Source organism: Sediminibacillus massiliensis, from assembly GCF_900156915.1.
GTDB lineage: Bacteria > Bacillota > Bacilli > Bacillales > Amphibacillaceae > Sediminibacillus_A > Sediminibacillus_A massiliensis.
This window is the reverse complement of record NZ_LT732535.1, coordinates 2,301,790-2,417,132: the sequence shown is the minus strand read 5'-3', so window position 1 is coordinate 2,417,132 and position 115,343 is coordinate 2,301,790. Positions and strand designations below refer to the sequence as shown.

General features: G+C 44.0%; 110 protein-coding genes and 1 pseudogene (2 of these 111 only partly in view). 95 read left to right on the top strand and 16 right to left on the bottom strand.

What is annotated here, in order from left to right:
* Both CZ434_RS12820 and CZ434_RS22185 read left to right on the top strand, forming a co-directional pair.
* Positions 1–364, top strand: the 3' portion of a protein-coding gene (locus tag CZ434_RS12820; RefSeq protein ID WP_077623507.1) for a cytochrome c oxidase subunit 3. Its footprint begins 209 nt before the window's first position; the window shows 364 of its 573 coding nt (coding positions 210–573); its start codon lies off the left edge, out of view; its stop codon occupies positions 362–364.
* A 169-nt stretch (positions 365–533) separates the two neighbouring features.
* Positions 534–671 carry a hypothetical protein gene (locus tag CZ434_RS22185; protein ID WP_179107263.1) on the top strand — a complete coding sequence of 46 codons (138 nt, stop codon included), beginning with the start codon at positions 534–536 and terminating at the stop codon, positions 669–671.
* Positions 672–728: 57 nt separating this feature from the next.
* Here CZ434_RS22185 and CZ434_RS12815 read toward each other — a convergent pair whose 3' ends face one another.
* Complete coding sequence (locus CZ434_RS12815) at positions 729–1,445, bottom strand: YwaF family protein (RefSeq protein WP_077623506.1); 717 nt, start codon at positions 1,443–1,445, stop codon at positions 729–731.
* Positions 1,446–1,691: 246 nt separating this feature from the next.
* Here CZ434_RS12815 and CZ434_RS12810 point away from each other — a divergent pair, with 246 nt between their 5' ends.
* The 3 genes from CZ434_RS12810 to CZ434_RS12800 all read left to right on the top strand — a co-directional run bounded on the left by CZ434_RS12810 (position 1,692) and on the right by CZ434_RS12800 (position 3,793).
* Positions 1,692–3,029: a sodium-dependent transporter gene (locus CZ434_RS12810; protein WP_077625183.1), complete on the top strand. Its 1,338-nt coding sequence runs from the start codon at positions 1,692–1,694 to the stop codon at positions 3,027–3,029.
* Between the two features lie 80 nt (positions 3,030–3,109).
* On the top strand, positions 3,110–3,406 hold the full coding sequence (locus CZ434_RS12805) for a YwdI family protein (protein WP_077623505.1): 297 nt from the start codon (positions 3,110–3,112) through the stop codon (positions 3,404–3,406).
* An 18-nt stretch (positions 3,407–3,424) separates the two neighbouring features.
* The gene (locus CZ434_RS12800) at positions 3,425–3,793 is read left to right on the top strand and encodes a DUF423 domain-containing protein (RefSeq protein WP_077623504.1); all 369 of its coding nucleotides are present in this window, start codon (positions 3,425–3,427) and stop codon (positions 3,791–3,793) included.
* Here CZ434_RS12800 and CZ434_RS12795 read toward each other — a convergent pair.
* The 3 genes from CZ434_RS12795 to hemQ form a co-directional block, all read right to left on the bottom strand.
* On the bottom strand, positions 3,780–4,034 hold the full coding sequence (locus tag CZ434_RS12795; protein WP_077623503.1) for a hypothetical protein: 255 nt from the start codon (positions 4,032–4,034) through the stop codon (positions 3,780–3,782). The genes CZ434_RS12800 and CZ434_RS12795 overlap by 14 nt on opposite strands.
* A 131-nt stretch (positions 4,035–4,165) precedes the next feature.
* Positions 4,166–4,678 carry a spore coat protein GerQ gene (gerQ, locus tag CZ434_RS12790; protein WP_077623502.1) on the bottom strand — a complete coding sequence of 171 codons (513 nt, stop codon included), beginning with the start codon at positions 4,676–4,678 and terminating at the stop codon, positions 4,166–4,168.
* A gap of 256 nt (positions 4,679–4,934) precedes the next feature.
* Complete coding sequence (hemQ, locus tag CZ434_RS12785) at positions 4,935–5,684, bottom strand: hydrogen peroxide-dependent heme synthase (protein WP_077623501.1); 750 nt, start codon at positions 5,682–5,684, stop codon at positions 4,935–4,937.
* A 295-nt stretch (positions 5,685–5,979) separates the two neighbouring features.
* On the opposite strand from hemQ, the gene pta reads away from it, so the two are divergent.
* The 3 genes from pta to menC (CZ434_RS12770) all read left to right on the top strand — a co-directional run bounded on the left by pta (position 5,980) and on the right by menC (CZ434_RS12770) (position 9,373).
* The gene (gene pta / locus CZ434_RS12780; protein ID WP_077623500.1) at positions 5,980–6,951 is read left to right on the top strand and encodes a phosphate acetyltransferase; all 972 of its coding nucleotides are present in this window, start codon (positions 5,980–5,982) and stop codon (positions 6,949–6,951) included.
* Positions 6,952–7,026: 75 nt separating this feature from the next.
* Positions 7,027–8,145 carry an o-succinylbenzoate synthase gene (gene menC / locus CZ434_RS12775; RefSeq protein ID WP_077623499.1) on the top strand — a complete coding sequence of 373 codons (1,119 nt, stop codon included), beginning with the start codon at positions 7,027–7,029 and terminating at the stop codon, positions 8,143–8,145.
* Between the two features lie 109 nt (positions 8,146–8,254).
* On the top strand, positions 8,255–9,373 hold the full coding sequence (gene menC / locus CZ434_RS12770; RefSeq protein WP_077623499.1) for an o-succinylbenzoate synthase: 1,119 nt from the start codon (positions 8,255–8,257) through the stop codon (positions 9,371–9,373).
* Between the two features lie 91 nt (positions 9,374–9,464).
* Here the strand turns inward: menC (CZ434_RS12770) and CZ434_RS12765 are convergent, their stop codons facing one another.
* The gene (locus CZ434_RS12765) at positions 9,465–10,244 is read right to left on the bottom strand and encodes an ABC transporter ATP-binding protein (protein ID WP_077623498.1); all 780 of its coding nucleotides are present in this window, start codon (positions 10,242–10,244) and stop codon (positions 9,465–9,467) included.
* A 131-nt stretch (positions 10,245–10,375) separates the two neighbouring features.
* On the opposite strand from CZ434_RS12765, the gene CZ434_RS12760 reads away from it, so the two are divergent.
* Complete coding sequence (locus tag CZ434_RS12760; protein ID WP_077623497.1) at positions 10,376–11,485, top strand: hypothetical protein; 1,110 nt, start codon at positions 10,376–10,378, stop codon at positions 11,483–11,485.
* 637 nt (positions 11,486–12,122) lie between these two features.
* Here CZ434_RS12760 and CZ434_RS12750 read toward each other — a convergent pair.
* Complete coding sequence (locus CZ434_RS12750; protein ID WP_077623495.1) at positions 12,123–12,956, bottom strand: lipoate--protein ligase family protein; 834 nt, start codon at positions 12,954–12,956, stop codon at positions 12,123–12,125.
* Between the two features lie 264 nt (positions 12,957–13,220).
* Here CZ434_RS12750 and CZ434_RS12745 point away from each other — a divergent pair, with 264 nt between their 5' ends.
* The 4 genes from CZ434_RS12745 to CZ434_RS12730 all read left to right on the top strand — a co-directional run bounded on the left by CZ434_RS12745 (position 13,221) and on the right by CZ434_RS12730 (position 17,984).
* Positions 13,221–14,519 carry an HD domain-containing protein gene (locus CZ434_RS12745; RefSeq protein ID WP_077623494.1) on the top strand — a complete coding sequence of 433 codons (1,299 nt, stop codon included), beginning with the start codon at positions 13,221–13,223 and terminating at the stop codon, positions 14,517–14,519.
* A gap of 11 nt (positions 14,520–14,530) precedes the next feature.
* Positions 14,531–15,034: a YwgA family protein gene (locus CZ434_RS12740; protein WP_077623493.1), complete on the top strand. Its 504-nt coding sequence runs from the start codon at positions 14,531–14,533 to the stop codon at positions 15,032–15,034.
* A 464-nt stretch (positions 15,035–15,498) separates the two neighbouring features.
* Complete coding sequence (locus tag CZ434_RS12735) at positions 15,499–17,502, top strand: ABC transporter permease subunit (RefSeq protein ID WP_179107262.1); 2,004 nt, start codon at positions 15,499–15,501, stop codon at positions 17,500–17,502.
* A 137-nt stretch (positions 17,503–17,639) separates the two neighbouring features.
* The gene (locus CZ434_RS12730; protein ID WP_077623491.1) at positions 17,640–17,984 is read left to right on the top strand and encodes a hypothetical protein; all 345 of its coding nucleotides are present in this window, start codon (positions 17,640–17,642) and stop codon (positions 17,982–17,984) included.
* A 145-nt stretch (positions 17,985–18,129) separates the two neighbouring features.
* Here CZ434_RS12730 and CZ434_RS12725 read toward each other — a convergent pair whose 3' ends face one another.
* A complete protein-coding gene (locus CZ434_RS12725) occupies positions 18,130–18,318 on the bottom strand; it encodes a 2-hydroxymuconate tautomerase (protein WP_077623490.1) in 189 nt (62 codons plus the stop codon).
* Positions 18,319–18,518: 200 nt separating this feature from the next.
* Here CZ434_RS12725 and CZ434_RS12720 point away from each other — a divergent pair, with 200 nt between their 5' ends.
* Positions 18,519–19,043: a YwhD family protein gene (locus tag CZ434_RS12720; RefSeq protein WP_077623489.1), complete on the top strand. Its 525-nt coding sequence runs from the start codon at positions 18,519–18,521 to the stop codon at positions 19,041–19,043.
* 184 nt (positions 19,044–19,227) lie between these two features.
* Here CZ434_RS12720 and CZ434_RS12715 read toward each other — a convergent pair whose 3' ends face one another.
* Positions 19,228–21,318, bottom strand: a complete 2,091-nt coding sequence (locus CZ434_RS12715; protein WP_077625182.1) for a transglycosylase domain-containing protein — start codon at positions 21,316–21,318, stop codon at positions 19,228–19,230.
* 270 nt (positions 21,319–21,588) lie between these two features.
* On the opposite strand from CZ434_RS12715, the gene speE reads away from it, so the two are divergent.
* From speE to argS, 5 genes are all read left to right on the top strand, one after another.
* The gene (speE, locus tag CZ434_RS12710) at positions 21,589–22,416 is read left to right on the top strand and encodes a polyamine aminopropyltransferase (protein WP_077623488.1); all 828 of its coding nucleotides are present in this window, start codon (positions 21,589–21,591) and stop codon (positions 22,414–22,416) included.
* A gap of 14 nt (positions 22,417–22,430) precedes the next feature.
* The gene (gene speB, locus CZ434_RS12705; protein ID WP_077623487.1) at positions 22,431–23,315 is read left to right on the top strand and encodes an agmatinase; all 885 of its coding nucleotides are present in this window, start codon (positions 22,431–22,433) and stop codon (positions 23,313–23,315) included.
* Positions 23,316–23,426: 111 nt separating this feature from the next.
* Entirely contained in the window at positions 23,427–24,500 is a 1,074-nt protein-coding gene (locus CZ434_RS12700; RefSeq protein ID WP_077623486.1) for an AimR family lysis-lysogeny pheromone receptor, read from the top strand.
* A gap of 135 nt (positions 24,501–24,635) precedes the next feature.
* Positions 24,636–25,091: a YwiB family protein gene (locus CZ434_RS12695; RefSeq protein WP_077623485.1), complete on the top strand. Its 456-nt coding sequence runs from the start codon at positions 24,636–24,638 to the stop codon at positions 25,089–25,091.
* The gene (gene argS / locus CZ434_RS12690; protein ID WP_077623484.1) at positions 25,088–26,758 is read left to right on the top strand and encodes an arginine--tRNA ligase; all 1,671 of its coding nucleotides are present in this window, start codon (positions 25,088–25,090) and stop codon (positions 26,756–26,758) included. The genes CZ434_RS12695 and argS overlap by 4 nt, the downstream gene beginning before the upstream one ends.
* 49 nt (positions 26,759–26,807) lie before the next feature.
* Here the strand turns inward: argS and CZ434_RS12685 are convergent, their stop codons facing one another.
* The gene (locus CZ434_RS12685) at positions 26,808–27,074 is read right to left on the bottom strand and encodes a YrhK family protein (RefSeq protein WP_179107261.1); all 267 of its coding nucleotides are present in this window, start codon (positions 27,072–27,074) and stop codon (positions 26,808–26,810) included.
* A gap of 176 nt (positions 27,075–27,250) precedes the next feature.
* Here CZ434_RS12685 and CZ434_RS12680 point away from each other — a divergent pair, with 176 nt between their 5' ends.
* Entirely contained in the window at positions 27,251–27,718 is a 468-nt protein-coding gene (locus tag CZ434_RS12680; protein WP_077623482.1) for a KGG domain-containing protein, read from the top strand.
* A 102-nt stretch (positions 27,719–27,820) separates the two neighbouring features.
* On the opposite strand, the gene CZ434_RS12675 is transcribed toward CZ434_RS12680, so the two are convergent.
* Positions 27,821–27,997, bottom strand: coding sequence for a XapX domain-containing protein (locus CZ434_RS12675; protein WP_077623481.1), 177 nt, complete (start codon positions 27,995–27,997; stop codon positions 27,821–27,823).
* Positions 27,998–28,241: 244 nt separating this feature from the next.
* Between CZ434_RS12675 and CZ434_RS12670 the strand changes: the two genes are divergently transcribed.
* The 17 genes and pseudogenes from CZ434_RS12670 to CZ434_RS12590 all read left to right on the top strand — a co-directional run bounded on the left by CZ434_RS12670 (position 28,242) and on the right by CZ434_RS12590 (position 49,667).
* Positions 28,242–30,377, top strand: coding sequence for a heterodisulfide reductase-related iron-sulfur binding cluster (locus CZ434_RS12670; RefSeq protein WP_077623480.1), 2,136 nt, complete (start codon positions 28,242–28,244; stop codon positions 30,375–30,377).
* Between the two features lie 153 nt (positions 30,378–30,530).
* Positions 30,531–31,715 (top strand): acetyl-CoA C-acetyltransferase, encoded by a 1,185-nt coding sequence (locus tag CZ434_RS12665; RefSeq protein ID WP_077623479.1) that lies wholly within the window; start codon positions 30,531–30,533, stop codon positions 31,713–31,715.
* A 42-nt stretch (positions 31,716–31,757) separates the two neighbouring features.
* Entirely contained in the window at positions 31,758–32,609 is an 852-nt protein-coding gene (locus CZ434_RS12660) for a 3-hydroxybutyryl-CoA dehydrogenase (protein WP_077623478.1), read from the top strand.
* Positions 32,610–32,624: 15 nt separating this feature from the next.
* Entirely contained in the window at positions 32,625–33,764 is a 1,140-nt protein-coding gene (locus CZ434_RS12655) for an acyl-CoA dehydrogenase (protein ID WP_077623477.1), read from the top strand.
* A 22-nt stretch (positions 33,765–33,786) separates the two neighbouring features.
* A complete protein-coding gene (locus CZ434_RS12650; protein ID WP_077623476.1) occupies positions 33,787–34,926 on the top strand; it encodes an acyl-CoA dehydrogenase in 1,140 nt (379 codons plus the stop codon).
* 82 nt (positions 34,927–35,008) lie between these two features.
* Complete coding sequence (meaB, locus tag CZ434_RS12645) at positions 35,009–35,944, top strand: methylmalonyl Co-A mutase-associated GTPase MeaB (protein ID WP_077623475.1); 936 nt, start codon at positions 35,009–35,011, stop codon at positions 35,942–35,944.
* Positions 35,945–36,583 carry a TetR/AcrR family transcriptional regulator gene (locus tag CZ434_RS12640; protein WP_077623474.1) on the top strand — a complete coding sequence of 213 codons (639 nt, stop codon included), beginning with the start codon at positions 35,945–35,947 and terminating at the stop codon, positions 36,581–36,583.
* Positions 36,584–36,606: 23 nt separating this feature from the next.
* Entirely contained in the window at positions 36,607–39,837 is a 3,231-nt protein-coding gene (gene icmF, locus CZ434_RS12635; protein WP_077623473.1) for a fused isobutyryl-CoA mutase/GTPase IcmF, read from the top strand.
* Positions 39,838–39,994: 157 nt separating this feature from the next.
* Positions 39,995–40,597 (top strand): DNA-directed RNA polymerase subunit delta, encoded by a 603-nt coding sequence (rpoE, locus tag CZ434_RS12630; RefSeq protein ID WP_077623472.1) that lies wholly within the window; start codon positions 39,995–39,997, stop codon positions 40,595–40,597.
* 314 nt (positions 40,598–40,911) lie between these two features.
* Positions 40,912–42,522, top strand: coding sequence for a CTP synthase (locus CZ434_RS12625; protein WP_077623471.1), 1,611 nt, complete (start codon positions 40,912–40,914; stop codon positions 42,520–42,522).
* Positions 42,523–42,717: 195 nt separating this feature from the next.
* A complete protein-coding gene (locus tag CZ434_RS12620) occupies positions 42,718–43,086 on the top strand; it encodes a response regulator (RefSeq protein ID WP_077625181.1) in 369 nt (122 codons plus the stop codon).
* A 163-nt stretch (positions 43,087–43,249) separates the two neighbouring features.
* The gene (gene fba / locus CZ434_RS12615) at positions 43,250–44,113 is read left to right on the top strand and encodes a class II fructose-1,6-bisphosphate aldolase (protein ID WP_077623470.1); all 864 of its coding nucleotides are present in this window, start codon (positions 43,250–43,252) and stop codon (positions 44,111–44,113) included.
* A 273-nt stretch (positions 44,114–44,386) separates the two neighbouring features.
* Positions 44,387–45,026: pseudogene (gene fsa / locus CZ434_RS12610) on the top strand (fructose-6-phosphate aldolase).
* Between the two features lie 175 nt (positions 45,027–45,201).
* A complete protein-coding gene (locus tag CZ434_RS12605) occupies positions 45,202–46,488 on the top strand; it encodes a UDP-N-acetylglucosamine 1-carboxyvinyltransferase (protein WP_077625180.1) in 1,287 nt (428 codons plus the stop codon).
* A gap of 534 nt (positions 46,489–47,022) precedes the next feature.
* Complete coding sequence (gene rho / locus CZ434_RS12600; RefSeq protein WP_077623469.1) at positions 47,023–48,306, top strand: transcription termination factor Rho; 1,284 nt, start codon at positions 47,023–47,025, stop codon at positions 48,304–48,306.
* Between the two features lie 269 nt (positions 48,307–48,575).
* A complete protein-coding gene (locus CZ434_RS12595) occupies positions 48,576–48,821 on the top strand; it encodes a type B 50S ribosomal protein L31 (protein ID WP_077623468.1) in 246 nt (81 codons plus the stop codon).
* A 225-nt stretch (positions 48,822–49,046) separates the two neighbouring features.
* Positions 49,047–49,667, top strand: a complete 621-nt coding sequence (locus CZ434_RS12590) for a thymidine kinase (protein WP_077623467.1) — start codon at positions 49,047–49,049, stop codon at positions 49,665–49,667.
* A 593-nt stretch (positions 49,668–50,260) separates the two neighbouring features.
* On the opposite strand, the gene CZ434_RS12585 is transcribed toward CZ434_RS12590, so the two are convergent.
* On the bottom strand, positions 50,261–51,238 hold the full coding sequence (locus CZ434_RS12585) for a ring-cleaving dioxygenase (RefSeq protein ID WP_077623466.1): 978 nt from the start codon (positions 51,236–51,238) through the stop codon (positions 50,261–50,263).
* Positions 51,239–51,867: 629 nt separating this feature from the next.
* Here CZ434_RS12585 and CZ434_RS12580 point away from each other — a divergent pair.
* From CZ434_RS12580 to CZ434_RS12570, 3 genes are all read left to right on the top strand, one after another.
* Complete coding sequence (locus CZ434_RS12580; protein ID WP_077623465.1) at positions 51,868–52,446, top strand: histidine phosphatase family protein; 579 nt, start codon at positions 51,868–51,870, stop codon at positions 52,444–52,446.
* The gene (locus CZ434_RS12575) at positions 52,413–52,757 is read left to right on the top strand and encodes a hypothetical protein (RefSeq protein WP_245830982.1); all 345 of its coding nucleotides are present in this window, start codon (positions 52,413–52,415) and stop codon (positions 52,755–52,757) included. Before CZ434_RS12580 ends, CZ434_RS12575 begins: the two co-directional genes overlap by 34 nt.
* A 402-nt stretch (positions 52,758–53,159) precedes the next feature.
* A complete protein-coding gene (locus CZ434_RS12570; RefSeq protein WP_077623464.1) occupies positions 53,160–54,047 on the top strand; it encodes a TetR/AcrR family transcriptional regulator in 888 nt (295 codons plus the stop codon).
* An 81-nt stretch (positions 54,048–54,128) separates the two neighbouring features.
* Here the strand turns inward: CZ434_RS12570 and CZ434_RS12565 are convergent, their stop codons facing one another.
* From CZ434_RS12565 to CZ434_RS12555, 3 genes are read right to left on the bottom strand one after another with little or no spacing between them, the layout of a single operon-like run.
* Positions 54,129–54,779 (bottom strand): TetR/AcrR family transcriptional regulator, encoded by a 651-nt coding sequence (locus CZ434_RS12565; protein WP_077623463.1) that lies wholly within the window; start codon positions 54,777–54,779, stop codon positions 54,129–54,131.
* A gap of 27 nt (positions 54,780–54,806) precedes the next feature.
* Complete coding sequence (locus CZ434_RS12560) at positions 54,807–55,868, bottom strand: ABC transporter permease (RefSeq protein ID WP_077623462.1); 1,062 nt, start codon at positions 55,866–55,868, stop codon at positions 54,807–54,809.
* Positions 55,865–56,590, bottom strand: a complete 726-nt coding sequence (locus CZ434_RS12555) for an ABC transporter ATP-binding protein (protein ID WP_077623461.1) — start codon at positions 56,588–56,590, stop codon at positions 55,865–55,867. Before CZ434_RS12555 ends, CZ434_RS12560 begins: the two co-directional genes overlap by 4 nt.
* Before the next feature lie 180 nt (positions 56,591–56,770).
* On the opposite strand from CZ434_RS12555, the gene CZ434_RS12550 reads away from it, so the two are divergent.
* The 15 genes from CZ434_RS12550 (at position 56,771) to wecB (ending at position 70,843) form a co-directional block, all read left to right on the top strand.
* Positions 56,771–57,181: a hypothetical protein gene (locus tag CZ434_RS12550; RefSeq protein ID WP_077623460.1), complete on the top strand. Its 411-nt coding sequence runs from the start codon at positions 56,771–56,773 to the stop codon at positions 57,179–57,181.
* A 79-nt stretch (positions 57,182–57,260) separates the two neighbouring features.
* Entirely contained in the window at positions 57,261–58,331 is a 1,071-nt protein-coding gene (prfA, locus tag CZ434_RS12545) for a peptide chain release factor 1 (protein WP_077625178.1), read from the top strand.
* A 1-nt stretch (position 58,332) separates the two neighbouring features.
* Positions 58,333–59,199 (top strand): peptide chain release factor N(5)-glutamine methyltransferase, encoded by an 867-nt coding sequence (gene prmC, locus CZ434_RS12540; RefSeq protein ID WP_077623459.1) that lies wholly within the window; start codon positions 58,333–58,335, stop codon positions 59,197–59,199.
* A gap of 784 nt (positions 59,200–59,983) precedes the next feature.
* The gene (gene spoIIR / locus CZ434_RS12535; protein ID WP_077623458.1) at positions 59,984–60,598 is read left to right on the top strand and encodes a stage II sporulation protein R; all 615 of its coding nucleotides are present in this window, start codon (positions 59,984–59,986) and stop codon (positions 60,596–60,598) included.
* 86 nt (positions 60,599–60,684) lie between these two features.
* Positions 60,685–61,110, top strand: a complete 426-nt coding sequence (locus CZ434_RS12530; RefSeq protein ID WP_077623457.1) for a hypothetical protein — start codon at positions 60,685–60,687, stop codon at positions 61,108–61,110.
* A gap of 336 nt (positions 61,111–61,446) precedes the next feature.
* Positions 61,447–62,481, top strand: coding sequence for an L-threonylcarbamoyladenylate synthase (locus CZ434_RS12525; protein ID WP_077623456.1), 1,035 nt, complete (start codon positions 61,447–61,449; stop codon positions 62,479–62,481).
* Between the two features lie 101 nt (positions 62,482–62,582).
* The gene (locus tag CZ434_RS12520) at positions 62,583–63,140 is read left to right on the top strand and encodes a manganese efflux pump MntP (protein ID WP_077623455.1); all 558 of its coding nucleotides are present in this window, start codon (positions 62,583–62,585) and stop codon (positions 63,138–63,140) included.
* A gap of 155 nt (positions 63,141–63,295) precedes the next feature.
* Positions 63,296–63,904, top strand: a complete 609-nt coding sequence (locus tag CZ434_RS12515; RefSeq protein WP_077623454.1) for a low molecular weight protein arginine phosphatase — start codon at positions 63,296–63,298, stop codon at positions 63,902–63,904.
* Positions 63,905–64,024: 120 nt separating this feature from the next.
* On the top strand, positions 64,025–65,365 hold the full coding sequence (locus CZ434_RS12510) for a methyl-accepting chemotaxis protein (RefSeq protein ID WP_077625177.1): 1,341 nt from the start codon (positions 64,025–64,027) through the stop codon (positions 65,363–65,365).
* A gap of 4 nt (positions 65,366–65,369) precedes the next feature.
* Positions 65,370–65,810: a ribose 5-phosphate isomerase B gene (gene rpiB, locus CZ434_RS12505; RefSeq protein ID WP_077623453.1), complete on the top strand. Its 441-nt coding sequence runs from the start codon at positions 65,370–65,372 to the stop codon at positions 65,808–65,810.
* Positions 65,811–65,852: 42 nt separating this feature from the next.
* Positions 65,853–66,416, top strand: coding sequence for a TIGR01440 family protein (locus CZ434_RS12500; protein WP_077623452.1), 564 nt, complete (start codon positions 65,853–65,855; stop codon positions 66,414–66,416).
* Between the two features lie 82 nt (positions 66,417–66,498).
* Positions 66,499–67,740 (top strand): serine hydroxymethyltransferase, encoded by a 1,242-nt coding sequence (locus tag CZ434_RS12495; RefSeq protein WP_077623451.1) that lies wholly within the window; start codon positions 66,499–66,501, stop codon positions 67,738–67,740.
* An 860-nt stretch (positions 67,741–68,600) separates the two neighbouring features.
* Complete coding sequence (locus CZ434_RS12490; RefSeq protein ID WP_077623450.1) at positions 68,601–68,846, top strand: hypothetical protein; 246 nt, start codon at positions 68,601–68,603, stop codon at positions 68,844–68,846.
* 185 nt (positions 68,847–69,031) lie between these two features.
* Positions 69,032–69,661, top strand: coding sequence for a uracil phosphoribosyltransferase (gene upp / locus CZ434_RS12485; protein ID WP_077623449.1), 630 nt, complete (start codon positions 69,032–69,034; stop codon positions 69,659–69,661).
* A 30-nt stretch (positions 69,662–69,691) separates the two neighbouring features.
* The gene (gene wecB / locus CZ434_RS12480) at positions 69,692–70,843 is read left to right on the top strand and encodes a non-hydrolyzing UDP-N-acetylglucosamine 2-epimerase (RefSeq protein WP_077623448.1); all 1,152 of its coding nucleotides are present in this window, start codon (positions 69,692–69,694) and stop codon (positions 70,841–70,843) included.
* A 261-nt stretch (positions 70,844–71,104) separates the two neighbouring features.
* Here the strand turns inward: wecB and CZ434_RS12475 are convergent, their stop codons facing one another.
* Entirely contained in the window at positions 71,105–71,839 is a 735-nt protein-coding gene (locus CZ434_RS12475; protein WP_077623447.1) for a nuclease-related domain-containing protein, read from the bottom strand.
* Positions 71,840–72,752: 913 nt separating this feature from the next.
* Here CZ434_RS12475 and CZ434_RS12465 point away from each other — a divergent pair.
* The 31 genes from CZ434_RS12465 (at position 72,753) to CZ434_RS12310 (ending at position 103,622) form a co-directional block, all read left to right on the top strand.
* Positions 72,753–74,939 carry a S8 family serine peptidase gene (locus CZ434_RS12465; RefSeq protein WP_095742921.1) on the top strand — a complete coding sequence of 729 codons (2,187 nt, stop codon included), beginning with the start codon at positions 72,753–72,755 and terminating at the stop codon, positions 74,937–74,939.
* A 521-nt stretch (positions 74,940–75,460) separates the two neighbouring features.
* Positions 75,461–75,829: an ATP synthase subunit I gene (locus CZ434_RS12460; protein WP_077623445.1), complete on the top strand. Its 369-nt coding sequence runs from the start codon at positions 75,461–75,463 to the stop codon at positions 75,827–75,829.
* Between the two features lie 24 nt (positions 75,830–75,853).
* On the top strand, positions 75,854–76,579 hold the full coding sequence (gene atpB / locus CZ434_RS12455) for a F0F1 ATP synthase subunit A (protein WP_077623444.1): 726 nt from the start codon (positions 75,854–75,856) through the stop codon (positions 76,577–76,579).
* Positions 76,580–76,739: 160 nt separating this feature from the next.
* Positions 76,740–76,946 (top strand): F0F1 ATP synthase subunit C, encoded by a 207-nt coding sequence (gene atpE / locus CZ434_RS12450; RefSeq protein WP_026570770.1) that lies wholly within the window; start codon positions 76,740–76,742, stop codon positions 76,944–76,946.
* 266 nt (positions 76,947–77,212) lie between these two features.
* Positions 77,213–77,677 carry a F0F1 ATP synthase subunit B gene (gene atpF / locus CZ434_RS12445; protein WP_077625175.1) on the top strand — a complete coding sequence of 155 codons (465 nt, stop codon included), beginning with the start codon at positions 77,213–77,215 and terminating at the stop codon, positions 77,675–77,677.
* On the top strand, positions 77,674–78,216 hold the full coding sequence (locus CZ434_RS12440) for a F0F1 ATP synthase subunit delta (RefSeq protein WP_077623443.1): 543 nt from the start codon (positions 77,674–77,676) through the stop codon (positions 78,214–78,216). The genes atpF and CZ434_RS12440 overlap by 4 nt, the downstream gene beginning before the upstream one ends.
* Before the next feature lie 22 nt (positions 78,217–78,238).
* Positions 78,239–79,747, top strand: a complete 1,509-nt coding sequence (gene atpA, locus CZ434_RS12435) for a F0F1 ATP synthase subunit alpha (protein WP_077623442.1) — start codon at positions 78,239–78,241, stop codon at positions 79,745–79,747.
* A gap of 54 nt (positions 79,748–79,801) precedes the next feature.
* Positions 79,802–80,662, top strand: a complete 861-nt coding sequence (atpG, locus tag CZ434_RS12430) for an ATP synthase F1 subunit gamma (RefSeq protein ID WP_077623441.1) — start codon at positions 79,802–79,804, stop codon at positions 80,660–80,662.
* 29 nt (positions 80,663–80,691) lie between these two features.
* Entirely contained in the window at positions 80,692–82,104 is a 1,413-nt protein-coding gene (gene atpD, locus CZ434_RS12425; RefSeq protein WP_077623440.1) for a F0F1 ATP synthase subunit beta, read from the top strand.
* A 102-nt stretch (positions 82,105–82,206) separates the two neighbouring features.
* Entirely contained in the window at positions 82,207–82,608 is a 402-nt protein-coding gene (locus tag CZ434_RS12420) for a F0F1 ATP synthase subunit epsilon (protein ID WP_077623439.1), read from the top strand.
* A 486-nt stretch (positions 82,609–83,094) separates the two neighbouring features.
* Entirely contained in the window at positions 83,095–83,328 is a 234-nt protein-coding gene (locus CZ434_RS12415; RefSeq protein ID WP_077623438.1) for a DUF1146 family protein, read from the top strand.
* Positions 83,329–83,459: 131 nt separating this feature from the next.
* Positions 83,460–84,182, top strand: coding sequence for a YwmB family TATA-box binding protein (locus CZ434_RS12410; protein WP_077623437.1), 723 nt, complete (start codon positions 83,460–83,462; stop codon positions 84,180–84,182).
* A gap of 33 nt (positions 84,183–84,215) precedes the next feature.
* Positions 84,216–85,526: a UDP-N-acetylglucosamine 1-carboxyvinyltransferase gene (gene murA, locus CZ434_RS12405; protein ID WP_077623436.1), complete on the top strand. Its 1,311-nt coding sequence runs from the start codon at positions 84,216–84,218 to the stop codon at positions 85,524–85,526.
* Positions 85,527–85,875: 349 nt separating this feature from the next.
* A complete protein-coding gene (locus CZ434_RS12400) occupies positions 85,876–86,700 on the top strand; it encodes a M55 family metallopeptidase (protein WP_077623435.1) in 825 nt (274 codons plus the stop codon).
* Positions 86,701–86,710: 10 nt separating this feature from the next.
* Positions 86,711–87,643, top strand: a complete 933-nt coding sequence (locus CZ434_RS12395) for an ABC transporter permease (protein WP_077623434.1) — start codon at positions 86,711–86,713, stop codon at positions 87,641–87,643.
* A gap of 1 nt (position 87,644) precedes the next feature.
* Positions 87,645–88,598, top strand: a complete 954-nt coding sequence (locus CZ434_RS12390; protein WP_425442041.1) for an ABC transporter permease — start codon at positions 87,645–87,647, stop codon at positions 88,596–88,598.
* 5 nt (positions 88,599–88,603) lie between these two features.
* On the top strand, positions 88,604–89,611 hold the full coding sequence (locus CZ434_RS12385) for an ABC transporter ATP-binding protein (protein WP_077623433.1): 1,008 nt from the start codon (positions 88,604–88,606) through the stop codon (positions 89,609–89,611).
* 27 nt (positions 89,612–89,638) lie between these two features.
* Positions 89,639–91,303: a peptide ABC transporter substrate-binding protein gene (locus tag CZ434_RS12380; RefSeq protein WP_077623432.1), complete on the top strand. Its 1,665-nt coding sequence runs from the start codon at positions 89,639–89,641 to the stop codon at positions 91,301–91,303.
* Positions 91,304–91,435: 132 nt separating this feature from the next.
* Positions 91,436–92,356 (top strand): S66 peptidase family protein, encoded by a 921-nt coding sequence (locus tag CZ434_RS12375; protein WP_077623431.1) that lies wholly within the window; start codon positions 91,436–91,438, stop codon positions 92,354–92,356.
* Positions 92,357–92,376: 20 nt separating this feature from the next.
* Positions 92,377–93,480 (top strand): mandelate racemase/muconate lactonizing enzyme family protein, encoded by a 1,104-nt coding sequence (locus CZ434_RS12370; RefSeq protein ID WP_077623430.1) that lies wholly within the window; start codon positions 92,377–92,379, stop codon positions 93,478–93,480.
* Between the two features lie 12 nt (positions 93,481–93,492).
* Entirely contained in the window at positions 93,493–94,419 is a 927-nt protein-coding gene (locus CZ434_RS12365) for a C40 family peptidase (protein WP_077623429.1), read from the top strand.
* A complete protein-coding gene (locus CZ434_RS12360) occupies positions 94,416–95,423 on the top strand; it encodes an ABC transporter ATP-binding protein (RefSeq protein WP_077623428.1) in 1,008 nt (335 codons plus the stop codon). Before CZ434_RS12365 ends, CZ434_RS12360 begins: the two co-directional genes overlap by 4 nt.
* Positions 95,424–95,609: 186 nt before the next feature.
* Entirely contained in the window at positions 95,610–96,659 is a 1,050-nt protein-coding gene (gene spoIID, locus CZ434_RS12355) for a stage II sporulation protein D (protein WP_077623427.1), read from the top strand.
* A 164-nt stretch (positions 96,660–96,823) separates the two neighbouring features.
* A complete protein-coding gene (gene spoIIQ, locus CZ434_RS12350; RefSeq protein ID WP_077623426.1) occupies positions 96,824–97,756 on the top strand; it encodes a stage II sporulation protein SpoIIQ in 933 nt (310 codons plus the stop codon).
* Between the two features lie 193 nt (positions 97,757–97,949).
* Positions 97,950–98,993 (top strand): AimR family lysis-lysogeny pheromone receptor, encoded by a 1,044-nt coding sequence (locus CZ434_RS12345; protein WP_077623425.1) that lies wholly within the window; start codon positions 97,950–97,952, stop codon positions 98,991–98,993.
* A gap of 247 nt (positions 98,994–99,240) precedes the next feature.
* Positions 99,241–99,531 (top strand): hypothetical protein, encoded by a 291-nt coding sequence (locus CZ434_RS12335; RefSeq protein WP_143262130.1) that lies wholly within the window; start codon positions 99,241–99,243, stop codon positions 99,529–99,531.
* 401 nt (positions 99,532–99,932) lie between these two features.
* Complete coding sequence (gene spoIIID / locus CZ434_RS12330) at positions 99,933–100,220, top strand: sporulation transcriptional regulator SpoIIID (RefSeq protein WP_077623422.1); 288 nt, start codon at positions 99,933–99,935, stop codon at positions 100,218–100,220.
* A gap of 246 nt (positions 100,221–100,466) precedes the next feature.
* Entirely contained in the window at positions 100,467–101,468 is a 1,002-nt protein-coding gene (gene mreB / locus CZ434_RS12325; RefSeq protein ID WP_077623421.1) for a rod shape-determining protein, read from the top strand.
* An 87-nt stretch (positions 101,469–101,555) separates the two neighbouring features.
* The gene (locus CZ434_RS12320; RefSeq protein WP_077623420.1) at positions 101,556–102,380 is read left to right on the top strand and encodes a flagellar hook-basal body protein; all 825 of its coding nucleotides are present in this window, start codon (positions 101,556–101,558) and stop codon (positions 102,378–102,380) included.
* A gap of 12 nt (positions 102,381–102,392) precedes the next feature.
* A complete protein-coding gene (locus tag CZ434_RS12315) occupies positions 102,393–103,214 on the top strand; it encodes a flagellar hook-basal body protein (RefSeq protein ID WP_077623419.1) in 822 nt (273 codons plus the stop codon).
* A gap of 66 nt (positions 103,215–103,280) precedes the next feature.
* Positions 103,281–103,622: a DNA-directed RNA polymerase subunit beta gene (locus tag CZ434_RS12310; RefSeq protein WP_077623418.1), complete on the top strand. Its 342-nt coding sequence runs from the start codon at positions 103,281–103,283 to the stop codon at positions 103,620–103,622.
* 51 nt (positions 103,623–103,673) lie between these two features.
* Here CZ434_RS12310 and CZ434_RS21820 read toward each other — a convergent pair whose 3' ends face one another.
* A complete protein-coding gene (locus tag CZ434_RS21820; RefSeq protein WP_179107260.1) occupies positions 103,674–103,820 on the bottom strand; it encodes a lmo0937 family membrane protein in 147 nt (48 codons plus the stop codon).
* 140 nt (positions 103,821–103,960) lie between these two features.
* On the opposite strand from CZ434_RS21820, the gene fabZ reads away from it, so the two are divergent.
* The 9 genes from fabZ to CZ434_RS12265 form a co-directional block, all read left to right on the top strand.
* Complete coding sequence (fabZ, locus tag CZ434_RS12305) at positions 103,961–104,383, top strand: 3-hydroxyacyl-ACP dehydratase FabZ (RefSeq protein ID WP_077623417.1); 423 nt, start codon at positions 103,961–103,963, stop codon at positions 104,381–104,383.
* Positions 104,384–104,937: 554 nt separating this feature from the next.
* On the top strand, positions 104,938–105,306 hold the full coding sequence (locus CZ434_RS12300; RefSeq protein WP_077623416.1) for a hypothetical protein: 369 nt from the start codon (positions 104,938–104,940) through the stop codon (positions 105,304–105,306).
* 287 nt (positions 105,307–105,593) lie between these two features.
* Positions 105,594–106,460 carry an efflux RND transporter periplasmic adaptor subunit gene (locus CZ434_RS12295; protein WP_077623415.1) on the top strand — a complete coding sequence of 289 codons (867 nt, stop codon included), beginning with the start codon at positions 105,594–105,596 and terminating at the stop codon, positions 106,458–106,460.
* 3 nt (positions 106,461–106,463) lie between these two features.
* Positions 106,464–109,553, top strand: a complete 3,090-nt coding sequence (locus CZ434_RS12290; RefSeq protein ID WP_077623414.1) for an efflux RND transporter permease subunit — start codon at positions 106,464–106,466, stop codon at positions 109,551–109,553.
* Between the two features lie 238 nt (positions 109,554–109,791).
* Positions 109,792–110,865, top strand: coding sequence for a glycosyltransferase family 4 protein (locus CZ434_RS12285; RefSeq protein ID WP_077623413.1), 1,074 nt, complete (start codon positions 109,792–109,794; stop codon positions 110,863–110,865).
* Positions 110,866–111,140: 275 nt separating this feature from the next.
* Positions 111,141–112,484: a UDP-glucose dehydrogenase family protein gene (locus CZ434_RS12280; RefSeq protein WP_077623412.1), complete on the top strand. Its 1,344-nt coding sequence runs from the start codon at positions 111,141–111,143 to the stop codon at positions 112,482–112,484.
* A 139-nt stretch (positions 112,485–112,623) separates the two neighbouring features.
* Positions 112,624–114,144 (top strand): murein biosynthesis integral membrane protein MurJ, encoded by a 1,521-nt coding sequence (murJ, locus tag CZ434_RS12275; RefSeq protein ID WP_077623411.1) that lies wholly within the window; start codon positions 112,624–112,626, stop codon positions 114,142–114,144.
* Complete coding sequence (locus CZ434_RS12270) at positions 114,141–115,028, top strand: PIG-L deacetylase family protein (RefSeq protein ID WP_077623410.1); 888 nt, start codon at positions 114,141–114,143, stop codon at positions 115,026–115,028. The genes murJ and CZ434_RS12270 overlap by 4 nt, the downstream gene beginning before the upstream one ends.
* Positions 115,029–115,053: 25 nt before the next feature.
* Positions 115,054–115,343 carry the 5' end (the start) of an O-antigen ligase family protein gene (locus CZ434_RS12265; protein WP_077623409.1) on the top strand. Its footprint extends 1,165 nt past the window's final position, so the window shows 290 of its 1,455 coding nt (coding positions 1–290); it begins with the start codon at positions 115,054–115,056; the stop codon falls past the right edge of the window.

Here is a 115,343-nt window from a genome sequence, read left to right as displayed (position 1 = left end):
GATTGCAGAAAAAGGATTGAAATCAGCAAATTTTAAACAGATTTGGCTTGGACTTGGACTGACCTTTCTGCTTGGACTGTTATTCTTATGTATGGAGATATATGAATTTTACACTTTTGTTCATGAAGGATATGGATTGACTGCCAATAACTTTATGTCTGCCTTTTACATTCTGGTTGGCCTCCATGCTTCCCATGTTTGTTTTGGTCTGTTATGGATGGCTGCTTTGTTCTTTCACTCGGCCAGGAAGATTCCATATGCGTTATTTGAAGAGAAACAGAAGATTTTTCATTACTACTGGCATTTTGTAGATTTAATCTGGATTTTTATTGTGCTCCTGGTTTATATGCCTTATCTACTATAATCAAAGTCATCTGGCAGAAATACTGATAGGAAAAACCATAGGTAATATTATTTATTTTCGGAAAACTTGAAATAATAGCGTGACAAAAAGGAGGTTTGAAAGTACAATAACTGTAATATAACAATCCTTGAAAAGGCATCTAAATTCCAGGATGGGAGGAAGCACTAAAATGACCGATTATATTGCTTTCAGAAACGACGTAGAGAAAAAGCTGAAAAGAAATCTCTATGAGGAAGAACTGGAATTCTTACAATGGATGTATGAGCGTTACAAGGAAGACCAACCACAGTATAAATTGACAATATAAACATCATAGATAAACCATGGGGAGATTGTTCCCATGGTTTTTTTATGGGCAAAATAATCATGAACTTCTCCATGTCTTGGCCAGAAAGTATAAAAGAAGGAAAGATAGCAAAGCTGTTAGCCCTAGATTGATATAATACCAGATGCCCTCCCCGAATAAATGGAGCAGTGTATAAGCATTAGACCTGCCAGACAAATAAAGATAGTTAGAGTCCGATAGAGGATTGACAAATAGTCCGACAATTAATGCATATACTATCAGGTAAAGGTAAGAGTCGATCATTGATTTAAAAGAAATATCCTTCTTGTTCCCTATCACTAGAAAGAGGCTTGTCCAAGATATCGCGATATGATGGACAAAGAACTTCCAAAAACGGAAATGTTCAGGTCCATAGGGAAGATCAGGAGTAATAAGCGCCAGAAATGCCGGCAGAAAACCGATGAAATACGTAAATGCTACAATCCGTTCATTAGGGACAAGGAGGGAGATGATTGCCATCAGGGAGGCAATTCCACATAGATGTAACGGAGCATGGCTGTTGAAACTCCATATACCATGGTAAACGGCCCAGTATTGATAAGACAGTTCCGATAATACCAATAAAGTAAACAATGTCCAATGAATGACAGCATGTAATGTCGCGTTTCTTGCAATCTTTCCGGAATACTGCATAATAAGTGCCACGCCAAGGAGATATATCGCCAGCATGAGGAGATGGCTGGCAGAAAATGGCGTGAACACAGATTCTGATGATACCCCGAACCAGCTATCCATAATGCACCTCCTGTTTTGCTATTACCCCAACGCTGGCACAGAAATGCCCGGCAAACGATTTGAAATACAGGACAGACAGATCGATTGGATATAATTTTCAAAAAATAAACGTAAGACAACTGTTGTTTCAACATTGAAAGTTTATTACTATAGGAAAGTATGTGATTTCAAAGAACTTAAAACAGGTATATGAGATGGATATCTTTAAAATACCAAAAAAGATTGAAAAGGAGTTTATGTATGAATATGGCAAGAGAGAGTTGGGCGTCTAAATTAGGATTCATGCTGGCAGCAATGGGTTCGGCTGTAGGACTGGGCAATATCTGGCGCTTCTCTTATGTAGCAGGTGAAAATGGCGGTGGCGCATTTTTGATTTTATACCTGATCAGTGTTCTCGTTATCGGGATACCTTTGCTGCTTGTCGAAGTGAGTATAGGAAGAAAAGCACAAAGTGATGTCGTTGGTTCCTATGAAAAACTGGCGCCTGGTAAGCCTTGGTACCTGGCTGGCTTTTTTGGGATAGGGGCCTCCCTGCTGATATTGGGTTTCTATAGTGTTGTTGCGGGATGGTCTTTTTATTATTTCTGGAATTATCTAAATGGTTTTTTCTTCAATGAACCTCAGGAAGGCTATGGACCTGCATTTGAAAGTTTTACTACGACGTTGACCCAACCGCTGATATGGCATGGACTATTCATGGTGGTTACCATATTGATTGTCCTTTCCGGTGTTAAGAAAGGAATCGAATTAGCCAATAAGATATTTATGCCGTTGTTGGCAATCTTATTGATTATTCTCGCGGGGTTCAGCTTGTCGTTAGATGGAGCTGCTGAGGGGATGAGATTTTTATTTCAGCCTGATTGGAGCGTGCTGTCCGATCCAACTGTGTACATTTCCGCTTTAGGGCAGGCCTTCTTCTCACTCAGCCTGGGAGTCGGCGCAATGATGACATATGGAAGTTATCTGTCCTCCAGTCATAAGCTCCCGGGCGCCACTTTCGGCATAGGGATAATGGATACATTGTTTGCCATCATTTCCGGTGTTGTTATCTTCCCTGCAGTGTTTGCCTTCAGTATCGAACCAGACTCTGGGCCTGTCCTTGTTTTTATTACACTGCCTAGCATTTTTAACCAGATGCCGTTTGGCGGATATGTCGGTATATTGTTTTTCCTCTCATTGTCACTTGCGGCCATATCGTCATCTGTTTCATTGCTCGAAGTGCCGGTATCCTATTTAATGCGAGCTGCAAGCTGGACAAGAAGAAAAGCCGCTATGGTGAGTGGATTGATCATATTTATCCTTGGTATAGGCGCCTCACTCGGGATGGGAGTGCTTGCAGGCGTTACGCCAATAGGCGAAAACAATATCATGGACTCCATGGATTATATTGCATCAAACATCTTTCTTCCATTAGGGGGAATGACGATGGCCTTGTTCGTTGGCTGGCATTTCACCAAAAGAACGGCACTGGAGGCTGCTGATTTGTCAGGGACAGGCTTGGGAAGTGTATGGTATGGACTGGTCCGTTACATTGCACCAATCCTAATCGTGATTATTTTTCTTCAAGCTTTAGGGTTGTTTTAAACAACCGTTTGTTTAAACTAATCTATCCTGGCGTGTTATACTAGTTGCAAATGACTCCCAAGAAAAAGGAGGGAGCGCTTATGGCGATTTCCAATCAATCCGTATTGAATAAAATGCAAAAGGAATTGAAAGAAGCGATGGCGAAGGAAGGACAAACAAATGCTGTAAGGGAACATGTCCGTGCCGTTCGCCTGCTATGCGACTTGATCCTTGACGAAGATAAAGGTTCCGGCACTGCTGAGCAGCAGGAGCTGCAGGCAATGATGGGGAATTTAGAGACGTCCTTAAACAAACCATCCAATGTTCAAAGAACGGGCCAACAATCAGTCAACACAGATCATGAAGAAGCAAACGGCGATTCTTTATTTGATTTTTAAATGAGGTGAACAGGATCCATGAAATTATTTTTGCTATTAGGTGTTGTGAATGGTTTCATTGCCGTGGCACTCGGTGCATTCGGTGCCCATGGTCTTGAAGGGAAAATTTCCGAGAAGGCATTAAAAACATGGGAGAAAGCAGTCAGCTATCAAATGTTCCATACGATGGCTTTGTTAGTTGTCGGTATATTGATCGGAAGGTTCCAAGCAGCCAGCCTGACTGCAGCTGGATGGTTTTTCCTGATCGGGATTATACTTTTCTCCGGTAGTCTTTATATATATGCTCCAACCGGAATCAAAACATTCGCCATGATTACACCCCTTGGCGGATTAATGTTTCTGATTGGATGGGTCATTCTTGGTTATGCCGTTATCAAGTTAGTATGAAGTACAGGTAACTGATAAAGATAACGATGACAAGACTCCTTGTCAGCTGCTGGGCAAATTGCAAGGTGTTCCCTTTTTTTCTTTCCGCAATTCCCTCGAACAGGAAGCTCAGGGACAGGAAATAGAAGGCAATGACAATGAGTGAGACGAGCCCATTTATGATAGCCAGAATGCCGACAACCACAGTAAGAACCATCATGAATAATTGAAGGTGAATGAATTTGTTATAAGGGTGGTTCATATATTATCCTCCTTAAAGCAATTCAGCTTTCAATAGAAGAAGAAACCCTTGCATAGTCAGTGTGCAAGGGTTTTTTACGGTAAAAATAAGGGCAGTAACATAATCGTTCATTTATTTATGCATAGGGAATGTTATCTTGGTGGGTAATTGACTAGTTGATTGCCACCGCCGCTATTGTAGGGATATGTGTAATTCAATTCTTCGTCAAAGGTGACATAATCCAAGTAAACCATCAATAGAAGGTACCTGCGACCTGTTTCAGGATCACTGATAATGATGTGATCTCTCCCGGCAGCTTCAATGATTCCATGGAAGACCATCGCATTCCATCGTTCATTGTTCTCAAAAGTCATGTAAAAGGTCGCTTCTTTACCTCTATTCAGACGGAGGATATTCTCAATATAAGATCTTTCCGTCGGCAGCATACCAGGTATGTCGGATACGTTCGCCTGCTGAGCCGGGGTTTGCTGTTGTTGTTGTGCCTGTTGTGCCATTTGACCGGGCATTTGCCGGTAACCCTGATAAAGCGCAGGCTGTGCTTGCTGGTAATAATAAGGCGGATATTGTGCATACCCATAACCAGGAACAGTATAGCCGCTGTTCTGTTGTATTCCTTCATTACCTTGTTTATTTTCATTGCTCATGTAAACACTCTCTCCCTTCATATGGTCTCCAGCCGAAACAAGGACTAGCCGGGCTCTACGGCTGGAAAAAACTTAACGCCCTTATGCCAGCTTCCTTCCATCCAGTTCTTAAAGAGAAGCCATGCTTCTTACGCACACTCTCTAATAGCTATAGGTATGCACCCGTACAACCGCCTATGATAAATTCTTGCATCTCAACTTGGAAAATAAAAAAACTGCACCCTATGGAAGGATGCAGTTTATTCTGCTTTGGTCTTTATATTTGCAGGAAAGATGGTACTTGTTCTGTTGTCAGTCTGTTTCCAACGTAGAAAGCTCCGAACTCACCATAGCGGGCGCTGACTTCATCGAAACGCATTTCATAGACAAGCTTCTTAATATCAAGCATGTCGTGGGCAAATAACGTAACGCTCCATTCCCAATCATCAAGTCCCATCGAACCAGTGATGATTTGACGGATTCTACCCGCATACTTTCTTCCTGTTTTACTGTGTTCATACATTAGCTGGGCGCGGCTGTCGAAAGGAAGCATGTACCAATTATCATCCCCTTGGCGACGCTTGTCCATTGGATAGAAGCAAATGTGATTCCATTTTGGAAGTGTCGGCTTTAAGCGGGCTTGTACTTCCGGCTTTTGTTCCGGATCTTCGCCATCCTTGCTTGGCATGTATTTGGAAAGTTCTACTATTGATACATATGAATATGCAGGGACTGTGTACTCCGCTAGTTTCGATTTATTAAACTCAGCTTCGATTTGCTGCAGTTCTTCAGGGGTTGGCCGTAAAATCATCAAAATGAAATCAGCTTTATGCCCAAGAACGGAATAAAAAGCATGGCTGCCATTCCGGTCTTTCTCGACTTGCTCCCATTTACCGAGCATCTGTTGGAATTCGTGTATAGCTGCCTGGCGTTCTTCGCTGGAAGCAAGTTTCCATGCAGCCCAATCTATTGTGCGCAAATCGTGTAAACAATACCAGCCGTCCATCGTTTCAACTGCTTCTGGCATAGTATCCTCACTCCTTCAAGGTAGATTATGTTTTTAATATAACATAATTAGGGAAAGATAATCATGAGATACAAACTGGAGTGAAAGGAAAGTACAATCATAAACAACCCCTTGCCGGAGAAGCCCTCCAGGTGATAAAGGGTCTTTTTTGTACCTTCGTACGGATGGATTTGTCAACATTTGGACAAAAATCCCATCAGCTTCAAAACAAATTATAGAAGAATGAACAGAAGTCTTTCATTCATACACAAAAAAGCGTATTATATATAACAGAATGATTGTTGGAGGGTTAAATATGAGTGATTTATTTACAAACATAAAAGCGAAAGTGAAAGCGGAAAACAAAAAAATCGTTTTCCCTGAAGGGTTAGACGAGAGAATTCTAACTGCTGCTAGTCAGCTTGGAGCTGAAGGCATTGTGACTCCTGTATTAGTGGGCAATGAATCAGAATTAGTACAGAAAGCCAACGAGGTTGGTGTCGATATTTCTACATCTGAAATAATTGACCCGAATAATTATGAGCAGTTCGATGAAATGGTCTCCAGCTTTGTTGAGCGCCGCAAAGGCAAGAACACGGAAGAACAAGCCCGCCAAATGCTTCTTGATGAAAATTACTTCGGAACGATGCTTGTTTATATGAATAAAGCAGATGGCCTTGTCAGTGGAGCTGCCCATTCAACTGCTGATACGGTTCGTCCCGCTTTACAAATCATCAAAACAAAGCCAGGCGTCAAGAAGACTTCCGGCGTTTTCATCATGGTAAGAGATGAAGAGAAGTATATTTTTGCAGACTGTGCCATTAATATTGCCCCGGACAGCCAGGACTTGGCAGAGATTGCCCAGGCAAGTGCTGAAACAGCAAAGCTTTTTGATGTAGACCCGCGCATTGCCATGTTGAGTTTCTCCACTAAAGGCTCTGCAAAATCCGATGAGACGGAAAAAGTATCTAAAGCAGTAGAAATCGCCAAAGAACAAAACCCTGACTTGGTACTGGATGGAGAATTTCAATTCGATGCCGCATTCGTCCCATCCGTAGCCGCCAAAAAAGCACCCGATTCCGAGTTGAAGGGCGATGCGAACGTATTTGTTTTCCCAGGCCTTGAAGCAGGTAACATTGGATATAAAATCGCTCAGCGCCTTGGAAACTTTGACGCTGTCGGTCCGATTTTGCAAGGCTTGAATCAGCCGGTGAACGACTTATCCCGCGGCTGTGATGCAGACGACGTGTATAAACTGGCTCTTATTACAGCAGCACAAGCATTATAATGGAAACAGAGGAGCCTGGATGAATTCCAGGCTTTTTTCGTATATGATCAGAATGGGAGAAGGGGAGGGAACAATGTGAAGATACATAAAATTATTTTGCACCGGCTTGTCATGCAATTGAAAAATCCTTTTGAAACCAGTTTTGGAACATTCCGGGACAAGGACTTTTTTATTGTGGAAGCAGTCGATGAGCAGGGCAGGCAGGGGTTCGGTGAATCCGTAGCATTCCCGAGTCCCTGGTACACCGAAGAAACAGTCGAAACAAATCGTCACGTTATCGAGGATTTCTTAATACCGTTACTGCTCAAAGAGCCCCTGGTCCAACCGGATGAGGTGATAGACAGATTTTCGGCTGTTCGCAGGAATAATATGGCAAAGGCCGCCGTTGAAGGAGCGGTGTGGGATCTTTATGCAAAACAAAAGGGTGTTTCATTGGCACAGGCAATCGGAGGGACAAAACATCACATCGATGTCGGGGTCAGCGTTGGGATCCAGCCATCTGTGAATGCCTTATTATCGACAATAGACCGCCATCTGGAAGAGGGTTATAAACGGGTCAAGCTAAAAATAAAACCGGGCTGGGATGTCGATATGCTCGAACAAGTGAGACAACGATATCCGGACATCTCCATAATGGTCGATGCAAATTCCGCTTACTCCCTCGCAGATATCGATGTATTGAAAAAGCTGGACAAATACGGTTTAGATATGATGGAACAACCACTGGCACAGGATGATCTGATGGAACACGCTTCATTGCAGAAAGAATTGACAACCCCCATCTGTCTGGATGAAAGCATTCAATCCTTTGCCGATGCCAAGGCAGCGGTCGAATTAGGCAGCTGCAGGATTATCAACATTAAAATCGGCCGTGTGGGCGGCATAACGGAAGCGAAAAGAATTCATCATTATTGTGCTGAGCGAAATATCCCGGTTTGGTGCGGTGGAATGCTTGAAGCCGGGATAGGCAGGGCACATAACATTGCCCTGACAGCTCTGCCGCAATTCCAGTATCCAGGTGATACATCAGCTTCGAACAGGTATTGGAAACAGGATATCATCCAACCGGAAGTCACTATGGAGAACGGTACCATCGCCGTACCTGACTCCCCTGGGATCGGCTATGAAATCAATTGGCCTGTACTTGAATCATATCGTATTGATAAGAAAGTATTTACTGACAGGGATCTGTAGCTCCCTGGTGTTTAACGATCGAACACTTTATATGGCAGGTCTGGAGTCCTGCGAAAACAGGACTCTTTATTTCTGNTATGATCAGAATGGGAGAAGGGGAGGGAACAATGTGAAGATACATAAAATTATTTTGCACCGGCTTGTCATGCAATTGAAAAATCCTTTTGAAACCAGTTTTGGAACATTCCGGGACAAGGACTTTTTTATTGTGGAAGCAGTCGATGAGCAGGGCAGGCAGGGGTTCGGTGAATCCGTAGCATTCCCGAGTCCCTGGTACACCGAAGAAACAGTCGAAACAAATCGTCACGTTATCGAGGATTTCTTAATACCGTTACTGCTCAAAGAGCCCCTGGTCCAACCGGATGAGGTGATAGACAGATTTTCGGCTGTTCGCAGGAATAATATGGCAAAGGCCGCCGTTGAAGGAGCGGTGTGGGATCTTTATGCAAAACAAAAGGGTGTTTCATTGGCACAGGCAATCGGAGGGACAAAACATCACATCGATGTCGGGGTCAGCGTTGGGATCCAGCCATCTGTGAATGCCTTATTATCGACAATAGACCGCCATCTGGAAGAGGGTTATAAACGGGTCAAGCTAAAAATAAAACCGGGCTGGGATGTCGATATGCTCGAACAAGTGAGACAACGATATCCGGACATCTCCATAATGGTCGATGCAAATTCCGCTTACTCCCTCGCAGATATCGATGTATTGAAAAAGCTGGACAAATACGGTTTAGATATGATGGAACAACCACTGGCACAGGATGATCTGATGGAACACGCTTCATTGCAGAAAGAATTGACAACCCCCATCTGTCTGGATGAAAGCATTCAATCCTTTGCCGATGCCAAGGCAGCGGTCGAATTAGGCAGCTGCAGGATTATCAACATTAAAATCGGCCGTGTGGGCGGCATAACGGAAGCGAAAAGAATTCATCATTATTGTGCTGAGCGAAATATCCCGGTTTGGTGCGGTGGAATGCTTGAAGCCGGGATAGGCAGGGCACATAACATTGCCCTGACAGCTCTGCCGCAATTCCAGTATCCAGGTGATACATCAGCTTCGAACAGGTATTGGAAACAGGATATCATCCAACCGGAAGTCACTATGGAGAACGGTACCATCGCCGTACCTGACTCCCCTGGGATCGGCTATGAAATCAATTGGCCTGTACTTGAATCATATCGTATTGATAAGAAAGTATTTACTGACAGGGATCTGTAGCTCCCTGGTGTTTAACGATCGAACACTTTATATGGCAGGTCTGGAGTCCTGCGAAAACAGGACTCTTTATTTCTGTACCGGCGGTGAACTTTCACTGAATCTTCGAGAGCAGCGGTCGATTGTTGTGCCATAATACATCCACTGGAATTTGAAAGAAGCTGGATAGTTTATTGCTGGAAATCATCTCTCTAGTGTTTCCCGCCGCAAAAACTTTGCCATCTCTAAGTAATAAAGTCTTACCAAATGCTGGCAAAATTTCCTCTACATGGTGGGTGACATAGATCATCGTTGGTCCGTCAGGTTTTTGGGCAATTCCTTCAATTGCTTCCAGCAGACTCTCCCGTGCAATGAAATCGAGACCGTTCGTCGGCTCGTCCAGGATGAGCAGAGGCGGTTCGGCCATTAGGGCTCTGGCAATCAACACTCGTTGTTTTTCCCCTTGGGACAGGGTTTCATAATTGCGGTTTGCGTACTCGATACAGCCGAGATTCTCGAGTAATTCCACCGCCTTCTTCCTAATATCATCTGTAGGGGTTTCATAAAGACCGATCGAAGCATAAGCACCGCTCAAGACAACTTCAAAGGCATTATCGCCAGGATGGAATTTCTCCTGCAGAGAAGAGGAAACAAAACCGATTTGTTTACGGAGGCGTTCTGCAAGGTAAGTTTTTCCGAATTCCATGCCCAATACATTAACCTTTCCATGCGTAGGGAAATAATAAGCATTCAATAAATTTAGAATGGCTGTCTTTCCTGCTCCGTTCAGGCCGAATAGTACCCAATGTTGTCCACTCTCAATTTGCCAGTTAATATTTTGTAGTATCCATTTACCACCCCGTCGTAATGCTACGTTTTCTAGTTTCAAAACCATTTCAATAACTCCCTTCACCTGTTGAAAGAAATAAGCGTGATTAATTTCTTAATTTTGGCACAATTTTTAGGCTGCGCTATCCTTGAAGTTTATTATAATGATATTAACCATATATGGAAAGCAGGGATAATATGATCGCGCTCCCACTCCACCAAGTCGCCTGGAAGAGAATCCTGGTTCTACTCTTATTGATTCTGGTTCCGAATTCCATGGTGATGCAGTTTCAGATTTTCGGCCCGATTGATGATAGAATCGGTGTTGCAACAGCAATCGACCTCATCATCTGTTTACCTTTAGCCATTTATTTTTTTGGATTTAGGAAACGAGTATCTTTACTATTTCTTTTTACTTTCATTTTATTTGGCCTTGTAGTAGCTAATTGGATGATTCCTCGCGAAGCTGATGCCTATCTGTCGTATTTTACTTATTCCGTAATAGGTTTAGAAGCGTGTATTATTATATTGGAATTGGTTTTATTCATCTATGTTGCCAGAAGGATACCTTGTCTCCTCACCAACTACCGACAGGAAAGAAACAACCACTACCACTTTTTGCTGAGCTTGTCCGCTGCTGTTCAGCGCACGTTCACTTTTAACATCGATAGCCTCAACAAAATCCGAGTCGTCCTCGGATTCGTTGCAACGGATATTGCTGCTGTATACTATAGCTTGTTCAGCTGGCGAAAATCTGGAGCAACAACAGATAAACACCTTCAAACATTTACCTTTCATAAGGATGGTGGCTATCTGGGAATTTTCATTTTATTGGTCCATGGTATGGTCCTTGAGATTGTTGCTGTCCATATAATGATTGCCCAATACAGTCATACAGCTGCCTGGGTATTGACAGCTCTCGATTTATATACGCTGTTATTTATCATTGCCGATTACCAAGCAATAAGGATTTCGCCAGTCGTGCTTGATGATAAGGGTATTCATTTTCAAAAAGGAATACGACAATATGGCTATATTGCATGGGAAAAAGTGGGTAAAATTGAACCAAACCACGATTCTCGTCCGTCAAGCCGAGAGGGGAGCGTCTCGCTCGTTCTCCAAGGACTGGAAAAAGAACCGGCTCCGTATGTCATCCAGTTAAAAGAGCCTGTAGAGATCAGGCAAGTATTCGGCATGAGGAAGTGGGTAAATTCAGTCTACGTTAAAATGGATGAACAACGACAGTTCAACGAAACAGTGAATTCCTTCATTAAACACGGCAGCCAAACCGAAGAGCAGGAAATATAAAAAAGCCCGTCAAAAAGACGAGCTTTTGCTGTTACACATAATATATAAAGGGCGACATAACTGGCACATGGTTTTCTCCCATCCTGACTAAGTCGAGTGCTATACAACCGCTACGGCAGAACACTTCGCTTTCCGCGGGCACGGCCTCAGCCTCCTCATCAGCACAGTTCGCTTCTTGCGGGGTCTTCGGACGCGTGGGACTGCGATTACTCGCCCCATCGAAGACCTTTTGCTGTTCCTGCAGGAGTCTACGTGTTCTGCCTACGCTGTTTGGAATTCTCTGCATTTTGGGTAGAAAAATCTCTTATAACGCTTAAACTGGTATTTCTTCTTACTTAAACAGAACACCAATCCAAGCGGAGGAAAAATACGAGACTCCTTGAAAATAAAGGTCGATTTTCTGCGTGCGCTGTATATTCAAGGAGGTCTTTTCAAAGTCCTGCGGGAAAGGAACAGTCTGAAGACCCCACAGTTGGCGCTTTTTGCCAGCGAGGAGGCTGAAGCGTTCCCCGTGGAAAGCGAGTATTTTACCGCAGCGTTGGGTTAGCACTCAACTAACAACAGAAGGAGTGAAAAAACTTCAAAATGTGGAATTGTCACTATGTCACAGTTTCCCTCAACTCTGAAGCTTAATAGCTCAAAACTTCAGGGCCTTTTCGTTCCGGTCAATCATTTGTTCAAGCCTTTTCTCATACCAATCTGTTTCCTGTTTGTCGAGTTTGTCTGTAATGATATCATCGCTGAGTTCCTTGAGGGCATGTAAGATTCTTTTTGTGACATCCTCGACCGTCAGATCAACTTTCAATAACTGACAGAGAGATGCCATTGTCTCCGGTATGACATCGGGGTACTCGAATCGGGTTTCTTCCCCTTTTTTACTAATTGAGTAAAAATCCCTGACAAGTGCAGCTCTTTCCACACCATCCCCTTCCACGCATAAATAAATCTGCACAGCAGATCCGTTTTTGACACGGCGCTGGGAGATACCGGCGAATTTTTTGCCGCCGATGCTCAAGTCATATTCTCCGGGGCAGTAAGAGCCTTTGACTTCAAATGCCTTAATATCACGAGTAAGGTCTTGAAACAAGAATTGAATGAAGCCGGCCATTGCCTGATATCCCTCATGAATACCGATATTCCTGGCATCAGGGAAAATAAAAGACAAGTTTAATACCCCTTTATCAAGGGCAACCGCCAGTCCGCCTGAGTTACGTACGACAGCTTGATAACCCTGACTCTTAAGCCAGTCAACACCATTCTTTAGATTAGGCAGCTTTGCGTCGGGAATCCCCAGAATAAGCGTGTCATCGTGTATCCATAGTCTGGCAGCAACAGGCGAATCACCGTTACCTACCGCAATGGCCAAAGCATCATCTGTGGCGAAAGAAGCCGCTGGATTGTATCTATTTTCATGTCTTTGATCTATATAACGAATTGTCGGTACATTCAACAATTTTTTCCAATCATTCATAAATCTTTCTCCTTCTTAATAGTAAGCCTTTCTATTATAGCAAAGTCAGCGCGATGTTTGTCAGTGGGTTAATAGTGGAAAAATAATCAAGAGGGAACTGCCGCATATATGGAAATAAGAATTTGCAAAAAAACCATTTTTGTTTAGGTGGTTATCATATATAATAATAGTACTGTCTATTAATGTTGCTTGGAGTTATCATTTGTCGACATATGTCGTGTGCAAACTTAATTTCAAGCTGATAAATATGGAAAGGATCGAAAAATGGCATACAAAGACGAGCAATTAAACGAAGAAAAGGTGTTTAAAGATCCTGTACACAGGTATATCCATGTAAAAGACCAAGTAATTTGGGATTTGATTGGTGCGCCTGAATTTCAAAGGCTTCGTCGTATAAAACAACTAGGGACATCCTATTTAACATTTCATGGTGCTGAACACAGCCGTTTTAACCATTCACTCGGTGTCTATGAAATTGTTAGAAGGATTCTTTTTAATTTTGAAGGGCGGCCCAATTGGAATGGGAAAGAGCGTCTTCTATGCCTGTGTGCTGCACTGCTTCATGATTTAGGGCATGGCCCTTTTTCGCATTCATTCGAGAAAGTATTCAAACTAGACCATGAAGATTTCACCAAGCAAATCATTCTCGGCGATACAGAAATAAACAGAATATTGAAGAGGGTTGGCCCGGACTTTCCGCAAGATGTGGCGGATGTCATTAACAAAACCTATGCGGACAAGCTTGTTGTCAGTCTGATTTCAAGCCAGATTGATGCAGACCGGATGGATTATCTTCAAAGGGATGCCTATTTTACAGGGGTAAGCTATGGACATTTCGACATGGAACGAATCCTTCGTGTCATGCGCCCTATGGAAGATCAAGTGGTCATCAAGCAGACCGGGATGCATGCTGTCGAGGATTACATTATGAGCCGTTATCAAATGTATTGGCAGGTGTATTTCCATCCTGTTACACGTAGTGCTGAAGTTATTTTGTCCAAAATATTGAACAGGGCAAAGTATTTATACCAGGATGGATACCAGTTTTCATTAAAGCCTGTTCATTTTCTTTCCTTCTTTTCAGGCCAGGTTAAATTAAAAGAATATTTGCGTCTGGATGAAGGGATCGTAAATTATTATTTTCAAATGTGGGTGGATGAGCAAGACCCTGTCTTAAGTGACTTGTGTGAGCGATTTATCAACAGACGATTATTCAAATATATTGAGTTCAATCCCAATCATCAAATGAACGAGTGGATGGAATTATTCCGTTTGTTCCAGGAACTCGGCATTGATCCGGATTATTACCTTGTCGTCGACTCCTCCTCGGATCTGCCATATGATTTCTACAGGCCCGGCGAGGAAGAGGAAAGGCTGCCGATCCATCTTTTGATGCCGAAAAATGGGGAACTGAAAGAGCTGTCACGTCAGTCGGAAATTGTGGAATCGATATCCGGCAAGAAAAGGACAGACCATAAACTTTATTTTCCGTTGGATGTACTAGAGGAACTGCCAGAGGAGAGCCAGGCAAAGGCTCGCATTTTCGAGATATTGTACGGATAGGAGTGGTTAACATGTTGGCAAACCATGCCAAGTTAATGAAGTTTTTTTCCACCGCAGAGGAAGTTGTCGGCCGTAAGAAACTGCAGAAGATGATTTACATATTGAAAAAATGTGATATCCCTTTTGATGAAAAATATGAATTCCATTTCTACGGACCATACTCGGAGGAATTGACTTTACGAATTGAAGAGTTATGCAACCTTGGATTTATAGATGAAACGAAGGAAAAGAAAAGCAATTATTATCAATACCGTTATAAAATGACAGAGTCTGGAGAGGATTTCCTGGAACATTCCCAGGTTGACCTGCCTCCACTTGATGCAATGATTGATACAATGAAGGAAAAGAGTTCAAGATTTCTTGAATTGGTTTCTACTATGTTGTATTTTGATGACCTTAGCAAGGAAGAAATCGAGGAAAAAGTACAAGTCGTCAAAAAAGCACAAAAATATCAGCAGGATGATATGGACGAAGCATGGGAATTCATCGCCAGCCTGCAAAAATCTATTCATTAATACACTTTTCAATAGCTTGGAAATGAATTATCCCAACCTGCCCTAACCTCATACTTGAGGTAAAATGCGAGACTCCAGTGGGAAAGGAACAGTCTGAAAATCCCGCAGGGGCGGTCTTTGCACAGAGGAAGCTGAAGCGTTCCCCGCGGAAAGGGAGTATTTTTCCGCAGCGCTGGACTACCATTTAACCCCAAAAGGATGGTAGGAAACCACACAAGTTATGTCGTAGTTTATGGATGTTATGTAACACTATTTTCATAGAAGCGATTATCGATGCACTTTTAAAGACTATCAGCTTGCAATCAGACCCAAGGTTTGGCTGCAGGCTTTTTTTGTCTGTCTTCTATTTATCCGCCCATGCTTTTAAAACCGTGCTATCCCGCACACCCACAAACCAGAAAAGGTTGATTGTAAATTATGGAAATATTCTATACAATTAACTCATGGAAAAGGGGCGTGGGGTTGTGAAATTTGTAAAATTGCTTGTTTATTATGTACTTGGTGTCCTTGGTATCATCTGTGTAAGCGCGGCACCGAGCTTGATGTTCGGAGAGGGGCTGCTGGATTTTGGCTTGTACCTCAGCAATACTTGGAGTCTGATTGGAGACTTTCTGCATCCAGACCGCTGGGTGTACCAATTTATGGGGCGGGATTGGAATGTATTTGCATTTCTGTGGGATTCCTATCTCTACTCTATGACTCTCCTTTTCGGTGCATTGCTGCTTGGGTTTGGTGTGGCGCTTGCGCTAGCCGTGATCACCCAATTTCTTCCTAAGCCATTAATTGGGGCGGTTAAACGACTGCTTGGGATGATGGAAGCCATCCCGGATTTGCTTGTGGCATTTTTGTTTCAAATGCTGATTGTCTATATTTATAAGCAGACGGATATCTATCTAATGAAGTTCGTCACATTAGGCGAAGAAAGGATTTATCTTGCGCCGATTTGTATATTGGCGATTTTGCCAATGATTTCTTTGTACAGAATCATTCTGTTGTTGATAGAGGAGGAGTTGACAAAGGATTATGCAGAATTTGCCCTCAGCAAGGGAGTGCGGTTCAATGCGATCATTTTTTATCATATATTGAGGAATACTGCACGGAGCATTTTCTACCATTCCAAAATAATCCTCTGGGGCGCGTTATCCAGTTTATTTGTCATAGAGTACTTGTTTAATATAAGAGGTATCTCCAGTTTAGTGCTCGATAATTACCAGCCGATGGTGGTCGCTGCGGCTTTAATCATGCTGTACACCCCATTTTATTTCTTGTATCAGGGAGTTGCGGTGTTCACAGAGAAAGACACGGCCACTGCGGGAAATATCCGGTTCCGTATTGGATTTGGCAGAACATTCAAACAAGGGTCAGGGCTATCAGAACGATTCTCCAGATTTGTGAAAGGGATAGGGGCCCACTTAAGAAACCCGAAGTTTTTATTCGGCTTAACATTGATTCTTGTGATTTTGACTGTCAGTATCATTCATACAGTAGTTCAGGAAGAACCTGTCAAAAACTTCAACTTAATTTATGATGACGAGGGAAACCTGATTAGTACAAAGCCGCATCCACCATCGCAATATGTGCTTCTCGGTACGGACAGGCTCGGCTACAGTATATTGGATCAGTTGTTGTCCGGGGCGAAATATACGATTCTCTTTGCAGCATTGATAGCGTTTCTGCGGATGTTTCTGGGATTTATCTTGGCTGTTCCTTATGCTATGTTTGTCAGCGATCGCTGGAAGCGGGGACTGGAGAGGTTCGTCGACGGTTTTCACTTCCTGCCGCTAAGCATTATCGCCTTGATTTTGCTGCGGCCGGTGCTGATGGGGACGACTTCAGGTTTTGAATATTCCCTGACAATCAGGATTTTGGTGGAAGTAGCAGTTCTTACGCTTTTAGTTGTACCGCTAGTTACGGTGTTGATCGGGAACGAAATAAAACTGATTTCCAGACAGGAATACATAATAAGCGCTAGAACAATCGGCGGGGACTCCAATCATATTTTATTCCGTCATATTATGCCCCATCTTAGGTCAAAGCTTGGTATCATTTTTGGACAGCAATTCATTCAGGTCCTGTTGATTTTAATTCATCTTGGCTTATTTGATATTTTCTTTGGCGGTACAAGCATTATGTATGATGAAAGCTATAAAGCACCGCCGCATTCAGTTACATATGAATGGTCCGGTCTAATTAGCAGCACCCGGACAGCGTTTATGAGTGGCCATGAGTGGATTGTTGTACCTGTCTTTGTCGCCTTCATTATCGTTATCATTGCCATGCAGTTCATCGTGGAAGGAATCCAGGAGGTGCAGCAGGAACGTGTAGGTGTCGTCTTGGCTAAAAGAAGTTTTATCAAACGTTTGTTTGATAAGCAGAAGTCAACACAAGTTGAAGAGCGTCAGACAGAACTGAAAAAAGGAGATTTCGACTTTATAGAAAGAGACAGCCGTTCGGATGAATTGGCATAGCACCTTAAACAATAAATAATAAATTTATAAAGGGATAACTTTGTGGGCTTTATCACTCAAGTTATTATATAGAACAAGTATATAAGCCAATTCACTATGGAAGGCAGGATTAATGAATAAGCTAGGGGGATTACCAATTGTCGACCAGCAAGATATTCTTCATTGTTGCAACTATAACTACTACGTTGATAGGTTGTTCACAGATTGAAGAAGGAACTTTTATTCAAGGGAACATAACGGAAATTAACGAAACAAGTGGAGATATGGAAATTGAAATCGAAGCGTGGTCAGCAGTTAGGGAGCAGGGAACTTCTAAAGTATCATACGGTTTTGATAAGAAGCCCAAGTCACAAACTATTCGAGTTTCCAATCCAACAGATTATGAGGAAGGGCAAGAAGTAGCTGTAAAAGTTTTTAAAGATTATGATGAAGATGTCTGGGATTTAGATAGATTAAAATTTGAAGTAGAAGAGGCTAGTTAAAATATTAAGCTAACGGGTGTTTTAGTTGAAAAAGAAAAAATAAACAGCAAACAAAAACGCTCAGATTTGAGCGTTTTTGTTTATTATGATATTTCTAGTGTTATTGGCACTTTCCCACCGCTAGGCGAAACGCAAAAGTCCTTTATTACTCCTGGTCACTCAACCTTACACCGGCAACCCCATAGTCACTTTTGTTCATTTCTTCGATGAAGACAACGACTTTCTCCTTAGATGCACCGGTGGTTTCTACGACAGCATCGGTAACCTTTTCAACTAATGCCCGTTTTTGTTCGTCAGTGCGTCCGTCCAGCATTTTTACTGTTACATATGGCATGATAAATCCTCCTTGGTCTGCTTGTTCTAGTTAACTGCTTTTGGCATATAACTATAATCATTCTAGCCATACGTTAAAAATCCTGCAAATGAGCAATACTTGTTAGATGAAATGGAATTTTTCCCTGTGCTACAATACAAATAATAAGAACGAATCTGCCTGGCAGCAAATGCCGGGCATTCTGAAGGAGGACACGGTATATGAGTGCGGATCAATCTTCCAATAACAAGAAAAAGAATCAGTTTACGATAATGAAAGATGACTCCACTGACGGACATGGCGGTTATGGTGTGGGTTCGATCAGTCTGGAGAATATTTCGCCGGTCATCATAGACCCGAATGAAGACAGGGCGTTTGTCGATATGGGGGCAATGCATGCCCGCAGTGAGGTAGAACGCCGGGTCAAGTTCCTGCCCGATAAAAGCGAGGTGCCAAATGGTAAACTGTATTGGATCGTCTGGGTAACAGTCGAAAGGACCGAAAGTGGACCATATTATCACGGGGTCGCCGGCAGTGAGATCATTGTTGACCGGTCGATTAAACGAGCTTACAAATCGATGCCAGAGCACGTGAACCACATGGATAAATCCATGAAGGGAAAATTCATTGTTGACCATATGGATGATCACTCGAAAAAACTTTTGGGCGATTTTCTGAGAGAACACAGTCAGGAGATGTGGGAAAACTCATCGGAGGAATTGAAACAGGCACTTCCAGACAAGTAAACTGCTATTATGTAGTTTTCATCACTAGTAAAAGTGAACATTTTGTGTCTGATAAGTGAACTCTCTGCTTAACTCTTGAGGTTTTGTTCATAAATTTGTAAAATATGTATCACATGGTTATCCGTGTACTAGGACAAAGAAAAAGGCCGGAATGATTTCCGGCCTTTTTCTTATGGAACGGAAATTATCCGAACCAGTTAAAGGATAACCACTTGAACCATCGTTTCCATCCGCCCTTTTCTTCCTGCTTTTCTTCCTGATCAGAAGGAAGTTCATCCGGTACTTCATATTTGTGCAAGGAACAGTATGATTGTGGTTCGGTTCCTTTTACAAAGTACATCAACCGTTCTGATTCACAATAAGGAGTTGCCAAATCTCCTGTGGCAGGATCAACATAAGCACCGATCACGCCTTCGGGAACTTCGAATGTATCAAAAGGTAAGTCCTGATGTGCTGCTTCCATAAAGGATCCCCAGACCTGTTTGGCTGTCTGTGTTTCTTGGCCGGTTTTCAGTGGTGTATTTTTGTCATAACCTGTCCATACACTGGCCACAATATCCGTGCTGAAACCGACCATCCAGCTGTCTGTGTTGGTAGTGCCCGATTTTCCGGCATAAGGCCTGCTCAACGTATCGGAAATCGCTGCTCCAGTGACGCTCATATAGCCATTAAGTGATTCGTCGAACATCCCTGTCATCAGATCAGTAAGAATAAAGGCATTTTTCTCATCCAGAATCCGTTCTTTTTGCCGGGACTCCTTCCGGTCAAATAGGACCTTTCCTTTTGCATCGGTGATTTTCTCAATGGTGTAAGCGTCTACTTTATTCCCGCCATTAGCAAGAATGCTGTAGGCCGTTGCCATATCTTTGACAGTGACGGTCCCGGTTCCAAGTGCAAGAGATGGATTTGCTTTGAAGTCCCCGTCTAAACCGAATCTTTTTGCTGTTTGTACCAATTGCTCCGGACCTAGAAACAGATTTGTCTTTACAGCATAAACGTTATCTGACAATGCTAGGGCTTGTGCCAAGGTGATGGGCTTGTTCGCATAATAGCCATTGAAATTGCTCGGCTGATAGACCGTCCCATCTTCTAATTCAAAGGATGTAGGCTTGCTCATCAATGCTGTGGTGGCTGTGTAACCATTCTCAAGTGCAGCATAATAGAGAAATGGTTTGAAAGCAGAGCCAGGCATACGCTCTGCCTGTGTGACCCGGTTGAATTGGCTTTCTTTGTAATCCCGTCCACCCACCATTGAAACAATCGCACCGGTGTTTGGATTCATGGCGACTGCTCCGATTTGCATGTTGTTTTCCGAGTCCATTTTTTGAGCGATGGCTTCTTCCAGTTCTTTTTGGTTGTCAAGGTTGAGGGTGGTGTACACTTGGTAGCCTCCGGACCTGATTTTTTCTATATCTTCATCTAAGATAGTTTGCAGTTCCGCAAGAACGGTATCCTGGAAATACGGAGCGACTTTCTCTTCTTCTTCCAGCTTTGTCTCTTTTAACTGCAAAGGCTCCCGCTCTGCCAGGAACATTTCTTTTTCTGTCACTTCACCTGCTTTAGCCAGGCTGGAAAGAATTTGGTGTTGGCGGTTCTTGGCATTTTCCATGTGATGAAAAGGAGAATAATAGGACGGTCCTTTCGGTATCCCTGCCAGCATAGCTGATTCAGCAAGCGTCAGATTTTGGGCAGGCTTATCGAAGAAGTGCCTGCTGGCAGCTTCGACACCATAAGCCCCATGTCCGTAATAGATGGTATTTAAATAGCCTTCGAGAATTTCATCTTTCGAGTAATATATTTCCAAGCGTAAAGCATAAAACGCTTCTTTCAATTTTCTGGTCCAAGTTTTTTCGTGGGACAAGTAAAGGTTTCTTGCATACTGCTGAGTGATCGTACTGGCTCCTTCGACTTTGGACATGGCCTTCAAGTCTTCCAGGACAGCAGAAGCAATCCGCTTTAAGTCAAACCCATAGTGGGAATAAAAACGCTTGTCTTCTGTTGTGAGAGCTGCCTTAATAATATATGGCGACATTTCGTCCAATTCTACCCAGTATCTGCTCTCTATTCCATGTTCCTCGCCGATCACCTCGGAATTTTCACTGTAATAAACAGTGTTCTCTTCATTGGCAAGCGGGGGCGGGCCAAGGATGAAAACGGTACAAAAGAGGCCGGCAGCAAGCAGCAGTCCTAATGCCCCTGCAGCAAGACCAGAGATGACAGCCCAGCGTAGATACCGGTTATTTATTTTTTGAAAAAGTTTTGTCAGGAAAACCATCGCATTCACCTAATTAGTCCCCTTTGTTAACACCAGTGGATAATCAAAGATGAATTGACAAAGGATAAGACAAGTTTTTTTACCAGTATTGGTAAATTACAGAATAATTAAACATGACAAAACACTTGCTTTTATGAAGGGTAATGTATAAGATTTTTTCAGATTACTTGGATGGTATGCTGTTTGAATGTGTCCCATTAAGTAAATACAATAGTACATAGTAACAATGGCCAGACACAATGATAATGAAGGAAAAGGGGTTATGGATAGATGGACTTGTGGTTTACGGAGAAACAGACAAAGGATTTTGGTATTACAGCAAAGATTAAACGCACGCTGCACTCGGAAAAGACGGATTTTCAGCAATTGGATGTCCTAGAAACGGAAGAATGGGGCAATATGCTTGTGTTAGATGGCATGGTCATGACCACTCAAAAAGATGAGTATGTTTATCATGAAATGGTGGCACATATTCCATTGTTCACTCATCCCAACCCAAAACATGTACTCGTTGTCGGTGGTGGAGATGGCGGGGTCATACGCGAAGTATTGAAACATGAGCAGGTTGAAAAAGCCACATTGGTCGAAATTGATGGCAAGGTGATTGAGTATTCCAAGAAGTATCTGCCTGAAATCGCCGGGAAGCTGGAAGATCCCCGCGTCGAGGTGAAAGTTGCTGACGGCTTCATGCATATAGCTGAAAGTGAGAAAGCTTATGACGTCATCATGGTCGATTCCACAGAGCCAGTCGGACCTGCAGTCAACTTATTTACGAAGGGATTTTATGCCGGTATTTCCAATGCATTGAAAGATGACGGCATTTTTGTGGCACAGACGGATAATCCCTGGTTTAAAGCCGATCTGATCAGCCAGGTGTACAGCGATGTGAAGGAAATCTTTCCAGTCACAAGGCTTTACACTGCGAACATCCCGACTTATCCGAGCGGTCTGTGGACATTTACGATGGGAAGCAAGATTCATGACCCTTTGAAGGTCAAAGAAGAACGGTTCTCTGATATAGAAACAAACTACTATACGAAGGAATTGCACTACGCTTCGTTTGCACTGCCGAAATTTGTAAAGGACCTAACGGAATAAGGAGGGGAATGACCATGCGGTTTGATGAAGCTTATTCAGGAAAGGTATTTATAATGTCGAGACAGGATGCCGAGGAAGCGGACGCCATTATTTACGGGATGCCGATGGATTGGACGGTCAGTTTCCGTCCTGGTTCTCGTTTCGGGCCGAATCGGATCAGGGAAGCATCGCTCGGATTGGAAGAATACAGTCCCTATGCGGATAAACATATGGAAGAGGTCCGTTATTTCGATGCAGGAGATATCCCGCTCCCGTTCGGCAACCCGCAGCGCAGTCTTGATATGATTCACGATTATGTCAAACAAATATTGGATAAAGACAAATTTCCGTTAGGTCTTGGCGGAGAGCACTTGGTTTCATGGCCGATATTTCAGGCAGTTTATGAAAAATATCCGGATATGGCCATTGTGCATATTGATGCACATGCCGATTTAAGAGAAGAATATGAAGGGGAAGCCTTGTCACATTCCACGCCGATCCGAAAAGCATGTGAACTGATCGGACCGGAAAATGTTTATTCATTTGGCATCCGCTCCGGGATGCGTGAGGAATTTCAATATGCTAAAGAGAGCGGCATGCACATGTCAAAATTCGAGGTAGCCGCCCCATTAAAGGAAATACTGCCAAAACTGAAAGGCCGGAATGTATATGTAACCATAGACATCGATGTCCTCGATCCAGCTTTTGCACCTGGAACTGGTACTGCGGAAGCTGGTGGAATCACGTCCAAAGAACTGCTTGAAGCGATCCAGCTGATCACCGACTCAGGCGTCCGCGTAGTTGGTGCTGATTTGGTGGAAGTCGCTCCTGTTTACGATCCGACAGAACAAACCGCCATAGCAGCCAGCAAGTTTGTGAGGGAAATGCTGCTCGGTTGGGTAGAAAAGAGTAAAGGATAAGGGCTGAGTGTTATTCCATCGGCGGAATAAAAGTATCTGTGCACAATTTGGTTATGTTACAATGGTAAGTAAATTGTTGTCGCTTTATGTCGCGAAATGGTAGGGATCTCAATGAAAGATATACAACGTAAAGAAAAGAGCTGTAATTGCCAGCAAGACAATAAATTGAATAACCTGGACCGATTCTTTGCAAATGGTGAAGAACCCGCTGTTTTTCATGTTTTTCAGTCGTTGACCGAAACAGCAGGCATACGAAATGCGATCGATTTGACAAAAGATTTCTGTCTCATGGCCTCAAGCCACCAGAACCGGCGTACCGGAATGGAGTTTTTATACAGTTATGGATTTTTGGAAGAGTTGGATAAGTTGATCGATATCAACCGCCACTCTGACAATGAGTTGAACCGTCGGTGGGGAGAGCTGTATTGGATTATCAATGAACGAAGGAAACGGAATCTTAACACGAAGGAATACTTGAAGCTGTTGTCAGGACTGGAGTTAGGCGAGTTGGAGCTTCAATGCCTAAGTGATTTCTTGAAGGTTTATGCTCATTTTGAACGGAAAGAATATGGGATGCTCGGGACTTATTTGGACCGCCTCCTTCTGGCAGTCCATGAAGTACAGGACCCTTTGCTGAACGAGTTGTTTTCTGTCCGTCTAGATGAAATCATGCTGACCTACCACTGGAAAAGAAATGAAATGATCATTGCCAGAAAGTATGGATATCGAATCCTGAATACGACCCACAGTTCCCGCAAAAAAATCGATATCCATAATACCATGGCGCTCGGATATCTTTTTGACAGTTACCAGCAAGCTATCGAGCATGCGAGAGAGGCCAAAAGAATAGCCCTTCAGACGGAGGATTTGACCGCTATACAGGGTGTCAATAATTTTACGATTCCTTTTATTTCGGCATATCATGGAGTCACCGAAGGAATAGAGACACCTGTCGAATCTGAAACAGCCCATCTTGCCCTTGCACGTGGCGACTATGAGACATGTGTCCGCATTCTTGCTGGTTTTGAACAATTAAGTCCGTTTCAGCAGTATTATCTTGGCAAAGCGCTTCAGGATAAGAACTTATTGGAAGTGGCGTACCGCAGGTTCATCCATGAGCGGAGCGATTACTTTTTTGCCAGACTGCCATTGTTGGAAATACAACGAACGAAGGCTCTTTCATGACGCTTCCAGGACAGGAAGCGTCTTTCTTTCCTGTACAGGCAAAATTAGTTGAAGAAAACTTGAGTTTTTGGGCAATCATTCTTATAATTAGTTATTTAGGAAGTAAGACTATCCCAAGTTAAGGGGAGATTGTTGTTGGCACCGAATAAAACACCAGTCCGAATCAAACTAACCACTGAAATACATGATCTTGGTAAGAAAGATGTTACAGTAGTCGAGGAAGAGGGCAACTTTTATCAAAAAGGGACTACCTCTGTCTTGATGTTTACCGAACGCAATGAAGAACAGGAAGATGTGCAGTCGCTTATTACCATCAATCCTGACAAAGTGAGCGTGAAGCGTACGGGGCCTGTGGATATGCATCAGACTTTCAAGAAAAAACAGATAACCGAGAATGTTTACCGCCATGCCTATGGTTCAATACATATGGAAACACATACAGATCAAATTACGTATCAGCGTCCGGATGAAAGAAACTATGGCAAGTTGTTTATCAGTTATACGACAAAACTGAATGGTGAAGGTAAAAGAAGGCATCGCCTGACACTCCAATTTAAGAAAATAGAATGGAAAGAGGAGGTTTCCCAATGAATATCATGCAGCAGACTCAGGGAAAATTGAAAGAAGAAATAGCCCAGGCTGTCATCAAAGCAGGTTTGGCAGAAGAAAGCGAACTCCCCGATATTGTCCTTGAACAGCCGAAGGACAAATCGCATGGCGACTATGCAACCAATATTGCCATGCAGCTGGCCAGGATCGCCAAGAAAGCCCCAAAACAAATTGCCGAGGATATTATCGGGCATTTTGACCAAACGAAAGCTTCCATAAAACAGATGGAGATTGCTGGTCCCGGTTTTATCAACTTTTTCATGGACAATCAGTATTTGACCAACTTAATCCCGACCATCTTGCAAGCGGGGAAAGATTATGGTTCAACAAATGCAGGCAATGGAGAGAAAATCCAAATTGAATTTGTTTCTGCCAATCCGACCGGTGACCTTCATTTAGGACATGCCCGTGGAGCTGCTGTCGGTGATTCACTTGGCAATATTCTCGAAAAAGCAGGTTACGATGTTTCAAGGGAATATTACATTAACGATGCCGGCAACCAAATTGCCAACCTTGCTCTTTCGGTAGAAGCCCGTTATATGCAGGCTCTCGGGAAAGACTGGGATATGCCGGAAGATGGCTATCATGGGAAAGATATCGTTGAGTTGGGGGAAAAGCTGGTCCAAGAATATAAGAGCGAGTGGGCTGATAAGCCGGAACAAGAAAGAATCGCATTCTTCCGGGAATATGGATTGAAATATGAATTGGAAAAGTTGGAAAATGACCTTTCCCAATTCCGGGTGCCTTTTGACAATTGGTTCTCAGAAACGTCGTTATATGAGGAAGAAAAAATCCAGCCGGCCTTGGATACCTTGAAGGAAAAGGGATATATCTTTGAAGAAGAGGGAGCAACCTGGTTCCGCACAACTGAATTCGGAGATGATAAAGACCGTGTGTTGATCAAACAGGATGGCAGCTATACCTACCTGACCCCGGACATTGCCTACCATAAGAACAAACTTGACCGCGGCTTTGACACGCTCATCAACATTTGGGGAGCGGACCATCACGGTTATATTCCGAGGATGAAGGCGGCTATCCAGGCGCTCGGGTATGATAAAGACACACTTGAAGTGGAAATCATTCAAATGGTCAACCTGTTCCAAAACGGTGAAAGAGTAAAAATGAGTAAACGGACGGGAAAAGCAGTAACATTGAAAGAGTTGATGGAAGAGGTCGGCATCGATGCAATGAGGTATTTCTTCGTGATGCGCTCCAGTGATTCCCATCTTGATTTCGATATGGATCTGGCCCGTTCGCAGTCAAACGAAAATCCGGTTTACTATGTTCAATATGCGCACGCCCGCATTTGCACGATGTTAAAACAAGCGGAAGAAAAAGGATTTTCCGTGTCAGCTGAAATAGATGGCTCTTTATTGACAGCCGAAAAAGAAGAAGAATTATTAAAACGTCTTGGTGAGTTTTCACAAGTGATCGAGGATGCTGCATCCAAGCGGACACCACACCGTGTCACACAGTATATTTTTGATTTAGCCGCTGCACTGCACAGCTTCTATAATGCAGAGAAAGTATTGGATGAAGAGAATCCGGAACGGACAAAAGCAAGGCTCGCCTTAATGGAATCGGTAAGAATCACCATTTCCAATGGCCTCAGCTTGCTTGGGGTGAGTGCTCCAGAACGCATGTAACAGAATAAAAACCGACAGGCAATCCAGCCTGTCGGTTTTTTTAGATGTTCTAGCTATTATTGATTTTCTTCACCCCGGAAGCATGGATGATTTTCAGAACCGGACGAATGAGAAGCTGGGCACTACCCAGGATGAAAAGAACTGTTCCCCAAGTTTGCGTCGATTTAAATAGAAACAGGATACTACCGATCAAGAACCATAAGCCGAGAGTAAGGTCATTGCTAAGCGAGATCAGTTTGTAATTCTTATTGAAAAAGAGTTGAGTTTTGCCCACTTGAATATCCAGGTACTTTTTCTGATCCTCGATTTTCGGCACGATAACAACCTCCTCTTTCTGATAAAACTCTATTTGTGTACCCTTTATAGATTAAGATAAAACAGAGTTTTCCTCTTAAAAAAAATTTGTCTATATATGTTTAGAAGTAAGAGAAAACGTCTATTAGAAGTAATGTAACAGATAATCAATTAACATTTAGAAAGGAGCTGTTAAGAATGGCTAAGAACAACAATAAAGACAACAATAGAAAGATGAGTCTTGAGGAAGCTGGTCAAAAAGGTGGTAACACTACAGCAAGAAACCACGACCAAGAATTCTATGAGGAAATCGGTCAAAAAGGCGGTAAGACCACTTCTAAGAATCATGATAAAGAGTTCTATCAAGAAATAGGACAAAAAGGCGGAGAAACTACTTCTCAAAACCATGACCAAGAATTCTATGAGGAAATCGGTCAAAAAGGCGGCGAGACTACGTCTAAAAATCATGACAAAGAATTCTATGAGGAAATTGGACAAAAAGGCGGAAATACTACTTCAAGAAACCATGACCAAGAGTTCTATGAGGAAATCGGTCAAAAAGGCGGTAACACTACGTCCGAGAAACATGGTGAAGAATTCTACGAAGACATCGGCCAAAAAGGCGGAGAAACTCGAGGCCGTCAGCGAAAAAACAATAATTCTTAATACAATTTAAGAATAGGTTTCGCGAGAAGGAGAGGAAGAAAGGGATTTCTTCCTCTCTTTTTTTGTTTGCGTAGATTTTACTCGTTTATTACGGTTATCAGGTTAAAAGATCCTTTGGAAAAACGGGCCGATCCACAGGAAAAGCTTAAAGCCAATATAAATGCCCACAATCCCCATAATCCCCGCCAATGCAGGAGGAGCAGGTATAGGGAGTTTCCCCCATGCAAAAATAAAGCCGACGACAGCCCCTGTCAACAGGGAAAGTATCACTTCTTTCATCTTTATCTCCTTTCTACAGTCAATCCGAACTTAACTTTTTAACTGTAAACAGAAGTATTATAACCCAAGTCAGCGAAATTAATTATTGACTGAATGTTCATTCATAATATAAAGTAATAGTATAAATGCAGTGTTGATAAGATATTAAAAGAGGAGCAAGAGGGTTGATCAAACGTTTGTTCAACTTCTATTCCAAGACCGGATCAAAAGGGAAATGTACAAAACAGACAAGGGGGAGAAACAGATGGATGGGCTTATGCTGTTAAACTGGCTATTGTTTATCGGAGTTACTAGTTATGGATTATATTTGTTTGTCCGGGTTGTGATGACAAGGATTGCCTATATCAAACTAGGAAAGAAGGAACAGTTCGACTGGGATATCAAACAGCGGCTTCACAAGATATGGATCTATGTATTCGGGCAGAAGAAATTATTGAAAGATAAAAAATCCGGAATCATCCATGTGATGATGTTCTATGGATTTATCCTTGTCCAATTCGGGGCTGTCGACTTCATTGTCAAGGGCCTTGCACCTGGGAATCACCTTCCACTCGGACCGTTGTATCCTGGCTTCACATTTTTCCAGGAGCTCGTCACTCTGATGATTTTAGTCGCAGTTGTATGGGCTTTTTATCGTCGTTACATTGAAAAGCTTGTCCGGCTTAAAAGGGGCTTTAAAGCAGGGCTTGTACTAGTGTTCATAGGGACTCTTATGTTGTCTGTATTATTGGGAAATGGCATGGAGTTGGTGTGGCATGGTCATGCCGGTGGATGGACAGAACCTGTCGCGACCACAATTGCAAGCGCTTTCTATTGGCTGTCACCTACAGCAGCGGCGGTCATTTTCTTTATATCCTGGTGGGTGCATTTGCTGGTTTTGTTAAGTTTTCTGGTTTATGTGCCGCAATCCAAGCACGCCCATTTGCTGGCAGCGCCAGTCAATGTGTTTTTAAGCAGAGAAACGCCGGCAGGAAAGTTGAAGAAAATCGACTTTGACATCGAAGAGGGACAGGAAGAAGAGGTATCGTTCGGGGTAGGGAAAATAGAAGAGTTCCACCAGAAACAGATGATTGACCTTTATGCCTGTGTGGAGTGCGGCCGGTGCACGAATGTCTGCCCGGCAACCGGAACAGGAAAAATGCTGTCGCCAATGGATTTAATCATCAAACTGCGTGACCATTTGACTGAAAAAGGGGCCGCTGTCACCGGACAAAGTCCATGGGTGCCAAGCTATGCGTTTGCTAACACAGAAGGAAACAGACTCGCCAAAATGGCACGTGACTCCCGGACAGCAAGAGAAGAAGCAGCAGCTGGCATAGAGACCGTCCAGAATGCAAGTTTGATAGGCGATGTTATCACAGAAGAAGAGTTGTGGGCTTGTACGACGTGCCGCAACTGCGAAGATCAATGCCCTGTGATGAATGAGCATGTCGATAAGATTATCGACCTCCGCCGCTACCTGGTTTTGACAGAAGGAAAAATGGATCCAGATGCACAGCGGGCCATCATGAATATAGAGAGGCAGGGAAATCCATGGGGACTGTCGAAAAAAGAAAGAGACAACTGGCGGAATCTGGATTCACAGATTTCTATTCCAACTGTGAAAGAATGGAAGAAATCCGGTGAAGAATTTGACTATTTATTCTGGGTGAGCTCTATGGGGGCATATGACAATCGCAGTCAGAAGATCGCCTTGGCTTTTGCCAGATTGATGAACGATGCAGGAATCAAGTTTGCCATATTAGGCAACAAAGAAGCTAACTCGGGGGATACGGCAAGACGAATCGGAAACGAATTTTTGTTTCAGGAACTTGCTGAGAAAAACATCAAAGAATTTCAGAAACACAATGTCAAAAAGATTGTAACGATCGATCCGCATGCATACAATATTTTCAAAAATGAGTACCCGGATTTTGGTTTGGAAGCCGAAGTTTACCACCACTCCCAACTGCTATATGACTGGGTTCAGTCAGGTCTCCTTAAGCCGACAAAGGAAATCAACGAAACATTGACATACCACGATTCCTGTTATTTGGGAAGATACAATGGTGTTTACGATCCGCCAAGGGAAATATTGAAATCCATTCCAGGTATCCGTTTAGTAGAAATGGATCGCAACAGAGAAAACGGGATGTGCTGCGGGGCCGGTGGGGGACTGATGTGGACGGAAGAAAAAACAGGCAACCGCATAAACGTTGCCCGTACCGAGCAGGCTTTGAAGGTGAACCCTACCATGATTTCCAGCGCCTGTCCGTTCTGCCTGACCATGTTGAGCGACGGCACCAAAGCAAAAGAAGTGGAAGAAAACATCGGCACCATGGACATAGCCGAAATCCTGGCATTGTCTGTGTGTACACCGAAAGCGGAAGCGACTGTGTAGCGTTTCAGAAGACGAGCCTCATGCAAAGCGCGAGCAGCAGATGGCTAGTAAATCAAGAGGAACGGATCCATGATCGGTTCCTCTACTTATGAAAGAGAATTGAGCGAGTGTTCAATGGTTTTTTTGTAAGCGTTATCAAAAGGGGGTCGTTATATGGAGTATGCGGTCATTTTGGCGGGGGCGAGGACCCCGTTTGGAAAACTGGGGGGCGCACTTTTCTCTTTATCTGCTGTACAACTAGGCGGAATAGCAATCAAGGCGGCGCTTGAACAAAGCCGGCTGGACCCTGAAACGGTCAATGAGGTGATAATGGGGACAGTTCTCCAGGGTGGCCAGGGACAGCTTCCGTCGCGACAGGCTGCCAGAGAAGCCGGTATTTCCTGGACAGTGAAAACAGAAACAATCAACAAAGTATGCGCGTCCGGGTTGAGAAGCGTGACGATGGCCGACCAGCTGATCAGACTTGGTGATGAACAAATAGTGATAGCGGGCGGCATGGAGAGCATGAGCAATGCTCCGTACTTTTTGCAAGATGCAAGATTTGGCTATCGAATGGGCGACAAGACTATCAAGGATATGATGATTCATGACGGACTCACTTGTTCTTTTACAGGTGTTCACATGGGTGTTTACGGTAACAGCACAGCAGAAGAAATGGGAATAACCAGGGTCGCTCAGGATGAATGGGCCTACCGGAGCCATATGCGGGCAGTCCGTGCCATCAAGAAAGGGATTCTGGAAAAAGAAATAGTCCCTGTCAAAATAACGAACAGGAAAGGGGAGACCATTACCGTTTTCCGGGATGAATCCCCGCGAGAAGATACAACGGTAGAAGCACTCCAAAAGCTTCGTCCCGTATTCGATTCTGAGGGGACAATTACTGCCGGAAATGCACCGGGTGTAAATGATGGTGCTTGTGCGATGGTGATTGCATCTGAAACTGCTGCCTTACAACAAGGACTCACGCCTTTGGCAAAGATTTTGGCACATGAAGAAGTGGCAGTAGATGCAAAAGATTTTCCAAAAACACCCGGCTTAGTCATTAATGCGCTATTGAAAAAGAGCAAAAGATCACTACAGGAGATTGACTTGTTTGAAGTGAATGAAGCATTTGCAGCGGTATCACTTGCCAGCGAAAAAATCGCCGGACTTGATGTGGAGAAGGTAAACGTCAATGGGGGCGCTGTCGCACTCGGACATCCGATTGGTGCCAGTGGCGCCCGGATCGTCCTGACATTGGCACATGAACTTAAACGGCGGGGTGGAGGCCTGGGAATCGCAGCCATCTGCAGCGGCGGCGGCCAAGGTGACGCTCTGTTGATAGAAGTATCCCCATAAGTGGTTGATACGGATAGTAAAGAACGGAAGGGAGAACGGCCGATGAGTATTTCGAAGGTAATGGTGATAGGAGCCGGACAAATGGGAAGCGGAATTGCCCAAGTTTGCGCGCAATCAGGATACGAGGTACTGCTGTATGATGTTTCCGATATCTCATTGGATAACGGAATGGCCAGGATTGAGAACCAAATCAACCGCTCGGTGGTGAAAGGGAAGATATCCGGTCAGGATGCAAAAGAAACACTGAAGAGACTTCAACCTGCCTCAGGACTAGATGCCGTCAAGAGTTGCGATATTGCGATTGAAGCAGTCGTCGAAAATATGGAAGTGAAGAAAAAACTATTTACAGACTTGGATGAAATGGCACCGGCCCATGCAGTTCTTGCCACGAATACTTCCTCCTTGCCTATCACAGAAATCGCCGCTGCAACGGAACGTCCTTCTCAAGTGATCGGGATGCATTTTATGAACCCTGTCCCTGTCATGCAACTGGTCGAAATTATAAGGGGTCTGCAGACGAGTGACCAGACATATGAGGCAGTCAAAGGAATGGCCGAACGGCTCGGCAAAATATCTGTCCAAGTCAATGATAATCCCGGTTTTGCAGCGAACCGGATTCTGATGCCGATGATCAATGAGGCAATCTATGCTGTATATGAAGGCGTTACCTCGCCTGAAGACATTGATAACGTGATGAAACTGGGGATGAATCATCCGATGGGCCCATTGACATTGGCTGATTTTATCGGACTTGATACATGTTTGTATATCATGGAAGTACTGCATGACGGACTTGGGGACAGCAAATACAGGCCTTGTCCATTGCTTCGCAAATATGTGAAAGCTGGCTGGCTCGGCAGGAAATCCGGACGTGGGTTTTACAGCTATCAATAAGAGGAGGAAAAGGATATGGAATTCGCCTTTACGCCTGAACAACAAATGATGCGAAAAATGGTCCGTGACTTTGCCGAGAAAGAAGTGGCCAAAGAAATCCCGCGAATGGAACAAGAAGACCGGTTTCCGATTGAACTGGTCAGCCGGATGGGTGAAATCGGTTTAATGGGCATCCCGGTCCCGGAGAAATACGGTGGTAGTGAGATGGACTTTCTCTCTTATATTATCGCCCTTCATGAGCTTTCCAAAGTCAGTGCGACAATAGGCGTGATTTTATCTGTCCATACCTCTGTCGGCACCAATCCCATTCTCTATTTCGGAAATGAACACCAAAAGCAAAAATACCTTCCGAAGCTTGCTTCAGGTGAATATTTGGGTGCATTCGCTTTAACAGAACCTGGCGCAGGATCAGATGCTTCCAGTCTGAAAATGACTGCAAAAAAATCTGGAAGCAATTATATCCTGCAAGGCACAAAGATGTTTATCACCAATGGCGGAGCTGCAGATACCTATATTGTCTTTGCGAGGACCAGCCAAGAAGGAGGGTATAAAGGAGTCAGCGCCTTTATCGTGGAAAAAGATGCACAAGGACTCACTATCGGCAAGAAGGAAAAGAAAATGGGCCTCCACGGGTCAAACACGGTTCAGCTTCTTTTTGATAACTGTATCATTCCCGCTGAGCAGTTGATCGGAAAAGAAGGAGAAGGCTTCAAAATCGCAATGGCCAACTTGAATACAGGCCGGATCGGAATTGCTGCACAGGCTCTGGGAATCGCGGATGCCGCGCTTTCCTATTCAATCAGATATGCCAAAGAGAGGATCCAGTTTGGAAAGCCGATATCCGAGCAGCAGGGCGTTTCTTTTAAGTTGGCAGATATGGCAACACAGGTAGAAGCAGCTAAACTATTGACCTATCAAGCAGCAAGCCTGCGGTCACAGGGAAGAGAATGCGGAAAGGAAGCATCGATGGCCAAACTGTTTGCATCGAAAACGGCCATGGAGGCAGCCATTGAGGCTGTCCAAATTTATGGCGGATATGGTTACACAAAAGAATACTCTGTGGAAAGGTTGTTCCGTGATGCCAAAATTTGCGAGATATATGAAGGAACGAGCGAGATTCAACACATGGTAATCAGCAAAAAGATTTTACAATAGATCATAATAGGGAGGGACAGGAATGAATTTCCAATTAACCGATGAACAAGAAATGCTCCGGACCATGGTCAGGAACTTTGCGAAGAAGGAAGTCGAACCTACAGCTGTCGAAAGGGACGAAGAAGAACGCTTCGACCGTGCGATTTTCGATAAAATGGCTGAGCTGGGATTGACTGGTATCCCCTGGCCGGAGCAATATGGCGGCATTGGGGCTGATTATGTCAGTTATGTAATCGCCGTGGAGGAATTGTCCCGTGTGTGCGCCTCGACAGGTGTGACGCTGTCTGCCCACATCTCCCTGGCTAGCTGGCCGTTGTTTAAATATGGTTCAGAACAGCAGAAGCAGACATTTCTCAAGGAACTCGCCAGTGGAGAGAAGCTCGGGGCATACGCCTTGTCAGAGCCTGGTGCGGGAAGCGACGTAGCGTCGATGAAAACAGTCGCCAAAGCGGAAGACGATGAGTACATCCTGAACGGGAATAAAGTTTGGATCACCAATGGAGGCGTGGCTGATATCTATATCGTTTTTGCCAAGACAGACCAATCTGCCGGGCACCGGGGAATCAGCGCTTTGGTGGTGGAAAAGGGAACGCCTGGTTTTTCATTCGGGAAAAAAGAAAGGAAACTCGGCATCCGCTCCTCCCCGACAACTGAATTAATATTTGAAAACTGCCGGATACCTAAACGGAATTTGCTTGGTAAAGAAGGGGAAGGATTCAAGATTGCGATGAGCACTTTGGACGGCGGCCGGAATGGTATTGCAGCACAGGCCCTGGGTATAGCTCAGGGGGCACTTGATGCAGCTGTTGACTACGCAAAAGAACGTGAACAATTCGGTAAACCAATTGCCTCCAACCAAGGGATTTCTTTCAAATTGGCTGACATGGCCACGGAAATCGAAGCGGCACGTTTGATGACTTACCAGGCAGCATGGCTTGAGTCAGAAGGAAAGCCATATGGAAAAGCATCAGCCATGTCGAAGTTGTTTGCCGGTGATGCTGCCATGCGGATCACCACGGATGCTGTCCAGGTTTTTGGAGGATATGGATACACAAAGGACTATCCTGTAGAGCGTTATATGCGTGACGCCAAAATCACGCAAATTTACGAGGGGACGAATGAAATTCAGCGCCTCGTTATCGGTCGCATGCTGACGAAGTAAAATCAGAAAATGTGTACAGATATTTTAAAGCCTGGCTACCTGAATGAGAATGATTAAATGCTGATAGAAAGGAACCGGCTCTATGCATGAACTAGCTGACAGGGTGAAAAACAAGGATATACGGGCACTGGCAAGGGCCATTACCATGGTGGAAAATGACCATCCAGATAAATTGGCGATGATGAGCGACATTTTTTCGGTGCCAAACAAGGGCCACTTTATAGGGATTACAGGTTCACCCGGCGCAGGGAAAAGTTCGCTCGTCAATCAACTGATCGGCCATGTCCGTGATATGGGATTAACGATTGCTGTGATTGCTGTAGACCCTTCCAGCCCATTTAGCGGAGGTGCGTTGCTTGGTGACAGATTCCGGATGAACAGGCATTTTTCCGACAAAGGGGTGTTTATCCGCAGCATGGCTGCCCGTGGAAGTCTGGGCGGTTTAGCCCGGGCGACAAAGGATGCCACTCGGATCTGCAATGCGTATGGGTTCGATGTTATCCTGGTGGAAACCGTCGGGGTCGGCCAGTCGGAGCTGGATGTAATGAAGGTGGCTGATACCACTGCGCTCGTCATGACGCCTAACAGCGGGGATGTATTGCAGATTTTCAAAGCTGGCATCATGGAAATTGCCGATCTGTTCGTCATTAATAAAGCGGATTTGGCAGGAGTGGAAAAACTTGAAACGATGTTGAGTGAATTTATCAAGTTGATGGGAGAACCGGTTTACAGGCCACCCATCATCCGCACCATCTCGACAGAGAACAAGGGACTTGACTTGTTATGGAAAGAAATCATTTCCCATAGGCAATTTCTTGAAAAGTCCGAGCATGGCAGACACCAACGAAGGATAAAGCACGGACACGAAGTGAGGGAATTGATGAGAGAGGTAATCTGGCGTGAGGTTCAACATTTTCTGGAGGGGAATGAAACGTTTGATAAAGAACTGGAAAAAGAGGATCCCTATCAATTAGCCTCCAAGTGGGTTGAGCGTTGGCTTACGGAAAGGAGAAAATAAATGCTGTCCAAAAAAGTGACCTCTTCGATAAAGGACCAGGAACTGATCCAGCTGCGCCGGCAGCAGATGATCAAAGGAGCTGTTTCCCTTTTCAAGGAAAAAGGCTTCCACCGGACGACCACAAGGGAAATAGCTAAAGCCTCCGGTTTCAGTATCGGCACACTGTATGAGTATATCCGCACCAAAGAAGACATTCTTTACCTTGTCTGTGATTCTATCTATGAATGTGTTAGGGACCGGATGGAGTCTGCTTTTGACCTTCAAGCAGGATCAGCAGATAAGCTTGTGGAAGCAGTCAGATCATACTTTTTGCTGATGGACGAAATGCAGGATGAAGTAATGATCATGTATCAAGAAATGAAATCGCTAACAAAGGAAGCCCGTGAATATGTCTTGCAAAGAGAAAAAGAAATGGTGTCCATGCTGGAACGAGTAATCACAAATAGTGTCGAGACACCAATGACCCGAGCTGATGTCACATTGATCGCCAACAATATTTTCATCCAGGGACAGATGTGGAGTTTTCGCAGATGGATGTTGCAGAAGGATTTTACGATATCCACCTATATCGAAAAACAGATCGATTATTTGTTGAAAGGATTGCACGCTGCTGGAAACGCCATGCCAAAACTCGGTTGAAAAGGGGAAGGGGGAGCAAACAGATGAAAATGTATAAGCCGGAGTATCCGATCCGATTTGTTACAGCGTCAAGTTTATTTGACGGCCATGATGCCTCGATCAATATTATGAGAAGAATCCTGCAGTCTAGTGGGGCGGAGGTAATCCACCTTGGACATAACCGGGCTGTCGATGAAATTGTCCATGCCGCCGTACAGGAGGATGTCCAGGGGATTGCCATTTCATCCTATCAAGGCGGTCATGTCGAATATTTCAAATACATGATTGATTTGTTGAAGGAACAAGGGATGGAACATATCCGGGTGTTCGGCGGGGGAGGCGGTGTCATTCTTCCGCGTGAAATGAAAGAACTGCATGCCTATGGGGTTGCAAGGATTTTTTCTCCAGAAGATGGACGGCAGATTGGACTGCAAGGCATGGTCGATTTCATGCTGAAGGAATGCGATTTTCCTACACCGCTCCGGTTGCAAGAAGAACTGACACAGCTCAAGACTGGCAGCCATCGTGCGCTTGCCCGCTTGATCAGTTATGTGGAAAACCATCCTTCAGAAGAGCAAGCTGCTGCATTGGAGACTGCCATGAAAACGGCAACAGAGAAAACAGTACCTGTCCTCGGGATTACTGGAACGGGAGGCGCTGGCAAAAGTTCGTTGACAGATGAGCTGATCCGGCGGTTTATCAACGAAATACCCGATAGGAAAGTGGCAATATTTTCTATAGACCCGACGAAAAGGAAAACGGGTGGTGCATTGCTTGGGGACAGAATCCGGATGAATGCGATATTTTCCGACCGAGTTTATATGAGGTCACTTGCCACAAGGGATTCCAACACAGAGCTATCAAAAGCAATCTCCCCGGTTATAGATATTGCCAAAGCAGCTGATTTCGACTTGATCATTGTAGAGACAAGTGGAATCGGCCAGGGGAATGCCGCGATCACCGATATTTGCGATATATCCATGTATGTCATGACAGCTGAATACGGTGCTCCTTCCCAGTTGGAGAAAATCGATATGATCGATTTTGCGGATTTTATTGTGATCAATAAATTTGAACAAAAAGGATCAGAGGATGCATTGAACCAGGTCAGGAAACAGTTTGAACGGAGCAGAATGTTGTTCCATCAAGATAAACAGGACTTTCCGGTGTTCGGCACGATTGCCAGCCAATTCAACGATCCCGGAACGAATAATTTATTTGCAGCGGTCCTGGAGAAACTGAAAGAGGATTATGGATGGGAGTACGTGACATCCCTGCGAACGGATGCCAAGGTCGAAAAGCAGAATATCATCATTCCGAATGACAGAAAACAGTATTTACGCGATATTGCAGCAATTGTTAAAAATTACCACAAGCATGCTGAACAGCAGGCAGATACTGCCAGGAATTTGTACCGCCTAAAGGGAGCGATGGAACTTGTTGAACAGGAGGCGGTTAAAAAAGAACTGGCTGAATCAATTGCCGGGGAAGAACAGAATCTCGACCAGAATAACAAGGAGCTCCTGGACGGATGGGATAACACAAAAGCGAGTTATCAGGAAGACCAGATGCAGTTCCAAGTCCGTAACAAGCAGATTACTATGGAATTGAAAACAGAGAGCTTATCAGGCCTGAAAGTGCCTAAAGTCGCTTTTCCCTCTTACCAGGATTGGGGTGACAGGCTCCTCTGGCTGTTAAGGGAAAACGTACCCGGAGCTTTCCCGTTTACAGCCGGTGTGTTCCCGTTCAAACGGAAGGGCGAAGACCCGAAGCGGCAGTTTGCCGGCGAAGGTACACCGGAGCGCACGAACCGCCGCTTTCATTATTTGTCAAAGGACGATGAAGCAAAACGGTTAAGTACTGCATTCGATTCTGTCACATTATATGGGGAAGACCCCGATGAGCGTCCGGACATTTATGGCAAAGTCGGAGAAAGCGGTGTGAATGTTTGCACATTGGAAGACATGAAAAAATTGTATGCCGGCTTCGACTTGCTCGATCCGAAAACATCTGTTTCGATGACGATCAATGGTCCTGCGCCGATTATCCTGGCGATGTATTTCAATACGGCGATCGACCAGCAGATCGACAAATTCAGGGCGGCGGAAAAACGGGATCCGAATCAGGATGAATTGGAGCAGATAAAAAGCGAGACGCTTGCTACAGTAAGGGGAACGGTGCAAGCGGACATATTGAAAGAGGATCAAGGGCAGAATACGTGCATTTTTTCAACTGAATTTGCCCTAAGGATGATGGGGGACATCCAACAGTATTTTATCGACCATCAAGTAAGAAATTACTATTCCGTCTCTATCTCGGGTTATCACATCGCCGAAGCGGGAGCGAATCCGATTTCCCAGCTGGCATTCACGCTCGCAAATGGATTTACTTATGTAGAATACTACCTGAGCAGGGGCATGGACATTAACAAATTTGCCCCCAACCTGTCTTTCTTTTTTTCCAATGGTCTGGATCCGGAGTATACGGTCATCGGCCGTGTTGCCAGACGAATCTGGGCGATTGTGATGAGGGAAAAATACGGGGCGGATGAAAGAAGCCAAAAGTTGAAATACCATATCCAAACATCGGGCAGGTCACTCCACGCCCAGGAAATCGACTTCAACGATATTAGGACGACACTGCAAGCCTTGATCGCCATCCAGGACAATTGTAATTCCCTTCACACTAATTCCTACGATGAAGCGATTACGACACCGACAGAAGGATCGGTCCGACGGGCGATGGCTATACAAATGATTACAACAAAAGAGTTTGGTTTGACGAAAAACGAAAATTCCCTGCAAGGTGCCTTCATCATTGACGAACTGACAAATATGGTAGAAGAAGCCGTCTTGGCAGAATTCGAAAGGATCAACGACCGCGGCGGTGTTTTGGGGGCAATGGAGCGTCAGTACCAGCGTGGGAAAATCCAGGAAGAATCCCTTTATTATGAAGCGAAGAAACATTCCGGGGACCTGCCGATCATCGGAGTCAATACGTACTTGAATCCGAATCCGCAACCGGCAGACCAAGTTGATTCGATGGAGCTGGCAAGAGCCACCAAGGAGGAGAAATCCCATCAAATCGATGAGCTCCGCAAGTTTCAGAAGGCGCATGAAGATGAAGCTGCTGCCGCGTTGGAAAAACTGCAGCAAACCGCCGCATCTGGCGGGAATGTCTTCGCAGAACTGATGGAAACCGTGAAAACCGCAAGCCTCGGCCAGATCACCCATGCACTTTATCAAGTAGGGGGTCAATACCGCCGCAATATGTAACTTCCGGCAGCACTTCTAATATTGCATTTTGAAAATGATAACCATATAATGTATGGGAGGCTTTACCACATAGGTTAAACAGCTATCATAAGGGTATAAAAAACATACATGTGTGTAAAATGAAATCTAATATTTGATATAAAGGGAGTGCTTGACCGTGAGCTTGACAAATTACAGCGAGGAACAAATTGCTGAATTTTCCATGATCGAACTAGCGAACGTAATCCTGAAAGATAAGAAAAAAGCGACAGATTTCAGAGAAGTATTTAATGAAATCGCTGAATTAAAAGGATTCTCCGATGCTCAAAAAGACGAAAGTATTGCTCAATTTTATACGGATTTAAATACTGATGGACGTTTTTTGACTGTTGGTTCCAATCTTTGGGGGTTGAGGGACTGGTATCCATTCGAACAAATTGAAGAGGAAATCCACAATACTCCTAAGAAGAAAAAGAAAAAAGCGGCGAAGAAAAACGAAGATAAATTCGATGACGATTTCGAAGATGAAAATCTGGATGAATTCGATGACGAGGATTTGGACTTGGACGAAGACGTGGACTTGGATGAATTGGATGATAGCGACGATTTCGAAGAAGATGACGACGAGGATGATGATACCCTCGGCAATGACGATGATGCTTACGATGGTGATTTCCGAAGCGATAAGTTAGATGACGAAGACCAGGAAATCGTCGAGGAAGATGTTTCGTACACAGGCGACGAAGATGATGATACTGCCAACGATGACAATTACAATTAAAAAGCGGCTTGACTTTCACGGGCTAAGTGAGTAATATTTTATTTGGGCTCTTTAATTGTTTTACGTAAATAAGGCGTTCCCCTGAACAGGGGAGCGCTTTTCTTGTTTTTATATGAAAAATCAAGCGAGTTCCGGATTTTGAAGAAAATTTCCGGTCGGATTTCTTGTTTTTCTGAATGAGAATACGATAGCATTATCTTTTAAATAATAAATGAAAACTCCCTAAAAAAGTGGTGCTGCTTTTTTCTAAGCTGTGATGAAAGTCTCGTGCATCCATTATATATAACAAAAACATACAGAAAGAGGGAATCAGGGTGACAAAATATATATTCGTAACAGGTGGAGTTGTATCTTCTCTCGGAAAAGGGATTACAGCAGCATCCCTTGGCAGATTGTTAAAGAACAGGGGATTAAATGTAACCATTCAAAAATTCGATCCATATATCAATGTGGATCCGGGTACGATGAGTCCTTATCAACACGGAGAAGTTTTTGTAACGGAAGACGGTGCGGAGACCGATTTGGACCTTGGTCACTATGAGCGTTTCATTGATATTAACTTGAACAAATACAGTAATGTGACTACGGGTAAAATATATTCTACTGTTTTGAAGAAAGAACGCCGCGGCGACTATCTGGGTGGAACGGTGCAAGTCATCCCGCATATTACTAATGAAATCAAAGACAAGGTGTTCCGTGCAGGAGATCAGACAAATGCCGATGTAGTTATAACGGAAATCGGAGGGACTGTCGGAGATATTGAATCCCTTCCATTCCTGGAAGCAATTCGCCAGATCAAAAGTGATATCGGCAGAGACAATGTTATGTATATCCACTGTACGCTGGTTCCTTATCTAAAAGCGGCAGGAGAAATGAAGACAAAGCCGACCCAGCATAGCGTTAAAGAATTGAGGTCACTCGGGATTCAGCCGGATGTGATCGTGCTTCGTACGGAAATGGAAATAAGCCAGGACATGAAAGACAAAATTGCTCTGTTCTGCGATATCGATCCGAAGTCGGTTATCGAAGCAGGGGATGCAGACACCCTTTATCATGTGCCATTGTCTCTGCAGGAGCAAAACTTAGATCAAATCACCTGTGACCACTTTGGCCTGGATTGCCCGCCAGCGGAAATGACAGAGTGGAAGTCGCTGGTCGACCGTGTCTTGAACTTGTCTAAAACCATCACCATCGGCCTGGTAGGAAAGTATGTCGAATTGCCGGATGCTTATATCTCTGTAGTAGAGGCGTTGAAACATGCTGGCTACCAATATGACTCAGATATCCAAGTGAAGTGGGTCAATGCTGAAGAAGTTACCAAAGAAAATATCGCAGCAGAACTGAAAGATGTAGATGGCATTCTCGTACCAGGCGGCTTCGGAGATCGTGGTATCGAAGGGAAGATTGAAGCAATCCGTTATGCCCGTGAAGAAAAAGTTCCATTCCTCGGCATTTGTCTTGGTATGCAGCTGGCTACAGTTGAATTTGCGAGGAATGTACTTGGCTTGGAAGGAGCACACTCTGCAGAAATTGATCCAGGCACACCGCATCCGATCATCGACCTGCTTCCGGAGCAAAAAGATGTATCAGACTTAGGAGGTACACTGCGCCTTGGTGTTTATCCTTGCCGTTTGAAACAAGGCACAAAAACGCGTCAGGCCTATCAGAACGAAGATGTCGTGTATGAAAGACACCGCCACCGTTTTGAATTCAATAACCATTACCGCGAGCAGATGGAAAGCAAAGGTTTCATTTTCTCTGGTACAAGCCCTGACGGCAGATTGATTGAAACGATCGAACTGGACGACCATCCATGGTTCGTAGCCTCTCAGTTCCATCCGGAATTCAAATCACGCCCGACAAGGCCGCAAGAATTGTTCCATGACTTTATCGGAGCTTCTGCTGAACATAAGTCGAATCGATAAATTCCTAATAAAAACGCTGTTCCTTATGACAGGAACAGCGTTTTTTAAACATTTTTCCGACAAATATAGTTGGTATTCGATTATTCCGTGTAAATAGGCAGGAATATCCACATTTTGCTAGAAGATATTTATAGTATTATCATTATCATCTGGACTAATATACACTATTTTATTTTGTGGGAAGGGCTGAGCCATATGAAGAAAACGGTTATGGTAGTAGATGACCAACCGGGGATCCGCATGTTACTGGAAGAAGTTCTGAAAAGAGAGGGGTATGAGATTACGACGGCATCGAATGGAAAAGAAGCATTGGATAAAATTATAGAAAAGAAACCGGACTTATTAATGGTGGATTACAGGCTGCCGATAATGGATGCCAAAGGACTGCTGAACACTCTGCAGGAAAGGGAAATTTACATACCCGCAATATTGATGAGCGGATTGATAGAAGAAATAGAAAGCAGGAGAGATGAATTTCCGATGGTTGAAGAAGTCTTTGCCAAGCCTTTTAACATTGATGATGCGCGTCTCCATGTGAACAGAATTTTACAGCAAAATCGCTAATAAAATTTACATAATTATCGAAATATAAAAAGAAAACGCTAACTACTGACTGTTTTGTTGCACCGACAGATAGGAGTTGGTATTCTTATACTAGTGTCTATTCAAAATCGAATCGACTGCACAAGCAATATCAAAACATAGAAGTTCATAAGGAGGAAATTACATGCCTTTAGTTTCAATGAAAGAAATGCTCGAAGAAGCAAAGAAGAATAACTATGGTGTTGGGCAATTCAACCTTAACAACCTTGAATATGCTCAAGCTATCCTGCAAGCTGCACAAGAGGAAAACTCTCCGGTAATCCTTGGGGTATCCGAAGGCGCAGCAAGATATATGGGCGGATTCAAAGTGGTAGTGAAAATGGTTGAAGCTCTTATGGAAGAATACGGTACTACAGTGCCTGTAGCCATCCATTTGGACCATGGTTCAAGCTTTGAAAAATGTGCGGAAGCAATCCATGCAGGTTTCACTTCTGTAATGATCGACGGATCTCATTACCCGTTAGAAGAAAACATTGCATTGACTAAAAAAGTGGTTGAGCTTGCTCACATCCACGGCGTATCTGTCGAAGCAGAACTTGGCCGTATCGGTGGACAAGAGGATGACTTAGTTGTGGACGATGCAGAAGCTGCTTATGCGATTCCTGCAGAATGTGAACGATTGGTAAATGAAACAGGCGTTGATTGCTTTGCGCCAGCTCTTGGATCTGTTCACGGCCCTTACAAAGGTGAACCGAACCTAGGCTTCGACCGCATGGAAGAAGTATTCAACCTTGTAAACGTGCCATTGGTGCTTCACGGTGGAACTGGTATCCCGACAAAGGATATCCAACGTGCACTTTCCCTTGGAACTTCTAAAATCAACGTAAATACAGAAAACCAAATCGCTCAAGCGAAAAGAGTTCGTGAAGTATTGGCTGAACAGCCTGAACAATACGACCCACGTAAATATCTTGGACCAGGCCGCGACGCTATCAAAGAAACAGTCATCGGCAAAATGCGCGAATTCGGTTCATCCAACAAAGCGTAAAGGCGACCGCAAAGTAACGGCGCTGAATGCACCATTAGTATTCAATATTTTGTATTATAAGAGAAGGAAGCTGTCATCAGGCAGTTTCCTTTTCATACAATTATCCACTTTAGCAAACATAACAATTTATCTTCCAAGACTTGATGATGATAAATTCAGCCACGCTTCAAATGCTTTGGCTGCTTTTGAGCCATCCGGATGCTTCAAAATCATCTTATGCGGGAATTGTATATCAAACGAATTCTGTCCAATCTTTTGAAAGGGGTTGTAAGGATGAAATTTTTCATTGATACGGCCAACTTAGAAGAGGTCAGAGAGGCAAATGCACTCGGGATTCTGGACGGGGTGACAACAACTCCAACCCTTGTTGAAAAAGAAGGCGTTTCCTTACAAGGCAGGCTTAAAGAAATAACCCGTGAAGTGTCAGGCCCAGTCAGTGCTGAGCTGATATCTGAGGATGCAGAAGGAATGGTTGAAGAGGGCAAAGAGCTCGCCGTCATCGCACCAACTATGACGGTTAATGTACCAATGACGATGGAGGGCTTGAAAGCAGTCAAAGCGTTAAGCGAATTAAATATAAAAACGAATGTCACCTTGATTTCTCATGCCGGTCAAGCATTGCTGGCAGCCAGGGCCGGAGCCAGTTATGTTTCGCCTTTTTTGGGGATTATGGAGGATGCCGGATGTAATGGGCTGGAAGTGGTGTCGTCCATTGCGGAGATTTTCGACCGCCACGGAATTGACACGGAAATAATCGCCGCATCGATCAGGCATCCACTCCATGTCAAAGAAGCAGCCTATCATGGCGCCCATATTTCGACAGTGCCATTTAAAGTATTGACTGATGTAGTAGAATCTCCGTTTTCCAACGGGGAATGGTAAAAATTTAGCTGATTGGCGTAAAGAAAATTAGTATTGTTTGGTAAAAATGGTGTAAACTAAGCGGAGATATATTGAATAATTTGGAAGAGCAGGTTCAAAAGGAATCAGGGTACTACGTGTTGATGAGGAATGAGAGAGCTGGGATACAACCCGGAAAGTATTCCTTGAACATCTTTTTGAACAATCTCAAAAGCGAGGAGTTCGAAATGCATAAAATACTTGTTGAAGGCGGCAGATCTCTTAATGGTAAAGTACGAGTCAGCGGAGCGAAAAACAGTGCGGTAGCATTGCTTCCTGCAGCAATTCTTGCAGATTCCAAAGTGATAATCGAAGGATTGCCGCAAATATCTGATGTCGGTATTTTGGGTGATTTATTAGAGGAAATCGGAGGAACGGTATCCTGGAAGGGTCAGACCATCCATATTGATCCAAGCAAGATGGTCGATATGCCTCTGCCAAACGGAAAAGTGAAAAAACTCCGCGCTTCCTACTATTTCATGGGAGCCATGCTCGGAAGATTCAAACAAGCTGCAATCGGACTTCCAGGAGGCTGTCATTTGGGACCGCGTCCGATCGACCAGCATATAAAAGGTTTTGAAGCGCTTGGAGCGAGGGTGACCAATGAACAAGGCGCATTATACCTGCGTGCAGATGAACTAAGGGGAGCACGTATATATTTGGATGTAGTCAGTGTCGGTGCTACCATCAATATCATGCTGGCTGCAGTCAAAGCCAAAGGGAAGACGATTATTGAGAATGCAGCCAAGGAACCGGAAATCATTGATGTAGCAACATTGCTGACAAGTATGGGTGCGAAAATCAAAGGGGCAGGAACGGATGTCATCCGGATTGAAGGCTGTGAAAATCTGTCAGGTTGTACGCATACTATCATCCCGGACCGTATTGAAGCTGGTACTTATACAATCATGGCCGCGGCTCAGGGCGAAAAAGTGCTTATTGATAATGTTATCCCGCAACATCTGGAATCATTGCTGGCAAAACTGCGGGAAATGGGTGTCACCATCGAAGAAGGGGACGAGCAGTTACTTGTCCTGCCTAGTAAACGCCTCAAAAGCGTAGATATTAAAACACTGGTCCATCCAGGATTTCCGACAGACCTTCAACAGCCTTTCACATCGCTTTTAACGAAGGCTGAAGGAACAGGACTGGTGACGGATACGATCTATCAGGCCCGGTTCAAGCATATTGACGAGCTTCGCCGGATGAATGCTCAAATTAAGGTTGAAGGAGGATCGGCAATTGTGTCTGGTCCTGTCCAACTGGAAGGGGCAAAAGTGAAAGCAAGTGACCTCAGGGCAGGCGCAGCCTTGATTGTCGCAGGCTTAATGGCGGATGGTATAACCGAAATAACCGGAATTGAACATATTGATCGTGGCTATGAACAAATCACAGAGAAACTGACTAATTTGGGTGCGAAGATTTGGCGGGAAGAAATGAGCAAGGATGAAGTGGAACAATTTCAAAATTCCTGATTCCCGACAGATTTATTCATGTGCAGAAAATGCGAGGAGTGTCTTTCCGCTTGGCAAGAGTGCTGGACACTCCTCTTTGCATAACAAGCCCAATATGTACAAAATTGTTCTGCCTCCTTTGGAAGGGGATACAATCTTTAAAAGGTTAAATTATCGATTTTAGTTGATTGTTAAAGGCGAAAAAGGTAATATGGAAGAGGTTTAGAAACAAAAATTATTGGATACGATATGTATGTTAGATTTAATAAACTTCTATTCTAGCTTTATGCTTTCCTTCAATTTCTTCTTGGAACGGCTTTTGGCATTAGCCAATGGTGATGATCATCCTGCAGGAATTCCTCTAAAATAAATTCTCGTAAAGCTGTCCCAAAAAGACTTCGCTACAGGAAGTATATTTATCCAACCCATTCATTTACTAAATAATTTAATTCTAAAAGCATTATTGGTATGTCAGGTGAAGTTTGGTTAACCGTGCCTTCATACGCGAGTATTATTTCTATTAAATATATAAAATTAAATAGGTGTGGTGATTTTGTGGCTGAATTGTCTATTTCTAGTTTAGAGTCGCTTACTTTGAAAGGACTCTATGAAAAAGCAAAAGAATACAAAGTTTCCTATTATGCGAAACTTACCAAAAAAGAGCTTATCTTTGCAATTTTAAAAGCGCAGGCAGAAAAAGATGGCTTTTTGTTTATGGATGGAATACTGGAAATCATTCCATCTGAAGGATTCGGGTTTTTACGACCAATTAACTACTCGCCAAGCGCAGAGGATATCTATATATCTGCATCCCAAATCCGTCGGTTCGACCTTCGGAATGGCGACAAAGTCTCTGGGAAGGTCCGTCCTCCTAAAGAAAACGAACGCTACTATGGTTTGCTGCATGTAGACGCCGTCAACGGGGAAGACCCTGAAATCGCAAAGGAAAGAGTCCACTTCCCGGCACTGACTCCGCTTTATCCGGATCGTTTGATGAGCCTGGAAACGGAAACCAAAAAAGTATCGACCAGAATTATCGACTTGATGACTCCTGTCGGTTTCGGGCAGCGCGGTTTGATTGTCGCACCGCCAAAAGCCGGTAAAACAATGCTGTTAAAGCAGATTGCCAACAGCATCTCTGCAAATCATCCTGATACGAAGCTGATTATCCTGCTAGTTGATGAACGGCCTGAAGAAGTGACCGATATCGAGCGGTCCGTACATCCTGATGTCGACGTAGTCAGTTCCACTTTCGATGAGGTTCCTGAAAACCATATTAAAGTATCGGAACTTGTACTTGAACGTGCAATGAGACTGGTCGAACACAAGAAAGATGTCGTGATTTTGATGGATAGTATCACGAGGCTGGCTCGTGCTTATAACCTGGTCATTCCGCCTAGTGGACGTACTTTATCCGGAGGTATCGATCCGGCGGCATTCCACCGGCCGAAACGTTTCTTCGGGGCTGCCAGGAACATTGAAGAGGGCGGCAGCTTTACAATCCTGGCAACGGCGCTTGTCGATACTGGTTCCAGAATGGATGATGTCATCTACGAGGAATTCAAAGGAACAGGCAATATGGAACTGCATTTGGACAGAAGCCTTGCGGAAAGAAGGATTTATCCAGCAATCGACATTCTCAAATCAGGCACAAGAAAAGAAGAACTGCTTGTATCTAAATCCCATTTGGATAAAATTTGGGCGATCAGAAAAACCATGCAGGATTCCCCTGACTTTGTTGAACGTTTCTTGAGAAGGATGAGGGCATCGAAAAATAATGAAGAGTTCTTCCAAAACATGGAGGAAGATATGAAGCGTAAAGGCACTGCAAGAAGGTAGTAAATCCAACTTTTTCACGTCGTACCCGGAGTTAACGGGTATAAAGCCATATGGATCTGATTATGACAGCAAAAATATCCAGCAGTAATCCCGAACTCAGCCTTGCAAACAGTATTTCACACTGTTATAATCAGTCTATGTGAGCTTAGAAAAGGTTGCTTTAGATAAACCTGTCAGGTTTAACATTTAGTGATGCTTTCGAACCCCGCTCGACGGGGCTTACAATAACTCTGTTTCTTAAGGATTCAGGGCAAAAGGAGTGGAAAGACATGAAGGGACAAATTCATCCGGAATACAGAAAAGTAGTATTCCTTGATACAAGCTCTGATTACAAATTTCTTACAGGATCTACTCAGGCATCTGACGAGACAATCGAATGGGAAGATGGCAACACTTACCCATTGATCCGTGTGGAAATTAGTTCAGCTTCTCATCCTTTCTACACTGGCAAACAAAAAGCTGACAAAGCTGGCGGCCGTGTGGATCGTTTCAAGAAAAAATACAATCTTGGTTAATGCACAAAGGACATACAGCTTGTCCGCTTAACCAGCAAAAGATATGTTGAAAAACAGGCAAATTGTCTTACTTTTGCCTGTTTTTTTTCTGTCAGAATTTATAATATGAGGGTTTTTCTTACACACTAATAGGAAACTACTGTTTATATATAAAGCAAACTTTTTTGATAACAAACTTGGTCACTTTTGGACAACTCTTTAAACCTCGAAGGGAGAGACCCGCTTGTGTATGTAATGAAACAAAGTGGATGGGTGGAACTGATTTGTGGTAGCATGTTTTCTGGTAAATCGGAAGAATTGATTCGAAGAGTCCGCCGGGCTACATACGGAAACTTATCGGTAAGGGTTTTTAAACCTGCAATCGATGACAGGTATGCCGAAGAATCAGTTGTATCTCATAATGGCAATTCGATATTGGCCAGACCGGTGGCAAGTTCGGCCGATATATTAAAATACATGGACGAAGACATTGATGTAGTGGGAATTGACGAAGTACAGTTCTTCGATGAAGAGATTGTCGAGATTGTCGATGAGCTGGCTAATCATGGTCACCGTGTCATCGTCGCTGGTTTAGATACAGATTTCCGCGGTGAGCCATTTGGTCCAGTACCAAAGTTAATGGCATTGAGCGAATCAGTCACTAAACTGAACGCCATTTGTCCAGTATGCGGGTCTCCGGCAAGCAGGACACAGCGTTTGATTGATGGCAGGCCTGCATCCTACGATGATCCCGTTATCCTGGTGGGTGCATCTGAATCGTACGAACCACGCTGCCGTCATCACCATGAAGTCCCTAACCGCCCCAGGCAACCGCTAAATTTAAGAACCTCACCAGCAACGAAATAACCAAAAAGGGTTATCCACATGTGGATAACCCTTTTTAAGTAATAAATCATATCCAGTTGTGCACAACTGGTGGATAACCTTGAACAAATACTCACACATCTTTTCGATTCCTCTGTTCATTGAGGTAAACTGCGACATAGTGAGAATTCACCTTAGAGAGATTTTCTCTAATCCTTTACAGGTTGAGTGCTAACCCAGCGCTACGGTAGAATACTCGCTTTCCGCGGGGAACGCTTCAGCCTCCTCGTCAGCAAAAAACGCCAACTGCGGGGTCTTCAGACTGTTCCTTTCCCGCAGGATTTTGAAAAGACCTCCTTGAATTTACACCGCACGCAGAAAATGGAACTTTATTTTCAAGGAGTCTCGCATTTTACCGTAGCGCTGAACTACCACTTCATCCGAAAAGAATGGGAGGAAGTCACTTAAAATTATGTTGCATTTTATATATTTTGCGACTAGTGGAGTAAATGTGCTTTCTTCTGGTGGATGTAATATTTAAGCACATGTAGGGAGGCTGGTTTAAATCTTTATAAAATGCAAAGAAAAACCCGCCATTTTCTGGCGGGTTTCCCGATTGCTTCCGAAAGTGGAGATTATTCTTTTTTGAACTCCTTTGTGCTTCTGACCGTATCTATCGGACGGACCATTTTCTCAATTTGATCCCGTTTTGGCTCTAAAAACGGAGGTAGCGAAAGTTTTTCACCGAGAGTCTCATAAGGCTCATCTCCCATAAAACCAGGTCCGTCGGTTGCCAGTTCGAATAAAATCTGTGGAGCTACCCTGGTATAAAGAGACTTGAAGAAGAAGCGGTCCACATAACCAGATGTTTGCAGTCCAAAACGGTGGTACCATTGATCCCACTGATCTAATTCGGCTTTGTCTTCGACTCGGAATGCCGCGTGGTGCACCGTTCCGAATCCTTGTCTGGCTTGAGGAAGCACCACGTTATGTTCAACAACTACTTGCGCACCATTTCCTCCTTCACCAACCTCGAATAAATGGAAGGAACCTTCCTGGTCTATTTCTTTAAATACGAGCACTTTCTCCATGATTTGCTTGAAATAATCAAAGTCGGCAATCCGTACGAAAATCGGACCAAGGCCGGTGATTGCATATTCCAAAGGAACCGGTCCTTTTTGCCAAGGTTTGCCGGAAGCCACTCCTGCATTATTTTCATCGGAAATCAGTTGATAGTTCTGTTCGTCAAAATCAACGAACGAGAGAGTTTTCTTTCCGAACTGTTCCTTGATGCCGGTGTGTTTTACTTCCAAACGATCAAAGCGATCAACCCAGTAATCGAGCGCAGCATCGCTCGGGACGCGGAAAGATGTCTTGGAAATCTCGTTTGTTCCATGCACACCCTTCGGTATCCCGGGAAAATCGAAGAAAGTCATATCTGTGCCAGGATTGCCTTCATCATCAGCGAAGAAGAGGTGATATGTTTGAATGTCATCCTGGTTGACCGTTTTTTTAACAAGACGCATGCCGAGTACATATGTGAAGAATTCATAGTTCTTTTCTGCACTGCTGGTAATAGCAGTGACATGGTGAATACCTTTTAATGGATTCATGTCAATTCCTCCTTGTGAATATGACTATTATTCTCTAATCAAAGTGATTTATTTTCGTTTCAAGGACAATCTCGAAAACTGTCTTAGACTTAAAATTACTCCACACAGCCAAAATACTGATTGTGAGCATAATATATAAACTGCGAACTAACTTTCTTTAGCAAGACTTCCTCCCATCTGAATAAGTCGGGTGCTACACAACCGCTGCCGCAGAACACTTCGCTTTTCGCTGGCACGGCCTCAGCCTCCTCATCAGCAAAGTACGCTTCTTGTGGGGCTTTGGACGCGTGGGACTGCGGTTACTCGCCCCATCGAAGACCTTTGCTGCCCCCGGAAAGGGAGTGTTTTTCCGCAGCGCCGGGTTAGCATTCAACTAAATCAGGATAGCAAGAAGCAACACCAAAGTAGAATTGTCACTATGTCGCAGTTCCCCTCAACTGCAGAGTGTTGAAAAGGGTGAAAGTTTTATTAGGAAGATAAATTAATATCTTTAATTCAAGATAAATGTAGCATGGACGTCTGACTCTTGTCAATGATTGTGGGTTGGAAGCGCCGAGACTGTTGAAATTGAGTGTAACAAAATTCCATATAATGCTAAACTGGAATTAGCATTAATACGGAGGAATATCATGTCTACAAACATCTATTTTATTCGCCATGCCCACTCCCGCTATACACCGGATGAATTGGGCAGGCCGTTGTCTGAGGATGGCTGGAGAGACGCAGACAGAATCATAGAACATATGAAGAATGAGTCGATTGACCACATTTTATCCAGTCCTTATAAAAGAGCCATCCAAACTGTGTCCGGACTTGCGGAAGCAAATAACAAAAAGATCGAGATTGTGGATGGATTCAAAGAAAGAAAGCTGACGGAAGGAAGCCATGATAATTTTGAGGAAGCGATCAAAGCAGTCTGGAATGATCCGGATTTCGCATGGGAAGGCGGCGAATCAAATAATGTCGCTCAGCGAAGAGGGATCCGGGCATTAGAGGATGTGTTGAAAAAATATCACGGAAAGAATGTTGCAATCGGAACTCACGGGAATATCATGGTGCTGATAATGAATTATTATGACCGGCAGTTCGATTATCACTTTTGGAGACAACTATCGATGCCGGATATATACAAGCTCAATTTTGAAGACGGCAAGTACATGGGAGGTGAAAGAGTTTGGAACATAAAGAACAAGAAAGAGAGCATATGAAGTTTCTTCCGCTAAGGATTATATTGGAATTGTTGCGCATATGTTTTATTTTTCTGCTTCTTGGTGGCTTGATATGGCAGTTGATTGGCGGGCTGTACACAATCAACAGTCCCACCGCCCAATACTCCTGGCTTGCCGGACTGGGTGTGCTATTGTTGCTGTTTGTTGTGTATCGGAACAGGTGGCAGTTTAGTGGTTGGTACAAAGGGGAGGAACGGGTCAGGCTTTCCAAACGAGTCTCCCTGTCTTTAATTGTCATTTCTGTTTTTTTACTAGTGGCTCCTTTTATTGTTGGAACCCTTTACAGTTAAGTTGAAAAAAAGGTGTATCTTTCAAAAGAGGATACACCTTTCATACATTTAGCGAGCTTTTTTCGTAAACTTAGAAACGACTTCATATACAATTGGTACGATTACTAGTGTCAAAATAGTTGAACTGGTAGGACCACCAATTACTGTTACACCGAGTTTTGGAGTCAGTGGAGGTAGTGACTGCCTAGTCATTAAATAAAATAATATAACGGATTAGTCACTATATTGCAATCAACCAATTGAAGGTATTTACGACGAAAAAGCAAATGTAAAACAATAACTGGACGACTTTATCCTTTTCTTAAAGGGAAAAATGAGTTATTCTAAAGGGAATTAACATATGATATCTGTATATATAAAAAATGACTAAATGGTCAAGATTATTTTGAAGGTTGTGAAATAATGAATCAAAAGAAAGAAAAAATTATTACAACTGCCATTGAGTTGTTTGCGGAAAAAGGATTTTACACTACTTCAATCCAGGAGATCGCCCGGAAAAGTGATGTCTCAAAGGGAGCATTTTATCTTCATTTTCACTCTAAAGACGAACTGCTACTTGAAATTTTCAAGTATTATTACAGTTTGATGAACGAAAAAATCAACCGGGCACATGATGCAACTTTGTCTACAAGGGAAAATTTCATCAGGCAGATAGAAGTGCAAATAGGAGAAATCCTGAAGCATTCCAGCTTTATTATTACGCAATTGAGAGAACAAGCGATAACCCTTAACAAGGACTTGTTTGATTTTATAAGATATAAAGAAATAGAATTGCATAAATGGTATGAAGGTATTTTGAAGGAATTATATGGTGAAGATATCGAACCATATACGATGGACGCCATCATTATGTTTGAGGGAATAAAAAACAGTTATTTGCAAGCGATCATCCAAGGCTCTATTCATGTAGACACTCATAAGCTTGCTGCTTTTGCGGTCAGTAGACTAGATGATCTAGTATTCCAGCTGTTAAGCAAACAAGAACAACCGATGATTACAGAGAAGCAAATGAGAAGTTCGTACACCGACCTGGCTTCACCGGAAGAGGCGATAAAGAAAGAGGTAGCTGCAGAGTTGATTGAAATGCAAAAGCTATTACATGACTTGGATTTTGGTGAGGACAAAGCGAACGAACTGCAAGGGGTTTTGGACTTTTTGCTTGCTGAAGTGAAGAAACAAGAGTCCAAGAAGTTCGTCATTCAAGGAATGCTGGCCAATTTTAAAGGAATCCAAGAATTTGATAAGCATCGCAAATGGATTTCTCAAAAACTGGATGTAAGGTTGTTGTAGTTCTCTTTAGATTCAGAGGCAATAGTATGAAGAAGACCGGGCTTTAATTAGCTCGGTCTTTTCATATTTCATGGCAGACATTCACTTCCCGATCCCGTTCATGATAAATTTCACAATCGCTTCGACTTCGGCGTCTTCGTCCAAATCCTGGATTTCCGGAAGCAAAACGAAACGGGATACGAACTGTGCGCCGACAAAGCTGATAAGCATCCGCTTCAGCCTGTCGATCGGAATGTCTGCAAGTTCTCCGCGTGCTTGGAAACGTTGCAATACATTGGTTAGCCGGCTGCCGATGCTCTCTGATAGATGGGGGAAAAGCTCTTTTCTCAATTCTTCATTATAGAGAAACTCTTTGACTACCACTTGGAAGACTTCTTTGTTCTCTTTGATAAAGGCTATCCGGTTTTTGATCAGCGCTCTGACAAAGTCTTCAAAAGATGCTTCCTCCGACATAATCTCTTGAAATACATCTTCTGCCATCACTGGCACCCACTCTTTCAGGAATGGAAGAATGACAGAAAGCAATAAATTATCTTTGGTGCCGAAATGGCGGAAGATAGTCCCTTCAGCCACGCCGGCAGCCTGTGCTATTTCACTGGTAGATGTATTGGAATACCCTTTTTCGGCAAATATCCTTATGGCTGCTTCTACGATTTTTTGCTGTTTATCTGTTTGTTTTTTCGAAAGCTTCGTCCGGGCGATCATAACGTCGAGTAAATTTTGTTCTGACAAACCATACCACTTCCTTTACTGTTTCCATTATAACCGACGGTACTTTTTCAAAGCGAATATATTGAGAGTGATGAAAACTGCGGCAAAGCCGGCCAAAGCGAGAATATTGACAGTCATCTCACTCAAAGGAAGTCCCTTATACATAATTCCCTTCAATGCTTCTGCTCCATAATACAACGGCATGATTTTTGCCAGGCCTTGCAGCCAGTCAGCCATACCTTCCATCGGAATAATGCCGGAGAAAAACACTTGTGGAATGACGACCACCGGGATGAACTGGACCATTTGGAACTCCGAAGAGGCAAAAGTGGAAAGCAGGGTTCCCAGCGACAGAGCCACTAAGGCAAGAAGCAAGTTGATCAAAAGTACATTCCATATGGAACCAACAAGGACGACATCCAAAATGACAACAGAATAACTTACAACAATAATCGTCTGGATGATGGCAAAAATCCCGTACCCGATCAAATAAGCAGTGACGATTTCCTCTCTTTTGATCGGAGTAGCCATCAATCGGTCCAATGTGCCTGTCGTTCGCTCCTTTAATAGTCCGATTCCAGAGATAAGAAAAACGAAAAAGAAAACAAAAAATCCAATTAAAATAGGGCTCAGGACATCAAAAAACGCTGTCTCGCTGCTTCCATATACGTAATCGGCTGTAAAGTCAGGCTGCTGCTGTCCGGAGCGGGAAGCATTCTGTTCTGCCATCCTGGCCTGAAGTTGCATAGCTGTTGTTTGCTTTACCTTCATTAACAAGCCTTGAGCAGCTGTGGGGTCGCTGTTTTGAAGGGTCAGATTAAATTCCCCATTTTCGACTTGCAGCAACCCTTGCAAATCATCCTCTGCAACCGTCTTTGCCGGATCTGTGACTTGGTTGTATTCGACTATGTTAATGTCCGCTTCTTCCAAGGATGGAATCAAGTCATTCGCAGCGCTTGTAACGCCCAAAGCGGGTTCTTCTGTCTCCCCATTAAAAAAGAAATACATAAGTGTCAAGACGAGTAGCGGGGCAAGAAACAGTAAGGCCAGAGTCCTTTTATCCCGAAACATCTCCATGCAAATCCTTCGAATCAATGCACTTGTTCTCATGATTTCTCCCTCCCTGCATACAAGAATACTTCGTCAAACGTTTCGGCCTGATAAGTGTCTTTGAGTTGTTGTGGGGTTCCGTTTACCAGTACCGCACCATCTCTTATCATGGCTATTTGGTCACATTTTTCCGCTTCATCCATAACATGGGTGGTGATGATAACCGTTTTTCCTTGCTCCTTTTTTAAACGCAACAACTCGTTCCAAATGCTCTTTTTCAAGGCAGGGTCGATTCCGACTGTCGGTTCATCCAGAATAAGGATTTCGGGGTTTTGAATGAGGGCGATGGCAAGGGAAAGCCGCCGCTTCATCCCCCCGGAGTAGGCGGAAACCCTTTTATTTAATTCCTCAGTCAAATTCACCAAGTTTGCCGTGTATGCGATGCGTTCTCTTTGTTCATCTTTAGATAACTTGAAAAGAGAAGCGAAGAAGGTGAGATTCTCTTTGCCGGTAAGCTCTGTATAAAGGGCGTCGGATTGAGCCATGTAACCAATTTGCTGAAGGATATTCAGATTTGGCATTTGCTCGCCGAGCACATGAATCGAGCCGCTGTCGGGACTGTCCATCCCGACAATTAGTTTGATCAATGTTGTTTTACCAGCACCCGACGGACCGATAAAACCATGGATTTTTCCTTTCTCAACTTTCAGGTCAATTGTTTGCAACACTGCCTTTTTCCCGAAGCTTTTGCTGACATTTTCCACCACAATGCTGTTCGTCATAAAAAGACCTCCTGATATAAAAGTGAGTAGTTACTCACTAAATCATCACGCATTTTTGGGATGAAGTCAAGGGGGAAAGTGAGTGGACACTTTCATTTTTTATATTCCTCCTAAATTTGCTGTCATAGTTTTGGAACTGTCGAGGAAAGCTAGAGAAAAGGAAAATGGGAGGTTGACGGAATGCAGAAACGTTGGATGCTTTTGCTAATTGCCACATTAACCATTACGATCGCAGGGTGTGCAGGGAATACACCGGGACCCCAGGGGCAGGGGGAACCGCAAGATGGGGAGTTTGAAACAACAGAAGAAGGGTATCTTCAAATCGGAAATGAAAACCGCCGTATCATAGATCGAAATGGAGAAAGAAACGTCAACGATCAAGGCGAGGAGCATAAAGCGATCAGGCAGACGGCGGAAAGCGCAGCAGACATTAGAGTGGAGGATATCCGGTTTGATGGCAGCAGGGCAAGAGTGGGAATACTGGTTCAGGAACAAATCAATTCGGAGGAAAGAATGGCTCTGATCAACCGGGTAAGAACCGCGCTGCAAAGAGAATTCCCGGAATATAATTTTCAAGTTGCAATCCAGTAACAAGTCCCCTGAAGCTTTTTTTGACGGGGTTTTTCTCCTGTACTATAATTAGACTGTTAAGGAGAAAGAGGTGGAAGCTGTGTTAGATCGACTGCAATCATTGGAAGATCGATATGATAAGCTGAACGAATTGCTAAGTGACCCGGAAGTCATCAGTGATTCCAAGAAATTAAGAGAATACTCGAAGGAACAATCTGACTTGGAAGATATCATCCAAGCCTACCGTGAATATAAAGACAAAAGCTCTCAATTGAAAGATGCGAAAGAAATGTTGGAAGAAGAGTCAGATGCCGAGATGCAGGAAATGGCCAAAATGGAGGTCAGTGAACTGTCTGAACGCATCGAGGAATTGGAAGAAGAATTGAAAATCCTTCTGCTTCCAAAAGACCCGAACGATGACAAGAACGTTATCATGGAAATCAGGGGAGCTGCCGGCGGCGATGAAGCCGCGCTGTTTGCCGGTGACTTGTATCGCATGTATTCCCGTTTTGCGGAAACAGAAGGATGGAAAATGGATGTGATGGAAGCCAATACGACAGGTGTAGGCGGTTATAAAGAGATCATTTTCATGATTAACGGACAGGGTGCGTACTCTAAGTTGAAGTATGAGAATGGCGCCCATCGCGTACAGCGTGTTCCGGAAACAGAATCAGGCGGAAGGATTCACACATCTACTGCAACGGTAGTCGTTATGCCGGAAGCGGAAGAAGTGGAAATCGACATCCATGAGAAAGATATCCGTGTCGATACGTTTGCCTCCAGCGGACCCGGGGGCCAAAGTGTCAACACGACGATGTCTGCTGTTCGGTTGACACACATGCCTACAGGAATCGTCGTTTCCATGCAGGATGAAAAATCCCAAATCAAAAATAAAGAAAAAGCGATGAAAGTATTGCGTGCCCGTGTTTATGATAAGTTCCAACAAGAGGCACAGGCCGAGTACGATGAAACAAGAAAAACAGCTGTAGGTTCCGGAGACCGTTCAGAACGGATCCGTACGTACAATTTTCCTCAAAACCGTGTTACCGACCATCGCATCGGCTTGACGATCCAGAAGCTCGATCAAATCCTGGAAGGAAAGATTGGCGAAGTAATCGATGCGTTGATGATGGAAGAGCAAACCAAAAAACTAGAACAGATCGGTGAATGATATGACTGAAACACGACCAACTTTCCATGAAGCCCTCAACCGGGCTTCTCTTTTTTTAGAGGAGAAGAATCGGGAGCCAAGAGTAGCCGAGCTGCTCTTACTTCATCATGCCGCAATGTCCAAGGCTGATTTTCTGAGCTCTTTGAGAAAGCCTGTGCCTGAAGAAGTGTACAGAGCATTTGATCAGAGTGTGAGAAACCATGCTAAATCCGGTGTGCCTGTACAGCATTTGATCGGTACAGAAAACTTCTATGGCCGGGAGTTTATCGTTAATCAGGACGTATTGATTCCGAGACCGGAAACGGAAGAACTAGTCATGGGTGTACTTGAACACATTGACAAACTGGAGGTTGAAAGGCCTGGTGTCATCGATGTTGGAACTGGAAGCGGAATAATTGCTGTCACCCTGAAACTGGAACACCCTGGAGTTGATATGACAGCAACCGATATTTCAGACAATGCTTTGATCGTAGCGAAACAAAACGCTGCCCAGTTGGGAGCGGACATACATTTTAGCCAGGGGGATTTTTTGCAGCCCGCAATAGACGCTCAGCGTAGTTTCGACGTGATTGTTTCCAATCCTCCTTATATTCCCTATGAAGAAGCAGACGAGCTGGACGATACGGTAAAGAACTTTGATCCGGAAATGGCCCTTTTCGCTGAAGACAATGGCCTTGCAGCATACAAAAAAATACTGTCACAGGCTGTTCAAGTGTTAAAAAGCGGAGGATTGATTGCATTTGAAATCGGCCATCAACAAGGCCCGCAAGTTGCTGAATTAATCCGCCGTCGATTCCCTGAAAGCAGTGTAGAAGTGAGAAAAGACATCAACCGAAAAGACCGAATGGTATTTGCCAAACTCCCTTGAACATACTTTGTGAGTGAGGCCAGAACCTGCACTTTCGAAAACATAATAGGTATGCGAGGTGGATTGCGAATTAGTAAAAATTTGTCTTAGTGATACTTCCTCTAATCCTTTACAGTCTGAGTGCCAAACCGACGCTGCGAAAAAATACTCGCTTTCCGTGGGAAACGCTTTAGCTTCCTTGAAAATACAAATCGATTTTCTGCGTGCGATGTCTCGCTGTCGAAGCGTTACTTATCCTCGGTGCAAAAAGCGCCCCTGCGGGATCTTCAGACTGTTCCTTTCCCACTGGAGTCTCGCATTTTTTCTTCGCTTGGAATGGTATTCTGTTTAAAGTAAGAAGAGATGTCAGTTTAAGCATTATAAGAGCTTTTTCCACTTAAAATGCAGAACATCTCAACAAGCGGAGGCAGAACACGCAGACTCCTGTGGGAACAGCGAAAGGTCTTCGATGGGGCGAGTAACCACAGTCCCACGAGTCCGAAGACCCCGAGATATGGGCCTGCGTCTTCCAGTTAAGATTCGTAGCAAATTCCTCGGCCCAAGGGAGCAAAGTTGCTTATCCAAGTAGTCCCCTGGCTGAGGCCGTGCCCGCGGAAAGCGAAGTGTTCTGCCGTAGCGGAGTGTATAGCATCGACTTGATCAGGATGGAAGAAAGCCATGATAAAGTTAGTTCACAGTTTTTGTCTATTGTTTAATGGCCCTAATTGAAAAAAAAATAGATTGCCAGTTTAAAAGGAAGCCCTCCTGCCCATACTGTTCCTAAGAGAAGAAGGGGGCAGGAACAATGCGAAATTATTTTATTTATTTTATGATATTTTTAGCCATTCTGGGAGCTTTCCCTACACCCGGACTAGGAATCGACAATAAGCAGGAAGAAGATAATTTTCAAGTAATCCCGGATGAGGCAATCCGCCTGCGCATCCTTGCCAACAGTGACAATGAAGCAGATCAGAAGTTGAAACGGGAAATCCGCGACAGGGTTAATGAGAAAATCACCGTCTGGGTCGAGAAAATCGATGATATAGACGAAGCAAGACAATTGATTCAAGATCGGTTAGAAGAAATTGAATCAACAGTAGGCGAAGTCCTGAAAGAAAAAGGGATCGATCAGTCGTATCAAGTGGAATATGACAAGCATATTAACTTCCCTGCCAAGGTATATGGTTCCTATGTTTACCCGGCAGGCGAGTATGAAGCTATCCTTATCACTCTTGGCAGTGGAAAAGGAGCCAACTGGTGGTGTGTATTGTTCCCGCCGCTATGTTTCTTGGATTTTTCCAATGGCACTAGTGTTTCGGCAGAAGAACAAGAGCAAGAACAAGATCAGGAAGACAAGGAAAAGGATAAGGACGAAGATGAAGTGAAAGTCAAATTTTTCTTTTTGGAATGGTTTAGTTAATCTATCATAATTCTCCCTATCACACATACGATAGAATATAAAGAAGAAGCATAGAGCGCAATCCAAATGATAGGGAGAGAGCGGTTATGAAGCTTGTCAAAACCTTGGATGTTGAGGAAAATGTACTGCGGGAGTTTTTCGATGGGAAATGGGAAGAAATCAGCAATCAACAGTCTTTGAAGAAATTCGGGTATCTAGTGAAGTATCAGGATGAGTATAAAGGTTTTTTTGCTTTATCACCGGTGGAAAATAACAGTTATTGGTTAAAAAGTTTGTATATTAAAGATGGTGTGCCGGCATCCTTCCCACTAGCTGTCTTAGAATCTGCGATAGCACTTGCGAAGGAACAAGCCGGAAACTCTTTATTTATCCACAGTCACCAATCTGTACTGGACACACTTCTTTCCTTGTTGAAGTTCGAGTCTTCAGATATCCCCAAATTTGCTGAATATTTTACCTTGAAACAGGGCCAGTGGTGGATAAAACAACTCGATACCTCTGTTTACCATTAAAGAGCTGTGGGTAAAGTTAATTTTATCCACCACTTGTGGATATCTTGTTGGTAACTTGTGAAAAGGATGTTAGTAAGATAGTTACTCAGATGAAAGAGCAAAAAAGTCACCCTTGAATACCTCCGTAATCTCAGGGTGGTTTTTCTTATAAATAAATGGTTTACTTTAACCCCTGCATTATTGGTACAGCAGGGGTTATATTCCATGTAAGCGGGTTACATTAAGTAAGGAATGAAAACGGAAGCATAAAAATAGCAAAATAATAAGAATAATCACATAATGTGGATAACTTGTTGATAAATCATCATTTTGTCTAATCGTAAAGGAGTAATCATAGTGGTAGAAACAAAGGTATGGAAAATAGAAGCAGTGGAAGACAGCAGAGAAGCTATCAACGAAGCTGCAGCTCTACTGAAACAGCAGCAGACAGTCGCCTTCCCGACCGAAACGGTTTATGGATTGGGGGCTGATGCTACCAAAGAGGAAGCTGTCGATAAGATTTTTCAAGCCAAAGGGCGCCCTTCCGATAACCCTTTGATCGTCCATGTTGGCAATGCCGGTCAGATTGAAAAATATGTAGCAGAGATTCCGGAAATTGCGGATAAGTTATTAAAAGCATTCACACCAGGTCCCCTGACCCTCATTTTAAAGAGCAACGGAACTATCGCCAATAATGTGACAGCAGGCTTATCAACACTGGGAATCCGCATACCGGACCACCCCGTTGCGAGGATGCTTTTAGAAACTTGCAAGCTCCCGGTTGCAGCTCCAAGCGCCAACAAGTCAGGAAGGCCTAGTCCGACCAGTGCCTCCCATGTGTATGAAGACTTGAATGGCAGGATAGCCGGTTTGATCGACGGTGGTATAACGGGAGTCGGTGTCGAATCGACCGTCGTTGATTGTACGAGTGAGATGCCGATGATTCTTCGTCCCGGTGGTATTACAAAAGAACAATTAGAGGAGGTGCTTGGTCCGGTGATGGTCGACCCTGCCCTTGCCAAAGAGGGGGAAAAGCCGAAGTCCCCAGGGATGAAATATACGCATTATGCTCCGGAAGCCCCTTTATGGCTAGTGGAAGGCGATTCTGCTCATTTACAGGCGCAAATTGAAAATTGTAAAAGTGCAGGCTATAAAACGGGAGTGATCGTAAGCCGTGAAACCGCAACGGAAATCGAGGCGGAAAATGTGAAAATCTGCGGTTCCCATGCAAATTTGAAGGAAGTGGCTGTTCATTTATATGATACCCTGCGTGCTTTCAAAAAGTCAGATGTGGATATCATCCTCTGCGAAACATTTTCTGAGACAGGTGTAGGCGAAGCTATCATGAATCGTCTTAACAAAGCTGCGGTCAAGAAAATCAACCAACTGTAAGAAGGAAAATAGCTTGGCCGGTTTTTGACTGTTAGGAAACATATAACTTGTCTCCTCCTCATATATTGATATAGCGATGACGGGGGAGAGGAGTTGGAAGGATGCCGGAAGGAGAAATTGCAGAATACATTTCCTTAGTGTTCATGGCGGCAGCATTAGGAATGGATGCTTTTTCCGTTGGCCTGGGAATGGGGATGCAGGCATTGAGGTTGAAACGGATTTTTTTAATAGGGGTTACGGTAGGTTTTTTTCATGTTGCCATGCCGTTCATCGGAATTGGTTTGGGCAAGTTTATTTCTACGAAAATGGAGAATTTCGCAATCCTTGCAGGCGGGCTGCTTTTGTTTGCATTGGGAGCCCAAATGTTGTTTTCGTCCTTCAACCATGAAAACAAGCAAGTCATCCGGCCGATAGGTATAGGACTTATTGTTTTTTCATTAAGTGTGAGTCTTGACAGCTTTTCCGTTGGGCTGAGTCTTGGCATGTCCGGGGTAAAAACCTTTCTGGCCCTTCTTTTGTTTGGACTGTTCAGTACTTTTTTAACCTGGTCGGGTCTCTTGTTGGGCAGAAAAGCCAGGGGGCTGATCGGTGTCTATAGTGAAATTCTTGGTGGAAGCATCCTGTGTGCCTTTGGATTGAAAATCATATTCGGTTATTGAAAACAGGCTGTCGTGCAGCCTGTTTTTTTATGAAGCTGGGAAAGTAAAAACATACAGCTTAAGATGGCTCGATTCTTTTCGGCACTAGGCGTATGTGATATAGTTTTTCTCAAAGAATAATAATACGGAAGCGGTTCATTATTGGAGGTTAATAAATGAAAATTTTGTTTGTATGTACTGGGAATACATGCCGGAGTCCGATGGCAGAAGCACTTCTGAAAAACAAACTGCCTGGTGCGGAGGTTCAGTCGGCCGGGATTTTTGCCGGAAAAGGACAGCGGGCATCCAAAAATACGCTGGACGTTCTAGGCATGAAGCAAATTCCCCTTGACCACCAATCCCAGCCGGTTACAGTCCAGCTGTTGAATTGGGCCGATTTGGTGCTGACGATGACAAGTCAGCATAAACAGTCATTAGCGATGCAATACCCTGCCTATCATGAAAAACTTTATACATTGAAAGAATATGTTCTTCAAGGAGACAAAGATACTTGGGAGCAGTTGAAGAAGGCTTATGCCGATTTGGAGGAAAAACGGGCCAGGTTTTTGAACGAAAATGGAAAAAAACTATCCCCGCACACTTTGGATGATAAGCTTCATCAGCACTTACAGGAGGAAATAAACACTATCCACAAGTTGGAGGCAAGCCTGCCGAATTATGACATTTCCGATCCGTTTGGCGGAAGTGTGAACACTTACCAGGAAACTTTAGACGAAATTGAAAAGTATATTGAACTGCTGGCAAAAAAGATAGACAATAGATAAAGATACAGTTTTCAAAAAATTCGACAATTCCAGCGCAGAATAGACATGAGAGAGGCTGGTAACGTCCTGGAGGTGTAGGGAGTGGTTCAGGGGAAACGGGGAAGCCTGCGTGTGAAGTTAATGGTGTTTACCACCTTGCTGGCAGTCATTACCTATTCGACAAGTGCTGTTTTTATTTATGTAGTTAATGATTATGTGAAAGAGTATTGGGCTGTATCAGAGGCCGTGTTTGTTATGGTTACCCTTCTGGCGGGTATTATCTGGTCCGGTATTCTGGCTTATTTTGCAGCAGGATTTATTATCAAGTCACTGACAAAACTGGAAGCCGCTGCTGTGAAGGTGGCAGAAGGAAACCTGAACGGGGAAGTGGATATCCCGAAATCGAAGGATGAAATTCAATCATTGGCACTTGCGTTTTCTTCCATGCTGTCCAGCATGAAGGAAATCATCTCGAAGATCGATAACAATTTTGAAAAGACCAATCAATCAGTGAAAAAGATTCAAACGGTTTCGGTGAATGCAGCAAAGCAGACAAATGATATTGAAGAAGCAATCCATCAGATTTCAGAAGGTGCGGAAAGCACCTCTACTGCTATCCAAATCACAGCGGAATCAATTGATTCGTCGACGAGGCTTGCGGAGCAAGTACAACAAAAAGCGAATATTTCTGAGCAAAAATCACAGGAAATGGTCCATAATCTGAACGAATCTACCAAAGTTATACATACACTCGTCTCAGGAATCCAATCATTTGCCCAAGAGCAAGAAGAGGCGTTGAAAGATGTCCATCGCCTGGAAGAGAATGCTAAAGAAATCGAAAAAATCACCGGAATGGTCGGAGAGATTTCGGAACAAACAAATTTATTGGCGTTGAATGCGTCAATAGAAGCCGCACGTGCTGGAGAACACGGAAAAGGATTCGCAGTGGTCGCCGACGAGGTGAGGAAGCTGGCGGATGAAAGCAAACAGGCCGTCCAGGGAATATCCCAGCTTGTCGGCAGTATTCAATCCGATGTTCAAAAGGTTGTCGTCACGATTGGCGGACAAGTGACTTTTGCCCGAAAGGAAGCATCTAAGGGAGAAGAAACAAACGAAGCAATCCAAGACATGGCAGTATCTATCAATGAAGTCGTTTCAGCGATTCAGGATATATCTGAGCATGTCACGGAACAGCTTAAATCCATTCATGCGACTTCGTTACAATCGCGAGAGGTTGCAGCTATAGCCGAAGAAACGTCGGCAAGTGCCCAGGAGATGAACAGCATGGTCCGGGAGCAGTCAGAAGTGATTAAAAGCGTTGAAGAACTGGCGACATCGCTTCAAAACCAGGCGGAAATATTGAAAAAAGAAATTCAACGTTTCAAAATGGAAGAAACTAATCCAGAACAAACGAAACGACAGGAACAACTAGATAGAAGTAAGACAATCGACATTCATACCAAACTGGAAAAAGGAGCGTAATGCAATGAAAGTTATCCTTGCCTCTGATCACGGCGGTGTTAATTTAAGAAAAGAAATCAGTGAACTTTTGGAAGAAATGAACATCGAATTTGAAGACATGGGTTGTGACTGTGAAACATCGGTGGATTATCCCGATTATGGCATCCCTGCTGCAGAACGTGTGGCAAATGGCGAGTTTGACAGAGGAATCCTTATTTGTGGGACAGGAATTGGCATGTCGATTTCCGCTAATAAGGTAAAAGGAATTCGTTGTGCACTCGTACACGATGTTTTTAGTGCAAAAGCAACCAGGGAACATAACGACTCCAACATGATTGCTATGGGGGAAAGAGTTATTGGACCGGGTCTTGCCAGAGAAATTGCCAAAACGTGGCTTGAAACGGAATTCCTAGCTGGACGTCATGCCAACAGAATCGGAAAAATAGCTGACTACGAAGAAGAATAGGGTCATAATTACCGAATTACCTAGCATGGGAGTGACAATTCGATGAGCGCGTTGAAAGAGGAAGTGGCTGCAATTGTGGATGAGTGGCTGACGAGCGGTTATTTAAAGTTTGGACAATTATTTGTCATTGGCTGTTCGACAAGCGAAGTTGCGGGTGAAAGAATCGGTACCTCTGGAAGTGAAGAGATTGCTGCCGTTATTTATGCTGAAATGGACCGGCTGAAAAAGGAAACGGGTGTTCAGCTGGCTTATCAGTGTTGCGAGCATCTTAACCGGTCCCTTGTAGTGGAAGCAGCTACGGCAAGGGAAAGGGGTTTGGAACAAGTTTCCGCTGTCCCAGTGCCAAAAGCTGGCGGATCGATGGCTGCTTACTCGTTCAAACAGTTTGAACAGCCGGTGCTGGTGGAACAAATCCAGGGCGATGCGGGCCTCGACATTGGCGAAACAATGATTGGCATGCACTTGAAGCATGTGGCCGTTCCACTTCGTTTTCGACAAAGGTATGCAGGACATGCCAGGGTGAATGGAGCGAGGACAAGGCCGAAGTTGATAGGCGGTGAACGTGCCCAGTATCCAAAAGGTGATGTCGGTGTTTTTTGCGATTGATTGTGATAGTATTTTAATTGGAATGTAAAAAGGCGAATTCCATTCAACTAATAAGATATCGAATAGGGGGATTTACACGGCAATGGAACATGTGAAACAAAACGACCAAGAGCTGTTTGAAGCAATTGAAAATGAAAGAAAGCGGCAAAACGATAAAATTGAGTTGATTGCATCCGAAAACTTTGTCTCCCAGGCTGTAATGGAGGCCCAGGGCTCTGTATTGACGAACAAATATGCGGAAGGCTATCCGGGCCGTCGTTACTACGGCGGGTGTGAATATGTTGATGTGGCAGAGAACCTTGCGCGGGATAGGGCCAAGCAATTGTTTGGTGCCGACCATGCCAACGTCCAACCGCATTCTGGGGCGCAGGCTAACATGGCTGTCTACTTTGCCGTGTTGGAAATGGGTGACACTGTACTCGGGATGAACTTGAGCCATGGTGGCCATTTGACCCACGGCAGTCCAGTTAATTTCAGTGGTAAGCTTTATAACTTTGTCGAATATGGCGTCGATAAAGAAACAGAACAACTTGATTATGAAGCAGTGTTGGAGAAAGCGAAAGAAGTACAACCAAAACTGATTGTTGCTGGAGCGAGTGCATATCCGAGACAAATCGACTTCCGGAAATTCCGTGAAATCGCCGATGAGGTGGGAGCTTATTTAATGGTCGATATGGCTCACATCGCCGGTTTGGTAGCAACAGGTCATCATGAAAACCCTGTTCCATATGCCGATTTTGTAACGACAACAACCCACAAAACGTTGAGAGGTCCAAGAGGCGGAATGATTCTATGCAAAGAAGAGTTTGCCAAAAAAATCGACAAATCTGTTTTCCCTGGCATGCAGGGCGGCCCGTTGATGCACGTAATTGCTGCAAAAGCAATGGCCTTTAAAGAAGCTCTTGACGGTGAATTCAAAAATTATTCCCAGCAGCTTGTCGACAATGCAAGACGTCTTGGCGAGGCTTTGCAAAAAGAGGGGGTTCGCCTCGTCTCAGGCGGAACGGACAACCACTTGTTGCTTCTTGATGTACGCGGCTTGAATCTTACCGGAAAAGTTGCTGAAGAAGCGTTGGACAGTGTCGGTTTGACAACAAACAAAAACACAATTCCTTTCGATCCTGAAAGCCCATTTGTCACCAGCGGAATTCGCATTGGAACTGCAGCCGTGACAAGCAGAGGCTTTGGACTGGAAGAAATGGACGAAATCGGAGCGATTATCGCATTTGCTCTGAAAAACCATGAAGACGAAAGCAAACTCGACGAAGCACGCGGGCGTGTAAAAGCTTTAACAGACAAATTCCCTTTGTATCAAAATCTATAAACAACCCTCAGACTTTTCCTGGCAGTAGCGATGCTGTCATGGAGAAGTCTTTTTTTACATTTGGATATTCTGTGATGTGATTGCTTGTCCTGATTGGTTGGGTTCAATTGAGGGGAACTGCGACATAGTGACAATTCATTCTAGGGAGACTTCCTCTCGTTCTGATTATAAATGACTGTATAGCCCCGCTGCGGCAGAACACTTCGCTTTCCATGGGCACGGCCTCAGCCTCCTCATCAGCAAAGGACGCTTCTTGCGGGGTCTTCAGACACGCGGGACTGCGATTACTCGCCCCAGCGAAGACCTTTCGCTGTTCCCATAGGACAAGGAAAGCTACGACAGCATCGCCTCGCACGAAGAAAATTGGTTTGTATTTTCGAGGAGTCTGCGTGTTCTGCCTTCGCTTTTAGATTTTTCCTGAATTTTGATTAGTGAATATCCCATGTTAAAAAAATTTAGGACCACTTCCCAGTTGATCAGAAATTCTATCCAAGCGAAGGAAAAATGCGAGACTCCAGTGGGAAAGGAACAGTCTGAAGATCCCGCAGGGGCGGTTTTTGCACCGAGGATAAGTAACGCTTCGACAGCGAGACATCGCACGCAGAAAATCGATTTGTATTTTCAAGGAAGCTGAAGCATTCCCCACGGAAAGCGAGTATTTTTCTGAAGCGCTGGCCTACCACTTAATCCGAAAAGGATGGTAGGAAGTCACATAAAAGTTACGTCGCAGTTTATGGTTTTTGAGTCAATAAGAATCATTTTAATGGGATTAATCCTAACGTAGTCATTTGTAGAATCTATCGGATGATTAAGCTCCTCCTTTTTTGGGTATACACAAGGCTAGGAGGGAATGAAGCGAAATGACAGGTAAAACAACGGTATCGATAGGCGGTGTCGTAGAAGGAGAGGGTGGAACATATAACTTTCATATAAAAGGTTATGATGCCATCCAACAAAGGGAATTCAATGATATTTTCATCTATGATGGGTTCATAGTCAGAGGCAAGCATATTGATCCAAGACAGGATCCTTTGTCAGAAGAATGCCGTTTACTTATTAAGCAAAAAATAATGGATATCGTGGACGAACAAGAATCAACTGAATAAATACTTATACCATCCATCATCCGCTGTGGTGATGGATTTTCCATGGATGAAGATAGAAGAAAAAAGGATACTATGAAAGAAGAGTATTTAAATAATCGACAAAATCTGCTGTCACCCTTGAAAGAAGCCCGCATTTTCAGTACAATTTTAAGGATGCAAAAATATCTATAAGGAGTGATCGGACCGTGGGAAAAGTTTATGTACTGGATCATCCGTTAATTCAACACAAGTTAACTTACATAAGGAAAAAGAGCACAGGTACAAAGGAATTTCGTGAATTGGTCGATGAGGTAGCAGGGTTGATGGCCTTTGAAATCACAAGGGATTTGCCGGTCGAAGAAACTACCATCGAGACACCTGTTACAACTGCTAAAACGAAAACATTAAGCGGGAAGAAAATCGGACTTGTTCCTATTTTAAGAGCTGGATTGGGAATGGTAGATGGTATTTTAAGTCTGATTCCTGCCGCGAAGGTCGGCCATGTCGGGTTATACCGTGATCCAGAAACACTTAAGCCTGTAGAATACTATATCAAGCTTCCTTCAGATATTGAAGAACGTGAACTTATTGTAATTGACCCGATGCTTGCAACGGGAGGGTCTGCAAACGATGCAATCCATTCATTGAAGAAACGCGGGGCGAAGAACATTAAACTAATGTGCCTTGTCGGCGCGCCTGAAGGGGTGGAAGTTATTCAAAATGAACATCCGGATGTGGATATCTACCTTGCAGCCCTGGATGAAAAATTAGACGAAAAAGGATACATTGTTCCAGGTCTTGGTGACGCTGGCGACCGGTTATTTGGGACAAAGTAACGATTCACTGGTTTTTAGGGAGGACTAAATATGGGGAATCCGATTAAAGTTATGGCTGTATTCGGGACGAGGCCGGAAGCTATCAAGATGGCTCCGCTTGTTCTGGAACTGAAAAAGCGACCGGATCAATTCGAGGTCATTGTTACAGTCACAGCCCAGCACAGGGAAATGCTTGATCAAGTGCTGAATATTTTTGGTATTACACCTGATTATGACCTGGACATCATGAAGACCCAGCAGTCCCTTGCACAAATTACAACCCGTGCGCTAGAAGGTCTGGACGACGTTTTCAAGGCCAGGCAGCCAGACATCGTCCTAGTCCATGGTGATACGACGACTACTTTTGCCGCATCTCTTGCTGCTTATTACAATCAGATAGCTGTCGGTCATATCGAAGCGGGTCTCCGTACTTGGGATAAGTATTCTCCTTATCCAGAGGAAATCAACAGGCAGATGACCGGTGTGATTGCTGACTTGCATTTTTCACCGACAGAACAGGCTAGACAAAATTTGATAGATGAGAATAAGCAGGAAGATACTATTTTTGTAACGGGAAACACTGCAATCGACGCCTTGAAAACCACAATTTCCGACCAATACAACAGTGAGGTGCTCGACGGACTTGACGGGAAACGATTAATTTTAATGACAGCCCACCGTCGTGAAAATCTTGGCAAAAATATGCAGCAGATGTTTAAGGCCATAAAACGCCTTGTCGAATCTCATGATGATATTCGTGTTATCTATCCTGTTCACTTGAATCCGGTGGTAAGAAAGACTGCTGATGAGATTCTTGGGAATGATGATCGTATCCAATTGATCGCTCCGCTTGGCGTTGTGGACTTTCACAATTTTGCAGCCCGCTCTCACTTGATTCTGACAGACTCAGGCGGAGTTCAGGAGGAAGCCCCATCTCTTGGTGTCCCTGTTCTTGTCCTGCGAAATACTACTGAACGCCCGGAAGGTATTCATGCCGGTACCCTTAAACTTGCCGGAACAGACGAAAATAATATATTTGCTTTAGCCGATCAGCTGTTATCAGACCCTGTTGAATACGACAAAATGGCCGAAGCTTCTAATCCATATGGCGATGGCCAGGCCTCAGCCCGTATAGCAGAAGCAATACGCTATTACTTCAAACAGCGTGATTACAGACCTGAAGGGTTTAAAGCAAAGAACTAAGGTGCTCCTGCCTCTGATGAGGCGGGAGTTTTTTTACGGGGAGAAAATATCGCCGGTCCTTCGTACTGCCTGTAGATTCCAAAGGCATGGAAGATAATATGTCGGTAGCTGTATGTTTGGAGGGTAGGTTAAGAAACTGACGGCATTTTATGTTGGTGATGGAATTTTGAAAGAGAAGCAAATAATCATATATTGCTTGAGTATGACTTGTTTTGGAACTTTTGTGACAAGTTTGGCAATACCAGTGACCACGATTTCTTTTCATAGGAAGAGAATCACAGAACGAACAGGATCTCCGGAAAGGAGCGCTTCCTTTGTAACATCATATTGGGCGAGGATATCAGTCTGCTTGGGAATGTTGGCATGTTTAATTGTTTCACCGATCTCCTTTAGTGAAGGTGGAATTTTGGAAGAGGCTTGCAGATACTGTTCGCATAAATAACCAATTCTATCGATAAGGTCTTCGGCGTGTACTATTTTACTGGTTATCTCTTTATCGGCTGTGTCTGTCTTGATGATAGTAGAGGGAAGGCTGATGACGATGAGGCTTTCAATTGGGAGGCTGGGAAGGTTGTTTTGTTGGAACAACCTGTATAAAAGTTCCTGCTGATATTGGACTTGGGCAAGCGGACTTCTGAAACCTTCTTCTTTATCCTCGGTTTTCCGGATCATCTGGTTGAATACTGTATCAAAAAACAAAGTTCCGGAAATGTTCTTCACTTCCGCGATGAGAATGAATTCCTTAGACAGTATCAATGTGTCTATCTGAAAATACATTGTCTGATACCTTAATCGAATATCATGTAAAATATAATAATGCTTGTTATCCAAGCGACGAAGGTGGTACTTTACATTTTGCTCGCCGCGAAAGCCTGCATAACGTCTGGCTAAGTCGGCTTGCATTTGGGCCCGCTTTGAATGCGATTTGGGTGTTCTTCTGTGGAGTGCTTCAAGCCTGCGGATATTTAATGGTAGTTCAGTATTCGGTTTATTCATGATAACCTCCTTTCTGAATAAACCTATTCGACTAAGCTTCTAAGATTCCTTCTTTGGTTAAGAGAGTGACTTTAGCTTGAAAAAGCGTTCATGATGACATTTAGGAACGGGTTTTCGGCTATAGTCAATCAGGTTATTCGTGTTTAAGTATGGTTATGAGTAGAAAACTAAAATTTTGCAATTGTTTTTTTTGAGCTTCTAGTAACCAGGCGGCGTCTGGATTTCCCCGTATGGCTGTGAATCTCCCCAAAGAGCGGTGAATCATTCCAAACAAAGGTAAAATCGCCCCAACATGCGACATAAACGCCCCGACAAACTGCTTAATCGCCCCAAAAGCGGCAATAATTTCCCCGCCCGCCGTTCCCTGTCTACTCGGGTCCAAGGCCGCTCCCAAGCAAAGTGAAAGGAAAAGCCGGTTTTCAGACAACCTAAATCGAGTGGGGATTTCCCCGTAATGGCCATGAATCTCCCCAAAGAGTGGTGAATCATTCCAACCAAAGACAAAATCGCCCTTACATGCGGCATAAACGCCCCGACAAACCGCTTAATCGCCCCAAACCCGGCACTAATCTCCCTGCCCGCCGTTCCCTGGTCCTGCTCAGATCCAAGGCCGCTCCCAAGCAAAGTGAAAGGAAAAGCCGGTTTTCAGACAGCCTAAATCGAGGGGGGATTTCCCCGTAATGGCCTGAATCTCCCCAAAGAGCGGTGAATCATTCCAACCAAAGGCAAAATCGCCCCATCATTCGGCATAAACGCCCCGACAAACTTCCTAATCGCCCCAAACCCGGCAATAATCTCCCCATCCCCGCCCGAACCCCGCACCCCGAACCCACCCACACCCACAGCGCCACAGTCCACGCATGAATTCCGGCTATCGGCAGATAATACTCATAAACGAGAAAGGGGAAATACGATGCGTAAATTAGTTATGGTGCTTTTTTTAGTCAATATCTGCCTATTACCTATTTCCCCTGTTGTGTACACTGCAGAAGAATCGGAAACAGAGCAGTCAGTCATCATCGAGGTGGAGGGAAACCCTGTTGAATATAAAGAATATATCGAGAAATATCATCCGTTCCTCGAGGTGATTCAGGTATATGACACCTTGTTTACAGGACTGGCCATCAAGGGGAAGGAGCATCAGCTCGACAAACTGGAAAACTTGGATTTTGTACAAAAAACATATCCTGTCCGGCTCTATCAGGCAACTATCGGAGAAAGTATTCCTTTTTTGAAGCAGGAAGAGAACGAGGAGGAAGCGTCGATTTCTTTTACAGGAAAAGGTGTGAAAGTAGGAGTGATCGATACGGGCATCGATTATAGTCACCCTGATTTGAGTTTGAACTATAAGGGTGGATACGATCTGGTCGACCTGGATGATGATCCGATGGAGACGACAGTCGACCAAGGTGAGCCCACTCTTCATGGTACGCATGTGGCGGGTATTATCGGGGCGAAAGGTCAAATGGAAGGGGTAGCACCGGAGGTCGAGTTGTATGGTTATCGTGCGCTCGGTCCGGGTGGCATGGGGACCTCTGTCCAAGTAATTGCGGCCATGGAAAAAGCGGTGAAAGATGGTATGGATATTCTGAACATGTCGCTTGGCAGCTCAATCAATGGTCCTGACTGGCCGACGAGTGTTGCGGTCAACCGGGCAATCGACCAAGGTGTATCCGTTGTAATCGCAAACGGAAATGAGGGGCCGGACAACTGGACAGTCGGTTCACCAGCAACTTCAGTCAAGGCAATTTCGGTTGGTGCATCGACTCCTCCTTTGAAAATTCCTTATTTATTCGATTCTTTTCAGGATAAGAGAATTGCTCTTTCTCCGTTGATGGGCTCTGTTCCGTGGGACTTGGAGAAGGATATGCCGATCATCCATGGCAGTTTTGATGGAAAACCGAACGGAGATGCCCGTGGCAAAATTGTCCTTCTGCAAAGAGGGAAAGTTCCTTTTGCTGAAAAAGCGAGAAGGGCAGAAGAAGCAGGAGCAGAAGCGGTTATTATTTACAATAACGAAAAAGGATCTTTCCCCGGTTCTGTAGTGGATGGGAAGAAACCTATTCAAATTCCTGTTGTTGCTGTGACGCGTGAGGACGGGGAATGGCTCATCGAGAACATTGCATCTAAAGATGGCTGGATTGATACGATATACGAGAATGAACAAGATCAGATGGCGGACTTCAGTTCGAGAGGTCCAGTGACCGTCAACTGGGACATCAAGCCTGAAATTGTGGCACCAGGAGCGGCTATTACCAGCACGGTGCCAGGAGGATACCAGGAACTGCAAGGGACCAGTATGGCCGCGCCTCATGTAGCAGGCGGCTTGGCACTCCTGAAACAGGCCCATCCTGACTGGAGCCATGACCAATTAAAAGGTGCGCTCTTGACTACAGCTCTTCCAATAAAAGATAAATCAGGCAAGCTTTATGACCCGATCGTACAGGGTATGGGGAGGATGCAAATCCAACAGGCAATCGAGACTGCGACAATCCTTCACAACCCGTTGATCACTTTTGGCAAAATCGACCAGTTCAAGCAAACCGCCACTTACTATTTAGAGGTTGAGAATACATCAGAAAATATTCAGGAGTATTACTTTGACATTCCTCACCAACAGCGAGGTCTTAGATGGCAGCTACCGGCCAGGTTCAATTTGGGTCCAGGTCAAAAAACTGTCGTGCCAATTAAGCTGTCGATCACAGGCTCTCTCCTCAAGGAAGGAATCCATCAAGGCTGGTTGACTATGCATAACGGGAATAAGGAGTTCAAGCTTCCTTATTTATTCATCAATAAAGGTGCCGATTATCCTAAGGCCATGGGAATGGAATTTGCGCTTAAGGCTTTTTCCGAGGACAAGTATGAATACAGAATGTATTTGCCGGAAGGAGCGGCAAAAGTGACTGTCGACTTATATAACCCGAAGACGCTTAGGTATGACCGGACCATCTTGGAATTAACAGATCAACCTGAAGGGATGGTGGAAGGAGAAGTCAACAAAAGGGATATAGGTAAAGGAGGTCAATATCTGGCCAACCTGACGATTGAAACAGAGGATGAGGAGCAATACAGTTACCCGACAGCTATATTTATCGAATGAAGACATCTTTATGAAGATGTCTTTCTTTATGAGCAGAATCAAACCTTTCTTACTGTCCATATCATTGTCAAAATATTGTCACAAAACTGTCGTATATTGACTTGGTTTTTCCCTTATAATCAGGCTAGGACAAGTGCATGGGATTTGAATATGTAAGTATTGCCATTTTTGTTTTTATCCTGTAAACCGATTGACATTGAAGTACCCCTATTGTATGCTAATTTAGTGTGGAATGATAAGGGTTACATTGTCTATTTGGAGCAAATCTTGTCGCTTGTTTATAACTGTGGAAATCCTGTATGATTGCTATACTGGATAACAAGGCATGTTGGAATATTTAAGGAAAAAGATGCGTCTTTATACAAATAAGACAAAATTTTTTTGCTCTTTATTAATTTAATTAATTTTGCCGAATTTCCACGAACCCGCTTAATTTCCGTCGTAGACGAATGCATAAGCAGGGGCCGTACATATTAGATGCATCCATTTTAAATGAACAGTTACAGGGGACGAAGACTTCTATGCAGCAATATGAAAAAATGATTACCCGCCAAAAAAAATGGATGTTCTACCTTCTTGCATTACTGGTACTAGGAGCTGGATTCACTCCATATCCGCGTATCTTCCTCGGACTACTCCTTGGAACGGTCATAAGCTTCTACAATCTATGGCTTATGCAGCGAAAGATTAAGCAGTTTGGACAAGCCGTAGTCGAACAACGCTCTACTCGTGGCATTGGTACATTTACGCGATTAGCTTCAGCAGCAGCAGCTGTCCTGATCGCCCTTCAATTCGAAGAATATTTCCACTTGATTTCCGTGATTATAGGATTAATGACAGCCTATGTTGTCATTATGATAGATTTTTTATTATTCAAGTCTCAAGACTAGCACTGGGAAGAGAGGTGAAGAATTTTGGATCATGAGAAACCTTTACTAGAGGACGTCTTTGGAATCGCTTGGTTGGATTTCAATATGTCCAACGTTTTGATGATCGCGATCGCATCTGCCATTGTATTTATCCTGGGGGTCGCTGCATCAAGATCACTGCAGATGAAGCCGACGGGTCTCCAAAATTTTATGGAATGGGTAGTCGATTTCGTAAAAGGCATTGTTGGAGATACGATGGACTGGAAGACAGGGAAGACATTTCTGCCTTTAGGTTTAACGTTGATCACTTATATTTTCATAAGCAACATGTTAGGTGTTGCCTTTATGTTTGTGGATAGTGAACATCATCTATGGTGGAAGTCTCCGACATCAGATGCAGGCATCACATTAACCCTGTCTACGATGGTAATAGTTTTGACCCATTATTATGGGATTAAACTAAAAGGTGTGAAAGAATACGGAAAAGATTATATCCGGCCTTTACCATTCTTGTTCCCGATTAAACTGCTGGAAGAGTTCTCGAATACGTTGACACTGGGTCTTCGTCTTTTCGGTAACATTTATGCAGGGGAAATTTTACTAGGCTTGCTTGCGGGTCTTACCGCTTCAGGTATAGGAGGATTTCTGGGAGGAGCAATACCGATGCTTGCTTGGCAAGGATTCAGCTTGTTCATCGGTGCTATCCAGGCATTCATTTTCACTATGTTGACAATGGTTTACATGTCTCACAAAGTGAGCGCCGACCATTAACAATATACTGGACAGTTCCCTCTATGGCAGTATTTCAAACCAGAAGGGAAACCGTCATAGTAAAACAGCTTTTCTCAGGTACACCTGAAACCGGGTAATTATCTGGGACTGATTAAAGGAATTAAATAAATTCATATATTTTAGAGGAGGATTTTTTATTATGGGAGCTTTAGCAGCTGCAATAGCGGTAGGATTGGCGGCACTTGGTGCTGGTATTGGTAACGGTTTGATTGTAAGTCGTACAGTGGAAGGAATCGCGCGTCAGCCAGAATTGCGCAGTGCCCTTCAAACTACAATGTTCATCGGTGTAGGTCTAGTAGAGGCAATGCCGATCATCGCCGTAGTTATCGCCCTTATCGTAATGTAACAATACTCGGTATATTTCTCCCTGTCAGAGACAGGGGGGAGTACCATAAATCTACGGACAGGCTTAAGCGCTGTCCGTAGATTCAGAATGAAAACTAAACATTCATGGCGAAGTCCACATAGCGGACTCTCGCCTTTGCTTTATCAAAAGAAGATTTTGGATTCATAACAGGGTTTGTTACAGAGAGACGAAAGGAGTGAATCGCTGTGCAATACGCAGGTTGGTTAATCATTAACGCTGGACCAGGTGGCCTTTTGATTGGAGATATGTTGACCCAGTTGTTCTTCTTTATCGTATTATTGCTCCTTCTACGCAAGTTTGCGTGGGGGCCATTGATGAATATCATGAAACAACGGGAAGACCATATCGCAAGCGAAATCGAAACTGCTGAACAAAACAGGGCAGAAGCAGAACGTGCATCGCGCGAAGCTGCTGAAGAGCTGAAGAAAACCAGACAAGAAGCCCAGACTATCATAGAAGATGCAAGACAAGCTGGCCAGAAACAGGAACAGCAGATCATAGAATCAGCACGTGAAGCGGCAGAACGCATCAAACTTTCTGCACAGGAAGATATTGAGCAGGAAAAACAAAAAGCGATCAAAGCGCTTCAAGATCAAGTCGCTACGTTGTCGGTACAAATTGCTAGCAAAGTTATTGAAAAACAGATCAGTGCCAAGGATCAAGAGGATCTGATCAATGAATACATTAAAGAGGTAGGAGAAGAGCGATGAGTGAAGCTATAGCAGCGAAACGATATGCGGATGCTCTTTTTCGACTGTCTGAACAAAAACAAGCGACGGACCAAATCGAGCAACAGCTTCGGATTGTCCTGGAAGTTTTTGAAGGAAATAAACAATTATTGCCTTTTCTGAAGCATCCGAAAGTTAGCAATGACAAAAAGAAACAGCTCATCCGCGAGACGTTTCACCATTTTTCGAAAGAAGTCATTAACACATTCCTTTTGCTTGTAGACAGGCACAGGGAAGAACTTATTCCGGCAATCATCGGCCATTATATTGACATGGAAAATGATGCTAAAGGGATTGCGGAAGCAAAGGTTTATACAACTCGTGAACTTTCTGTCGAGGAAAAGACACAGCTTTCTAACGTGTTTGCCAAAAAATTGAACAAATCTACGCTTAAAATCGACAACATCGTCGATCCTTCCATCATCGGCGGGGTCAAGCTTCGGATTGGCAACAGGATTTATGATGGAACGATCAGCGGTAAGTTGGAGCGTATCGAACGGAATTTAGTATCCGCGAAATAATTGAGGATAGGGGTGAAATGGCATGAGTATTAAAGCTGAAGAAATCAGTGCGCTGATCAGGCAGCAAATAGAAAATTATGAATCTGACATCGAAGTCAACGATGTTGGTACGGTTATCGAAATCGGTGACGGTATTGCTCGTGCACATGGACTTGACGATGTCATGGCTGGGGAATTGGTTGAGTTCTCCAATGGTGTCATGGGTATGGCGCAGAACTTGGAAGAGAGCAACGTAGGTATTGTTGTTCTTGGACCATATACAGAAATCCGTGAAGGCGATGAAGTCCGCCGGACAGGACGTATCATGCAGGTGCCAGTAGGGGAGGAACTACTTGGACGTGTAGTTAACCCGCTAGGACAGGCTATCGATGGGAAAGGTGCCATCGAAACCGGCAAAACACGCCCGATCGAATCACCGGCACCAGGTGTTATGGACCGTAAGTCCGTGCACGAACCATTGCAAACAGGAATCAAAGCTATCGACGCGCTTGTACCAATTGGACGTGGCCAGCGTGAGTTGATCATCGGTGACCGTCAGACTGGTAAAACAACAGTTGCTATCGACGCGATTTTGAACCAGAAAGACCAAGACATGATTTGTATTTATGTCGCAATCGGCCAAAAAGATTCTACGGTCCGCGGCACAGTAGAAACACTTCGCCGCCATGGTGCATTGGATTATACGATCGTTGTATCTGCGGGTGCATCCGAACCGGCGCCATTATTATACTTGGCTCCATATGCGGGTGTATCAATGGGTGAAGAATTCATGTATAACGGAAAGCACGTATTGGTTGTTTATGATGACCTATCGAAACAAGCGGCAGCATACCGTGAACTTTCCTTACTATTAAAGCGCCCGCCAGGCCGTGAAGCATTCCCTGGGGACGTATTCTACTTGCATTCACGCTTGTTGGAGCGTGCGGCTAAGTTAAGTGATGACAAAGGCGCAGGATCATTGACTGCACTTCCTTTCGTTGAAACACAAGCTGGCGATATTTCTGCATACATTCCGACAAACGTTATCTCCATCACAGATGGACAAATCTTCTTGCAGTCTGATTTGTTCTTCTCCGGTGTGCGTCCAGCGATCAACCCTGGTCTTTCCGTATCCCGTGTCGGTGGTTCCGCACAGGTTAAAGCAATGAAAAAAGTAGCCGGTACACTTCGTTTGGATTTGGCTTCTTTCCGTGAATTGGAATCATTTGCCCAGTTCGGATCAGACTTGGACAAGGCAACCCAGGCGAAATTGAACCGTGGTGCCCGTACTGTCGAAGTATTGAAGCAGGGCCTTCACAAGCCATTGAAAGTCGAAAACCAAGTAATGATTATTTATGCTTTGGTTAACGGATATATCGATGACATTCCGGTAGAAGACGTGACCCGCTTTGAAGCAGAATTCCATGAATGGCTTGGAAGCAACAAAGCAGACCTATTGAAAACGATTCGTGAGACCGGACAGCTTGCTGATGCAAGTGAAATGAACGGTGCCGTGGAAGAGTTCAAGAAGACGTTCGTTGCTTCGGAATAAACAGCAGATTGATCGAATCGATCGTAACCTTTGAAGAAAGGGTGGTGAAACGGCTTGGCATCACTTAGAGATATCCAGACGAGGATAAACTCGACCAAAAAGACGAAACAAATTACAAAAGCGATGCAGATGGTATCTGCTTCCAAAATGAACAAAGCAGAACAAAATGCAAAAGCTTTTGTGCCATATAGTGAGAAAATACAAGAAGTAGTTGCTAGTATTGCCAACGGGGATGATAATGCTGATCACCCAATGCTGAAACCTCGTGAAGTGAAAAAGACAGCTTACTTTGTCATCACTTCTGACCGGGGCCTGGCAGGGGCGTATAACAGCAGCATCCTGCGGTCCGTATATCGTACCATTCAAGAGAGGCATAATTCTCCTGAAGAATATACGGTAATTGCTGTCGGTCGAGTGGGCCGTGACTTCTTTAAAAAACGGGGAATGCCCGTTGCAAGAGAAATCATCGGGCTAGCCGACCAGCCTGACTTTGCCGATATCAAATCACTGACTTCGGAAACAGTCCAAATGTATGAAGATGAAGAAATCGATGAACTGATTCTTTATTATAATCATTATGTCAGTGCCATTTCACAAGAAGTTACCAATAAAAAGCTTTTACCGTTGACCAATATTGAAACCGACGGTAAGGCGCTCAGCACGTATGAGTATGAACCAGACCAGGAACAAATCTTGAAAGTGTTGCTGCCTCAATATGCTGAAAGCTTATTATATGGAGCTCTCTTGGATGGCAAGGCGAGTGAACACGCTGCACGGATGACCGCTATGCAAAGTGCGACAGACAATGCCAATGAATTGATCGATGATTTATCATTGTCTTATAACAGAGCGCGCCAAGCAGCAATCACACAGGAAATTACGGAAATTGTCGGTGGAGCGGCAGCGCAAGAGTAAGCTCCATTAGTAAGTAAGGAGGGAAATCGATGAGCAAAGGACGCGTTACCCAAATTATGGGACCTGTCGTGGACGTTAAATTCGAAAGCGGACAGCTTCCTGAAATATATAACGCATTGAGAGTCCAAACCGGATCTCAAGAGGAAAAGAATCCAGGCACAGAGTTAGTGCTGGAAGTTGCTTTGCACCTTGGCGATGACAGTGTTCGTACAATCGCAATGTCATCTACGGAAGGTGTTCAACGCGGAATCGACGTAATCGATACAGGTGCACCTATTTCAGTACCTGTAGGGGATGTGACGTTAGGCCGTGTGTTTAATGTATTAGGTGGAAATATTGACTTGGATGAGCCATTGGCTGAAAACAGCCGTCGTGACCCTATCCATCGTCAGTCGCCGCTATTTGAGAACCTGGCGACAGAAACAGAAATTCTTGAAACTGGAATCAAAGTTGTTGATTTGCTTGCCCCTTATATCAAGGGTGGTAAAATCGGTTTGTTTGGCGGTGCTGGAGTTGGTAAAACAGTACTTATCCAGGAACTTATCAATAACATAGCTCAAGAGCACGGCGGTATTTCCGTATTCGCAGGTGTTGGCGAGCGTACTCGTGAAGGAAATGACCTTTACTATGAAATGAAAGATTCAGGAGTTATCTCCAAAACAGCGATGGTATTCGGACAGATGAACGAACCGCCTGGAGCACGTATGCGTGTTGCCTTGACTGGTTTGACAATGGCTGAATATTTCCGTGACGAGCAAGGCCAGGATGTATTGTTGTTCATTGACAACATCTTCCGTTTTACCCAGGCAGGTTCTGAGGTATCAGCACTCTTGGGTCGTATGCCATCTGCCGTTGGTTACCAGCCGACATTGGCAACAGAGATGGGTCAGTTGCAAGAGCGGATTACTTCAACAGACAAAGGGTCTGTAACATCCATCCAGGCCATTTACGTGCCTGCCGATGACTACACTGACCCGGCGCCGGCAACGACATTTGCTCACTTGGATGCAACAACCAACTTGGATCGTAAATTATCTGAACAAGGTATTTATCCAGCCGTGGACCCATTAGCATCTACTTCTCGCGCATTGGACCCTGAAGTAGTCGGCCAGGAGCATTATGATGTCGCTCGTGAAGTGCAGCGTACATTGCAGCGCTATAAAGAGCTGCAGGACATCATCGCCATTCTTGGTATGGATGAATTGACAGACGAGGATAAATTGACTGTATCTCGTGCGCGTCGCATCCAGTTCTTCTTATCACAAAATTTCCACGTAGCCGAACAGTTCACTGGACAAAAAGGTTCTTATGTACCTGTCCAGGAAACAGTTAAAGGTTTCAAAGAAATTTTGGATGGAAAACACGACAACCTTCCAGAGGACGCGTTCCGCCTAGTGGGACGTATTGAAGAGGTAGTGGAAAAAGCACAATCAATGGAGTAAAAATACAAAGCAGGCAGAGCTGTGAACGTGAAGCTTTGCCTGCCAGCTTGAAAAAGTGAATGCCACAGGCATCGCTTCATTCCAGTCCAAGGAGGGGTTTCATTGAAAACACTAATTGTGAGTGTTGTCACTCCTGATGGGCCTGTAATGGAAGCTGAATATGAAATGGTTAGTTTAAAGGCGGAGAATGGGGAGCTGGGCATTCTGCCTGGGCACATTCCTCTCGTCGCACCTTTAAAGATCGGTGCTGTCCGTCTGAAAGGACAAGACGGTACGGATAAACTTGCTGTAAATGGAGGCTTTGTCGAGGTCAGGCCTGACAAAGTAACCATACTTGCTCAATCAGCTGAAAAACCTTCAGATATAGATGCCGAAAGGGCTCGTGAGGCAAAAAAACGTGCAGAGAGGCGCTTGGAAACTAAGCAGGACGATATTGACTTCCGAAGGGCTCAAAATTCGCTTAGACGTGCAATCAATCGTCTGGACGTCGTTGAAAACAGGTAAGGAGCTGCATGCAAGGCTCCAAAAGCTTACAAAAATTCAATAAATCAGACAACCTAACAAGGGGCTTTAGACCAGAAGGTTTAAAGCTCTTTCTATGTGAAGATGACACAAGTGAACAGGGAAAGAACATCACATCCTAATCCTTCTAACATTAAAACCCCGTTCGAATGACTTCCAGTGATGAACCTGCAGATATCCTGTATTATTCTGGAATAGAAAAAAACGATATTGTCGATATTACCCGGGAAATATCTTTCCCTGTCCGGTAAATTGCTAAACCCCTGTTCACCTTGTTCTTAGTGTCTATTTCAGTTGGTTTTTGTCCTTGACAATTTTTTGACAAGACCAAGGTTTTCCATGTTTAACAAGTGAAAAAAGAAGGTAATGAATACCAGATTGACGTCATACCGTTGACAATTCTTATTGTCCATGTCAATGTTTTACTAGTGAACAGACATAGAGACAAAAGAAAAGGTGTGATGTGAAGTGATGCAATCGCTTGGACAAGAAGCGCTTGTGAGCATGGTTTCCCATTTAATATTTATCATTATTACATGGAGAGTCTTGCAAGGTTTGAATTTGGATCCTCTTATTAGAAAAGGAAGAGTTTTCGAAGCAAATGTGTTACTAATTTTCTTGACGATAACGATTGGCACCAGTGTCAGCAGATTCTTTTTAGACTTCTTGAAATGGTCACAGCAAATGACCTTCCTTTTCTAAGAAGCAGAGCACAAGCCTAATGAAGTAAATTGTCTAAGATTGACGAGAAGTGAACCGTATGTTTTCGTTTCTCCCGTCAATACTTATGAAAGGGTACAAGCTACATTTCATAAGATAAGGGGAGAAATAAAATGAAGGTCCGGTTCATTCTCGTTACATTGTCACTTGCTATTATTTTTTCTTATAGTCATTTAACTGTTGCTTCATCTTTCGGAAAAGAAACCGAATTGGAAAAAATGCACGAGCTGATCAAGGCTGAAGGCCTTTCAGTGCAAAAGTGGGAATTAATTCTGAAAGAAAACGTGCAATTGGCCAATTATTCCATCTTGACAGCAAATCTGCATGAATATTTTCAAGGAGCAGAATTTCAAAGGGAAGAATCGGATAAGGCAGTAAAGTTTTTTTGGGAAGATGCCCATAAAACAAATGGAATCAACGAAACCTTTATAATGATTGTCCCGAAAGACAACCAGGAAATGATAGACCTTACTTATAAAATGGACGGGGCGGTATGGAACAAGCCTGCTCAATCTTATTACTCTAGTAAACTAGCACTAGTCATAAAAGACATTTTTACAGAAAATATGACAAAATTCTCTTGTGTTACAGCGTTGTCAAGTGATAAGATTAGTAGTGTTTATTTTTTTGAAAAAATCACCGAAAAATTAAATGTTCAAACACTAGATGAGATGCAGGAAAAAGACTTCAACGTCCTATCTGGATATACAGAACAGTGGAAAGAAGGAATACCCGGAGAGAATCTTTCCACGAATATACAGTTGGCTGCCCGGACCGGTCTGGGCGGACAGACTAGCATCACAATAGGAACACCTATCATACTGACTGAATATTAATATAGTGAAATTGGACGCAGAGGAGAATGAACAGTGGAAAAAATCATCGTCCGTGGTGGAAGGCAGCTGAATGGCACTGTGAAGGTGGAAGGTGCCAAGAATGCCGTACTGCCTGTCATCGCAGCAAGTATAATTGCAAGCGAAGGGAAAAGCATCATTCATGAAGTACCAGCTCTTGCAGATGTAGTAACGATCAAAGAAGTCCTTAGCCATATGAATGCTGATGTCAGCATTTCAAATAATACAGTAACTGTAGATGCATCAAACCAATTAAAGACAGAAGCTCCATTTGAATATGTTAGAAAAATGAGGGCGTCCGTCCTTGTATTAGGGCCATTGCTGGCTCGCTATGGCCATGCCAAAGTTGCCATGCCAGGCGGTTGTGCCATCGGTTCCCGTCCGATTGATTTACACTTGAAAGGCTTTGAAGCCATGGGTGCCAAAGTACACGTCGGAAACGGATTCGTAGAGGTCCATTCAGAAGGACGTTTACATGGCGCTAAAATTTATTTAGATATGCCTAGTGTCGGTGCTACAGAGAATATTATGATGGCTGCTGCACTTGCAGATGGAAGAACCATCTTGGAAAACTGTGCGAAAGAGCCGGAAATCGTCGACTTGGCTAATTACCTGAATAAAATGGGTGCCAGAGTTGTCGGTGCGGGTACAGAAACCATCCGCATTGATGGCGTCGAATCACTTCATGGTGTCGAGCATACCATTATTCCGGACCGGATTGAAGCAGGAACCTTCATGGTAGCTGCTGCAATTACAGGTGGTAACGTGTTAGTGCAAGGTGCTGAACTTGAGCATATGCGCTCCCTCGTTTCCAAAATGGAAGAAATGGGCGTCTATATTGAAGAAGAAAATGACGGTGTCAGAGTCATCGGTCCAAAAAAATTAAAAGCAACAGATATTAAAACACTTCCGCATCCCGGCTTTCCAACGGATATGCAATCACAGATGATGGCATTGATGCTTAGAGCAGAAGGTACGAGCGTCATCACGGAAACCGTTTTTGAAAATCGGTTCATGCACGTCGAAGAATTCCGCCGGATGAATGCAAAGCTGAAAATCGAAGGCAGAAGCGTGATCGTTGAAGGACCGACCCAACTGCAAGGAGCCGAAGTGGCTGCCACTGATTTAAGAGCAGGTGCTGCGCTTATATTAGCAGGGCTTACAGCAGAAGGATATACACGTGTCACAGAGCTTAAACACATCGACAGAGGTTATGTTGACCTAGCAGGCAAATTTGCTTCCCTGGGAGCTAATATTGAACGAGTAAACGATGAAGGAGAAGTAGTGCTCGACTCCGAACAACTTCAGCACACTTCTATATCTTAATAAAATACACCCAAACCCCCAACCAGCAACCGGACAACAACCGGCTGCTGGTTTTTTAAATTGAACCCCAACCCAGTCGGACTTACAATAAATAAGGATGGAAGGAATCCACACTGAGAGTTGTGTCGCAGTTTCCCTCAATACTGTTTTAATAGTAACCTGTTATCAATTCCCTCAGAAGAAGAAATAACATCCCCATATATCTCACGATTCAAATGAGCACAGCATACCATCAAAACAGGTAATATTACCTATAATAATTTTGACAATTGAAAAATGTCTGAATTGTGATAAAATTGTAATATAATTTTTACAATAACATATACTTCCAGAAGGAGCCGCTAAGTCTATGAAACTATATTTATCAGTAGATATGGAAGGAATCACCGGACTGCCTGACCATACCTTTGTCGACTCGGACAAGCATAATTACGACAGGGGCAGGCGGATTATGACAAAGGAGACTAACCACGTAATCAGTGCAGCATACCAATTTGGCTGTGACGAGGTACTGGTCAATGATAGCCATTCGAAGATGAATAACCTGTTGATTGAGGAGCTCCACCCCGATGCATTGTTGATTACCGGCGATGTAAAACCTTTTTCAATGGTTCAAAGTCTCGATGATACTTATACAGGTGCCATGTTCCTCGGTTATCATGCCCGTGCTGCACAGTTCGGAGTAATGTCGCATTCGATGATTTTCGGAGTGCGGAATTTTTACATAGACGACAAGCCAGTCGGAGAACTAGGTCTGAATGCATATGTTGCCGGTCATTACGGAGTACCGGTCCTCATGGTTGCAGGAGACGATCAGGCATGCAGAGAAGCACAGAAACTCATTCCCAACATAACTACAGCACCGGTCAAACAAACAATATCGAGATCCGCAGTCAAGAGCCTTACACCATCCAAAGCAGGAGAATTACTTCACACACAGACAACGAAAGCATTGGAAAATCGCAGTAAAGTCGATCCATTAGTCCCGCCAAAACAACCTACCTTAAGAATTGAATTTACAAACTATGGAGAAGCCGAATGGGCCAGTCTGATGCCCGGAACAGAGTTGGAACCGAACAGCACCACAGTCAAATTTAAAGCCAAAGACATCCTGGAAGCATACAAAGCAATGCTCGTGATGACTGAGTTGGCGATGCATACGACATTCAGTTAGGAGTGGAGCAATGGTAAATTACATCTTGAAACGGTTTATGATTATGGTTGTGACAATTTTGATCATTGTTACATTGACGTTTATTTTGATGCATGCTATTCCGGGTTCCCCATTTAATGAGGAAAGGGGAACGAGTGAAGCCGTCCAGGCCAACTTAATGTCCCACTATCATTTGGATGAGCCATTATATGTGCAGTATCTGATTTACTTAAAATCAATTGTTACCTTCGATTTTGGACCATCGATTAAACAGCCCACCTCAACCGTAAATGATTTGCTTGGCAGGGGTTTCCCTATATCTCTGGAATTAGGACTCGTGTCGATAATTGTTGCAGTTCTTTCCGGAATACTGCTTGGAATCATAGCGGCATTAAGACACAACGGGTTTATTGACTATTTTGCGATGACGCTTGCCGTTTTGGGAATATCCATCCCTAACTTTATTCTTGCCACACAATTGATCCAAACCTTTGCCGTCAATCTGAATATCCTCCCGGCGGCGACATGGTCCAGTCCGAAACATATGGTCCTGCCGGTGATAGCTCTTGCCACCGGACCGATGGCCATAATAGCCAGATTGACAAGGTCGAGCATGTTGGAGGTGTTGACACAGGATTATATCAAAATGGCCAGAGCCAAGGGACTGTCGCCGTATAAAATTGTCTTCAAGCACGCCCTTCGGAATGCCCTGATGCCGGTTGTTACTATTTTAGGCACGCTGCTGGCCGGAATACTGACTGGTACATTTGTACTGGAGAAGATTTTTGCAATACCGGGGATGGGCAAATATTTCGTTGAAAGCATCAACAACAGGGATTATCCAGTCATTATGGGAACAACCGTTTTTTACAGTACATTCCTCATCTTGATGTTGTTCTTGGTTGATGTGGCATACGGCCTCTTGGACCCACGAATAAAACTGCATAAGAAGGAGGCGGAATAACGTGAGTTTGGCAGAGAAGAAAGCCCGTCAGCAATCGCCACCCATACCAGATGAATGGTTCCGGCCACTGGACAAAAAGGAAAAGAACGCAGAAAAAGTGTCCAGGCCCTCATTATCCTATTGGAAGGATGCCTGGCAGCGACTGAGAAAAAACAAACTTGCCATGTCAGGGCTGGTATTTTTAATACTGCTGGCATTGATGGCCATCTTTGGCCCCATCTTTTCCCCACATTCAGTCAGGGAAATCAATCTTCCAAATCAAAATTTAGCACCTTCAGCTACCCATTGGTTTGGTACAGATGAGCTTGGCCGCGATGTTTTCACAAGAACGTGGTACGGAGCGAGGATATCCTTATTCGTCGGCTTGATGGCCGCCTTGATCGATTTCTTTGTAGGCGTAATTTACGGAGGGATTGCCGGATACAAAGGCGGCCGCACGGACAGCATTATGATGCGGATCATTGAAATTCTGTACGGCCTTCCGTATTTGTTAGTGGTCATCCTGCTTCTCGTCGTAATGGGCCCAAGTCTCACCACAATCATCGTTGCATTATGTGTGACCGGATGGGTCGGGATGGCAAGGATTGTCCGGGGACAAGTATTGCAATTGAAAAACTATGAATTTGTGCTGGCTTCCCAGTCATTCGGTGCAAAAACCAGGAGGATTATCAGGAAGAACTTGTTGCCGAACACAATGGGACCAATCATCGTCCAGATGACATTGACAGTTCCGACAGCCATTTTTGCAGAAGCTTTCTTGAGCTTTTTGGGACTTGGTATCCAGGCACCATATGCCAGCTGGGGAGTAATGGCCAATGATGCACTTCCGACGATTCTCTCAGGAGATTGGTGGAGATTGTTCTTTCCGGCATTCTTTATTTCAGTAACCATGTTTGCGTTTAATGTATTAGGAGACGGACTTCAAGATGCGCTGGATCCGAAGCTCAGGGAGTGACAACGATGGAAAAAATACTCGAAGTGAAAGATTTACATGTGACATTCAAGACCTATGGAGGAGAAGTGCAGGCGGTAAGAGGAGTCGACTTTCATCTGATGAAAGGAGAAACACTGGCCATTGTAGGTGAATCAGGGTGCGGTAAAAGCGTGACCTCCAACAGTATTATGCGCCTGATACCTTCCCCGCCTGGAAAGATAGCAAACGGATCAATCCTTTATAAAGGGAAGGACCTCGTCAAAGTCTCGGATAAAGATATGCGGAAGATCCGGGGTGTGGATATTTCAATGATCTTCCAGGATCCGATGACCGCTCTCAATCCGACGTTGACAATAGGGGATCAACTTACAGAAGGACTGAAGCAGCACAAAAATGTATCTGGCAGCGAAGCGAAGCAACAAGCACTGGATATGATGAAGCTTGTCGGCATCCCTAACCCGGAAGAAAGGCTGAAGCAATACCCCCATCAATTCAGTGGAGGCATGCGGCAGCGGATCGTCATTGCGATGGCACTCATATGCGAACCGGATTTGTTGATTGCCGACGAACCGACTACTGCCTTGGATGTAACCATCCAGGCACAGATATTGGAATTGTTCGGCAAAATCCAAAAGCGTACTGGTGTATCCATCATCCTGATTACTCATGATTTAGGAGTGGTGGCAAAAATAGCAGACAGGATAGCGGTGATGTATGCCGGGAAAATCATTGAAAGCGGCACGAAAAAAGAGATTTTTTATCAAGCGAAACATCCATATACACAAGGTTTGTTAAATTCGGTACCGAGACTCGATTTGGAAGAGGACGACTTGATTCCGATCGACGGCACACCACCAGATTTATTCTCACCTCCGGCGGGATGTCCGTTTACGGCGCGATGCCCATATGCCATGGAGGTGTGTGATAAAGTATATCCTTTCCATTCCAAGCTGAGCGGAACCCACCATGTGGACTGTTGGCTGCAGGATGAAAGGGCCAAACTCGCTGCTGCTTTTTCAGGAGCGGGAAAATAACACAAATAATGAAGGGGGAATTGCAACATGAAGAAATGGCTGTCATTTTTGATGGTGATTATGGCCGTGTTTGTGCTGGCAGCATGTACTGCTAACGAAAGTGCAGGCAATGAAGAGGATGAAACACAACAAGAAGCAGAAGGTTCTAGTGATGAAGGTGCAAGCGATGGTGAGGAATCTGGTGGAGATAACGTCCTAAGGCTCAACAATGGAGTCGAACCGACTTCATTTGACCCGCCTATGGGGTTTGATGCTGCTTCCTGGCAGGCGTTGAACAACTTGATGGAAGGTTTGACTCGTCTTGGCCAGAACGACCAGCCTGAAGCTGCCACAGCAGAAGAGTGGGATATCTCGGAAGATGGAAAAGAATATACGTTTACAATTAGAGACGAAGCAAAATGGTCCAACGGCGATGACGTAACAGCCGAAGACTTCGTATATGCATGGACCCGTTTATTAGACCCTGAAACAGGCTCGCCAGCTGCATTTTTAGGTTACTTCATTGAAGGCGGCGAAGCATTCAACTCAGGTGATGGCAGTGCAGACGACTTAGGATTGGAAGCTGTAGATGAAAAAACGTTCAAGGTTACACTTGCCGCTCCGACAGGATTTTTCCTGAACATCATTTCCAACCCGGCGTTTTTCCCGGTTAACAAAGCAGTAGCCGAGGAGAATCCGGAATGGTTTGCAGAAGCGGATTCATTTGTCGGCAATGGTCCATTCGCACTTGAAGAGTGGAATCATGACAGTGACTTTACAATGGTGAAAAACGATCAATATTGGGATGCTGAAACAGTTAAGTTAGAGGAAGTCCACTGGGCAATGGTTAACGATACCAATACAGAATACCAAATGTTTGAAAGTGGGGAACTCGACGTCTCTGAAATTCCTGCTGATTTAGCAGAGGATTTGCTGGACAGCGATCAGACGCAAGTAGTACCACAGGCAGGAACACAATTCTTCCGTTTTAATGTAAACGAAGAGCCGTTCCAAAACAAAAAAATCCGCCAGGCCTTGGCCTTGGCAGTGAACCAGCAGGAGATTGTCGATTATGTAACCAAAATGGGTGAAGAGCCTGCCCATGGATTTGTCTCCTACGGATTTGAAGATCCATCCGGCAATGACTTCCGAGATGCCAATGGCAACCTGGTCGAATATGATCCGGAACAAGCCAAGCAATTACTGGAAGAAGGCATGGAGGAAGAAGGATATGATGAACTTCCTGCAATCACGCTTTCCTATAACACAAGTGAAGACAACAAGAAAATAGCTGAAACGTTACAGCAAAGATTCCAGCAGGATTTAGGAATTGAAATCACACTTGAAAATGCAGAATGGAACGTATTCTTGCAAGATCAAAAAGATTTGAAACACCAGTTGTCACGGAGTTCATTCCTCGCTGACTACGGTGATCCAATCAACTTCCTTGAAAGTTTCATTACGGATTCTTCCATGAACCGTACTGGCTGGTCCAACGCAGAATACGATGACTTGATTGCACAAGCAAAGAATGAAGCAGATGAAGAGGCAAGATGGGAGCTTATGTATGAAGCAGAAAAGCTTCTATTGGAAGAAATGCCGATCTTCCCGGTCCACTTCTACAACCAAGTACACTTATATGATGACAGTGTGTCGAACATTGTCCGTCATCCTGTCGGTTACTTGGAACTGAAATGGGCGGAAAAGAACTAAACGAACAAGTTGAATAAAGGTTCATGGTCTGGCTCTGTGCCGCTTTCTTCCGTTGGGAGGAGGGCGGTTTTGAGCCATTTCTTTTACATAATCCATAAGTAGAACTTCAGCAACAGGAAAGAAGGTGGCAGCTTGATATTGCCTGCTCGTTTGAAAAAAGGGGATAAAGTCGGCGTCATCGCACCGGCCAGTCCGCCTAAAAAAGAAAAATTGGAAAAAGGAATACCCTTTTTGGAGTCATTGGGACTGCAAGTAAAGCTTGGCAGAAATATTGACAGTAAACATGGTTACCTGGCTGGAACAGATGAACAGCGTCTCGAAGATTTGCATGATATGTTTCAGGACCCGCAAATTTCCGGGATCATTTGTGCGTGTGGGGGATACGGGACAGGTCGGATCGCTGAAGATATCGATTATCAACTCATTGCCGCTAATCCAAAGATTTTCTGGGGATACAGCGATATTACTTTTTTGCATACGGCCATTAGGCAGCGCACTGGCCTCGTCACTTTTCACGGCCCCATGGTGAGTTCAGATATAGGTCTGGATGATTTTGAAGATTTGTCAGCCGAAATGTTCCATCAATTGTTTTCTCCTGGAAAGGTGGAGTACTCTGAGAAGATTTCTCCGCTGACGGTACTGTCAGAAGGACAGGCAGAAGGCCGACTCACAGGCGGGAACCTTTCCTTAATTACAAGCACACTCGGTACGCCTTTTGAAATAGATACAAAAGACAAATTGCTTCTGTTAGAGGATATCGATGAACCTCCATACAGGATCGACGGCATGCTTAATCAGCTCAAACAGTCCGGGAAATTGGAGGATGCGGCCGGCATAGTAGTCGGCGACTTCAACAATGCCAAGCCTAAAGAAGACAAACCGTCATTATCTCTTGAGGAAGTCTTTGAAGATTATTTAGCCGGACTGGATAAACCAGTGATAAGCGGATTTAAAATCGGTCATTGCCAGCCGCATCTTTCCGTCCCGCTAGGCACAGAAGCCCGATTGTCAACCAAAGACAAAGTATTGCACATACAACCGGGGGTCAAATAAATAGAGCGGGGGAATTTTTGATGAGAATAGACACAATTGAAACATCCAGGGTTGCCGTCCCCTTGGAAAAGCCTTTTAAGACGGCACTGCGGACAGTGACTGTAGCCGAATCCGTCTTTGTGAAAGTCACTTGTGACGATGGAACAATCGGGTGGGGGGAAGCACCGCCGACCCACGTGATTACTGGTGACAGTCTCGCCAGCATTGAGAATGTCATCAATTATATTCTAAAACCAGTTTTAATTGGAAAATCGCTGCATGGAAAAGAAGAAATCTTTCATTTATTGGACAGTTTAATAGTTGGCAATTCCAGTGCGAAAGCTGCAATCGATATGGCATTGCATGATTGTTTTGCGCAAATGTGCGGGCTGCCGCTGTACCAGCTGCTCGGCGGATACCGGAATACATTGGAGACAGACTTCACAGTAAGTGTCAACACGCCTGATGAAATGGCTGGGGACGCCCGTCGGTATGTGAAAGATGGGTTTACTGCTTTAAAGGTCAAAGTGGGAAAAGACGATATAAAAACCGATGTAAGAAGAATCATGGCGATCAGAAACGCTGTCGGTCCGGGTATCCTTATCAGACTCGATGCGAACCAAGGATGGAAACCGAAGGACGCTGTCCGGGCGATCCGGGAGATGGAGGACAAAGGGCTTGATATCGAGTTGATCGAACAGCCTGTGAAAGCCCATGATATCGCCGGCCTGAAATATGTCACAGATAACGTTGTCACTCCGATTATGGCAGATGAAAGTGTATTTTCTCCTATCGATGCGAGAAAGGTTTTGGAGACCCACAGTGCTGACTTAATCAACATCAAGTTGATGAAAAGCGGCGGTATTTATCACGCGCTCACCATTTCAAAACTTGCGGAAAGCTACGGGGTCAATTGCATGATCGGCAGCATGATTGAAACAAAGCTGGGTATCACAGCCGCAGCCCACTTAGCGGCCAGCCAGAAAAATATAACCCGTTTCGACTTCGATGCACCGTTAATGCTGGCAAAGGATGTCTTGGACGGCGGTATTATTTATCAATCCAATAAGATTTATCTGCCGGAGGGAACAGGATTGGGTATAAACTCCGTTTTGATTAATGACAACGAAACAGTAACAGGATGAGGGGGCATATAGATGAAACCAGACAACAAGAGAAAGCTTGTAAACGTATCTGTGGCTACACTATGGACGGCACCGGACTCGCCGAGGGAACTCGATGAACCTGGAATAGGAAATCCGGTTGACATCAATAAATGGCTGGACCAGTTGACCTATGAACCAAGACTCGCCCTTTGTGACGACAACCTTGTCCAATCACAGCTTCTTTTTGGCGAGGAAGTGATTGTATTGGAGGAAAAGGATGGCTGGTCGCATGTCATCGTTCCGTCACAGCCATCCAAAAAGGATGAACGAGGGTATCCTGGTTGGATTCCGACCGTACAGCTGCAGGATTCAGAAGTTAAACAAACGTTTGATCAAACGGCGGTAGTTACCAGTCCGGCAACAACTTTATTAGATGAAAATAAACAGCCTTTGTTTAAGGTGAGTTATTTAACCGAGCTGCCTGTCATCCGTGAAGAGAAGGAATATATACAGGTGAAGCTGCCCGTTGGTTCAGGATATCTGGCAAAATCAGCTGTTACGTTGAAACAAGACATACCAAAAGGGGCCGGAACAGATATCATTCGGGCAGGGGAGGCCTTTCTCGATTTGCCTTACTTCTGGGGCGGGATGAGTTCATTCGGTTATGATTGTTCAGGATTCAGCTATAACATGCATAAAGCGAACGGGTATCAAATACCCCGGGATGCGACCGACCAGGCTGCCATGGGGGGAAAAGAGATACCGCTGGATAGGCTTGAACCAGGTGATTTATTATTTTTCGCGTACGAAGAAGGAAAAGGGAAGCTTCACCATGTCGGTATCTATTATGGAGAGGGAAAAATGATCCATTCGCCCACAACGGGAAAACATGTGGAAATAACTCCACTGGCAGGTACTGTTTATGAAAAAGAACTGTGCGGAGCCAGGCGATATTGGACAACGGAGGGACAATCATGACAAACGAAAAAATTCTGAAAGTCAATCACTTGAAGAAATATTTTGAAGTAGGCAAGAATGAGACGTTAAAAGCAGTCGACAATGTCAGCTTCGAGATTTTCAAAGGCGAAACATTCGGGCTTGTCGGGGAATCGGGCTGCGGTAAATCAACCATTGGCAGAACCATCATGGGATTGTATAACCGGACAGGCGGTGAAGTGATTTTTGATGGGGACAATGTCCACGAATTGACCGATAAAGATAAATTTGCGTTCCACCGAAGTATGCAGATGATTTTCCAAGATCCATACGCTTCTTTGAATCCCCGTTCCACTGTAAAAGAAGTCATAGCAGAGCCGATGGAAATCCACGGGATTTACAAAGATAAAAAGGAACGGTTGGAACGTGTCTACGAGCTATTGGAAGAAGTGGGACTAAGCCGTGACCATGCCAACCGCTACCCGCATGAATTCAGCGGCGGACAGCGCCAGAGGATTGGAATCGCCCGGGCTTTGGCGTTGGATCCTGCATTCATTGTCGCAGATGAACCAATTTCGGCATTAGATGTTTCCGTGCAAGCACAGGTGGTCAATCTTTTGAGGAAGCTCCAAAAAGAAAAAGGGCTGACCTATTTGTTCATTGCTCATGATTTATCGATGGTGAAACATATTTCAGACAGAATAGGTGTCATGTATTTGGGCAACATGGTCGAGCTTACAGAAAGCAACCAGTTGTACAAAAAACCATTGCATCCATACACACAGGCATTGCTCTCCGCCATTCCGATTCCAGATCCGGACCTGGAAGAAAAGCGGGAGAGAATGATCCTCGAAGGTGAGCTGCCCAGCCCGATCAATCCGCCGACAGGCTGTGTATTCCGTACCCGCTGTCCTTTTGCGATGAAGGCATGTGCATCCGTTACGCCAAAGTGGCAGGAAGTAGAAGATAACCACTTCGTTGCCTGCCATTTGTACAACGATGAAATCAAAGATAAGACACCGGTAAAAGAATTAGCCTATCAGTAAAAGGAAAGCTGTCCAAGTTTGGGCGGCTTTTTTCTTTATTCGTTTCCCGTCCAAATATACCTCGACACTCCACTTAAGGTTTCCCCCAGCATGGTCAGCATCCTATTTTTTTGGATTCAAAGGTTCTATTGTTTCCGTTTACTGTATAGGTTTATATAGTAGAAATGCTAGAGAGGGAGGCCGCCCATGAAGAAATGGAAACAACAAAAAACCCATAATTGGAAAAAGCCAAGTCTCATCGTGTTTGCGAGTCTGTTTTCCATCATTTTACTTCTTCCGACGCTGATTGTCGTACCCTTTATCCAAGCGGGCGGGGTAGAAAAAGAATCAATCAGTTCAGAACAGACAAAAAAGGTTGCGCTTAAGGAAGAAGACTCATCGTTTTCTGTCAAGGTGTTTCGGACGAATACAGAAAAAGTAGAAACTGTTCCGCTAGAGGACTATGTAAAAAGCGTTGTGGCCTCAGAAATGCCGGTGGAATTCGAGTTGGAAGCATTGAAAGCACAAGCATTGGCCGCCAGGACCTACATCGTCAATTACCTGACACTGGATGAAGGCGGGGTGGAAGGAGGAGCGGATGTCACCGATACCGTTCAACACCAAGTTTACAAGAACGAGAAAGAACTCCGGGCACAATGGGGTGCAGATTATTCCGATAATATGAGCAAGATTACGAAAGCGGTAGCTGCCACCAAGGGGGAAATCGTCACCTATCAGGACAAACCGATCACACCTGCCTTTTTTTCGACAAGTAATGGTTATACAGAGGATTCGGAGAATTACTGGCCTAATGAACTGCCGTATCTCAGAAGTGTTGCAAGCCCATGGGACAAAAGCTCGCCCAAATATCTGGACCAGCAGATTTTCACCGTGGCGGAAGTAGAACAGGCGCTTGGTATCCAGCTTGATCCCTCTGCACCTGTAGTTGCTGAAATGAAGCGGACTGAAAGCAAACGCGTTGCAGAAATTTCTCTGGGCGGCAAGAAGTTCTCCGGCAGGGAGATCAGGGAAAAACTTGACCTCCGTTCGAGTGACTTCGAGTTGGAACAGAAAAATGACCACCTCATTTTTACAACAAAAGGTTTTGGCCATGGAATCGGCATGAGTCAGTATGGTGCCAACGGAATGGCAAAGGAGGGGAAAACGTATAAAGAGATACTCCAATATTATTATCAAGGTGCAGCTATAAATGGAATCGACCAGACTGCTCCTCAACTGGCTTCAAACAATCAATAAACAGAGGTTCTCTAAACGGAGGGCCTTTTTCTTTTTGTTCGATTGCTTTGTTTTCCTATTTGTGAATAAAATAAATCCTTTGTCGAAAAATAAATAGAAAAAAATATTTTTATGATGTATATAACTCTCTCTTTCTGCTCAGAATGGTAGCTGAGGTGATGATCATGAGAGAGGAAAACAACGTTTCAAAAAGTTGGAAACGTATCTTTCGCAAAAAATGGTTTTTTCCAGCGCTTTATCTGACAATTGCAGCATTGCTTTTGACAGGTGTACTTTGGTATCAAAATTTAGATAACCAAGTTCCTGAAGCAACGGAAAACCAAGATGTTGAGAACCAGGATATTTCCGGAGACAATCTGGGAATGGACGAAGAAGCACAACCCGTCTTAGAACAACAGGAAGTAGTCAAGATGCCTGTACAGGAAGAAGATCAGGCAGAAATCGTAACCAAGTTTTACGATTACAGCGCAGACAGTGAAGATCAAGAAAAAGCACTTGTTCTATACAACAATAAGTACTACCAAAGCACTGGTGTTGATATTGCATCTTCCGACGGGGAAAGTTTTGAAGTAACGGCATCACTTAGTGGTACTGTAACAGAAGTAAAAGAAGATCCGCTTTTAGGTAATGTCGTTAAAGTGGCTCATGCAAATGAAGTTTCTACTTACTATGCAAGCCTTGAAGAAGTACTGGTAGAAGCAGGAGCGAAAATCCAACAAGGCGATGCAATTGGAACTGCTGGCAAGAATCTATTCGGCCAGGCAAGTGGTACACACGTACATTTCGAACTTCGCCAAGGTGACAAACCAGTCAACCCTGAGAAATTCTTCAACCAAACAGTGACAAAGATAGAGGAAACTGCGACTGAAGAAGACGAAGCAACTACTTCTGATGAGGAAACACCTGAAGAAGAAGCTACAACCGAAGAAGATGCAGTGACTGAAGAGCAAGCTCCACAAGAAGACACCGTGGAAGACGGCACTGGTTCTGAACAAGAACAACCAGAAGAAGATGGAACTGAAGTAGAAGATGGCGAAGAAACAGATGAGGACTCATCTGCCGGAAAAGAATCTTCTGCAGCAATGGCTAACGCATAATAATAGCACAAAGCTTTGGGATACTCCCGGAGCTTTTTTTTTTGGCTTGAATTGATAGAATTTTAGGAAAATTTGTCGAACGATTGTTTGCCCGTAACGGTTGTAAATCAGGTTGTATATGGGATAATTAAGAGAAAATGACTATGTACATAATGCCTTGATAGAATAAATGACAGAGAAAGGGAGAATGGTCATGGTAGGAAATTACTTGTCTTATCAGAGTGCTACTGCGGTGGAAGAAAATCCAATGCAAGGAAAATACATCTCCTTAGAACAATATATGAATTTTGTGAGCGGTTACGGCGAGAAAGCATCTATCAATTTAACCAGGCAATTCTGTTTTTCATCTCTTTCCGACAATGTACAAAGAGTGGGGATGGAATTCCTTTATTTACATGGTTATTATAGTGATTTGAAAAAGTTGATTGTCAGAAACAAGCAAAGCGTGAACCCCATCAACAGAAAATGGGGAGAAGTTTATCAGCTTTTCATGGACAGAAAAGAGAATATAAGACCAGCAAACGAGATACTGAAAGAAATAGACATGATTAAGACAAATTTGCCTGACTTAACCTGTCTTATCAGATTCCTCAAAATATATCTTCATTTTGATTTGATGCAGTTTGAAAGGTTTGGCTTTTACCTTGACAAACAGTCCGAGTTGATCGGCGAGATAGAGGATTCCCTGCTTTCTTCCTTCTTTCAGTTGAGATACGATGAAGCCCATTTCATGTATTACTGGAGAAGGAACCAGGTAATACTTGCCAGGAAATACGCATTTAAAGCGCTGAACACCCGTCTCTGCCACGAACGGAAGGCAAATATTCACGTCAATTTGGGGCTATCTTATCTCTTCGAAAATTACTTCAGCTGCATCCATCACTTGGAAGAGGCTAAAAAGATTGGTGTGCAATATGACTTGAAACACATTGTTCATGCAGTGGAACAACATAACCTCCCATTTGTATCCGCCCACTTTGGATATGTACAGGGCGTGACAACTAACGATCCCAGTGAACAAGCACATTTATCGATCGCTGAAGGAAATATGGACAAGGCAAGAGAAATCCTTAACAACCTATCATTGGAATCCCCTTTTAGAAAATACTATAAAGGACTTGCCTGTGAAGACCGGGCCCTGTTGCTTCGTTCCTACAATGAGTTTATTATTCAAAGAAGTGATTACTTTTTTTCAAGACTCCCATTAAAAGCACTGAAAGAAAAGTTTGATCTGTAGACTTATAAGAATTTGGAGGAGGCTATATTGAAAAGAATTCTTCTTATATTTTTACTATCTATCTCATTCACATGGAATCTTGACTGCCAAAATACTGGGGAACCTCTCCCAAAGGTTGAAACTGCGGTTCAGTGTGAAAGTGATACCTGTGAGTCAGGAGAAGATGGTCTTCAGGATTATGATCCCGATTACGGCGAAATCGGCTGATAATCTGTCTTTCGCTTGTTTGCTTTAGGAAAAGTGGTATTTGTGTTATAGTTGCCTTGTACAGGAAAGGGGCTACCACTCTATTAAATTTCTACAAGAATTAATGGCAGACGGAATGGAAGACGTTAAGTTCATCTTTTCAAGCAGCCATCAAGTTGATCTAAACTTAAATCGGTTTGAGAGTAGCGAGGAATTGATTAATTTCCTGCAATTGGCCAATCTGGAGCAAATCAGGTATTATCCGCTTGAAAGAAGGCCATATATTGAATTGAAATACACCATGGTTGAAAAATTGCAAAAAATTTATCTTCAAAGAAATAAATGCATGTAAAAAGCACTCTTCGGAGTGCTTTTTTATTTGGGCCAAAATAAAATAAAGAGAGTTCTGCAATCTTTTTCGCCAGTGTGGATTATGGAGCCCCCGTGCAGTTCTACCTAGCAAAAAGAGATTGTCCCACTTCAGCAGACTCTCTTACTGACTGAAATGTATCCGCCTGTATTATCCTCGAATTGTCAAAATTATTCATATTCAACAGAATGTATTAATAAAATGTTACAAACCTAGCATTCAAGCAGGGTCTGAGGTGAGCGAGTGTGGGGCTTTTCATCCAGTCATCGAAGATACTTACAGAGCTGCTCTATTCTTTTATACATATTCACCCAACCATCGATTATTGGCACCTTTGTCTCATTTCACCCATTGGACTTTTCAACTTCAGGGAGGCGAGTGGTGTGCATGATTACATCAAAGAGAGAACTATCAGGATTGGAAAGTATATTGTGGAAACAAGAAAAACTGTCCGTGTGATAGCCAAGGAGTTTGGCGTATCTAAAAGCACGGTTCATAAGGATTTAACCGAAAGACTGCCGGAATTAAACCCGGACCTGGCCATCGAAGTGAAGTCGATTTTAGACCATCATAAGGCAATCCGCCATTTACGTGGTGGGGAAGCAACAAAGCTGAAGTACAGACTAAATACTGCAACGGAAGCGGAATCACCTGTCAAACCGGTAAGCTAATATCCTGATCCTCCTTTTTTGCCTGCTAAGCGTGAGCCGGATTTCCTATCTCAGGGAAATTTGACTTCTTTCAACATCAAACTGCTACCCTTTTAACGCTAATTCCTGCCATAAACATGAAAATTGGAAAATTTTTTTAGGATTCCATCACTAAATAAGTCGATTTGTGATAAAATATATGATTAGTAGCATTGTGTTCATGGACGGATACGACGCACCAACTAAAGGCAGGGAGGATCAATACTCATGTTTTCTAGGGATATTGGAATAGACCTTGGAACAGCGAATGTTTTAATTCATGTAAAAGGTAAAGGAATTGTACTTAATGAGCCATCGGTAGTAGCAATGGATCGTACTACTAGTAAAGTTTTGGAAGTGGGCGATGCTGCTCGCCGTATGGTTGGACGTACTCCCGGCAACATTGAAGCCATTCGGCCGCTGAAGGATGGCGTGATTGCCGATTTTGATGTAACTGAAGCAATGCTTAGGCATTTTATAAATAAAATTAATGTCCGTGGATTTCTGTCCAAACCTCGTATGCTGATCTGCTGCCCGACCAATATCACGAAAGTGGAACAAAAAGCGATCAAAGAAGCAGCCGAGAAATCCGGCGGGAAGAAAGTATACTTAGAAGAAGAACCGAAAGTCGCGGCTATTGGCGCCGGAATGGATATTTTCCAGCCGAGCGGAAACATGGTGGTTGACATCGGTGGCGGTACGACCGATGTAGCTGTGCTTTCAATGGGTGATATTGTAACAGCCCAGTCCATTAAAATGGCCGGTGATAAATTTGATTACGAAATACTTAACTATGTGAAAAAGAAATATAAATTGTTGATCGGAGAACGTACAGCAGAGGATATCAAAGTCAACGTCGCTACCGTTTTCCAAGGATCCCGCAATGAAAGCATCGATATCCGCGGCCGTGATATGGTATCTGGTCTTCCGAGAACGATTACAGTCGGTTCCGAGGAAATTGAAGAAGCATTGAGGGAGTCTGTGTATGTGATTGTCCAGGCCGCAAAAGCTGTGTTGGAAACAACTCCTCCAGAATTATCTGCAGACATAATTGACCGCGGTGTCATTTTGACTGGTGGTGGGGCAATGCTTCATGGTTTGGATCAGTTGCTTGCAGAAGAACTGAAGGTACCTGTTTTCCTTGCAGATGAGCCGATGCATTGTGTGGCAAAAGGAACAGGCATCATGTTGGAGAATATCGATAAAATAGAAAAAAGACGGATTGTTTAATATTACGCCCTGACGGCGAAATTTGTCATTACAGCCCGCTCACTATCGGTAAGCGGTTCTCGTGCTTTATTTAAAGGGGGCTTTATTTTGTTAAGAGGTTTTTATACGGCAGCATCTGGAATGCTCGCGCAGCAAAGGCGCCAGGAAACACTGTCCAATAATATCGCTAATGCCCAGACACCCGGATACAAACAAGACCAGGGCACGGTGAAGGCGTTCCCCGAGTTGTTGATTCAACGGATGGAATCAGCAGATGTGCCTGTCAAACACCGGGTGAATTTCCCCGTCCAGCAGACGATTGGATCGATTAACACCGGAGTGTACATCCAGGAAGCTGTTCCGGACTTCAGCCAGGGAGACTTGCGGGAAACAGGCGTTGGCACAGACATGGCTTTGGTCAACGGAAATATGCCGGATGAAGATGGGAGTATCTTTTTTACCGTGCAAAATCAAGCTGGTGAACAGCGGTACACAAGAAACGGCAATTTTACAGTAGACGGCGATGGAATGCTTGTAACAAATCAAGGTTTTTATGTACTGGATCAAGCAGGAAACCCGATTTCGACTGATGGGTTGGAATTCGCGGTTACGGAAGATGGCACATTACAGATGGAAGGCGGGGACATACCGCTCGGAATTGCCTATTCAGCAGATGCCAATCAGTTGGCGAAAGAGGGACAAGGCCTTTACCAGTTAAATGAAAATGCAGATGAGTTGGCAGATGCCCGTGCGATGGCCGATGTAACTTATTCTGTACAGCAAAACTATTTGGAAGGATCGAATGTCGATTCTCTCCAGGCCATGACCGATATGATGCAGGCTTACCGTATCTTTGAAACAAACCAACAAGTGTTGAAAGCATATGATCAGAGTATGGAGAAAGCTGTCAATAGCATTGGCAGGCTTAGCTAGGGAGGAATCGATTTGAGCCGGATCGGAATACAAGCCGCGGTAACAATGGGACAGCTGCAGAACAAAATGGATTTAATAGGAAACAACCTGGCCAATACAAATACAAATGGATATAAAAGCCGCTCGGCTGATTTTGCTTCCCTTTTGTATCAGCAGATCGACAATTTGTCAGATCCCGCCAACGCGGAAGGAAGGCAGACACCGGACGGAATCCGGATTGGGTCGGGGGCTGCTTTGGGTCATACCAACGCAGACCTATCCGCTGGTTCGATCAAGGAAACCGGCAGGCCCCTGGATGTAGCATTGCTCAATCCAAATCAATACTTCCAGGTCAGTGTTACGGAAAATGGCACAACAGAGAACCGATTCACAAGAGCAGGTTCCTTTTACCTGAATCCGTTGGAAAATGGTGAAATTGCCCTGACTAACCAGGATGGGAATTTCATAATGGGTGAAGATGGGCCACTTACTTTTGCTGAAGGGTTTGAAGACATAACAATCAGGGGTAATGGAATAATAGAAGTAACAAGGAACGGGAATACGCAGCAGGAGGGGCAATTGGCAATAGTGGAGGCCGCCAGGCCGAGACTATTAGAACCTGTCGGAAATAACAGTTTCCGTCTCCCCGATATTGCAATGGCCGGGCAAGAAGGGATTATCCTGGATGCCCCGCTTGATGAAATTGATTTGAAAACAAGTGCACTTGAATCATCCAATGTTAATATGGCCGCACAAATGAGTGATTTGCTTCTCAGTCAGCGGTCCTATCAGTTTAATGCAAAATCTATTTCCATGAATGACCAAATGATGGGATTAATCAATCAACTGCGCTGATGCGGTTGAATATCCGTTTAATTCAAATTTGGGAACAATGAATGAGAGTAAGGAGTCATCATAGCTATGCCAACAACCAATCAATCCAAAGAGCCTAAACAGACACCAACGAAACGTTCAGAGCAAAAGAAACTTCAAAAACAAGAAAAGAAAAATGCCAAGAACTCAACTGACACAAGTGAAGAGAAGGATCAGCGAAAGGCTGCCAAACAGGAAAAGAAGAAGCTGAGGCGCCGGATATTTCCTATTTGGTTAAGGATTATCGTGGTTCTCGTCCTTTGTGCGCTTGCTTTGATTCTGGGATTGATGTTTGGTTACGGCGTACTTGGTGATGGTAATCCTACCGATGCATTAGAGAAGGATACATGGCAGCACATCCTGGAAATTGTCAGAGGGCCTCAGGAATAAGGTTAAAAGGTGAACCGCATCGAAGCGGTTCACCTTTTTTGTACCGTCCGGCTAAGGCCTGCCCCGTCCCCGGATGAATTTCCAGACAAGGACAATGACGGCGACGACTAACAAAATATGAATAAGGCCGCCGACAATATCAAACAGCAGTCCTAATAACCATAATACTAATAAGATCGCTAGTATGGTCCACAACATCATTTTTTCCTCCTTTGTTAGTCTTTTAATACCTCTCTATAAGAAATTCAAAACATGAAGAACCTATAGCATGCTCGACCTTGAATGAAATTATGATTATAATGGATAAGAGTGAAAATCGGAAAAGGAGAGAAATTCCAATGTTGGACATTCAGCAAATCAAAGATATCATCCCACATCGCTATCCTTTTTTGTTGGTGGATGAAGTAACAGAAATCGAAGAAGGGAAACGTGTTGTCGGCAAAAAGAACGTGACCATCAATGAACCATTCTTCCAGGGCCACTTTCCGGATTATCCAGTAATGCCCGGTGTCTTGATCGTGGAAGCTCTTGCACAAGTCGGTGCAGTCGTAATATTGAACAAAGAAGAAAACAAAGGGAAAATCGGTTTTCTTGCCGGTATTGATAAATGCCGTTTCAAACGCCAGGTGAAACCAGGCGATCAGTTGAAATTGGAAGTGGAAATCATCAAGTTAAAAGGACCGATTGGCAAAGGGAAAGCGGTAGCTTCTGTTGACGGCGAAACAGCTTGCGAAGCGGAAATCATGTTTGCCATAAAATAAGAGAAGCTGCGCCCCGGTGCCGGCGGCTGTGACCAGGACGATGCCGGTCGGGGAAATTAACACAGACTTTCGGGCGATTATCCGAAGTATTGGAACGTAAACTGGTCCAATAGGGGAAATAACTGCTCTAATTGGAATGATTCCAGCCTACTAGGGGAGATTTCACCAGCTTTGGGGAAATGGCGGCATTTCCTGCAATACCTAAATTAATTCCAAACCGAACGCATGGAGTAATCCATGCGTTTTCGTTTTCTACAGCGAGTACATACCGCTCCATTATCATCAGAACGATGAGAGGAAGTGTCTTTCACAGTTCGCAATTCCCCCTACCTATAACTTCTTGCAAATAAAACCAAAAAACATGCATATTTTGTGAAATTTAGCAGATATTTAAGGGGAACCGTTCAAAAGACAATATTGTGCGGGATTCCCATTTTTTATGGAGAAGATATCAGTTGCAGCAAAGTGTTGTAATAAAATTCATTTCCGGGATATTTTTTCCGGAAAAATGGGAAAAATAGCTGTTGAAATGACAACAAAAGGAGGTTTGCAACATGAACAAAAAATGGTTGTATAAACTTGGAGCATCTATGCTTGCTTTATCTTTGATGGCTGCTTGTGGAAATGACGATGAGCAGAATCCGCCACCGGAAGAAGAAGAAGCGCCAGAAGCACCAATGCAGGAAAATGGCGATGACGGTACAGGTGATAATGGTGGGGTAGAAGACCAAGGAGAAAACGGTCCAAACAATGAAAATGGCAAAGAAGATGGCATGGAAAACGATGACGGCGGCATGGGTGAAGATGAAGATGGCGCCATCACCGACGAAGACAATGGTGCGACCACTGATGAAAACAACGATAACACAAATGAAGATACAATGACTGGCGACGATGAAAATAAAGAAGACGAAAACCAGTAAACTTCAAAACATAACATCGAATTCCTGCATCCTTACGGGTGCAGGAATTTTTTTGTTTCTAGCAGGCTGAAAAAGTCAAAAAATGGACACAATTCTAAAGTGTAAAATAAGCGCTGGATGTACTTGAAAATGACGTCTCATGGCCGGGCTGATGGAGGATTGGCAATTGTAATCAGCCTGTTAAAAATGGTATAGTATGTAAAGTGGTACCGAGTGGTCATTCGTGTGAACCAACCGGTCATAAAACGTGAAAAAAAGAAAATGCAGATAGAGAGAGGAGTTTTTCAATGAAAAAAGTATGGGTGCCATTCTTGGCAGCCTCCATGCTGCTGGCTGCCTGCAGTCAAGATAATGAGGAAAGCCAGCAGGAAGAGGATACAGTCACTCCCGTTGAAGCGGAAGAGGTTTCCGAGGGTGATATGACGATAGAGAAAGAGTTTTACGGAAGGGCCATGCCGGAAACTTCCTATCCAGTCATCCCTCCAACCGCAGGAGAAGTAGAGTCTCTTGAAGTGGCCAATGGCGACGAAGTGGAAGAAGGGGAAACATTGGCAACCATTCTTTCAGCTGAAGGGATGGGTTCTATCGAAGTAGAAGCCGCCGGTGACGGAGAGGTTAATACGTTGAATGCCCAGGAAGGTGGAATGGTTTCCGGTTCGGAGCCGATGGCGACCATTGTCGATTTGGACAGTCTCAAAGTAGAATTGACAATCACTACAGAAGACAGGAATTTGTTTGAAGATAAGGAGACAGCGGCAGTCTCTTTTTCCACCCTTGAAGAAGAAGTGGAAGCCGACATAGACTATGTTTCCTCTGTACCCAACGATACAGGCTTATATCCGGTCGAACTATCTTTTGACAATAGTGATTACGATATTAAACCGGGAATGACAGCAGTGGTCAATTTGCCGGAAGATGTTGTCAGCGGGACGCTGCTCGTGCCGACTTCAGCGGTAGTTGAAGAAGCCGATGAAACGTATGTTTATCTTATCCAGGATAATCAGGCTGTCAAAACCCCGGTTACAATAGTAAATACTCAATCAGACCTCACAGCAGTGGAAGGGGAACTTTCTGAGGGTGATTCTGTAGTCGTAAAAGGACAACTTACTCTTTCTGACGGCGGAGAAGTCAGCATCATGAAGGAGGAGCAGTAATTCATGAAGCTAGTAAATACATCCGTCCGTCGTCCGGTTGGTGTAGTGATGATCGTCCTGGCCATCCTGGCGCTCGGAATTGTTTCACTACGTAATTTAGCAATAGATTTATTTCCCGAAATTGATTTACCGATTGCTGTAGTGGCAACCAACTATCAGGATGCTGCTCCACAAGAGGTGGAAAAACAAGTAAGCCAGCCATTGGAAGCATCCTTAAGTTCGATCGAAGGGGTGGAGACTATCCAGTCCCAATCACAATCGGGTTCTTCCTTGGTTATCATGATGTTTTCCACCGGGACAGATTTAGATAATGCTTTACTGGAAGTGCGGGAAAATGTCGACCAGGTAAAAGGAATGTTGCCTGATAGTGCAGGCGAACCATCCGTTCTCCGCTTCAATCCGAACCAGATGCCTGTCATGTGGCTTGGTCTCACAGGAGAGGATACGACCGAGCTCCAGAATGTGGCGGAAGATCAATTAGTACCTTACTTTGAACGACAAGGTGGTGTCGCTTCGGTCACGGTCGAAGGCGGGAAAACGAGGGAAATTCAGCTGGAACTCGACCGGGCAAGAATGACCCAGTATGGCGTCAGCTCCCAGGACATCACCCAGGCACTCGGCGGCGCTAATCAGTCCGGCTCAGCCGGTACAGTCCAAAAGGGCGACCAGGATCTGCAAGTCCGGGTCAACGGAGACTTTGAATCAATCGAAGATATTGAAGAAACAATCATCCAGACCCAGGCTGGCGCGCGTGTTCATATCGAAGATGTCACAGAAGTGAAGGATACTTTCGAAGAAGCGAATGGGACGACAATGGTAAATGGGGAATCAGCGGTAGTATTGTCAATTATGAAGAAGACAGATGGCAATACAGTCGAAGTGTCAGACAACGTATTAACTGCGATGGACGACTTCCAATCCGAATTGCCTGAGGGTGTCGAGATGGATGTTGTCATCGATACTTCTGAATTCATCAAGTCATCGATCAGCTCAGTTGTCCAAAATATGATAATCGGAGCTGTTTTTGCGACAGCAATCCTGTTGTTGTTCCTGAAAAGTATCAGGGCGACAATTGTCATTGGCTTATCGATTCCGATTGCCGTCATTTCCACGTTCACGCTGCTTTATTTTACAGGCGAAACGCTGAACGTTCTTACAATGGGCGGACTAGCCCTCGGCATCGGGATGATGGTCGACAGTTCGATTGTCATACTAGAGAATATTGTGTCCTACAGGCAGAGAGGGTACAGTATGGTGGAAGCTGCTAAACAAGGTGCCTCCGAGCTTGCACCTGCCGTTATTGCTTCGACGACAACTACATTGGTCGTATTCTTGCCGATCGTGTTTGTTGAAGGAATAGCTTCAAGCCTGTTTACACCATTTGCATTGACGGTCGCTTTTGCATTGATTGCTTCCCTGGTAGTATCGATCACATTGATTCCGATGCTGTCATCGAAGCTTTTGACCAAAGCGATGAAAGACAATGGACGCCGTTACTGGTTTGACCGTTTTCTGGATAAAGTCAACAATGGCTATAAAGGAGTCTTGCGCAAGGTATTGAAATTCCGTAAGACAACGATATTTGCGACCTTCCTGGCCATTGTCGGAAGTCTTGCCTTGATACCATTCATCGGTGCAGAATTCATGCCTGAATCGGACCAGGGGCAAATTGAAATATCTCTGGAAACACCGACAGGTACTTCTGCAGATGTTACAAGGGAAGTTGCCGGTCAAGTCAATGACAGACTTTCAGAATATGAAGACCTTATCGAAACAAGTTATCTGAGTATCGGCGGTTCTTCGATGATGGGGCCGTCCGGAGGCGGTGGTAATACAGGAACGTACACCATCCAGCTCATTTCTGCCGAAGACAGGGATATATCAACAGATCAAGTGATGCAGGACTTAAGCGAAGATATGGAAGATATTGTCGGGGCCGACATCTCTGTCAACACTATGGGTTCGGGCGGTATGAGTACCGGGTCACCGATCCAAGTGCAGTTGAACGGTCCGGAGCATGAGGTGCTTCGTGAACTAGCCGATCAAGTTGTTTACACTATTTCCAATGTGGACGGCGTTCATAATCCGACCTCTTCCATCTCGGAAACGCAGCCGGAAATGAACATCACAGTGGACAGGGAAGCGGCCGCACAGCATGGGCTGACCTACCAGCAAGTGATGAGTCAGATCCAGATGGGCTTTACCGGCCAAGTCGTCATGAATTACCGGGAAGACGGGGATGACATGAATGTCCGGATGACGTTCCCGGAAGAGGAGCGCACAACCATTGCCGATCTGGAAAACATGTCTATCCAGGCGCCATCAGGCTCAATGATTCCATTGACAAGTATAGCCGACTTTGAACAGATTCAAGGACCGGCAACATTGTCCAGGGAAAATCAACAGCCACAGGTTAATGTGTCGAGTGACATTGTGAATCGGGATCTGGCAAGCGTCAGTGCCGATGTGGAAGCCGAATTGGAGAAAATGAATTTTCCTGATGAATATTCTTACTCCATCGGCGGAGAAGTTCAGGATATGGCAGAAGCATTTACGGATCTCGCCATTGCACTGGTTTTCTCGATATTCCTTGTTTATGCGGTTATGGCCGTTCAATTCGAGAACTTCCTGACACCACTTGTCATCATGTTCTCGCTTCCGGCTACCGTAGTCGGGATTTTGCTCGGGTTGTTTGTGACCGGAAAGCCGCTGAGTATTACCGCGTTTATCGGAATCATCATGCTGGCCGGGATAGTGGTTAACAATGCGATCGTGCTCGTGGATTATATCAACATCCTGCGAGGGCGGGGCATGGATCGTACGGAAGCAATACTCGAAGCCGGCGTCAGCAGAATGCGCCCGATTTTGATGACCACCTTGACGACGATTCTGGGAATGGTTCCGCTCGCTCTGGGACTTGGAGAAGGTGCCGAAACCCAGCAGCCGCTGGCCATTACCATCATTTTCGGTCTTGGTATCTCAAGTTTGTTTACGTTGCTGCTCATTCCGGTAGTATATACGTATTTCGATGGATTATCGGCAAGAGTTGTCCGGTTGTTCAGACGAGATAAGAAACGGGAAAGCGAAGCTTAATGACAAAAGAGCATCATGCCATCATGATGCTCTTTTGTTCTGTTATTGTTCCTATCGCTGGCACGTTGACATAATAGGAAGTTTGGAATAGGTATATTTAGGGGAATTTTTACTATACATCCTCTTATTTTAAAGAATATGGTTACCTTTATTGCCTCATATTAAGATGAATGAAAATATATGCTGCAGGGTAACACTTCAATTACACTTTCAAGCCTGAAAAGTAGGGATTAGTTATATGGTTAATATATCGGAATTGGTAATCGCATTTATGATTTCCTTCGTTGCGACATTGTTACTTGTCTATCCAATAAAGAAACTCGCTGTCAAAATCGGAGCAATGGACTTGCCGAACAACAGGAAGGTCCATCGTAAGCCGACACCGAGGCTGGGCGGACTAGCGATTTTTTTGGGAGTTTGTTTCGGATTGGTTTACTTGAATCCCATCCATTATCAAATGTTTGAGATATCGCTGGGTGCTATTATTATCGTTATTACAGGCATTCTTGATGATAAATATCAGCTCAAGCCTGTTTATAAATTGATCGGGCAGGGATTGTCTGCCGGAATACTCATTTATGCTGGGTTGATCATTGAAAGAATCAATATTCCTTTGGTCGGACTCGTGGAACTTCATAGCTGGAGTATCATCATCACATTGCTGTGGATAGTCGGCATCACAAATGCCATCAACCTTATCGATGGTCTCGATGGTTTAGCTTCTGGTGTGGCGACCATTGCGTTCATCAGCATACTGATAATGGCTCTGGCTGATTACAGAATCGTCGTTATTTACTTTTGCGTTGTGTTGATAGCAAGTAATATCGGCTTTCTCTTTCACAATTTTTATCCGGCGAAAATTTATATGGGAGATACAGGTTCCATGTTTCTTGGCTATTCAGTTGCGGTCATATCCATCCTCGGTTTGTTCAAGAACGTAACACTGTTTAGCTTCATTATCCCGGTAATCGTGCTGGCGGTTCCTATTTTCGATACCTTATTTGCAATTGTCCGGCGCCTGTATAATCGTGAAAATATCATGCTCCCTGATAAAAAGCACATCCATTATCAACTCCTGTCTGTAGGTTTCAGCCACCGGACGACCGTATTGATCATTTATGGCTTCAGCATTATATTCGGGACACTGGGCATCTTATTTTCAAACGCATCGCTCAGTTTTTCATTGATTATCTCCTTTATCATTTTGCTGCTGTTATTGTTGATTGCCGAAATAGGTGCCGTGGAAAAGAAACATAAACCTCTGATAAACAAGATGGAAAAACTGGCAAAAAGGATAAACGACGAAGGTTGAGAACGTAAAAGAATTTTACAAAATTTAATAAACAGAACGATGAAACTGTTCCCAGAGCAAATTTGCTTGGTGGAGCAGTTTTTCTTTTTGTAAATATTGTAAAAACCAAAAATCGACACACACGGCAGGGCTATTAACCATTACCATCCGATGCTAAGATATAGACGTAAAAAGGCATGAACAGCGACTTAAACCCATAAATATCAATTAAGTCTGCAGATGTCAGGTAGATGACATATCCGGAAGGACCTCAAGAACAAAGCGGGAGGTATTTGATGAAAATTGCGGTTATTGGCAGTGGATACGTAGGACTGGTAACAGGTGCTTGCTTAGCGGAAATAGGTCATCAAGTCACATGTTTGGATGTTGATCAAGAAAAGGTTGCTTTGTTGAAAAAAGGTAAATCACCAATCTACGAAAAAGGCCTGGAAGAATTGATGGAGACGAATCGGAAAGCGGGAAGGTTAGACTTCTCTGCAGATTATGCAGAAGGGCTGTTGGGGAAGAAAGTCATTTATGTAGCAGTAGGGACTCCTGAGCAGCCAGATGGCTCGGCTGATTTGTCATTCATAGAGGCAGTCTGCAACAGGATTGCTGAAACTGTAACAGAAGACACTATTATCGTAACCAAAAGTACGGTGCCCGTGGGGACAAACGAGTACATGAAAACCCTCATGGAAAGCCGGCTGCAGTCGCCTGTGTCGATATCTGTTGTTTCCAATCCTGAATTCCTGCGCCAAGGGACGGCGATCCACGATACTTTCCATGGCGACCGGATCGTAATCGGATCGAATGAAAGCCATGCTCTCGATATCTTGGAAAAAATCAATGAACCATTCGATATCCCGATTGTACGCACTGACCTGAGGAGTGCAGAAATGATCAAATATGCTTCAAATGCTTTTTTAGCAGCAAAAATAAGCTTTATCAATGAAATATCCCAACTATGCTCGAAGGTAGGAGCAGATATCGACAATGTCTCGATTGGCATCGGCATGGATTCACGGATCGGCGGGAAGTTTTTGAAAGCAGGAGTAGGATATGGGGGTTCTTGTTTCCCAAAGGACACGAATGCATTGATATCAGTCGGCAAGACACATGGTTGTTCCATGCATATGTTAGAAAGTGTGCAGTTGGTTAACAGAATGCAACGCCTGCATATCGTGCAAATGATCAAGGACCGGTTTGGAGATCTTTATAACCGAAAAGCGGCTGTTCTCGGCCTGACTTTTAAAGCTAATACGGATGATATGAGGGATGCTCCTTCCATTCAAATTATAGATGAATTGATTGCTGAAGGGGCACAAGTTGTGGCCTTTGATCCTATTGCTACTGAAAATGCCAGGAACTATTTGGCGAAAGAAGTATCTTTCACCGATACATTGGAAACAGCGTTAACAGATGCAGATTTCGCTTTGATTTTAACGGATTGGCAACAAATCAAGGATTACCCGTTAGCAGAGTATCAGAGGCTGTTGGAGCAACCTGTCATTTTTGATGGAAGAAACTGCTTGAGGTTGGAGGACATCAGCAGAAGCGGGATTGAATACCATTCGGTCGGGCGACAAGTAATGAATGCTTTCCATACAGAAAGAGACAAGAGCATTCACACGTTTTAACATGAGCTCGGCTATCAGACGTATAGACATAAATGGATAAGGAAAAACTTCACATTAACAGGTTGTGAAATCGGAAGTGGATATTGGAGAAGCTCGAATAAAGTGTAAATTAATGGCCGGATTTCACTGTGGGGGAACCATGAGCACAAAATTGGGATTTGCCAGTATTTTGTTTATATTGACAACTTTATTATTAAAATTATCCGGGTTATTAAGGGATATAGTCATAGCGTATTTCTTTGGAGACACTTACCAGGCAGATGCATTCTTGGCTGCATTCATTATTCCCAATATGCTGTTTTTGTTTATGAACAATGGAATGAAAAATGCATTTGTTCCCAGTTATGTCGAAGCAGATATCAATGGAAGGGGACATAACCATTTAGCGAATGTTTTGAAAGGCACGGCGATGGTGAGTATCTTGATAGCGGTGATAGGCGTCATTGTTTCTCCGTATCTGATCCCGTTGCTTTATGGGAATTTCAGCGAAGATGCAAAGGCAATCGCGGTAAAGGTTTCTGTCGTCTTAATGGCGGCACTGGTATTTGTTGGTGTGAATTCTGTATTGGAAGCCTATCTGGACGCAAAATCAAACTTTTCATTATCGGCTTTGTCCCAAGTCATCGTTGTTTTGACGACTATAGCTGGAGCGGTAATATTTGCTGATAAGATTGGACCTTTGTCTCTGGCGCTTGGCTATCTGCTTGGTGCTCTTATTTCTCTTTTTTACAAACTATTTCTATTGGTACCAAAACAAGTTTTCCATCTGAAGCAGAGTTGGAATATCGAGGAGACATATTCTTTTTATAAAGTATTCATTCCAGTGGCGATGACAGTAATGGTCGGGCAAATCAACTTGGCTGTTGACAATGTATTTGCCGGGAGATTTGAAGAGGGAACAGTCACCTATATCAATTACGCCAAAAACCTTGTCCATTTTCCCCAATCGATTTTTGCAGTCACACTGGCGACCATGATCTTTCCGATTTTATCAAAAGCCTATGTAAATAATGATACTCGCCAATTCAAAGCTGCGATTGGAAAAGGACTGCAGTTCATGTATTTTATTTTGCTGCCGTCTATTACGGGGATGTTCCTGCTCATGCCATACTTGATTTCTTTCATTTACGAACGCGGGGCATTTACCCATGAGGCAACAATTGCGACGAGTTACACCTCTTATTTTTATTTTGGTTCGGTATTGTTCTTCAGCTTGAGTACTGTGATAAATAAGGGGTTTTATACCTTGAAAAAAGGCCACCTGATTATGGGTATCGGAGCGGGTTCCATCTGTTTGAATTTGCTGTTCAACTATCTGTTTACCAATTGGATTGGGTATATAGGTATCCCTTTGGCCTCATCGATGGTCGCTTTCGTTTACCTGATTGCAGGGGCGGTCCTTTTCAATAAATTGGCTGGTGGGTTCGATTTTCGGATTCTTGGAGTGGAATTTACGAAAATCACCCTGTGCGGATTGGGAATGCTGGGTATATTGGCATTGCTCCTGCCGACGTTTTCGAGATTGCCGGACGCCGCCTGTATATTACTTGTCAGCATTTCCGGAGTTTGTATTTATTTGATTTTCACCTATATTGCAAGGGTCGAAACCGTTCGATTTATCCTAAAGGACTTACGGAAGAAAAGGGAGTATTCGAAATGAATGTAAAACACTTGTTGTTTCGGTTGTGCAAGCCGGTAATCACCCCGATCACCAGAGCGATATTAAGACGTCACTATCATGGCAGCCAGCCTGTGAAGAATATCGGTTCTGAACAAAATGTATTGATCATTGCCCCGCACATGGATGATGAGTCGATCGGATTGGGAGGTACGATCCGTTTACACGCAGAGAGTGGAAGCAAGATCCACTGCCTGTTTGTTACAGATGGTTCTCGAAGTGTTAGTGACTATACAGGTACCGAGTTATCGGCTGTCCGGAAAAAAGAGATGGAAAGAGTGAAACCGATATTGGGGATAACCTCTATCGAATATCTCGATTTTCCTGATGGCACACTAAAGGAGAATGCAAAGCAGCTGGCGGATCAACTAACAAAAGTCATCACCACATTTAACCCTGATATCATTTACTGTACTACTTACGTGGACGCCCATCCCGACCATGTCACATCAGCCGAACAACTGGCACGGGCTCTGGAACGACTACCGGATAAAAACCCGGTCCTCCGTCTTTACGAAATTAACTGTCCATTTCCGCCGGATAAGATAAACTGCATCATCGATATAAGCAGGACGATGAAAGATAAACGACTTGCAATCAGACAGTTCCGTTCCCAAGTGATAGCTTTTGATGGTTTTCTTGAGTTGAACAGGTTGAAAGCGAACTTAACTACGAAAAAAGTGGAGGCGGCAGAGGTTTTTCTGGAAATGACGAAACAGGAATTGATAGAAAACACGATGATAGCAGCGGAGAGACACTATAATTATCCCGGTTTGTTCAAACAAGCGAATCGTACGGTTACATTACTATGGGCCGTTTTTAAAAACCTGAGGCTTAAGAAAAAGATTTACCAAAGCCAACTTTAACTTTAGCGGAAGGAGCATATGGATTATGTCAGTAAAGATAAACCAGATATCTTTCGTTCCAATAGCTATGTTGTTATTAGCAGCGGGCATGTTGATAGGAAATAAATGGGTCGGTCTGGCCGTTATCCTCTCATTTGTCGTATATACTTTCCTGAATGAAAAGAACGGCCTGATCTTATTGTTCGTTTACTTTCCGATTCGCCCATTTATTATTGAATTCAATCCGATCCTGAAGCTGGTTGGAGATGCTGTCATATTGGTCTTGTTATTGAAAACGATCTATACATATAGAAAACAATGGCGTTCCCTTCTTCA

Bases quoted from the DNA above. Each gene is read 5' to 3' on its own strand.
- CZ434_RS12440 (WP_077623443.1), top strand. From the start codon at position 77,674: ATGAGTGAAGCTATAGCAGCGAAACGATATGCGGATGCTCTTTTTCGA.
- CZ434_RS12765 (WP_077623498.1), bottom strand. From the start codon at position 10,244: ATGGTTTTGAAACTAGAAAACGTAGCATTACGACGGGGTGGTAAATGG.
- CZ434_RS12400 (WP_077623435.1), top strand. From the start codon at position 85,876: ATGAAACTATATTTATCAGTAGATATGGAAGGAATCACCGGACTGCCT.
- atpF (WP_077625175.1), top strand. From the start codon at position 77,213: ATGTTGACCCAGTTGTTCTTCTTTATCGTATTATTGCTCCTTCTACGC.
- CZ434_RS12585 (WP_077623466.1), bottom strand. From the start codon at position 51,238: ATGAATCCATTAAAAGGTATTCACCATGTCACTGCTATTACCAGCAGT.
- meaB (WP_077623475.1), top strand. From the start codon at position 35,009: ATGCATGAACTAGCTGACAGGGTGAAAAACAAGGATATACGGGCACTG.
- CZ434_RS12460 (WP_077623445.1), top strand. From the start codon at position 75,461: ATGCAGCAATATGAAAAAATGATTACCCGCCAAAAAAAATGGATGTTC.
- argS (WP_077623484.1), top strand. From the start codon at position 25,088: ATGAATATCATGCAGCAGACTCAGGGAAAATTGAAAGAAGAAATAGCC.
- wecB (WP_077623448.1), top strand. From the start codon at position 69,692: ATGGGGAATCCGATTAAAGTTATGGCTGTATTCGGGACGAGGCCGGAA.
- CZ434_RS12550 (WP_077623460.1), top strand. From the start codon at position 56,771: ATGCAGAAACGTTGGATGCTTTTGCTAATTGCCACATTAACCATTACG.
- CZ434_RS12555 (WP_077623461.1), bottom strand. From the start codon at position 56,590: ATGACGAACAGCATTGTGGTGGAAAATGTCAGCAAAAGCTTCGGGAAA.
- CZ434_RS12715 (WP_077625182.1), bottom strand. From the start codon at position 21,318: ATGGTTTTCCTGACAAAACTTTTTCAAAAAATAAATAACCGGTATCTA.
- icmF (WP_077623473.1), top strand. From the start codon at position 36,607: ATGAAAATGTATAAGCCGGAGTATCCGATCCGATTTGTTACAGCGTCA.
- CZ434_RS12410 (WP_077623437.1), top strand. From the start codon at position 83,460: ATGAAGGTCCGGTTCATTCTCGTTACATTGTCACTTGCTATTATTTTT.
- CZ434_RS12500 (WP_077623452.1), top strand. From the start codon at position 65,853: ATGAGCGCGTTGAAAGAGGAAGTGGCTGCAATTGTGGATGAGTGGCTG.
- CZ434_RS12760 (WP_077623497.1), top strand. From the start codon at position 10,376: ATGATCGCGCTCCCACTCCACCAAGTCGCCTGGAAGAGAATCCTGGTT.
- CZ434_RS12345 (WP_077623425.1), top strand. From the start codon at position 97,950: ATGGTAGGAAATTACTTGTCTTATCAGAGTGCTACTGCGGTGGAAGAA.
- CZ434_RS22185 (WP_179107263.1), top strand. From the start codon at position 534: ATGACCGATTATATTGCTTTCAGAAACGACGTAGAGAAAAAGCTGAAA.
- CZ434_RS12285 (WP_077623413.1), top strand. From the start codon at position 109,792: ATGGTTAATATATCGGAATTGGTAATCGCATTTATGATTTCCTTCGTT.
- CZ434_RS12385 (WP_077623433.1), top strand. From the start codon at position 88,604: ATGGAAAAAATACTCGAAGTGAAAGATTTACATGTGACATTCAAGACC.
- CZ434_RS12515 (WP_077623454.1), top strand. From the start codon at position 63,296: ATGAAAATTTTGTTTGTATGTACTGGGAATACATGCCGGAGTCCGATG.
- hemQ (WP_077623501.1), bottom strand. From the start codon at position 5,684: ATGCCAGAAGCAGTTGAAACGATGGACGGCTGGTATTGTTTACACGAT.
- CZ434_RS12560 (WP_077623462.1), bottom strand. From the start codon at position 55,868: ATGAGAACAAGTGCATTGATTCGAAGGATTTGCATGGAGATGTTTCGG.
- CZ434_RS12570 (WP_077623464.1), top strand. From the start codon at position 53,160: ATGAATCAAAAGAAAGAAAAAATTATTACAACTGCCATTGAGTTGTTT.
- CZ434_RS12365 (WP_077623429.1), top strand. From the start codon at position 93,493: ATGAAACCAGACAACAAGAGAAAGCTTGTAAACGTATCTGTGGCTACA.
- CZ434_RS12620 (WP_077625181.1), top strand. From the start codon at position 42,718: ATGAAGAAAACGGTTATGGTAGTAGATGACCAACCGGGGATCCGCATG.
- CZ434_RS12395 (WP_077623434.1), top strand. From the start codon at position 86,711: ATGGTAAATTACATCTTGAAACGGTTTATGATTATGGTTGTGACAATT.
- CZ434_RS12370 (WP_077623430.1), top strand. From the start codon at position 92,377: ATGAGAATAGACACAATTGAAACATCCAGGGTTGCCGTCCCCTTGGAA.
- CZ434_RS12795 (WP_077623503.1), bottom strand. From the start codon at position 4,034: ATGAACCACCCTTATAACAAATTCATTCACCTTCAATTATTCATGATG.
- atpA (WP_077623442.1), top strand. From the start codon at position 78,239: ATGAGTATTAAAGCTGAAGAAATCAGTGCGCTGATCAGGCAGCAAATA.
- speB (WP_077623487.1), top strand. From the start codon at position 22,431: ATGCGGTTTGATGAAGCTTATTCAGGAAAGGTATTTATAATGTCGAGA.
- spoIIR (WP_077623458.1), top strand. From the start codon at position 59,984: ATGCGAAATTATTTTATTTATTTTATGATATTTTTAGCCATTCTGGGA.
- CZ434_RS12700 (WP_077623486.1), top strand. From the start codon at position 23,427: ATGAAAGATATACAACGTAAAGAAAAGAGCTGTAATTGCCAGCAAGAC.
- CZ434_RS12495 (WP_077623451.1), top strand. From the start codon at position 66,499: ATGGAACATGTGAAACAAAACGACCAAGAGCTGTTTGAAGCAATTGAA.
- CZ434_RS12490 (WP_077623450.1), top strand. From the start codon at position 68,601: ATGACAGGTAAAACAACGGTATCGATAGGCGGTGTCGTAGAAGGAGAG.
- murJ (WP_077623411.1), top strand. From the start codon at position 112,624: ATGAGCACAAAATTGGGATTTGCCAGTATTTTGTTTATATTGACAACT.
- CZ434_RS12745 (WP_077623494.1), top strand. From the start codon at position 13,221: ATGGCATACAAAGACGAGCAATTAAACGAAGAAAAGGTGTTTAAAGAT.
- spoIID (WP_077623427.1), top strand. From the start codon at position 95,610: ATGAAGAAATGGAAACAACAAAAAACCCATAATTGGAAAAAGCCAAGT.
- CZ434_RS12680 (WP_077623482.1), top strand. From the start codon at position 27,251: ATGGCTAAGAACAACAATAAAGACAACAATAGAAAGATGAGTCTTGAG.
- fabZ (WP_077623417.1), top strand. From the start codon at position 103,961: ATGTTGGACATTCAGCAAATCAAAGATATCATCCCACATCGCTATCCT.
- CZ434_RS12675 (WP_077623481.1), bottom strand. From the start codon at position 27,997: ATGAAAGAAGTGATACTTTCCCTGTTGACAGGGGCTGTCGTCGGCTTT.
- gerQ (WP_077623502.1), bottom strand. From the start codon at position 4,678: ATGAGCAATGAAAATAAACAAGGTAATGAAGGAATACAACAGAACAGC.
- CZ434_RS12665 (WP_077623479.1), top strand. From the start codon at position 30,531: ATGGAGTATGCGGTCATTTTGGCGGGGGCGAGGACCCCGTTTGGAAAA.
- CZ434_RS12655 (WP_077623477.1), top strand. From the start codon at position 32,625: ATGGAATTCGCCTTTACGCCTGAACAACAAATGATGCGAAAAATGGTC.
- spoIIQ (WP_077623426.1), top strand. From the start codon at position 96,824: ATGAGAGAGGAAAACAACGTTTCAAAAAGTTGGAAACGTATCTTTCGC.
- CZ434_RS12580 (WP_077623465.1), top strand. From the start codon at position 51,868: ATGTCTACAAACATCTATTTTATTCGCCATGCCCACTCCCGCTATACA.
- CZ434_RS12605 (WP_077625180.1), top strand. From the start codon at position 45,202: ATGCATAAAATACTTGTTGAAGGCGGCAGATCTCTTAATGGTAAAGTA.
- CZ434_RS12360 (WP_077623428.1), top strand. From the start codon at position 94,416: ATGACAAACGAAAAAATTCTGAAAGTCAATCACTTGAAGAAATATTTT.
- CZ434_RS12815 (WP_077623506.1), bottom strand. From the start codon at position 1,445: ATGGATAGCTGGTTCGGGGTATCATCAGAATCTGTGTTCACGCCATTT.
- fba (WP_077623470.1), top strand. From the start codon at position 43,250: ATGCCTTTAGTTTCAATGAAAGAAATGCTCGAAGAAGCAAAGAAGAAT.
- CZ434_RS12650 (WP_077623476.1), top strand. From the start codon at position 33,787: ATGAATTTCCAATTAACCGATGAACAAGAAATGCTCCGGACCATGGTC.
- CZ434_RS12475 (WP_077623447.1), bottom strand. From the start codon at position 71,839: ATGAATAAACCGAATACTGAACTACCATTAAATATCCGCAGGCTTGAA.
- atpE (WP_026570770.1), top strand. From the start codon at position 76,740: ATGGGAGCTTTAGCAGCTGCAATAGCGGTAGGATTGGCGGCACTTGGT.
- CZ434_RS12640 (WP_077623474.1), top strand. From the start codon at position 35,945: ATGCTGTCCAAAAAAGTGACCTCTTCGATAAAGGACCAGGAACTGATC.
- CZ434_RS12530 (WP_077623457.1), top strand. From the start codon at position 60,685: ATGAAGCTTGTCAAAACCTTGGATGTTGAGGAAAATGTACTGCGGGAG.
- CZ434_RS12660 (WP_077623478.1), top strand. From the start codon at position 31,758: ATGAGTATTTCGAAGGTAATGGTGATAGGAGCCGGACAAATGGGAAGC.
- CZ434_RS12740 (WP_077623493.1), top strand. From the start codon at position 14,531: ATGTTGGCAAACCATGCCAAGTTAATGAAGTTTTTTTCCACCGCAGAG.
- CZ434_RS12465 (WP_095742921.1), top strand. From the start codon at position 72,753: ATGCGTAAATTAGTTATGGTGCTTTTTTTAGTCAATATCTGCCTATTA.
- speE (WP_077623488.1), top strand. From the start codon at position 21,589: ATGGACTTGTGGTTTACGGAGAAACAGACAAAGGATTTTGGTATTACA.
- rpiB (WP_077623453.1), top strand. From the start codon at position 65,370: ATGAAAGTTATCCTTGCCTCTGATCACGGCGGTGTTAATTTAAGAAAA.
- CZ434_RS12310 (WP_077623418.1), top strand. From the start codon at position 103,281: ATGCCAACAACCAATCAATCCAAAGAGCCTAAACAGACACCAACGAAA.
- CZ434_RS12280 (WP_077623412.1), top strand. From the start codon at position 111,141: ATGAAAATTGCGGTTATTGGCAGTGGATACGTAGGACTGGTAACAGGT.
- CZ434_RS12295 (WP_077623415.1), top strand. From the start codon at position 105,594: ATGAAAAAAGTATGGGTGCCATTCTTGGCAGCCTCCATGCTGCTGGCT.
- CZ434_RS12750 (WP_077623495.1), bottom strand. From the start codon at position 12,956: ATGAATGATTGGAAAAAATTGTTGAATGTACCGACAATTCGTTATATA.
- CZ434_RS12670 (WP_077623480.1), top strand. From the start codon at position 28,242: ATGGATGGGCTTATGCTGTTAAACTGGCTATTGTTTATCGGAGTTACT.
- CZ434_RS12800 (WP_077623504.1), top strand. From the start codon at position 3,425: ATGAAATTATTTTTGCTATTAGGTGTTGTGAATGGTTTCATTGCCGTG.
- CZ434_RS12720 (WP_077623489.1), top strand. From the start codon at position 18,519: ATGAGTGCGGATCAATCTTCCAATAACAAGAAAAAGAATCAGTTTACG.
- CZ434_RS12805 (WP_077623505.1), top strand. From the start codon at position 3,110: ATGGCGATTTCCAATCAATCCGTATTGAATAAAATGCAAAAGGAATTG.
- prmC (WP_077623459.1), top strand. From the start codon at position 58,333: ATGACTGAAACACGACCAACTTTCCATGAAGCCCTCAACCGGGCTTCT.
- CZ434_RS12380 (WP_077623432.1), top strand. From the start codon at position 89,639: ATGAAGAAATGGCTGTCATTTTTGATGGTGATTATGGCCGTGTTTGTG.
- pta (WP_077623500.1), top strand. From the start codon at position 5,980: ATGAGTGATTTATTTACAAACATAAAAGCGAAAGTGAAAGCGGAAAAC.
- CZ434_RS12810 (WP_077625183.1), top strand. From the start codon at position 1,692: ATGGCAAGAGAGAGTTGGGCGTCTAAATTAGGATTCATGCTGGCAGCA.
- CZ434_RS12725 (WP_077623490.1), bottom strand. From the start codon at position 18,318: ATGCCATATGTAACAGTAAAAATGCTGGACGGACGCACTGACGAACAA.
- CZ434_RS12300 (WP_077623416.1), top strand. From the start codon at position 104,938: ATGAACAAAAAATGGTTGTATAAACTTGGAGCATCTATGCTTGCTTTA.
- atpD (WP_077623440.1), top strand. From the start codon at position 80,692: ATGAGCAAAGGACGCGTTACCCAAATTATGGGACCTGTCGTGGACGTT.
- mreB (WP_077623421.1), top strand. From the start codon at position 100,467: ATGTTTTCTAGGGATATTGGAATAGACCTTGGAACAGCGAATGTTTTA.
- CZ434_RS12595 (WP_077623468.1), top strand. From the start codon at position 48,576: ATGAAGGGACAAATTCATCCGGAATACAGAAAAGTAGTATTCCTTGAT.
- CZ434_RS12290 (WP_077623414.1), top strand. From the start codon at position 106,464: ATGAAGCTAGTAAATACATCCGTCCGTCGTCCGGTTGGTGTAGTGATG.
- CZ434_RS12510 (WP_077625177.1), top strand. From the start codon at position 64,025: ATGGTGTTTACCACCTTGCTGGCAGTCATTACCTATTCGACAAGTGCT.
- CZ434_RS12270 (WP_077623410.1), top strand. From the start codon at position 114,141: ATGAATGTAAAACACTTGTTGTTTCGGTTGTGCAAGCCGGTAATCACC.
- CZ434_RS21820 (WP_179107260.1), bottom strand. From the start codon at position 103,820: ATGTTGTGGACCATACTAGCGATCTTATTAGTATTATGGTTATTAGGA.
- CZ434_RS12520 (WP_077623455.1), top strand. From the start codon at position 62,583: ATGCCGGAAGGAGAAATTGCAGAATACATTTCCTTAGTGTTCATGGCG.